The following is a 115,343-nucleotide window of genomic DNA, read 5'->3' as shown; positions in this document are numbered from 1 at the left end:
TGGATGTGGATCGACTGATCTAGCTGGAGGCTTCTAGCCAGCGAAGCCTTGTTGGCTCGATCTGCATACCAAGCCCTCTCTTTACGGTCTAGCTTGGCAACCTGATCATCTAGCTCAACCTTCTCGCGTATCTTAGGATTGCCTGTAGTCACTGCCATAACTTCAGCATATCCAAGGTCCATCTCCTCACTGACCTCACGGCTGGCAATCGAAGGATCAGCAAGCGCCTGGCTGATGAAAGCTGCTTTACGCTTGTTGGTCTCCCACATGAAAAGATCGAACGAATCCTTGGTCGTGTACCGATACTCTTCAACCTCAGCGAAAAACTTATTACCTTGCCGTTCAATACGGCCTTTACGCTGTTCTATATCTGATGGGCGCCATGGGCAATCGACATGGTGTAGGGCACAAAGCCTCTCCTGGACATTTGTACCAACCCCCATTTTCTCTGTAGATCCAAAGAGAATTCGTATTTCACCCGAACGGACCTTTTCAAAGATCTTCTCTTTGGCATCGTTGGTCTTCGCATCATGGATAAATGCGATATCCGCTCCTGGCATGTCCATATCAACGAGTAGATCTTTAAGAGCGGCATAGCATGAGAAGGGCTTGTCTTTACCTGGCGTTCCGAGATCGATGAACACCAGCTGCGTCCCCTTAACCTCAGAACTTTCCTTCCATATTCTGTAAAGGTTTTCAGCCACAGCCTTTAATTTGAGTGAGCTGTCTTCCGGCAAGATGTCTTCAACCAACCGCATGTCCAAGGAAGCTTTGCGGCCTGCGGTAGCTACTGAAAGCATGTTGTCCTCGTCAGGCCTAACCTTGCCTTTTCGAACAGCGACGGCACGAATAGCTAGGTGCTTCATGAATGCCTTTTGCCAATCGCTTTGCTCAACCGAAACGGTATGGGAGTGAACCTTCGGCACTGGCAGATTGAGTTGCTCCTTGCTTTTCACATCAGCGAAGGACCTGAACAACCGTATCATTTCGGGCAAGTTAACGAATCGAGCGAAGCGCTCGTTCACCCTAAAGCCCCCTCCCTCTGGAAGAGCCTCTAACCCACTGACAATATCTCCAAAACGGTTTGCCCATTCATCAAAGTGGGTAATGCCCATCTCATCCAACAGTTCTGGACGGAGCATCTTGTTATGCACATAGAGCTCACACATTGTGTTTGCGACCGGTGTGCCCGTGAAGAAATGCATACCGAAACTCTTGCCATGGTAATCACGTAAGTACTCACCAAGGGCGTTAAGGTTGAAGGCGCGCTGCGAGCTCGAGGTAGTAACGCCTAGCACGTTCATAGCTGAATTGAGGCCAAGGTTCTTATACAGGTGGGCCTCATCGACTAATAGTGCATCTACGCCCAGTCGGTTGATAGTGATCATCCCTGATCGTTTAGACGCTTCATCAAACTGCCTGATTGTATCTTCGCGCTTACCTGTCACTGTTTTCAGTGAAGCCTGTAGCTGGCGCTCGACACGGCGGTTCTCGGTCTCTGCGATCTTGCAATTAATAACGTCGATTTGCTTGTCGAACTGCTTGAGGACAATGTCTAGGGGCGCTGAGATCTGGTTGAGCAAAGAGTGAGTACATACAACAAGGTCCCATTTGTTGTTACGTGCGATAGCAAGGAAGCGTTTACGATTTGCCCCTCTTAAGTCTTCCCCGGTCACCATTAAAACTCTGGCTCCGGGATACATCTGCTTCGCTTCTCGAGATATCTGACCCAGCATATGGTTGGGTACTGCAATCATGGGCTTCTGATACATGCCCAACTGTCCGAGTTTGATAGCGATAGCGACCATCTCAAAGGTCTTGCCAGCACCGACAGGATGAGCAGCCATGCTATTGAAACCCATCATAGCCATGGCCACTTTGTCACATTGGTGGTCTCTCGGGCGCCAGCTTGGTGATAGACCAGGGAAGGTTAACCGTGAACCGTTAGGCGTGGGAACACGTATGACGTTGGTAGCTTGGTTATACAGGTGAGTGAAGCGCTCGATCCGATCAGGATCACTCGCTACCCATTTGTAGAAAGCATCGTTCAGCTCGTCCTGCTTGCCTCGAGAAGCCATTGTCGCGACTTCGTTGAGTACGCTTTTGCCGTCGATTTTATCGTAGTGAGAGGGACGCTGACTGTTGAGAAGCTTTTCAAGGAGTATTTCTAGGCTGGCATTCTGTGTCCCAAAGAGAGCCGTTCGAGCAGACTCATGCTCACGCTTAAAGGAGTCGGATACATCAATTGTCCATATACCCGCACCGGCGCTATAGCGAACCTTAAAGTCAGCCTCAGTCAGCTTTTGGTTAACAAGACTAGATACGAAGCCTCTAATATCATTGGCAGGTATCCAGTTGGAGCCTAGCCGTATCGTGATTTGCTCAAACGGGATTGGTGCAGGCTGTGCTGCTTTCAACGCTTCGACATTAACCTTGAAGCGCTCATCCAAACTAAATGCCTGGCGGGCCTCTTCAAGTTTTTTGACTACGTTGCCGCTCAGGTAGACCTCACTACTAATGTACTCGTGACTGTGAGGGTCAACGAAGATAAAATTGCCGAGCAAATCATTGATAAGAGCCTCACGTGCGATTCCGCTGATCTCAGTCATAAAATCGAGATCGACCTTACCTCTCCGGTCAATGCTTATATAAAAAGCATCTTCAGAGTTGGTTGCATTTAGTATCGCGTCACTTCGTACAACACGGGCAGTGAAGGTATCAGCTAAAGCCGTAACCTCCTCGAGCTCATCGTCCCAGAGCTCCAAGGACATGACCTCTGTGCTACCTGGATCGTCTTCAAAAATCCGTACGTTGTATAGCTTATTGACCGGACCGTGGGCTTTTACGAACTCATCATAAGCTCGCTGAGCGACACCTTGAGCCTGGGCCAGTTCGTCGTCGGTACCATTAATCTGTGCGTTGATTAGTAAACGAGCAGCATCTCGTAGTGGAAGATAAGCGCGGAGAACCGCCTCCTTTTTCGGAGGGAGCTTTATCTCCTCGACCAAGTGATGATGGCCATTACGAATACCGTTTTCGTCAAATTGGTCGACGATATCTAGTACTAGAAAAAGACTTTCATCGATCAGAGTGTAATCACCAACCAAACCTTTGAAGTCTTGAATCTCTACTGCGCTGGCATAGTCAAAGTCACGCTCCCGACCCAAGTCAGAAAGAGCCTGGACAAACTCTGACTGCGGCCATTTAGACCTATTGGCAATACCTGGCGCGATTGATTCTTCAACTTTTTTGTCCAGCAGCGCAGCAATGGCATCGACCTTTTGATAGATGGGCAGTCCCCTAAGGTCATCACTTGTGATTACTTGTAGCTTAGGACCGAAGGCTGACGAGGCGACGTCATAATTACCCAGCACATGCTCTGGGTGATCAACAAAATACTGATTAATAAAGAACTTATGTTCTTCTTTGTCAGCAAAAAATGACTGCGGTATAGATTTAGTGAAATCAAAATCTGGCGCTGTATGATCAGGCCTGCGTTGAAGAACCAACAGGTCAGTGGTTACTGAGGCATCCTGGTCAGAAAAAATCTCAACAGGTAAACGGAAGGCAGCTACTAAATTAGCGCGAGCCATTATTTGCTGACGGATCCGGTCGTCTTTCTTGTCTAATGTGCCGCTTGAGGTGATAACGCTCATGATCCCACCTGGCTTTAGGTGGTCAAGGCTGCGAACGATGAAGTAGTCGTGGATGTGCTTCGCATCTGGATAACGCGAGTCGGTGATCAACGTTTCCCCAAAAGGAACGTTGCCAATTACCCCGTCAAATCCTTTGTCTAAGACTGTCTGCTCTAGTCGCTTCTCCAGAATCACAGCATCTGGTGCATTAATGCGGGCCATACGAGATGCAAAAGGGTCACATTCAACACCAACAAGGCGTGCTTGTGACTGAACTTCTTCAGGGGCGCATGAAAAGAAAAGACCTGAGCCGCAGCCAGGCTCTAGAAAGCGGCCACTTGAAGCTACACCAGCCTGCTTGAACACTTTCCAATTCGAACGGATTAATGGGGCTGGGGTGTAATAGCTTTCAAGTCTGTTTTCAAGCAACTGTTGATTAAACACACCCTCTTCAACGCTGAGATGGTCTGCGACCATCACCCCAAATCCATTTATTCGGTTGATCCGATTGTCTGTTCTGAGCTCAGGCGCTACGCCCCCCCAACCTTTGAAGCCCGTTAAATCAACCTTCTCGCTTTCTTCTAGCGAAGCTAGCCCTGAACTCTCAGCCTTGGACATTGCAGCAAATGCTTTCAGCACTCGACTTACATCTGAGAAGGGAGTGCGCTGCCCCTTGAGGACCTGATCGTAGGTAGTACCTCTCCAGATGCGATCTGGTGTCTCCTCTACTTGCTCGGCATCTATTACACCGCTCCGTTGCGCATCATTATGAGTGGAGCTAGCTGATTCATTAGTGTCTAGCTCAGGCTTCTCTAGGGAAATAGATTCGTTTTGACTAGCGCCCCATATAGCGGAGGCATGGCTTTTGATTTGATAAGCAATATGACTTGGAGATAACTCGTAAGAGTCAACCACGTCAAAAAGGGGCTTGATAGATCCTTTCTCTGCGCCTACATATACCCAGCCGTCCTGGCTGGCCTCACGGTAGATTTCTTGTATCCCTGCTCTACTCCACTTCGCGCTCCGATCAGGATCTGCTTGGTCGTATAACTCATCTCTAGCCCAGCCTGCATGGAGCAATGCAGCCTCTATTTGGTTTTCATGGTCAACCAGAGCTTCAATTGTTGCAGCAGCCAGAACATTTCCCTGCGCCAGCAATGATTGAAGCTTGGCAAAACCTCTAAGCTCGCCCTCCTGAGCAAATAACTCAATGGCGCTAGAAGTTAGCGAAAGCTCACGGGAGAGGTAGGTTCTTTGTGCTCGTGATAGACGCAGTGAGGCTTCGCTACCACCTGCTGACGCGTGCATCTCCTCTATAAATTCCTGTAACGATAGAGGATTGGCCGTAGGATCTTGTTTGAATAGAAAGTAAGCATCAGCAGGCATATCCTGCTCAAAAAGCTGCCTTACTTTTGCTTGCAGGGCAGTCACTTCATCCGAGTCTAACTCTGCGTCAGAGGCATTAGGTAAAGACGAAGTTTGGGATGCTTGGACAGGCTCCAAAAATAGTGAGCTATCTGCTTCGTAGAAGGTCACCTCTCCGGTTAGATCATCGACTATTCGTGACTCTATATTTGTAGAGGCGTGATTGATGTTGTAGCGCTCAATGAACCGGCGCAGAACTGTCGGAATGGACTCCTGCAACTCAGAATGGCTAGAGCTGGTTTCGACTCGGAACCACTGCTGGGACTGGTCAATCAGAAACTCGAGTGCAACAAAGGCGCTTGGAGAGCTTGGAGCCGCTGTTAGCTCTTCAGACTCAAGCTTACTTCCTGCATTAGAATCTCTTGGGCCGCCTGCTTCGAGTGATTCATCCATGCGAGGCGGTCGAAGTACGTTGCCGTCTTCGGTAGTGGGTTCATCCTCATCCAGTCCTTCGCCAGATTGCGGGCTTTGTCCGCTAGTGACTCGCTCTGCTTCAAGAGGTAGGGCATCAGCTCGTTCTTGTCTGATAGCGACTTCATCATTGACGGATTCAGCTCGTACATCATCTCGTGCATTATCCTCCCCCACATTGGAAGGGACTCGAGCTCTGGCATCATCTGCGCCTCGAACGTCATGTTCAGGTAGCTCTCGTGCATCTCGGAATTCAGCGCCATCAGTTCTATTCTCTTGGGAAATGGGTTGTGGGGCGTTTCGTTGTGTCATGCCAGCTCGAAGGGCAGGCATGATTTTATCAATAGCCGTTAGCTCAAGCTGAGCTTGAGGAAACAGCCGTTGTATGTTGGCAGGACTCAAACCAGCAGCAGAACGAGTCCAGTACTCTCTATGGACGAACCGCTCATCGCGTTGAAAACCAAGGCTCTGCAACTCTTGACGGTGGTTGGCCAATCCGGGGCCAACCATGACGAGAGTGTGAGCACCCTTACCATTAAGATCTCGGGCAAGAAAGAAATTCAGCCCGTAAGGTTTCATGTTTAACCAGTGCTTATGCGCCATGACTACAAATCCTATAACGCTATAAACAAAGGCGGGTTTTCCCGCCTTTGTAGATCTCCTTTAAAAAAGGTCCGACTACATGCTTGGCCGGGAGCGGCGCATGCTCTGTCTAGCGGCAGCTTCATTAAGGAGGCTTTCAACGTCTTGATCATCGGAAACACCTTGGGGTGAGGTGCTATCCATCATCTCCATAGCCGCTAAATCCTGAGCAAACGACTCAAAGTCATCTTCAAAACCAGTTGGCTCATCGTCGAAACCTGCGCCAGGCTCATCAAAAGCATTTGGAGCCATCTCTTCATCAAACTGAGGTTCAGGCGCTGGCGCGGCTGACGTAGGCGCCGGGCTACGGCTGATCTTGGTAGCGCGTTCATTTGGGGCTTGTTGGCGAACAGCTTGTGCAGCTTCTTTGGTTTTAGTTGGTGGCTGTGTGGCTTGTTGAGCGCTTTGAGACTGGGCTGCACTTGCTGGGGCACTTTGTTGAGCTTGTGCTCGGGCCTCACGCTCAAGCTTCGTAAGCGGAATGGATTTAGTAAGGTTTCCACCCGCAGCAGGGACTGCATTTACAGCCATCATGCGGCCTTTCCGCGATTCCTTAACATGGATATCGGCCAAGCGAAAACCAGCCTGGATAGTAGGTTTCCCGTCCCCATCGAGTTTGTCTTGGTTGATCCAATCGAAGGCTTCAGGAATACGGATGTAATCGTTTAGGCTGTCACGGCCCACTGTTATGGATAGCCCTGGGATGACGTAGATGTCTAGCTTGGATAGAGCAGCCTCGGGGAGGCTAGCTGCAATTGACTTAAGGTTATTTATATTGGCGTTGGCCTGGATCCTGGAAAGGATTTCAGAGTCTTTAGGCAATCGATATTTGGGAGCATTTTCAGGGCCTTCTTTAATCATGCCAGTGCCGTAGACCTTGAAGGACTGGCCCTCGAAACGAATGACCGCAAACGGAGTTAGGCCTGGCTTAGCCGTTTTACCGTCACCCCAGACAGGTGAGTCTTTGACGTCATGTGTAATCTTGCTCTTATGCTTGGCTGCCCATGGTTTCAATGCTGTAAATACGACCCTGTCTAACTCAGTAATGATCTTGGCTGCATTCAATTGCTGGACATTACTTTCGATATCAAAAGCATGAACTTGGGCACTTTGCATTTGTGTTTGGCTGTTTGTGCGCGGCTTTTCAGCTTGAACAATAGCTCGGAGACACAACTCATCTTGTCCATATGCATGGAAGTATTCAGCTTTATAGAGCGTTAGCTGACTTAGCTTAGGATTGGGAGGTAGTCGAGAAACCTTGTCGGCCCTAAGTATTCCCCCGACTTCAGGAAGGTGCTGGCCTGAGCTAGACTTTTGAGACGTAACAGCCACAGCAGCCCCGTTATCTACTCTCGTGCCAATAGCACGAAACGAGTCGCTGTTATTTGAAGCAATCTGGACCTTTTCGACCTTCATAAGGAAGTATTTGGCTTGGTCTTCCTTGCGCATCTGGTTGAATTGGCTTTTAAACAGCTCGCCGATATCCATGGTAACTCCTAGCGCATTCCTGCGCTTCTCGTGGGGCGTTTAGTTGAAGTAATCTCATGACTGCCTTCGCGATGCGCGTCGGCAAAAGCCTCTTGAAGAGTCCCCGTGGCCTCTCTAAAAGGCTCCTCGATGGCATCCATGCCATCTACGTGTTGATTGCATGGGGAGTTTTCGTCCATCCATTGCTCAAGCACGGTTGCAGCTGAACGTTCGAAAACGCCAGCCATTTCCTTGTCCTGTTTTTTGGTTGAAAGTCGAAGACTTATCCCCGGCTTATTGAAGTCGCGCAAATCAACACCAGCCGCTCTTAAGTAGGCATCAGCCTTGGCGATATCCAGTGATGATGAATAGAGATGCTCTGCATCAGGGTTACCATTGAGCCGCTTAATTTCTTCAATCAGCGCCACTATGGAATATTTACGCTCTTCAGATGCAAGCTCAGTTTCAGTGGCGCCCCGCGCAAGCGCCTCCTGAATTACCCTTTCCTTGTCGCGTCCATTTGGGGCGATTTTTACGATACTAAGAGGAAATTCTTTGTCCTCTATATCAACGTCCTGGAGCCGCCCGGTTAAACCTTCACTGGCCTTCTGTAAAACCTTCTCTAGGTGGCTGATGCCAGCCTTGGCCAAGGCATACTGATACTGATATTGAGCCACGTCGAAAAGGGCTAGCTCGTCTAGCTCCAATTTTTCATTGTTACTTAAAGAGGGAACTTGGCCCTTTAGGACGAATTCATTCCAGCAGTGATAACCACAGTCAAGAATATCTAGATGCATGTCACGTTTGATATCCACGACATGCGAAACGACTCTGAACCCTGGCATATCGAGCTTGGCGATACTCTTGGCTAGGTCATGTAGATCTGGCTGGCTGAGAGAATGAATCTTTTGAACTAGCGAAGCAGCGATCTCTGGCGCCAGGTCCAGCTTCGTAAGCAGAAGGCCTTCTACCTTGATACCAGCGAAGCGGGCTTGAAGATGGTAGTGATGCAGCTGGACTTCATAGTCAAAATCGATGTCATCGGTATAGGTTGACGGAACCTTATAATCATTGAGGAACCGTTTACCGTTGATGATTACGAAGTCATCAGGGTTTCCGATACACCACTCGTAACCTTCTCTCTGTTTTGCTGAAGCTATCGAGGTCAAGGCATTCGTATCTTGCGTCGCCTGGTACCGATAGAGAAATGACAGCCTTGCTAGATGCTCTAACGCGTTTCCACGACGCATATGAGCAGTTTCAAATGAGGGAAGCCGCATCATCAGCTTGCTTTCCACAACCTGCTGAAGGTTCGAAAAGCCGCCTTTCCCTTTGAGGTTCTGAATGCCTCGAATCACTGCCCCCATTTCAGAGCCGCCAATACCACCTAAACGCTTGGCATGCCAAGGTGCGCGGTCAGCGTGCCACCGCATCACTCCTTCCAGCCAACGGGTAGCATCCTCTTGCCTGATTAAAGCTGCTTGAGGAAGCGACTCCAACGTCTGTTTAAGCAGCATTACTTACGTACCGTATCATTGTACCGAGGTAAAGAAGGTTAAAAAAACACTTGCCTTTGGCTCAGTCTACCACGGCATTTTCTATAAAAAACAGCCCAAGCAGTGTACCCGCTTGGGAAAAAGTTAGAGAATAAGGTCAATACCTTCGAGCTGATGTTCGGTTTTATAAGTCTGTATGGCATCAAGATCGAATACAGTGACAACTTGTACGTCACCCACCTCTGCGGAGGTTACGTTATAAGCAATTGCTGTTAGGTGGTTAAAGGCGGGGTCATCATGCAATTTATCAAAAAGATAAGGGAATCGAGTCCCACCGCTTTTAGGCCAATCCTCCGTGGAGGCTACTTCGGACCCAAGCTCTTTAACCCAGACATTTTCGATATGAGATGCAATGTCGCGTTTGGCCCGGACCACATTGAAAAACTTTATGTGCTGCAAGCCTCTTTCAGGATCGTCGGAGAAATCGACCTTTTGCCGTACCCAGGGACCAATTTCGATATGAACGTCAATGACACTCGCATCGAGATTTGACAAGGCAGCTTGCTCAAGGAAGAAAGGAATAGCGGGGTTTCGATGACCATAAAGAAACGTTATGCCCTTGCGCGGAAACGTTAGCGCTTTGAAGAGCTTGTCGGCCCCTACTAACACCAGCTCCTTCTCTAACGGGCGATGCATAGCGTCCCCGCGATAGAATAGAACCGTGTTTGCCGTGATTACTGACATGAGCGACGCACCTTGCTCGATGTATTTAGTGATTTATTAATTAATATACATAAATTGACGGATTTCGCGATGACAAAAGAGACATTTTCTGAGCTAGTCCCGGCTCACATGAAAGAATTGAGTGAGCCAATTACATTGAAAGGGACCCAAATTGACAGAATTATTCAACACAATGACCTACATCTAACAGAAATTAGTATGGCCCTAGGGGTCAATACCGCAGCACTGTACAGCAAAAAATCTGAACCCAAAGACCTACAAAGCAGCGTTTCTCTCTTACTCCGCCTTTTCTCTGCCTTCCCGGACAAACTTCCGAGAATACCTACAATCTCTCTGGCAGAGCTCGGAGGCATGATCGAGGCTATAGACCCAAGCTTCACCTCTTCCTACAGCATAGGCCCTCTCCTAGGACTAGAGACCAATAGCAGCTACCGATTTACCAAATCTGGTTTCAACAAGACTACTCAAACGACGAAGGTTCTTGCTTGGCTCATACATACGCTACTCAAAGAGAACCCAGAAAATTGGTGGGTAATTAAAGAGGTTGTTGAAACAGAGGCTGCTGCCAGAAAAATCAACCCTCCTGCCAGTGTTTGGAAGCAAGGTGGATGGAATAAATACAAGCGTAACGATGCTCAATCTGAAAAGACGCCTCAAACAAGCAGTGAGCCCAGCGAAGCGCCAGATACGGCACCACCTTCCAATTCTATTAAAAACAAATTGATACGTCGCCGCACTTGAACACCAAAAAGCGCATCATGAAATAATTTGAAACCGTAGTGTTGGATAAATCATATGCATGAAGCTCTGTTGGACCCAATTGAAGCGTTCGATTACCTCAATAACGCTCTTGAGGCGCTTCATGAGTCCCTATTCCAAGTACGCTCCGCAATTTTACAGCCGGGCGCGGTACTTCAAGGAAAGGCATTTGACCAGCATAACGGCGATATTATTGAGGGTCTCCCTGCCGAGCTGCTATTAAAGGCACTTAGCAGCTGGGAGATAGATGCGAATTCTACGAACGGAAGCGTGAACCGTTACCCAGGCGTATTTGAAGTACAGAGTCCGGCAATTGAGGCTCTTTCACTTTTGAATGAACGGAAGCAAGACTTTGAGACCTGTGTGAAGAGGCTTGATGCCAGCGGCGTAACGCCTTACAAAATGCGGACTTTTTATCGTCGCTTAGGGCACGGACGGCTCCATGCACTCCAAGCGTGGCGCCAAGTAAACATTCTGCCCCGACAGAGCTTGCAAACAGTAGGGTTCACCCTGGCTAAGTCGATGGAAAGCATTGAGGTCCTTGCGCCAGAAGAGGTCTTCTCGCGTCTGGGAAAAGCTGGCGCATTTGACGTTATAGAGCAGCTGAGGGCCGCCATGGCAAGCGGTCCTATTCGATGGCATACGCCGGTGAATAAGCACCTAAGGGCCAATATCACATGGAAAGAGAATGAGGCTCGTAAGTCAATAATGCTAAATGCAAGCCTGCCCTTCATTGTTTACGAGGGGCACTGGCCAACGCGACTTAAGTTTAACGCCCCTAGAAACCATGCCAAGCGCAGCGACACGAATAAGGCTCGGGTAGTGATAGATCTACCTTTTCGAGAGGGTGCCTACCTTTCGGTCATGTAAGCACCTTTCTCTCTTAAGATTAGCCTAGCTTTGGAGCTCTTATTTGAGTAACGGTAGCTTGTTGATTACTTCTACTTTGGACTGAGTCCATAAAGCTGCGCATCATGGCCGCTGCACTTGGGAAAAGATCAGCAAGGTTATTGGTACGCTGATCGATAACAGGGCGGTTCCCAACGATTGCAGACCAGTCAGTACTAGCCCGGCGAACATGCAACTGCGATCCGTTGACCTCTATCAGAGAGGCGGATCTTGGTCCGCGCCATTCAAACGATGCGCAACTGGATAATAAATCGATGGGAGCGTGTTTCAACTTATCCTCTCTTTCAGCACTACCTGGTCAACCTGAGAATGTCCAATGAGACACTCGATCACGGTTGAGTCAGACTGATCAAGAATCCTTAGACTCTGACCAGACAATAATAGTTCAACTACATCAGAGGGAAGATCAGGGAATGTGATCCAGTCAACAGGAACGCCATCCTGTACAAATTCTTGCACTAGGTCTTGACGCGACATCTTACTCACCAGATCGCTTCTACCTGGTGAGCAATCGAGAGGTATTACGTTATCTACCACCAAACAAAGGCAACGACCTTCATTGTCCCTACCGACCAAGTAGTCAGTGACTAACATCACAATTCCCCGCATTTCCTATGTTTAAAAGCGATGCTAGCTGGCAAACTGAAGCAGATCATTAGCTATGAGTCTGACTGCTTCGTTTGTACTGAGCTGTCCATCGTGGTTGGCTTGCTTGGCCTTAATAGCTTTTTTCACGTCACTAATGTTTTTGGCTAGTACGCGTCGAGCCCAAGCTGTCGACGGTCCCTCTGCATAAAGTATGCCTCTTAACCCGCGCTCCTCGGGTTCGTTGGCATAAGCCCACCTTTTTATGTTTCCCATCTGGAAATGCAGCTTTAGGTGTTGAACACCCATTTCTGTCTTATGAATTACAAACACCTCGGCGCCCTTTTCGGGATTTGGCTTTGTAATACCTTCCAAAATTTGACGCTCATCATCCGACAAGTCAAAAATTTGTTGTAAAACCTTAGCGTTTTCAGCAGATTGACTTGCACCGAATATAAAAACAGAGCTTGCTAACTTTATCATGCTAGGCGGTAAATGTTGAGGCATTTGAGTGCCCAGAATCATACCAACTCTGTATTTACGCCCCTCAAAGCCCATTGAATCAATGAGCTCAAGTGCTCCTTCTACTTTGCCGCACCTGTGTAGCTCATCAGCCAGAAACGCTTTAATTATCTGATCTTGCCGCTCGAAGTAGGCGATATGCCAAGCTAAAAGATCATCTGATAGCCCAAACTTGTCTTGGTTATCAGCTAATTCATTACCACTAACAATTTTATTAATGAATAGGTCTTCAGTAAGCAATCTATACACTGTCGCAAAGTAAACACTGCGTAGCCAATCGTCGTGAGGTGTACTCCCTCTGCCAAATGCTTCACTCATATCAAAGATGCAGACGCGTGATTCTGAAATATCAGTGTTCGTGATGCCCGTGAAGCATGGAAATAACGCGTTAGCATTCATAAGAGCGTTGGCCACTGCCGAGACCATCGAGGTGCCTGCGATTTGGGGCATCTTCTTAAACTGATCCTCGAGCATGTTGCAGCTTTTGATTAGGTCTTCAAACTTTGGCACAGCGTTACGCTGAGCAAGCTTGGCGGCATGCAAGGCGTCGTTATCATTGTGCTTAAGCCCAAAGCTGATCAAGCCATCAACTATTTCCCAGTAGTGTGTAGCATCATCTAGGGGCAACTCAGCCCTTTTGACCATTTTGACTACAAAGGGATTTGCTGTGGGCTCATGGTAAAAGACGGGTTCAAACAAATGACTTTCTGGGTTACGTCTTTCATAAGCACGTTGAATAGTAGCGGTTAATACAGCTACTACATTGGAGACGTCGCCATCCTTAATGAGACTTTCACAAAGAATTAGTAGCCAGCTTTGCAGGAACCGTAAGTGGTCGCTTAGAGGTAAACGCAGACCTAACCGAGTGTCTAGCATGTTTTTTACCATTTTCCCGTTGTTGCTAAAACCTTGGAAAACAGCTTCATGCTTACGGCCATCGGGCAGGGAATCACGGATCATGTCGACAACCCCTGCTGCTGATGCGCCGAAGTCAATTCCTCGGATATAAGGCATCTCCTCTATGTCAGGGTTATACGCAAAGTTGAAAATATGCTCTGATAGCAGATTCGATTTACCGTAGCCCATCCCCCCTAGGACCATCGACAACATCGCGTTCTGTTTCGAGGTAAACGGCTGATAAGGATTTAACACTCCCTCAGCTGTTCTGAACCAAATGGCTGCTTCGGGCTCCCAAATCCGCGAGGAACGCATAATTGGAAGCTGGGCGATAATGTCCAGCTCGATTTGAGGCGCTTTGGGGCACGCCGGTGGCATGGCATAGCCAGGCGTAGCACTCATCAATGCTTCAACGCTACAACCAAAGATTGTATCTACCTGTTGATTGCCCCAATGCTGAACCAGGGTTTCAATGTCCTGGGCCTTTTTTTGTAGCGCCTTGACATCATAGAAAGCTTGTCCTTTGTCGTCATAGACAACTTGTGTCGGCGCCCAAGTAGTAATTGATATACCGTAGCCAAGCACGGCTCCATTACTTTCTTGATATGCCTTCATTGCCCTGTCTGCTTTTGCAATCTGCCGATTGCTTGCAGAGGCGAAATTGAACACACCCGCAAAGAGCCTATTCCAGTAATTGGCTTGCTCACTGTTTGACATCAGCGAGTAAACCATTCGGATTGGAAGCCTACGCTGGTAACACATGCGTAACAGCTCTTCTAGAGGTTGAGGAGCAACCGCAAGTTCGCTCACATACATTGGCGCATAGGTGCGCTCACCCACTACGACATAGGGTCCAAGGTCCACTACCCCCTCAGGCACCATTTGCTCAGAGAGCTGCGGAGGCATAATGAAGGACCAATCGTTAGGCTTGTTTGAGGCTTGTGTTACCTTCTTAGAAACAGGTACTTCATCGGTTGACCTGAAGCGGCAATCGTTCATAGTTAGGCGGGCTTTCCAGCCAGGACCGGTAGTTCCTCCGGCGAATGAATGCCTCATAGCCCAAAGAGCCTCATAGCAATTCAAGCGCTCGAACATGTACCCCATCATGGTTTCTTTGAGAAAGACCTTAACCTTGTTGACATGCTGCTCATGAACAGCTTCAAGTCCCTTAATACCCGCCTGGGGGACAATGCAATCAACTCCTTTGGCTGCGGACTTCCTCTCATGGGCTGCACGTTTAAGCGCATGGATCTGGTCAGCTTTTGGAAGTGACTCAATATGAGTCACAATCATTAAGTACTGTGACTCCATCGCGCAGACTTCTCCATACAAGTCTGCTTCTTCTTCCAAAATATCTTTGATATCGAGCCCCCTACGCTCAGATGCCTTAACCATCCTCTGTCTGAAATGATGTGCAGCATCATTCATTCCTTCAGGATCGAATTCGTAGGACCAAAATAGATCAAACCCTTTAGCGCTTTTGTCTCTGCTGATGGTCTGCATAAACTGAGACCATTTTTTAGTCAGTTTCTGGTACTGACTAGGAAAATACTGGCCCATATAACCCCTGATATCCAGAACGCTCATAAGCGAACCGTTATGCAGGGCCAGCACATATTCGTTGTGCTTGCATGCAATGGGGAAATATTGTGTGTGGTCGCCCTTAGTCCATCCCCTTATTCCACGGCGCAATTCGTCCAAGGAATCCATAACTCGGTCGGCAAATTTGATACTCATTTTTGAACCTTATAAAGCAAGCTTGGAAAAGGCGCGCTTAAATGCTTCAGCGCTATCCTCTTCCCCAAAAACTTCTAATTCTTGATGGGATGGAGATATTTGAGATTTGACATCCAGCCCCATCTCAAAAAGGAACCGAGACGGTTCGTATTGGCGATCCATATTATTTCCGGGGAAGAAATATTTATCAGCATGGAAAAAAGTACAGGCTGTCTTGGCCCTAGTTAGGCCGACATAAGCCAGTCGACGCTCCTCTTCTATATGAGAGTAGCCAGCGTCTTCTTCTGATAGATCACTTTTACTATCAAGAGGTAGCAACCCTTCACTAGCGCCAGCAATTATTACAACAGGCCACTCTAGTCCTTTAGAACGATGTAAAGTGCTTAAGGTGACTTGTCCGCTTTCTGCTTCGCTTTGCCTCGCATCACGCAAAGCAACCTCGATCATTACGTCACGCCACGTGAGCTTAGGCTCCGCCTGCTGTCGCTCGCTGACTTCTTCATTGATATCCCTTACCAATGCTTCGAGATGATGTGCCCTTCGCTCTCGTAATTGATCATCTTTCTCACGTTCCAAAACAGCCATTGGCCCATCGACGATCCAATTCACAAACTCGTCAACAGTTTCCGAAGTCACTGCAATGAAAATCAATTCAGAGAAGAAATCATTGATTGCTTTGATTCGACGCTGTGAGATTCCTGGCAGCTCAGAAGGCAGGACCTCTAACGTTCTTTCGGAATCAGCTTCGAGCCAGTCTATAACGGTATATGCACTACCCTGACCAAAGCCATCAATGAAGGGTGTGATGCTTTTTAACGCAAAAATATCTCTTGGATTACGAGCTAGCCGCAGTGCACAAGTAACAGCCATTACCTCAGCCCGATCAAACAAGGACATCCCCCCAACGACATGGTATGGAACACTCCATCGACGGAGACTCTGCTCAAGGAGCATGGCCATCCGGTTAGTTCGATAGAGAACCGCTAAATCCTTTGGAAGCACGCCGTTTTTGATATTCACTGCTAGAGTGGACGCTATAGCATCAGCCATGGCGTGGCTGTCAGGGAATTGCTTTAGATCCGGAGACTCTCCTTGCTCCCCCGTTGAAAACGGGCTCTTGTCTAACCGACTCTCATTGTTTTGAATGAGAACGGAGGCCGTCTGAACAATCCTTTGAGTTGATCTATAGTTTTCTTCTAACCGAAGCTCTGCGGCGCTGAAATGGCTAAGGAAGCGACGCAGGTTACTTACCTCTGCTCCTCGCCAGCCATATATGGATTGATCGTCGTCACCGACACAGGTCACCCCGCAATGGGAATGAGCGATTCTCTTAATAATTTCATACTGAATACGATTTGTATCTTGAGCTTCGTCGACAACTAGATAGCCAATGCTCGTCTGAACCGTTTTCCGATATAGTTCATCCCGAGCTAAACGAATTAGAGGGAGATATAAAAGATCATCAAAGTCCACACTCCCGGAACTTACCTTTTCTGCCTCGTATCCTTTAAGCGTACTCCATGCAAGCAAAGTCTCCTCTGCTGAAAGGGCATGAGAGGTAGCTAGCCTCTCGCATAAGACAGTTTTGTTATTCGGGTTTCTGACATCGTATCCTGCCTGACGAGCGAGACTCCAAGTATTTAACCAAGACATGGGATCCAGTCTTTTACGATCCTCTGGTGCCACCTTACTGGATAGGCCAAATTTCTTGGCTAGTCCACGAATACTTCGTTTAGTATCCGTTTCGTTCAACAGGGAGAAGCCCTCTGGTAATGCGTATCCTTGAGGGTCATTCTTTAGCAACTTGATGCCAAAGGAATGAAAGGTATCGAAGCGAATACGACTGAGATCACTGGCCTGACCTATCCGCTTAACCCTTTCTTTCATTTCAGCTGCGGCTTTATTGCTAAAGGTAAGCATTTGTAGCGTTGTCCCCTCTGGGATCAACTGGCTAAGCCGTTTGGCCCGGTGGGCAATGACAGTAGTTTTACCTGAACCAGCTCCTGCCATTACCAGCGCAGGAGTATCCATCGGAAACTCAACAATCTGAACTTGCTGATCATTTAAGCGCATGGACAGAGGCTTCCAATTCTTTGAGAGCGGCCAGATCTACTCTAATTATCCGACCATGGTCTCGTTCATTAAGGAGGTGCTGAAAGACATGCGTTGGGTTGTTCGACTGCGTTCTATAAGGAGTTAAACCTTCCAGACATGCTGGATAGAGAAGTCCTTCCTCAAGCGCGATTTGCGGGATCAGAGCACGCACAGAGATAGGGCAAGCAACTCTGATCCTTCCGTTGCCATAATGGATAATTTCCATGCCAAGATTGTGTAAACGCTCAGCAACACGCAGGCAGCGCATACGATCAATAGCCTGGAGCCAGGCGGTAGATAATGTACGAGCCACTCTTCCACTGGGATTCGATTGCCGAGTCAGGCCAACCCAGAGGTTTTCGGCAACTAAACCGTAAGCATATGAAATAGAGCTCAAGCGACTGTGATAGAGATGAAGTCCCTTACCAGACCAGCCCTCCGCTATGGCAACCTGGAGAACACTGATATCTCCAACTTGACTCAACATATCTAGTTCAGGGAGGCTGGCCCACTCTCGCATATTGCGCGCCTGATAATTACCAGTACCCGAATCTGTGCTTCTATTGATTTCTTGTGCACCAGCACCGTAGTTCATCAGTTTGCCTACGGTTTCCTCAAGTCCTTGAATTTTGATTCGAGCAAAAAGAGGCAGTTGGTTTTGAGTTGCCCAATCCACCAGCTCTCCTACGTTCTGCCCCATACTGGGCAACATATGAGGAGGAACTGTCTTGAGATTGCCATCTATAGGTTTGGGTAGCTCCAAGAGATCATCAGCGTAGGCGAATCGGGGAAACCAAAAATCAAAGATCTCTGGATTCTTAAAGGTTTTGTCTCGCTCACAGGCGGTATATCTTTGACAAGCCTGCTCAGCCACTCTCGCAACGGCACTACCAGCAGGAGGCTCAATGGGTCCGTGTAGTTGGCCTACGGCTTGCGCTAAACCGTAACTAGGATATTGCGTCAACCCAAGCTGTAAGCGGGCCATCTCAGCAGCGTCGCCAAGAATCTCAGACAGAATGGCTGCTCTTTGTTCTACAGGAAGGTTGTCTAAACCGAGCTCAACACTCATTTGAGCTATACGCGTACGGTAATAACCATCATGAGCAATTTTAGGATTACGGTGAAGACCAGCATCAATCAAAGAGCTTAAATTAACGTTAGTAACCCAAAGAGTTTGCCCAGGTAACTCACTGGCGGAGCTGAAAGCAAAGGGTTGCTTACGGAACTCACATGCCACATTACCATCTCTAGAAAACGGGGAGCCATTTTCATAGAGCGCGACACCAATCCTGGGCATTGCCTGCATATGAGCCTCTTTTGATGGGCAGGAATAATAGATATTTAGAATTTATTAAAAGTTGAATAAGTCCAATACAGGCCCTGCTCCTGCCAATAGGACATAGTAGGCCACCATCGTACCGGCGAAAGAACTTCGTTCCGTTTTTCATACAAATCGACTGGAATTAAAGCCAACGCCCGAGCAAAGTCTGCATCATGTTCACTTCGATAAGGTTCAATATATAAAGTGAGTTCCTTTTGAAGTGAAGACATGACACTGTCAACCTTCACGGCCATATCACGAATTGGAGAGCTTTCCATTATGCTGGTACTAGAGAGGATACTTAGTGTGTGTAATGCAATCCTATTAATCTCATGCTGGCTCAAGTGTGGAAGCAAGATCAACATTCCTGGCGAAGGGGCTTCTTTACCAGACCTGACCGTTGGAACTACAGACCAGTTGATGGTGAGAGTTGATGTGCAAAACGGACAAAGACAAAGTCCAGCTTCGCTCGAAAGAGCGACTAGTGATGGAGAATTCAGATCAACCGGTATCATCCATCCGTGCGGTACTTCTTTAGACGGTCGGCTTTTAAAACCACATGCTCGGCAAGTATAGTTATGTTGCTTGAGGACGGACATTCCAACCTCAAGCAACTCTTTATGCGCCAACCAGCCACCAGAAATAAGTTTTCCTGCGGTTACTGCGTCAAGTGCAGTGCTTACACTAATAGGTAGAGGGCGCACATCGATCCTTAAATACCAAGATCAGACATTACTGATGATGCGTTACCCTTATTGCTACTGAGGGAGCCAGCAACAGCAAGGATCAGAACCGGAATAATTACCGCTACAGCGCCACCAGTGATACCCCAAACTTGCCACTCCAGAGGTCTTTGGTTTTTCTTAGCTATAATGGCACTAATCACTGATACAGCGGCAAAGCAAATTCCAAGGAATGCAACTCCAAGTAGGAAGACAGGGAGAATGGTTTTAAATTCTGCTTTCCAATCATTGGCGAAGTCTGAAATTTTAAGGTTGCCTGCCGAAGATGCCATGGATATAGAGGGTATCAGCAAGGGTGCTAGAATCGGCAGACAGCGGCCCGTCCAACGCAGCATTTTGTTTGTAGCGCTGTAGACTTCTGTTAGCCACGAATAGTTGATGCGTCCGTGTTTCATTGTGGTATCCAATTGAATCCAGTTGAGTTATCAAGAGCTTTAGAAATATGCATCGCTGCAACCAGTGCTGAACCAGAAACTAGCCTTGCGATAATACTGCCAATAAGCGAGCTACGACTTTCAGGAGACAAGTAGCCTAATTGTGACGTCATTATATAGGCGCGCCCTAAAGTTACATATCCCACCAACACTAAAAAACCGAGAACCGCCATTATTGCAGTTTTTGTATAATCCTCCCCAGCGCTAGCTGCATATTGAGAAATATCCATGGGATTAGAAAGGCCCCATAATGATGCAGCCCAGACACCAGTCCAAAAAGACAGGTCAATCAAACTAGCCCCAGCAATAAATTTCCAAGCTATGGTACTACCCGGCAGGTTATTAGCCCCTGAGCGATTACCTAACTTGATTATATCAAAGACAGCACTTACGGCTATAAAAACACCTATAGCCGCCAACACTACGAGTATCCCTTTTAATATCGCGGGATACTCGCCACTCAAGCCAATAAAAACATCACCGATGGATTTACCTAGCTTGCCGAAATCTAATCCCGATTCAGCGCTCATAGTTAGGCCTTATCGCTTAATAAGGCCTTGAGTTGTACAAACAACGCGATTAACAGGATCAAAGCTTATTACATCACCGAAGCCTGGTACGCTTACCCCTGGCTTGATTAATAGACCTTGTTGGTCTTGCACCCGAACAACATAAGCCGCACTGGCATTTACACCTTTGAGGCGCCAGTTAGCTGAAACCATTCGCCCATCACATTGTGCTGGCAATGTCTGCTTATTTTCAGGGACAGGCTTTTGCACGGGCACAGCAGCCAACTTTGGACGCTCAGGTACCGGTTTAACAGTCATACTGGGCTTGTCATTCTGGCTTTCAACCTTTTTAGCTTCCAGCTTGCTAGTCTTGGTCAGCTCCTGCTCAGCCGCTTTAACTATTCGATCCGCCTCTTTTGATTCACGAGAGTTTCTCTGTGACGTGTTCATAGAAGCTACTTGGGATGACTTCTTAAGTTGCTCAAGGGACGCCGATGTATCCGCAGTTGTCTTTTTAAGGTCAGCAATCTGCTTGCTTAACTCTTCCTGACTTGAATTATTGCGGTCTATGACTTCGCCAATTTGTTTCATTTGATCTGTAATGGTACTGATAGCACTTCGTACTTCGGTAATGTCGTTTCTAGTCTTGGTGATTTCATTTTTCATCTCACCAATTTGCTTGTTTGCCACTTGGTTTTGAATCGCATTTTCATCGATCTTGATGGCACCTATTGGCAGATCGGAGCTTGCCAACTGTCCAACCAATGAATCATAGGCCGCATCTTCATCACTTACTGCCACACCTGCTGATGCAGTGTTGGAGGATACTATTTGTTGAGGCTCTGTCTTTGCGGCAGCACTAGGCGCATCACTGATCCCACTGTTCACTATAAGAGGCTCGGTCTTGGGCACAGCATTCGGAGATGAGCTTTGTGAAGAGGCTTCTAGTTGAAAATCTGTCTGGGATTCACGTTGTACGGGTCGTGTCGGAAGGCTATCGCCTCCGATGTCGTCAGCAGAAACGCCTAATGTTTTACCGAAAGAGTTAACAGTGTCATTAGCAGAGCTAGCGCCTGCATTGTAATCGATCAAAGTAGAGTGTTGTGGTTGATTAGTGCTGGGTACTAGCACTTTATAAGCGACAAAGAGAAAGCCACCCATCACAATGAGAAAACCAATTACAGCCAAGGCAATGTAAAGGCCAAACTTGCTTTTATTAGATGATTTTACATCAGCGGCATCGTGATCAATTCCCTGCTGTAGATTACGGTCAATCTCATCAAGACTTATCTGCTCATCTGTAAAGCTACTACTGGCATATCCACCGATATGCTGATTATGATGACCATGGTCAGTTATTCCAGCCCGAGCTTGCTCCTGGTCATGATAGTTGTTCTGACTGTGGTGCTTTTCGTGAGCGGACTGCTGAGCAACTTCATGCACTTCTCTAGAAAATTGTTCAACATTTACTTCTTCCTCAAAATTATATTGAGGATGCGGGGAGCGCTGATCGTTATGCATCGGAATGGACTCTTAAATTTCTTACTTAGTAGGCAGGCAAACGTCATCTAGGAAGAAGACGCCCAATTCATCATTAACTTTCAGGCTAACCGTGATAGGACGATTGATCCTTTCTTTCATAACACTTCCTATCTCACTACCTAACTCTCCCAGAGCACTTTTTAACTCTCTCGAAGAATCTGCCTGCATACTTTTTATCACACTACCATCTGTAATTATGATATTACTATCCGCGTTTTTTTCGGCAGCGGATCCAATGGCTGATAATACAGTCCCAACTCCCCACCAGCCATATCTATATAATAAGTGCTCATCAACTTCACCTTGAACAGCATTTAGTGTCGTATCAAGGTCTAACCCGATCGCTTTGATAGGAAGCGTATGGGTTTTAGTAGCCATTTTGTTTAAATCGATACGAACCCACTGCTCCTTTCGCTCAAATGTACCGAGCAATTTGCTACCACGTAGCCTGCCATTCTGGATGGTTATTGAAACAGGCCCGCCAACATCACTATTTAGGGCTAAATCAGTGGTAGCCATATACATGCTTGCCGCACGCGCAGCTGGGTTAGAACACAACTTATTTTCAGGCTCGGCTAAATCAAGACTAGTGCTTTCGTGGGATGAGACTGACTGCCTGGTTTTAGTTTCAACTACCTGACCATTATATTTCCAGTCAACCGTGTAAAGCTGAGGCGTATTCTCACCCTCACTGCGGATTAGATCTTTTATTAACTCGTCATACTCAGTTGTGCTTGACGCGACCCGTACGTTGTTAGCATTCTGTTGGTTGTTATTCCCATAGTTATCATGCAACTCCTCATGATAATTAGGCCTTCCGATATCACTTATCTTTTCAGGCTTACTGAAAGTAGGAGACTCTTTGAATACTGGGTTGTTTTGCTCGGGCTCAGTTACCAAAACTGGATGCGCAGAAGGGTTGGTTATCTGCACCTCTTTAAGTGTCTCATTGTTATACTGATTAGCCTCGGAAGTCTGCACGGCACTTGGATTATTATTTTTCTGCGTCATCATACCTGGTGAACGTACAGATCCTGCCGAGCCTTGAACGTCTGATGGCTCAAAGCTTGTAAATGTATAGACTATTGCTACAAGAACTAAGAATCCAATGCACGAAATAAAAATTAGTCTCTTGCGGTTCGCCGATGCAAATATCGACTTTAGCCCTGCTCCAGCAGGGGCTACTGAGATAGTATCGGAATATGCTGATCTTGAAGTACGATCATCAGGGTCAATGCTAAGTTCAAGATCATCATTGGTGATATCGTTGCTGCCCATCAGTTCTTCACCTAATTATTACCAAACGAGTTTGACTCGTTAATATCAGTTGAGGGGTGACGCAGCACTTTAAGAACTATAGTAGCCCCTTCGTTATTTGTACCCATAACTGTTGTCGTCAGAGGCAGCTTATATGCTTTAAAACGACTTGATCCTGTTGACGCTCCAAGAATCTGTGGCGAGAAAACAGCAAGCGGTGTCTGTAAGTACAGAAATTTCCCTTTGATCCATGCCTTTCCTTCGGCGCCTTGAACTACCATAGGCTCACTTCCTGAAGGCGTTACACCATATAAAGCATTATTCAAATCAACGTCGCTTTCGGTACCAATCGAAACAGCACGATCTTTTAAAATCTCGATTGGATCCGTTTGAGGACCAACATCGCTTACTTTCATAGTTGCCACCCTATGGAAGACGTTACCCTTGCCGACGAGATTGATACTTATAGGTGTTGATAGGCCATACAAATAAACAGTTATATTACCTGCCACCCCATGCTTAAGCGCAGTAATAGTAAAGGATCCAGCTTGTGGATCTTTCAGTGTATTATCAGTATTTATTCCATCCTTCGAATCCGGATTGGCATCCGGATTTTGCCCTTGCGTAACATCTGGTATGGCTCTATCAATCAGAACACGCCCATTAAGGAAATTAGATATCTTTCGAATGGGCCACGGCTTTCCGTAAGCATCTATGAACGATATAGCAGTACTCTGGCCGCGTGATAAAAGTACTTTTGGTGCAGCCTGATCAGGCTGTAGAGATATTTCAAATATATCCTCAAGATCTAACACTTCCTGTGGAATTTCATCTGAATAATCATCCACGATAGGAGCTTGTTGAGCGACTGCACGTGTTTGTATCTTTTTACGGATCCTCAAAATAGTTTGCGGATCGGCCTGTAGCAGCTGATCTGCGCGCACCTCAACAGGGGATTGTTCATCCATCCCTTCAGAGGGTTCCATGGGACTTGCGTGCAGGCCCTGAGCAAGAATCAATCCAGCCCATAATGACCTTCTCAGCAATCTGGTCATTGAACAGACCCCGCTGGCCTTACGAGATAGTCATCAACCCACAGACCATCTTCTCGTATACCTAGACCCACCCTTCTAATTCGTTGCGTCATAACAACTTCAAGCGAGCCTTTCTGCCGTCCGTCCATGACGATCCTATAAGGAACGTCTACGACCCATTCCCTGTAACCGTCACCACTCAGCCTGGCCTGCCGTAAAATAGCGGCTCTAGGAACGGCATACATGGTCCCTTGGTTTTCTTCATTTAAGTACTTGAAGACCCCAATTTGCTCCAATGACTTAACAAAGTTCTGACGGCCCTTATCTGAAAGGCAGAGTGAGTCGTTTTGTAGCTTTGTCCGCCAGTCCACATAACTAAGGTTATAGAGCTTGCCTACACATCTCTCAGCCCAGCCCAGAATCTCTTTGTGACCATATAAGGGCTCATCAAGAGTGGGCAGCGGCCTGATACGACCGTCCACTGTCTCAGACACTAACTTCGGCTCGGGCCTCGTTATGTACTGGATGACATTGAGAACCAAGGAAACCGTCAACGCTGCTGTACCAAACAGAATTAGTCTGTTTTTCCCTCTGCGCTCGTTTTCACTGTTTAAGCCAAGCTTTATCAAGGCCCCTAGGCCACCATGCTCAAGGAACTCTTGGGAAAGTTCATCAGAAGCAAGCGCCTGACTACTTTGGTCCTTTTGACGTTTAAACATCATTTGCCTCTTCGGCCCAGCACTCAGGCCTTAAGTCATGCCGAGTCACCACATTCTTGGTGAGCTCTTCTGTTTTCTTTATTGCAGATAAGTCTGCCGGGTGACGCCTTACTAGTTGACGCCGCTTCGCTTGTGACCACCCGTCTTCTGGTGGCCATGCTTCCCATTTACGAACCAGAGATACAGAGCAGTTATGGGACTCCGCGAGTCTTTCCCTAAATGCTTGCCGCTGTCCCAGGGGCAGTGAGCGTACGTACTCTCCAAGTGTCATCACATCGCCTGTTTGGTACTCGACCTTATGCTGTATCAGGTCTATTGCCACACATCGTAGCACCTTATTTATCTTTGGTTTAGTATCATTGCACCAAACACATATGGATCATTTCTATGCGTCATTCGCTGATATCCTTCCTTTCACCTTTCAAGCTTGCCGTTATCCTGGGGGGGATCGGGATCGGAGCTGCAATAGGAATATCTCCTATCGCAACAGCGGAAGCTGCTGACTCCTTTTCAGGTGATGCTCCCCTTCAATTAAGAGTGGTGAAACCGGCGGTTTGTCCTCAAATAGCCACTGAAAAGCAAGCGAAGGGCCTTTTGACTAGGCTGATGCCAGCAGCAGAGTTTTTAAGTTTTGAGCCGTTTCCACTCGATGACGCTAAGAGTGTTTGTTTACTTGAAGTTGAGATGTTTGCCGATAGAAACAACAAGCAAACCCGAGGTTTCGTTTACGTTCTGCCTGACGGAAAGCAGTTCCTAAACGGTCCGCTGATGGATAAACGAAGTCGAATGATGGTTATCGATAACTCTAATTCGTCAGCCAGCATCCCAGAAGCTTCAGCTCTATCAAACAATGATACTGAATCAGGTGTTGCTGCGTCGTCTTCTCTGTCGCCTAACGAAGGTAGGGAGTCACTAGCTGTATCAGGTTATAGCCCAATTTCCACCCCACCCAAAAATTCGACACCTCAAATTGCTCAGGATGCTTCAGGCTCTTTGCGAGAGTCATTGCTTATCAAGTTAGAGAAGCTGCCTCATATTCAAAAGGGGCAGCCTAACGGCAGGGATGTTTATGTGCTGTTTGATCCGCAATGCAAATACTGCCATAAGCTTTATGATCAGTATGAGTCAGTGGCGCAGCGACTTAACCTTCGCTTCAATTGGATTCCTATGTTTCTCAATGAGCAGTCGTGGGCTATGTCTGCTTTTCTCCTCAAAACTGCTAAAAGATCTCCTGGGGAGGCATCTGCCCTTTTTGACAAGATGATGCAGACAAAATGGTCTGCGATAGAGGATGCCGAGCAGATTAGTGGGCTTTCGCCTGAAGACTATGAGTACGCTAAACCTTCAGCGATGGCTTTTTATGAGTTATCAAAGAATGATCCAACCATTGGCACGCCACTAGTCGTTTTCCGTACGCCTAAAGGCAGTGTTGATGTGATAAGTGGCGTACCGAATGATATGGACTGGTTACCATTCGTTAACGTTGTCAAAGTAGACGATAGCCCCAGTCAGCCTGGTAAATGACTAAGACATCAAGGCGGGTAGCATGCCCCTGCCTTGATATCTTCTGATCAAATACCTATCCTCATGCTCTTGGTGGTGTTCGCCTGCTCGGCTACCGAAATGACATCATCTACCATCCATACAAGCATGCCGCTTTCACTACCCTGTACCTCCATTCCCTGGTTATCCGGAACCGACGCTACATGGTTAGCTGCCACCTGTAATGTCTTACGTCTAGCTAGCTCTCCTGTCATAAATCGTCGAAATAGCATTTCTGCTTCATCCGCCCCCACCAGATCCGCTACTCTGATAACGCCATCCGCAAACGATTTTGTGCGATAAAAAGCTTTGATTTCACTACTATCAAAACTGAATTTTGCCTCTGTCCAAAGCTCGAAGGCATAGGCCTGTGCCTCGCCTGGGCTAGCACATGCATGCTCGATAACCTTCTCCGAATACCCCTCTGCTCGCATGGTATTCGCCAATGAAGCTACAACCGGACCTCCCGCTTGAAACAGTGCTGCCAGGCCTGCTCTCTCAGGACTCGACAGGAGTTTGGCGTTACAAACGTGCCAGGCTTCGTGATAGAAAGTTTTCCTATCTGCGTATCGGGAATTAAGCATTACCAGATCGGCGGCTAGATCATACGATCCTGCTTTTGCTAGAGGATCAGATGAAAGCGCTAGCTTAGGTATGTAGCTATCAAACAGGCGCCCAAGTTCGTTGTGTGCCAGTTGATACAGGTCATTCGAAGAGAGTGGAGCTCTGCTTCGGTGCTCTGTATGCAGGATCGGCATCTCTATCTCACCTAAATATGGGTGATTAACTGCACGAACCTCTGATCTCACAGCCTCGAGCCATGGGGACATGAATATATTGATCCTAGCAAGGTGGTCTTCGCTTGGATAAAGCGCAGATACTTCCTTTTGCTTGTCGTATCGAACCAAATAGTCGTTGCGCTCCCCTAATTCAGACATCCGCTCTCGGAACCATACCTCCATAGCTCTAGCAAACATCTCACAGGGATTTGACCAGTAATCATCTCTGGAGCCCTCGGCATCAAGTGCTTTAGCTGCCACGAGCATAGGACTTAACGCGGTATAGTTCTCGATGGTTCTTTCATCACTATCATCGGTCGGGGCGCGCATGATGGATACAGCAAGATCATAGAAGCCATCTCGTACTTCCTTTCTCAACCCATTGGTTGGTCTGGGAGGTAGGTTTGTACCTTGCTTGAGTGGATATGCAAAGGTATCAATCATGTCGATGGGGGTGCCTGTAGCGAGTCGCCCATAATGATTTGCTACAGCATGAAAATACTCGTGAGCAAGGGAGCCATCACCACGCATTCGAGTTAAATTTATTACCCGGTTTACAGGATCAAAATGAGCAACAGGTGCATTTTTACCGCCATGCCCTCTGGATCCAATGCATAAACCTAGTTTTCCTCCTAGGCTAAGCGTCATAGGCTCCCAGCCCATAATGCGGGCGAAATCCAGCATGGAGTCATATGCGAAGTTTAGATGCTTTTCCCTTTCCTTTTGGCTGGTCCAGTTCCCATACTCAATGCCTGAAAAGCCGAAGGTCCTGATGAAGTCCTCACCAGTCACAGACTTTCCGCCTCGGTAATCAGGCCCTACTCTTTCAACGTTACCCTTTGCTACTCGGCTCCCGCCACTTGATGGCTTAGAGATCTTTTTTTCCCTGAGAACGTCGCTCCACGATAATTTACTCAACTTAAAAGTCATTGAGTAAGATTTATCGGGAGAATAGTGGGACCAATAGCAGGTCGTGCCTCTGATTTTCCGCTCTTTGAAGGGGTATATTTTGCCCAGTGATGGAATTTCCCCAAAAACAGCCCTGGTTGCTTCATCCAGATCTCTACTAAAAGACCTGTATGAAGCCTCATCTGAAATTTTCAAATCTCCTTGATTACTATAATGATCGAGCAAAGGTGCTATCTTCTCTTTCATTAGTCCCAGAAGATTAATAAACAGTGATGTGTGATCCCTGCTTGTACTTTTTGGTTTTGAAGGCAGCCCTTTCCACAGGAGATCATACGTGTAAGCAATATAAAGGTTGATTCCTGCCTCTTTCATCTCCTCAAAACTTTTGCGAGGCCAAATCAAATCCTTTGTCAGGTATTTTGTTTTTTGGGCGTCGTTCATACTGTCCGCATGAACTGCAAGCGTAGCTCGGTCGTAGCTGCGTATATCTTTGATGGCCAGACCGGCAACTACACCAGTATCGGTATAGGTACCGACAACGCCGCTTCTCTTTTCTTCTTTGAAGGTAGCCTCGTCACCGTTCAATAAGCTACAGAGCTCAGGGTCAGCCAAAGCAATGCCGTCAATTACAGCGGAGGTACCTCGAGCTCTAGTTCTCGTTTTGTAAGCGACAGCCGCACCATCTAATTCTGCTTTACGACTTTGGCTTAGCGCTTCATCACGGAACTTAATGACATCGAGTTTCATACGATGCCAGCCGCCGGTTGATGAAGCGATTATCACAACCCCTTGCGCATTCGGCTCACGTAGGAGGTTGATGATTGCATTAACGCGTCCTTCGATGAAATCCTCTGTCCAATTTGCTAAACGTCCTTTGAACTGGCGGGCCATTTCAGCTTTAACAAATGCCGCTAGAGTCGCATGATCTATACCTCGAAGCTTTTGGCTTGCTTCAAGGAAGCGACTTTTCAGGTGCAAGCCATCCATTACACTGATGATGTTTTTGAGCGGATTGCTGGACATGGAGCTTGTTACTGGTTCAAGCTGATCCAGTAACGTTTCATAAGCGCTCATCGCCTCATCGAGGCTGCGGAAGATGACACTCTGATGCTTATCTCTACAAAGCCTGTTCAAACAAGTCTGATCTAGCTCAGGCAGAATTGTATTACCGGTAAACAGCCCTTCGATAGCGTAAACCGTCATTACGGTTGTTGGTGCAAAATCTAGCCATCTTATGTTCTCGCTGCTTAGAGTTAGTGCTTCACAAGCATCTTCTAGCGTTAGAACTTTGGCCTGATGCTCAAAAATTTGAATCGAGACCGCACCATTACCCCTATCTGGGGGCAGGACTATATCTAAAGCTAAGGAAGAACTAACTGGCTGCCTCGCACTCTTGCGCAAAAGATAGTCAGCCTGATCGCCTCCCCCATTCTGCACAGTAAGCATACTTAAGAGGCTATCAATAGGAATCTGTTGGTTAAAAAATCTTGAAATCTTAGGCCACGTGCTAGGCCTTCCAGTTGCAAACGCTGTGGCAGCAATTATGTGACCATCAAATCCAAATTTCTGAGCAAGTTCTAGACTCGACTCTCGCATCAATCTTCCACGAGAGGCCCGCAACTGCTCAAGCTGGCTTGTGCTTGCTTTCAAGTTGAGATAATCATCGTCAAAAGCATCAATGTGCCCCAGGTTACTAACCTGGATTGACCCATCAATATTGATAGCCAGCGTTAACTTTTCCCATCCTGGAATACCATGGCCTTGGATAACAAAGCAAATTGGATCATTCCCGTAAAAGTGTTTACTCAGACGGTGTAACGCTGCTTCTACTTGCCCAAGCCATTCCACACTATTATCGAAGTCTTCCAGATTAGCTTCATGACTAATAGTTTCTTCACGTAGCAGAGAGCAATGTTCACGCCAATCTTCGCCGGGAAAATAGCCCCTCACTGATAGAATTCGGTTTAGCAACCCCTTTTGGGAGGCATTCGCCACAAATTCTGTTTGTGCGGTCTCGTCACTTGACAGATGATTTTCTGTGGCTGAGTGATCAGGATATTCATAGTCATACTGTGACCCGTGGAATTGAAGCTGTGGTCGCTTAATCCATAGGGGGGATGTAACTAAATAGCCTCCAGACCAGCGTGGTGCGTCCTTATATACCCAGCACCCAATGTCATTCACATGGACCTTTTGTGCGAGACGCCCTTCATGCACTACCCCTTCTGAATCCGCCCACCGGACAGATTCGCCCTTGGCCAGCAATAACGTCCCTTTAGGTGAACCTGCATGGTTTGGGATCGTAGATTCCCAACCTAGCTCAATGGCGTATGCCAACGCATCAGGACTCATGCGGTTGTCTCGGGTCATCTTTGTAAAGGCTAGACCGAAGAGGGTCTCTGTTTCAGGCGTAATTTGTCCAGCTATTGCTGCCTCAACAAAAGACCATGCTTGGGCGCGCGTGGGGTTTATATCATGCTCCATAGACAAGGCAACAAGTACAGAGGCTGCTTGTCGCTGCCACAGCTGGATGATGGTGTCACGAATGTCGAATGGAACCTGAATGGAGTAGAGAGCCTCCTCCTCTGAAGCGGGAAGATCTATGACCTCTTCTGCTCTGAGACCGATAAGATCGATCTCAGGGGACAAATAAGTATATTCAGACGGAGTTAAGGTACCCAGTCTGAGCCAGGCCTGATTGGTGCGCTTAAACCCGAGGATGGACAATCGATCCCCCCATGCCTCGGGCGCATCCAAAATAGATGTAATAAGGCGACCTTTAACCATAATTGGATCAATAAAGGCCCTATCATGCCGCCCCCAGATGCTAGGAAGTTCATCCATAAATAAACTCTTCTTAACCCATTCTGGGACTTGCTGTTTTTTCGTTGCCTTGGCTGAGACCTACAACAGACAGGATTCGCTCTACAATCATCTTGATTGCATCCAGCACACTGTTGACAACGTTATTCATACGATCCATCAGTGATACGCCAGCTGCATCTACTGATTCAAGCAAGTCTTTGTTGCTTTCCATCAGTCGCTTAAGCGGGTCTACAGCATGTCTTACTGCCCAATCTTCATCCATGCCCGCTGAAAGTCCTTGCTTGGCAATTTTTCGTGAGAGCTTTTCAACTTGATTGATATCCATAAGCATCTGGTCAAGTTGTTCTTTGTGCCCAGGCTCATTAAAGAAATCTTGAGCTAGCTTCTTCTTTGCCTCGTGACTTAAAGCTGGATCTTCAATGGCGCTAAGTCCATCCCTTTTCCAAGCCGCTAGGCCACCTTTAAGACCGGCTATTGAAGAATGGAACTGCTGCTCTGTGCGATCAAAACGATAGGTATTTACAGCTTCGGATATGGCATTCCCGCCCTTACCTATCATACTGCCTAAACCAGATAACCCCTTGTATCCCATCATCACCAGAGCGGTGCCGATACCTGGTGCTACATAACGGCCAGCATTCTCAGGAAGCATTGACTGGTCAGTCTGTAAACTATCTGTATTAGAGTCATTCAGACTCATGGTTGCGTTAGATTGAAGGCTTTCAGCTTCGTCCACCGCATCTTCAAATTCGTCGTCGAGCCCGATGTCATTTTCAGCTAACAGGTTTTGATCATCGTTCTGAAGGTTAAAAGCGCCAGCTAACAAGCTTGAAGCATCTACCTCTTCGTCAGTATTACCCGTAGGGTCAAAGCCATCCGTGCGTCCGTCCTCCAAACCCTCTTCCGCCTGGAAGTCACTCTCTGCCGCAGAGATGAATTCATATTCAGACGCGCCAGTTACAACCACATCTTCAGCATGGGGAGTTGCAAAGTCTTCATGGTCGACAAACAGCTGGCTGAACGACTCAGCGTACTCAGTATATTCATCCTTATCTGAAGCCTCATTTAGCTCCGCTAGAACAGTAGCCTCTGAAACCTCAGACATATCCATTTCCTCACTACGCATGCCGTTTAGGCGGAACAAGTTCCCATCATCATTAGGGTTAAGCGAAATATGTCGATCCTCATTACTCAACTGAGCTAGATCTTGTTGCTTTTCCAAAGCCATCGTCTTATCTCGTTTGCATGCCGTTTTGGGAGACAGTACGAACCTCAGCAAAACTTGCCACTTTAAGAAGTTCGCCTATAGATTTTTTGAGCTCCCACGTCTGATTCAACATTTCCGCGCTGATGAGTACTTGTTCGCGCTGAAGCATTTCCGTAGAGGGTGAGGTAGTGACTTGCTTAACCCAAGCCTCAGACCGAACTCGATAGGTAGCTAGAAGCTCATCAAGCTGGTTGGGAGATAGCTTTCCCGAGAGCATTTTCTTTTGTTCATCGGTTAAGTAAGGCGTCAAATCGTCTAGCATGTACTTTAGAGAAGATGCATCGAGGCGCTGTACATTTTTCTCAAATGCAGCATCGTGAACATACTGGCCGACTTCCTGTCTGCGTTGCACCGCAATGCTTTCAGCTAAGGCCTTCTTCTCTCCCGGTGAGCCTGTTTTCTTAATCCTATCAATGTCGTCTTGGCTAGGAGTCTCAACAGGGAACGGGTTCAGTAGCATCTCTAACAGCGTCCTTTTCTTTTCGAGATCGCTACTGGAGGGATCTATTGGTTCGTCAGCCATGACGACCTTTCCATACTCATTTATTGATGGGTCATCCAGCACCTTGATGACTTGACCAACGTTGTAGTCAAGTCGTGGTTCTTTTGGCGCTAGTGATTTCGATACTTCATTGTGGCGCTTGGTGCGTAAGGCAAGAATTTTCCTAAGTGCAGGAGCGCTATTTTGAGCTACCGCCCTTACAGTGGCTGCCCCCAGCTGCCCGCAAGCACTCCTCGGCTTCGCCCCAAGTGATGGCTCCATGGCATACGAGTTTTTGATCTTCTCTTGTGTTGCAGCAACAGCCGTATCACGGGCAACATTCAGCTTCTGCTGAGTACGCATGACATAGTCCATCCCATTGAGCAGCGCTTCGGTCTGGGATCGTTGACCATCCAGTATCGCACTGGCTGCGTTATAACTGCCCTGTTCACAATTGAAGCAATAGACGGGAATACCGGCTACAGCAGCAGCATTTGCAGTAGACCCAATGCAAACGAATAAGGCGCCCGTTATAGCGAGTGATCTGAACTTCATTACAGGCCACCTAGAGCTTTTCTTACTTCATCATCTACCGTGTCGTTTATGGTAGGCAGACGATTTTGATTACCAATAGGGAGGTTGTTCATGGTCCTTCGCGCATCGTTCGAGTAACCGCTGACTTTGTCTTTCACAGCACGCTCAGTTGCATCCTCAACAACTTGGCCAAAATCATAAGTCTCCGTCTGAACCCCACTAGCTCCTCCGGTAGAAACACCGACCCCAATTGAGGCTACGCCAAGAGGGTCGGATATATTGACTTGCGCCTGCCTTGCTACTGAAGCTAGAAAATCATTAGCCGCATTACAGGCCATGTCTCTGATCTTGCTAAGAATTCCTCCCGTAATCGTTCCAACAGAAGGAATCTTCATCCGAATCAAGGAATCCATTGAGTCAAGGATTGGTAGACATGCCCCGCTTTTCACATTTGGGGCCGCGTCTATACTCGTTCCGATCTGCTTCGTTACCTGGGCATCAAGAACGCCTACCGCCAACTTATCCATGGCTACACGGTTTGATTTCATGATCGTATCGATTTCACAATCACCAGCAGCCGACTCAGTTGTGGCGGCAAGCGCTGACGTCAGGTGGAGGCAAAATGAGGCAGTTACTACGACTATCAGCCCAGCCTTCTTGCTTAGAACTGAACGGATCATCACTGGCTACCCTTGATTACCTGTATGCAGTTGGCAATGGCCTGGCTGCGTTTAAGGGAGAAAACTTGAGCCAATAGTTCACAGCGATGAATAAGCATTAGTCGCTCATAAAACAGCTCAGCAAAGACTTCGGACTCCCCTCCTAGCCGTCCCAGCGAGAGGGTTAAACGCGAGACGATCCCAGGAGATCGTTTATCCAACATTTCGAGGACCCGTAAAAAACGGCTGGAATGCAGCGTTGCGAAGATCAATGCAACCTGTGATGCGTTTTCTCCGTTTTGAAGCCTACTTGCGAAGTCTGGGTCTTCTACTCGCTCTATGACCTTTGCTAGAAGATCAAGGAATTCTGAATCAACCCCTACAACCCAGCCTTCTTTTGAGTCCATCCAATTCATAAGTCGAGATAGAGAGGCGCTAACCTCGCTCCATCGCTCTGCGATGCTTTCACTTTCAAGCAAATGACGATTGACAGTCGAATCGGTCATCGCCTCCTCCATACAAAACATATTTACTAGGTACAATAGTCTTATATCATAGTACAACCAATCAGAATAAACCGCCCTTGCAACAGCAAAAAGGTTTCCCAGTCAGAACGAAAGGTGACGCATATGCCTCAACGAGACCGCCCGGATACCGAAATAGTACCTGCGGCAGACCCGCCTAATACCCACCCCCCTAAACAGCGAACAGCTGAGCCAGAAACGAAGGCTACCGAAGAGAAAAGGCTTTTTGATAAGACCCGTAAAACGTTTCGCTTTTTGTTAGCTATAGATGCTTGGAAAAGGCAGGGCCAAATCCTTGCCCATAGAGCTTCGTTTCCTCTTTTGAGGCGTGTGTTGGCAGTTGAACGGAAGAATAGCCGAGCCATCTTTCAGCTCGACTCCATACCAATCAACTTGCTTGAAAAGTCTAAAGTTGGGCATCTGATAATAATGGCCTTCATGGGGCCTGCCTTTATCTGGGCGTTGATTACCTTGACGAAAGGTATCGCAGCGCTTGTTAGGTATCACGTCCCGTTTAACACATGGCTTTTCTATGGCGTTCCACTTGCCATCTATACAGGCTTTAGGCTGCGATCAAGTTTTCTTGCCTATAACCTTTTCAGCGAAGAGATCAGTAAGCGCAACACTGGGAAAACCTGCGTCTCTGAAGGCCTCAAGGAGTGAGTCAGGATGCTTAGCATTCGATTGAAAAAGGTACATCTAGGTCTGATCGCCTTGGCAATGATTGCCTTTAGTTCTCCGGCTTCTGCGGATGATTTTGCTGTAGATTTCGGACTCAAGGCGTTGCACTGGATTGCTTACGGTACAACCTCCCCAGTCTGGGGCGAGAAATCTCTTCTCTCAGTACTTTCAGTAGTTTTAAATGCTGTTGCGCTTTGTGTCATGGCTTGGCTGGCCGTTATCGGTGGTACCAACTTTGTTATTCAGACGGCCAACAAAGGTGTACCTGGTGGGCAAGTCATTTCATCCTTCTGGATGCCATTACGAATTGGCATTGCCACAATACTGCTCATTCCCCTCACCAGCGGCTTTAGTACCCTACAATACGGCGTAATAACTGTTGCTGAAAAGGGTAACGAGCATGGCAACTATCTTATGGGTGTTGGGCTTGACTACCTTTATGATTTCGGCGCCTACCGCTCACCTGCTCTTCAGGATGGCAGAAGCACAGTCTTGTCGTGGATCGAAAGCGAAGTATGTAGACAATACATAAATAGCTATACGCATAAGCAGACGATAACGCCTACCGTTAGCAAGCAGACAAAAACTTACAAGATCATTAATAAGCTCGCTTATGGATATAACGAGGAACGAACCTGGTCATGGTCATCGAATCCTCGAAATGATTACTGCGGTGCGATTGAGTTCTCAATAGAAAAGTCTTTAGGAGCGCCAGAAAAACCTGTCGCCATTTCCTTCACATCTGACCAAACAGCTGCTTATGGTGGGCCTGCCTTTATAGGCCAAAAGCAAGCAGAGATCATCACTCAGGTGCAACCACGTATTGCCGAAATAGCCAGTATGCTCCTTGCTGATGAGAATGCTTTAAGGGCTTTGCAAGAGAATGGGCAGTCTTCTCAATCCACTTATGAGCAAGCTGCTAACGAGGTAAACGGGAAGATTAATCAAGCTGTCTCAAAATTCAATGAAGCAGTAATTTTATATAACAGCCTTACCCAGGCTGCTGTGGCCTCGGTTGTAAACAAACTCAACGATGCTAAAAATGCTCATAAAAATGATAACGCTGGTGGATGGCGCGAGCAGACAAAATCGGTTGGTTGGCCTGCCCTAGGTACAATTTTTTGGCAGATCAATATCAATCAGAGCGAAATCAATAAACTTGCCAGCACGATGGCCGCCATTGTGACGCCTCCACAACTGGATAAAGAATGGCTAGATGATCCAAGGTTGTCTGAGATATCGGGAAGAATCAGAGGGCTTAACAAAGCGTCGGGGGGAATAGAAAGCACACAGGTCTCCGAGACAAACATACCTTCTCTATCTGCTATAGCAGACGCTGGCGCAGAAGGCGAGGGAGTAATCGATAGCATAAAAAGTGCAGTTTATAGTGCGTTTGCCTGGACCATGAGAGGCATGCTGTACAAAAACAGCCCTGACGATATGCTGATTAACCTTCAATACTTTGGGTCAGCCGCAGGCACTGCATCCGAGGTAGGTTGGTGGGCCAAAACGATAGCCGTTTCTACAGTAGTCGGGACTCTGGATGGAGTAAACAAAAGTGTAGAGGCTGCGGCAGGCTTTTCAGACTATAACCCAATAGGATGGGTCGCCAAGCTAGCCTCAGGCCCTGCGGCAGGCCTTGTGTCAGGAATCAAGCATTTCCTAGGCGAAGTCTCTCAGCTTGTAGATTACTTACTGATGGCACTGATTTTTGTAGGCTTTCTCTTAGGTGTCGTTTTGCCAACTATCCCACTAACCTCATGGTTTATGGGGGTAATGTCCTGGCTACTATTCTATATCGAATGCCTTTTAGTCAGTCCAATGTGGCTGTCTGCGCATGGTACTGCCGAACGTGAAGGATGGGGCAGTGAGCATACTCGGCAAGGCTATATGCTTATGATCGGCCTATACCTCAATCCAATCCTTCGTGTAGCAGGCTTCTTCGGCATCTTTATGCTTCTGCGCCCTGCTGCATACTTGGTGTCATGGTTCATTGACTATCTTCAAGGTGTTGTTGTCAGTGGCTTCACTTTTTTCTTTATAACCATCGGCGCACTAGTTGTTAGTGGAATTTTTGCCTACAACTTGCTGAGCCGGATTTTCAATCTTCACTCTGAGCTTTTCGAGAGAGGGTTGAGATGGGTGAATGGCGGACATGAAGTTACTGGCGATGGATCTAGCGAAGAGAAGGCCCGTCATAACATGATTGGTTTCGTAAATAATGCTAAGACGGTAACAATGAAGGGCAGAGGCATGCCAAGTGGAAAACCAAAGGAAGCTGGTGGCAAGGGAGAGATGAAGCCCATTCAACCTGGCAGCAATGACTGACATAGAAACCTAAGGAATAAAAAAGCCGCACCAAGGTGCGGCTTTTTTATGCCAGCCAAACGAGCACTGGACTTACTGAAAGCAAGATAACGAGGAAATACAATAATGCCCCTACCACTACCTGAGGCCTACCCTCCTGATTTACTGCAATAGCCTGAAACGTACTACTAAAGGCTTTAACTACATCGTCATTGAAGCTAATACGTGCCTTTATCAAAACATCGTAGGCCTGCTTGGCACCTAAATACCTGATAGAGGCATGCCAAAAGAAAAACGACAGGCAAGCGAGAAACACAGCTACGAAGGCTAAGTATCCGAGTGCATAGGGGATGGTTAGTAGAAAACTTGAGTTAAAAACGAACCTGTCCAGCAGGGTGTTTATCAGGAAACCTAACTCCGATACGCTCCACTCTCTAAAGAGCCCAAATATGGTAAACATGAGTCCTAGCAGCCCCATTGGTAACGCTATCAGGCCAGCAGACTCGACTTGCTGCTTGCCTGTCGTTGTTGAGGACGCAAACTGGTTACCTAGTGCCAGTAGTGCCCGAGGTACAAACAGTAGAACCATCATCAAGCCAATCAGGAACAGCGCGAGATTTTGACCAGGATACTCTGAACCGGTACGGATGGATCTCGTCAAAAAGGGGCCTAGGCTATTGGCTGCTACCGCATAAGGAGCAGCTATGAAAGCAGTTTTCCATGTGCCCCAGATTTCAGCAAACCAAACTCCTGCCAGCTCACGCCGGTAGTAACATTTGTATTGCGCTCTACCCCCACTTCCCCTTCTTGCTACCCCAAAGTTTCTGCTTGAAATAGCGGCAATTGCATTCAATCTACCCGTAAGATTGAGCCTGTTACCTCTTGCCCAAGGTAATGGAACACCTGAGTCGGCAGGCAGGGTAAGACAGTCACGTAAGACCTTATCTGCCAGCTCATTGCATGGGCGATAAGCATTTGAGAGCGAGCCTAACTCAAATGTTTTTTCTTGGAACCTCATTCCCAACTCCTCAATGCAGATTTGGCGTTTTGATAGGGCCTATACTAGCAATACAGATTTACTTTATCAATACAGTATTGATAAAGCAACCAGAGTTATATCTCCTCTACTAGGATCTACATGACCACTCTCATTGGCAGACCAGGCATACCAGGGCAGAACTTCACTTTCCGGCTCAATCAGGATTGTCTTGATATCGTTGAGCAAGGGGCCAGTTTACTGGCTCGCGTTAATAAGAACGCACCCAGTCGTGCCGCCTGGCTTAGGGACCTGATCGATCAGACCTTCCAGCAAACACCGCTTAGCGAGACGATGGACGAAGTTTTGTTAGCCGAGAAATGGAATGACTCTTGGATCAGTATTCCAACTCCACATAAGGTCACTGTCAGGCTTGAGGAGCGACACCGAATACTGCTTAGGCAATTCGAATGTTATGTACAGTCGCTAGACTGGATGAGGGAGTTGTACAGGAACGAAACTACTCAGATCTTCATTGCTTCGCATGGCCCTGTATTCAACAGGCTGCTCCTGCTGAAGATTAACCGCCAAGACGATGTTGAAAAATAGTTATGCCTTCAACAGTTATTGACTTGAATTCCCACGAAACCCAGCAAATAAAAGGGGCCAGATGGCCCCATTACTATCCCATAAGTGAGAATGCAGACTCAGGCAATCTCCGCGTCGGTGCCCCTATGCTTGAGTTACCCTTTTCGCTATGGCTGCTCTGCAAATGATTTGCTTCGCCTGGATATGATGGGATGTTCCCAGCGCTTCCAACAGTCAAGCTATCAAATTCGGTAATTCTGTCTTCACTCTCGCGGTTGGCCTCTTGAGTAACACTTTTGGTCACTTGAGTAGCGCGGCCAGATGAGACCCCTCGTAGGTCGTAGTTTCCAAAGTCGCTCATTTCAGAGGGATCGAGTTCACCTTGGGCAATCATCTCTCTCTGCACGTGCGCTAAGAGAACTTGCTTGATCCATTGATCAGTTGTCCCAAGTTCAGACGCTTCTGTCAGTCTCTTAACCAGTCTTTGTAAGGCTCTTGCCTTAGGCCCCTCCCCAGCAGGAGCCTTAAGCGATAAAGAGATCCTTTCACCAAATTTCGAATGAATCACTCTCTTACTCATTACACATCCCTTTACCGGTTACGCTTTTCCATGAGGAATTTGAGAGCACCTTTTGCGTTAGCAAATTCATCCAAGAATGTTGCGTTGTTGAACATTTGCTTTAGGGACTCTCTAAAAACAACAGCGCCACCACCAACGACAAGGATTGCGAAGTAGGCATTTGGATTACCAACCTTCGTATTAATGAATCTCGTAATACGGCTTGCTACCTCTTGGCAGGCTTGGGCTCGAGCATGCGAAAAGTCCCAGCGCTTCTGGGCATACATTACAGATCCAGTTTCAAAAGCACGTCCTATCACGTTCTCTTCTAACTGGCCTGTGTGTCCTTCAAGCATGTTCATGCCCTCGCTAATCATTTCTTGGCGCATTAGGGCTTCAAGCTTTCGTTTTGCATCGAGCACACCAATAGTTTCAGTTCCAGACTTAGCTTGGTTGATGAGCATCTGTCCTTGCGAAACTTCATTGGAAATCTGTATGGAGGCCAAGTCTGTGGTCGAGCCACCTATGTCGACGATCAGAATCTCACCCTCGACATCACACAACTCATCATAATTTTGCGTGAGCTGCCCTTTATCATCCATTGCCCAGTCAAAGAATGCGGAAAGCGCCTCGGCATAGACCGAAACATCCTTTACAAGAGGTTTGGCTGCACTATCAAACAGCGATACATCATTCTTGATGAAATTCGATGCTGACTTTTCCTTGAGCTCAGTATTGATAGTGCCTTTCTCGCTAAAGTAGTCACGGAAAGGTAACGTAACAGCTACTTCTACAGGAGTATCGAGCAGACCAGCACGCGCCAAGGCATGGGTAAATAGAACTCTATTCTGGACGGAAAATGGATAGTCAGCAGTACGAAGATTTAGTGGCTTCCTCACTTTGGAGGAACAGGTGAACTCCTGCCCTTCAACAGCATATGCGCCCTCTCGCCCACCTTGCGCTGAGCCGAAGGTTACGCCAGGCTCGATTAAGGAAGGAACCTTGAGGGTCATTATATTTCCGCCCTCATCTAGCCACGCCAGTTTATGATCAGCATAGCCATTATCATCGGCGACTAAGCGTGTTAGGGGCGAGGATGCTGAATTCTTTTTCATGAAGTGTCCTTAATGGTTCATTCTGCGTTGCAGGGATCGACGCGTTTTCTTAAACCGATAGCGCCCTGCAAAAGAGGTACGTAAACGCTTGAGCGCTATGCTCAGTGTCCAGCCACGACGTTCCAAGAGAATCAGTACGAGTATCGAAAAACACGCAGCTTTAACTGTTATCCAAAACGGTAGAACTGGAATGATGAGTAAAGGCACCAGAACACTCGTGTGAGCCTCAAACAATTTCAGGCTTACTTTCGATTTTTTACTGGCATGTGCCGTGATGATCGTATTCCCCTCGTTATCCATTAACGGCATTACAACCTCTCTGACTTGAGCTCTGCCTCAAGGGAAGCCATCTCATCTTCATGAATCAATCCAGCATCAAATTGCCTAACAGCATCCTCAAATAGATCTATACCAAACTTCTTGGTAGCTTCAAAAATAGCCAGAGGAAGCTGGTCGATGGGGACTCTTAGCAGTTCGCTACGAAGGTCTTGTGAGAACGCCAGCGCTTGCCTAATCGGTGTTCTTCCTATTCCTTCTGGTCGCCGAAGAAGGCGCTGATGAACGATTAAGCGGACATTGTCTATTAGTGCATTGGTGATACGTACACGATCTGCCCCACTAAAAACATCTGCCAAGCGAGGTATAGCCATATGCACATTTGGTGTATGCGTAGTTGAGTAGGTCACATGCCCTGTCTGAGAGGAAAGTACTGCCCCCTCAATAGTTTCTTTGTCCCTTGCTTCTCCGTAAGCGATGACTTGGCCATGTCGACGTAAGCTATTCCTTGTGCCTTTATCGAAAGACTTAAGATGGGCGCCATAACCTGGACGTCCAATCTCAGTTTGAGCAATCAAACCGGTGCGATTAGGGATAACGTTCAGGTCATTCTCTATGGGAGCATAATAGGTGATGATATGCTTTCCATCTGGATGTGTTGCCCATGAACGCATGATGGAATCAAGTATCGTTGTTTTACCTGAACCAGTAGGGCCGCATATCAAAACAATTCCTGTCTTAGGCGTGGCAGCTTTCTTTATATAGTCTGGTAAACCTAAGTCATCCATTGTCGGGGGGACCTTCCCACCTGGACGCATGACAATCTCCAACCCCGGTTGACCATTCACTCCTAAACAACCGGTAGCATTACAGCGTATTCGTAACGTTCTTCCTCGTCCTACGGGTAAGCTGTAGTTAAAATCAATGTCATCAGCCTGGCTAATATCGATAGCGGCATTGGGATTCCCTGTCATTTTGACTAGCAAGGCTTCCAGCTCAGCAGTTTCGAGTGGTCGCTGGCCTAGAAGACGCACTGACTCAGACCAGATGATGCCCCACGGGTTACCACTTAAAAGCACTAGGTCATCAGCCTTGTTCTCAAGGCAAAACACCAACATCTGGTTTAGAGCTTCTAAGTCCAGAATTACTGGATCATTAAATAGTGGTTTTGGAAGAGCACTCATTGCTCCGAGGCTGATAGAACCTTTTAACGCGTCCATACAGGAGCCCAATCTTTGGCTGGGGTATATCCTGCCTCGTTACCCACGGTGTAGATGGTTTCTCCTACGTTCATGGTCCGTCCATTAAACGTTACTTTATTCGCGACAACTCGTAATGAGGCTGGAGAGAACATCTTCTTGTTTTCAAGCGTTATATAGGTGTGACGACCTTCAACCGCTTTCGTTAACTGAGCCAGACGATCTGAATAGATCTCATCAGCTTGAGAGACTCCTGCTTTCCAACCCTGATCAACAGCTTGGCTCCATGCTAATGATTCAGCATCCGTACGCGGGAGAAGTGAAGGATGGGGCATTTCAGGCATTGAATATTCTTGCCAGAGATAGTCACGCCATGTTGGAACGACTGAAACTATACGGGCCTCTTCTTCTACTGTCACAGCGTTGCGTACAACCCTGGCCTCACCTTTCTCAGGGTCAAGCTGAAACTTATTTCTTACTTCGACCACAGCTGGTACCAACAACCGACCATCTTTTATGAACCCATTGAAGCTATAGGTAACGTTCAACTTGGGCTCAACCTTATGAAGGTATTGCATGATCAGGCCATAACGATAGGCAAGACCTGATTGAGCCCCGACTCGCAGCCCCTCCTGTCGTATGGCTTTATAACGAAGGCCTCCCTCCTCTTTTTCCTTGGCCGACTCTTCTTTAGTGCCTCGCAACGACTTCAGCTCTGTAAGTACTGGAGCCGATGCCATACCAGAGGGGATTGATACCTCGGCTACAGCGAAATCCATTTTTACACCATTTAATGATATTGCACGATAGAAATCATGATAGTGCTCTTCATAAATGGTGGCAATGCCAGCACTCAATATTTCTGGCAAAACTGCCAAATTTGGAGAAAACGGAGCTGCTTTAAGGGCTTCATATCCTTACTTCGGTGGAAGAAATGCCAGAGCTGACTGATTTTTCAATTCTGGCAACTCTGCCAGAGCTGGTAAATCTGGCACAAATGGCACGACTCGGAACGACTCTGCGAGCAGTTATGCCTACTTCTGAGTCAAATTATCCATATTTGGCTGAATCGGTAGAACTGGCGGAAATGGCAAGCCTGCCAGAGCTGGTAAAACTGGCAGAAATGGCATGATTCGGGACGACTTCTGAGCAGTCGAGCTTGGTTTTGAGCCAGATTCGCCATATCTGGCTGAATCGGTAGAGCTGGCAGAAATGGCAAGCCTGCCAGAGCTGGTAAAACTGGCAGAAATGGCATGATTCGGGACGACTTCTGAGCAGTCGAGCTTGGTTTTGAGCCAGATTCGCCATATCTGGCTGAATCGGTAGAGCTGGCAGAAATGGCAAGCCTGCCAGAGCTGGTAAAACTGGCAGAAATGGCATGATTCGGGACGACTTCTGAGCAGTCGAGCTTGGTTTTGAGCCAGATTCGCCACATCTGGCTGAATCGGTAGAACTGGCTGAAATGGCAAACCTGCCAGAGCTGGTAAAACTGGCAGAAATGGCGCTCTATGGGATCTCTTAGTAAGGTTTTGGATTGTTTTCTATGCCCAGCCTGCCAGTCTCGCCATACCTGCAAAATCTGGCATGACCTGCTTCAGACTCCCGGTAGTGACCCAGCATTGATCTTGGCAAGCCCAAGAGACGATCCGCCATCACTTACACATGCCACCGTTCAAGGCCGCTTATAAGAGCAGAGCTGGAATACATGCTCTATGGTCCACTAATGAAGTTACATCAAGCTGGGAGAAAACAAGGGTGTAAGTGATGTTTGGTTTCGAAGGGTTGTGTCGGGCCGATCTGACGACACGAATGCTTTGGTATAGAAAGGTTTCCTACCTTTCTCAAACATACGAGCTTAGCGTTTCGAAGAAAATATCCAGCTTTAACCTGTATCATAGCTTGGACGGCATCTGTATCAGGTTATGGACACCTACCTGTATCAGGGGTTGGACGGCATCTGTATCAGGTTATGGACACCTACCTGTATCAGGGGTTGGACACAAGCTGTATCATACCTTGGACACACGAAAAATGTGTCCAGTTATATTACGGTAGGTCTGTTTTGGGTGATACAGCCAAAACGGAGCTACCGCCCGAAACCGAGAGCTTGTTAAGCCCTCTAGCACCAGACTTAGAAAACACAGGAATTATGGATGCCCGGAGTAAGCGAAAGCCTTCGCGAACGAGCAAAAGGACTACTCCAACGTTACCGAGCTGACACTAACGATAACGATCTCAATATAGGCTCCCTGGTCAACTGGCTTGATGAGCGCGTTACCGTTCATGGGATAGGGATCACCACGGCCAAATGCTATAGGCGCTGGCTTGCTTCATATGTGGAAAGCATTGGTCATCCTGAGGCAGCAAAAATTAGAAATTGGGTACCGCCAGGATCGAAAGAAGAAGCCTTGGTAACTGATGCCGAAGACGCTAAGCAGTTCGAGAAAGTCATGGTCGCAGGTGTGGCTCAGAATAATGCCCTATACCTGTCTTATATCCATGCCAACGCGCTAGACGCTTTGCTCGATGACCTGATGGTTTGTGATGAAGCAGGCACCCCTAAATATAGCTCTGGACCTTCGGCAGCCCTCTTCTTCACGGCAACCTTAATGATGGGATTACGCCCCCATGAATGGCGAGACGCCCGGTATCTAGAAACATTTTACGATCCCGAAACCAAATTGACGTTAGGGCCAGTTTTGGAAGTCATCACCCTGAAACAATACCAACGCCGTGAAGACAATCCTTTACGCTCCAAACGTTATTTGTTGCTTGATGAAATACCTGAACAAAGGCGCATGATTATCAAAGCGCTGTTAGCCGAGGTGCAGGCCCAAGCTGAGGGATTTGAGGACTATTTAGGCAGGACCAGGAAAGCCCTTAGCCGTGCCTGGAAACGAGTGATCAATCGGAACCCATCTTTCGATGTGTTTAGCGATAAAAACACTGCCAACGTTAAGAGAAAGGCTAAAGGGAGCGAGGTAGAGAAAAAGCGACAACTAAGCGTAAGCCTATACACCGCTAGGCACATCTTTGCAGAAGAAGTGAGGCGCAGTCATAAATACACCCGCTTCGAGTTGGCAGCAATGCTCGGCCATACGATGCTGACTAACCAAATATACTATGGCCCAAGATCAATCAATGTCGAAAGAGGACATAGTTTTCCCTTACCACGGCCATGGCCTGGTGATGCGGAAGATATTATGGAATGGGACCATAAGGTAAACCCTCTTCGCTTCAGATTTGCGCAAGGTGATCTGTTTGGAGGCCATACTGAGCCATCAAGCACATCGGAAGACCGTGACGGTGCTTCAAGCTTCTATATGCGCTAGTTGCCCTTACCAAGGCTGGGCGCCTTATCCCAGCCCCCTTTCTAGAGCCAAGTGGCGAAGCGAGATACTTCAAGTAATCTGATATCTAATCATGCATCTCAGTGAGGCATATCATCCTCAGAAACTGATGAGTCTGGCCACATAAACCTACTCATAATTGCTTGGCTCTCGCGTACCTCTTAGGGGTCAACGTCAACAAAGTATTCCTATCGCTAACGCTTTAACCTTTTAAATTGCCCTCCTCTTTCGACAACCTAAGCACATCTTGATATCTCAGCGCTGGCCTACACTCTCTTCGCTAACCAGTCTCTATCAAGGTCCTCGTCCTTCATCTAGCTCGTAATGAACCGAGTAAACGCTGTTTCCTTTGGCCTAGCCGGTATCCAAAGCATAAAGCGCTAACCAAAAAACAATAGATACAATATGCTTATACCAAACATGTGGAGCAGCTACAGGTGATTGGTATCTCGATAAACCTACCTCTACCTATCCCCCATACTAGCCTCCCAGATCTCACGTTCCGAAATTGGATATCAGTAAACATCTACCAACATCAGGCCTTAATCATCAGCCTTTGTTTGTGAACGACGGAGTGAATATGACACGCGAAAGAAACGAGTCCATGCATCTTGTAGAGGCGATGGAAAGGCTTAACCGGATGCAATCAGCCATTGCTAGTAACGATCTCAGCGGATCTACGATCACCAGCCAAGACGCTAAAGATGTGCTCACAAATATCTTAGCAACCGCAGCAGATGCTGAGTTTGATCCTTCAGCAGCGAAAGAAGCGATAAGAAATTTTGCACGGATGAGTCGCTAAGGATCGCATCAATGAAAGGACACGATAATTTCAGGGCGATTCAGCTGAATAACAATTTCCAGTTATCCGATAAGGCCATCATCCGAGAAGCTGAGGCTCTTTTTACGACAATGGCAGCTGTCGAGGGGATGCCAGAGGGTGACTATGGGATTGATCACCTGAAGAGGATCCATAAGCACCTACTCGGCGAAATGTATCCCTGGGCAGGTGATCTAAGGACAACGGATATCATCGTTGGTGACGGGTATAGTTCGGCTAGCGCACCTGCACCGCTAGTTGAGATGGAGCTGGGCCGGGTATTAGGTAGGCTTCAGCAAGAGTCTTTCTCTACGCTTACACCGGCTGAATTCGCAGAGCGAATGGCCACCTACTACATCCAAATTTACAAGGTCAGCCCTTTCGCTGACGGCAACGCAAGAGCAGCCCGCTTCCTTTTAGAAAAATGCGCTGACGATCATGATTTTGAAATCAATTGGAAATCAATCCCCTCAGAAGCATTTCAAGCAGCGACTTCTCTAGCGCTTAATGGCGATGTGCGAGCCTTAAGGCAGATATTCAAAGGTATTACAGAATATAAAGATCTTGCAGCGCACTACACTATAGATGCCGTAGCGCAAAAGATGGGCGAGATCGTAGCTACCTCTGGCCTTCGCCAAGAGCTTTCGCCAGCAACTCTTCAAAGAGCTGACTTCAAAACACTACAAGAGCTTGCTGCCCACATTAGGAGTCAATTGAGGGATGACTTGCAGAGATACGCGACTGGTGATCCCAACACAGAACGCGATTGGGAAAAAACAAGCATCAAATTTGAGTCAGAAAATACTAATCATAAAGCAAGCGGATCACAGCAATTGAGAGACGCCTTAAATCATTTTGCTGCTTCAAGCACGTCAACTCTTAAACCCCGCTACCCCGGCTTATGATCAAGGCTCTTTTGCAGATCCTAAGTTGATCCAAGAACGTTAGGTAAACCGTTCACTCAGCGAACGGTTTACTCGGTCACTTCAACAGTCCCATTCAATAAAATAAGCATAGGCTTAACGTCATCAGCATGCCCACATCAATGATGGCCACTGTGAGTAGTCTGTCATTCATTAGGTTTCACTGATCAAACGAATCAAGCGGAAAGATGTATATGCAGCGGCTTAACCTGCAAAGCTCATAGCTCATCTCAGGCGGTACACATTATATTCCGCTCACTCTGTCTTTCTCCCTCTTATTCTTATCCGCTAACCTCTTTCGGATAACCTCACGGATTACGGCTTTAATGTTCTTCCTACTCACCGAGTGATTCTAGCCGCCCCTATAAAGGAGGGTTTGAAGAGTCGTTGTTTGCCTTAGGGATACATCCATCATATCCACCTGGCTAGCAGGCTTTTAGAGGAGAAGTCTATGGTAGGTACCACAAGAGACTGAACGCCACGAAGCTATTTGCATAAATACAACAGCAAGGAACAGCTGATGAGCGCCTGGTGTGGCATCTACAGATGATCTAGGAAACAACCCTCCTCCCATGGTCGCGCTAGGATTAAACGGCACCGGAGATCTTTGTCTGGTCATCGAACTCGCCCCTTTGGTAGCAGCTCAGCCTTGTCTGATAGATGCACAGATCTTTCACTATGAGCCAGGTTTGCTCGGTCAAAAGAGCCGACTCCAGCGAAGGGATGTAGTTTCGTTGCTGATACCCCAAGCGCATAACCACAGGCGTGAGCTGCTTCGCTTAGGGGATATGTGGCCTGGCCGGAGACCTCGATCAGTGAAAGCAACGCTGCTAACGGCAGATCGAGCATATCAAAAGGTTGAAAGTTCGAAGCAGAGCCGCGCTTGAGCTTACCTAGCTCCCGATTAGCTCTGGAGATGTGTAGCTGCTGGAGTTCATGAACCGCCCTCTCCGATCTTACACTGTCACCGACGACGAGATGTTGAATAGCTTTCCCCCAAAGCATTCCTTCAGTACAGCCCAGCTTATCGAATGCACCGCAATTACATGCTTCGGTTAAAGCCACCGCAATATTCGGGGGCGCCGGGATAGTCTTTGCTCACTAATGATGCCAATGACAACGCCTGAAATTTATCGAGCGTCAGGGTTCCCTTAATATCCCTGCTCAAAATGGCAGTGCTCAAGGTTTTTGCAATCAGCTGGCGCTTGGCTGTGAGCGCCAGGGATAGCTCAACAATCAATATCTCGTTGATAGGCTGAAATCTCTCTAGGAAGACTACAGCATGCCCGAGTAACGCATCACGGGCCGAACAGAAGCGCTGGGTATCTCCCATTATGTGACCCGCAGCCATGTAATCTAATAGTTGGCTGCGGATTGCTAATAAGCCAAGCAAATCCTCGTGGCGAACGGTCTGCCAACTTGCCTTGAAAAGCAGCAATGGCCTATCAACATCGATAAGCATCTCCTTAGCACTCTCCCGTGCCATATCGAGATGCTTTAGTTCTTTCTGCATAAGTAGTATTCCAGGCTGTTCTCAGATCTGCTGTCCTAAGGTCATTTTCTACACCTGACGACCTTGCTAGAGAAACCGTTATGTAGGCAGGCCCAACAGATCATTAATAGTGAGAGCCGTTTGGCTGTTTGATTTTAGGATGGCGCAACAAGCAGACGTGACAGCAAGAGTTCATCTTGGGCAGCGCTTTACCGGGCCGAACGGGAGTGTCAGTCTAGCTGACTAGAGGTATCGGACGGATAACCTTCATATGGGTTTTCGTTAAAAGACGATGTTGTTATCAATGACCTCTGCAAGCTTCGTCTTACATAAATCGCTTCACTATCGTTAACTCTCATGAGCTCATAAGCGCTACTGTTAATAGCTCTGTATGTATAGGTGTATGTAATAATCAAACTATGCCATATCCTAAGCCGTTCGCTGAGTGAACGGTGCGTGCGCAATGATCTGACGATAATGGTTGGTTACTAGGTCGAATTTCGTAAAAATTATTTCCCAAACCAGATAAGCTGAAAGAAATCCGTTAGGTTTTCATGATCCGCTCATTCGGGACATCTCTAGAAGCGTTGAGATCTTTAGGTGCTGTTTTAGATAATCGAAAGTAGGGGCACATTTTTAGAGATGTGCTGCTATCCGCATGAAATGAAAAGAAAATTCACTCATTTGATATTTCATGTCTGCTAGGTCTTCTTTCGCTTATAAAGCGCTTTTGAACAGGCAATACTAAAAGGCAAGAGCAATACGTCTTCTCCAATACCTAAATCTGTTCGCAAAGCGATAGACTGAGCAGGTCAATGGTAGATAAGCGTGTAGGTCCACTACAAAGCCATTGCATTACATGCGTCAACCCAAACAGGGTTTGCTAGCGTCTCTAAAGCTGTCTCGATTCGACGTCAACTGGTATCGACGCTAGGCCAGTACTTCTGCGTTTCCTTTCAATTAAGCTGCGCTTAAAAAGTTCACTGCATAGTTCTGACTCTTTTGGGCAGATTGGATGGTGATCGTTACTGCCCTAGTCTCTGAGAACGAACACATGGCTAAACTCAGTCATGAGCTACTGGCTACATCGCTTAGTTGATCAGTGAAGCTTTAGGGACTCTACCTCTAAGCAAAGTAAAACGTCCGTGACATTTGTGCTGCTGTGCCTTCTGTCACTCAGTAACAAAACTATTCTTATGTTATCAAGCAGTTCACTCAGCAGTCCCTGCGTGGAGACCTTGTTCTCTACCCAATGAGCGTCTCGAGCCAAATGATTGCTGACACCGCTGGGCTTAAATTCTTTGTGCGCAGGTGATGCTGTTACGTGTTTCGCTTGTAAAAAAACAGAATTGTCAGCGACCTATTCTTTATTTCTCTTACTACTACGGGCGACAGAAATTTAGATAAAGGGGTGACACATATTTTCTTTCTGCTTGTGGAAATCGAATGTTGAAGTGGTTGTGAGTCGCTAGATCACTGTGTATCTGGCTTGATGATATGAGCAAATACAGTCAGCAATCTAAAAAGTCAGCTGATTTTGTTCTTGATAGGGGCTTGAGAGAAATTGCGGGCGTGACAAAACCATTCGCTGAGCGAACGGTTTTAGATAGATGAACTAAAAGATTATCTACGGGGGAGGGCGGCTTTTTAGACGCTTACGTATCCTGGCAGGCATCAAGTCTAGGCAAGCCTCACGTATGGCGGTGTTTCTTACACTCTCAGCTCTAGTTCGCGCAACGTTAGGAGTCAGAACTGATTGGTTTGGCTCAGTATGTTGAGCATTAGAACAGCTAGTGTTTTTATGGCTCAGAACCTTCTGGGGTTTAATATCATTGAGCGATGCCTTCTTGCTCAACCCAACCAATTGTTTCTGTAAGCGTAGGTAAGAGATATCTAGTCTTAGATCCCGGAAAAATGTCAGCGACAGAAAGTATCGGTTGCCAGTTCGTATAAGATATCCAGAGCGTACCAAAGAAGCGAGACATCGCTGAACAGTACGATCAGCGAGACTGGTTTCCCGTGCCATTTCTGGTACATAAAGCGGGCGTCTGATTTTCCTTTTAGGGTTAACAAAGAGGCACTCGCGAGTAGCTATATCAAGCCTATGTATAAGAAGTTTGAATAAAGCTACACATGAGTTTCGATGCTGAGTATGCATCTGATGAGGCTTATGCGTTCGCTGAGCGAACGGTTTGTATCTGACGGGCTTGGCGCCAGGCACACTTAGATCTGTCTGAGGCAAATATCGAGCATGAGTAAGTCTTGGCAGAGCATGCGCATTAGCGCAAAACTCTGTCAGGCGCTCTATAGAGCGGGACTTAAACTCAAGGATGCTAACCATGCCGTATGTGCTTAAAAAAGCATTACCGGTAATGGCTGGGTAAAAAAAAGGGTGAAGAAGTACCGAATACGTAAAAAGATAGCGAAAAAGCGTTGACGCCTGATCGCGACTTTGGGAGGATTGGTATGCACATTTAACCACACCAGGTTTCTCAGGCTTGGTGCGGTAAAAATCCTCCCGGTATGCGGTGGCTTCGTCCCTCTCACAAGACAGCCATCCTTACCGGGTTCTTTTTGTCTGCTATATCCTTACTGTATATTTATCCATACACTCTTCGTTCACTAGCCTACTTCAGCTAGAAAACTCCTTTTTATCTGTCATCTCAGTGGTCTGTATGATGCCGAGTTTAGCCTCGATCTATTCATAACCTGACAGATTCTGCTTAATCATTTCACTATCGTTCAATAACATCATACGATAGAGGGTAATACGTAACACATGAAACCACTAAAGACCTTAGCAATGCAATACGCTTTGCTTCGCATGATTTTCTGAGCTTGGTGGTGATCTCACCAGAGTAATACGATGCCCAATTTTGAATCTGATCTGCGTGGAGGCAAAGACTTGAGTAGCGAAAGAGCACATGAGCTAACAAGACCCTCAAGCTATGAAAGAGGGTTTTGCCTACTCAAAACAAGCTTCTTTGTAATTGAGCTGAACAAGGTAACTGCGCAAAAGGGGGAGACTCTCCACGATCATCCTTGGTCAGCGATATGCTTGGTTGTTCGTGGTGGCTACGTTGAAAGAACCTTGTCCCCAGGGTTGGTGCTTAAAGAAAAGCAAGTCAGGTGGTTCAAATACATCAGTGCAACCCGGTTCCACGCCATTATCGGAGCTAAGCCGAACACGTGGGTTCTTACGATACGCCAGACACCGAAGAAGGGGAGGGGATACATATCTGATATCGAATCAGACCAAGCTAGTTACCAGGTAGCGGAGACCCATCCAAAGGAGCAATATGAGACAAATAAACATGTCCTATGAGGGGCTCGATTGAGTGACTTAACGACTAACCTTAGGACTCCGCCTTACGACAAGGTTAGCCAGGGGTAGGTAGAGAGCAGACCTGATTGCGATTAGAGCTATATTTAGGCGCTCACTTTATAACCCCAATACCCCTCAGCCTTTCGTACCAGAATTCTTCCTTAACCTTATCAGCTCCGGAGATCGAGTAAAGTTTCCCGTCTAGCAGCCGTAAACCTTGAGGCTGGACGTTAGCAGCGTAGCCTGCGCTCTAGTGATGCTCAGCCCTGTTAAAGAGGCTTTTTGTTTTCTGAGGAGTTGTTTGGGTGTTGGTGGGGCTAGCCGCGTTTTACAGTTTTTGCGGCCTTTACTGCGTATGTGTAGACCCTTCTGATTCGGTACTACAACTCGAAGGGTTAGGCCTTCTTGTGGTAGCAATCCTTATAGCGAAAGAATTCCGCATAGAGCGGCAATCTCGCAAAAAGGATAGAGAGCTCGATTAACATAACCGCCTTGGTCAATCCAGCTCAGTATTGACCACTATCTTGAGGAGGCACAGCTACATTCACCTCCGAACTCCCAAGCTTCCTCTACCGTGACCTGCTTTATCGAGCAGCCTTGGGCTGCGTGTTGAAGCACGGCCTGGGTATCGGCAGTAGTTGCAAAGCGGTCGATGATCATCTGTACCGGCTCATTACACTTGCCGCAGATAATTACGGTAGCGGGTTCGGTCTTGAGGACTACTGAATTCATGATCAAGTAATAATGTGAAGTTGATAGCAATTTGGCGCCAGCATAACGGAAAGTAAGGTTTATGGCTCGAGGCAAAAGCTTGTTGTTTCATGAGGGGAGGGGCCGATGAGAGATCTATCGTTGTACCTTGAGAGCCAACACAAATCCATCACGATGGTTTCTCAGGGCTTAAAGTGGCCTGAGGATCGCGATATACCAAGCTCACCAGGTTGGTACTACATAAGTACCGATACACCTATTCATGTACTGCAACGCCAGAAACCGGTTCAAAAGCAATACACCAGAAAAAGGACTCAGCAGCGGGCAGGGGTCCGTAACTATGACATTGGAGCTCGAGCAAAGCGCTATACTGAAGATCTTTCCGAGTACTACAGCAAGATAGCTGTGTATTCAGGGATGGCCTCTAATCTGAGTTCTCGAGCCAGAGAACATTTATGCGCCGATCCGGGCACTGCAAGCTTAGCGATAGCTAACTTCCCAGAGTTGCTTAAGTACGAATGGTGCTTCCATTATCTGACTCTTGAGGACTTCATGAAGAACTGCCAAAACAGCAGCCTGCTCCTCAGGCTGGGTGAGCAGCAGTGGAGAGCAAAATATGGTTGGCCATTACTCAGCTCAGCTTAATGTCAGGTCGGAAGCAAAAATGCTGAAGACGGAGCGCACGAGCTCACCGTCATATTTAGATATCGATAATGACTGACGAGGCGCGACAACACATGGCCAGCAATGAACCAAACGTTGATGAGCTTCAACCGCGCCTTGATCGCTATGATCAATACTTAGAGTCACCTGAGTCCTATTTTAAACGAATCCAACATCTAATCCCTGGACTAGACTGCGACGTAGTTGATCAGTGGCTTTACGAACACTGGCAACAGCATGAACAATTCAGATGGCTCAATTTCAAACAAATCTATTCAACTCGGGAAACATGGACGCTAACAGAGATTCTGGAATCAGGTCTTCAGGATCACCCAGTTATCCAGCAGTACAAAGACTTCTACGCCAATGGATGTTACTCACCTCGGCTCAGACGGATCGCCACTTTTTTTGAGCTAAATAGAACCTGGCCGAAAGCCCCGATTATCTTAGAAAACCTGAGCGGTAAGTTAACCCTGCCGAACTACATGGCGCTTGAAAGACCGTTTCATCTTCTTGAAGGCCATCACCGGTTTGCTGTCTTTTCGACATACGCTGAACGTGGGCAGTTAGCCCCAAACCATGATGTGTGGATTATCCGAGGCTAATAGCTTATGGCAGGTAAGAGGGAGAAAACATGCGTCTAACAGAGGCAACAAATGAGCTATCAAGGCAGGCCTTCGAGTTTTTCTACTGGTTCTCACGCTTTGAGTTTGCTCTTAAGGAAAATAGCTATCTCAAAGGCAAAGCAGATGGGCGCCGAGCTGAGCCTGATTGGAATGGATTCATTCAAGACTGGCAAGAGAGTTACGTCATAACACCCGAGGCAGAATCGCTGCTAGCAAGTCCTCCTGAAATTCAGATTGTTACTAGGGAAGGTCTAGCATGGAAACCTGTCTCACATCGAAGGATGTCACTCAGACCTTGATAAAGTAGTGCGACTGATTAAAACCGTACGCAACAATCTCTTCCATGGAGGCAAGCATGGGAATTCTGGCTGGGACGATCCTGAACGAACTGCAAAACTACTGAGCGCCAGCAAAGCAGTGCTGGATACATTAGCGCGAATGGCCGAAATGGAAGCGGATTACACCCAGTTCTATTAAGGCTTGCGTTTGATATTGCGACCCGAACTTTTGAGCAAGTGCTACTTACCAGACAGCCGCTGATATACCTGCCAGGCGAGCCCTATACGCTGGCGCCATGATAGATTCAGTTTGGCCGGGTGGTGATGGGGTAGGGTATAGCCATTAAGCGGCTCGAGCCGCTCGTATTGCGATTTTAGATAGCGTTCCGCTCGCTGCTGCTCGCTTTCATCTGTGGCATACCATGTGCGCTCTTTGGCAAGGTATATCGATTCCAATCGGTTTTCAGCGCCAGCTGTTATAGACACCGCATCAACGGGTATAGAGATCAGGCCTGTCAACGAGCGATCTACGATAACCCATTCGCCATCCTCAACAGCTGCGCCACGAGGATTATTACTTCTACTGGCAATGACGCCGCTACACCAAACGATGTTTTCAACCGGATGTTCGATAGTTATTGTGACGGGATAGCCACCATAGTAACCACCCCCTGACCATGACGTTAATATATTAGACGGCATGTCAAATGAACGCCTACCAAGAAACTTGGCGGCCTTAGCGCAACCTGCAATACGACTTGCATATCCCTCAGTATCTGAGCCTTGAGCACCATCCGCTAAGCTCCGCTTCAGCGTTATCGTTGACCTGCCTTGGCGTCTAAAAACGTCCTGTGTGAAATCGTAGATTCGTCGAATTTCAGCAACGGCAGCCTGCACTTTTTCATGGCTATCAAACTGCTCACTGAAAAGACGGAACGTTTCTTCCTCTTCGGCTCCGTATGGTCTAGTCGCCTGGCAAACGTCAGGGTGCCAGGGAAGGCGATGAACATTCAGTGCCTGTGACACTAACCAAGTCAAAATGCCTCTTGGCGCCAGTCCCCAGGAATTCCAGTTACCAATTCTGTATGGCGCATGCTTGCCCAGTGATTCAGCATCATCTCCATAAGTCATCAAGCTGTAGAGCAGGTCATGGTTGATAGAGATGCGATCTTCAGGGGTGAATTTCATGGCAACTTCTTCTCTTACAAAACACACCAGGACAAAATCATTTGCACGTTATAGGCGCACCGCTAGACCAAGAGTCGTCATGAAGCAACAACCGTACTGGATATCACTACAGCCATAATGCTCAGAGCACTCTTTTTAATGAGAGAGCAATACAAGCTACCAACTCGGGTCCCACTGCAATTCGGGATCATCAATCATTTCGCTTACTAGATTCCTAGCCGTTTCTCTGCTTCGAGGACAGCTGCATGCATGATGGCTCGGCACTGGGCACCTTCTGGATCATCCTGGTAGTACTGCATAGGGCCTAGGGGCGTAAGTCCAGATAATCCCTTGGGCTTGTTCGGCATGACCGCTATACAGAGTCCATCTTCAGGCACTTCATCGTTGTCATGAAGCTCAAGTTCAATACCTAAGAGGCTAGCCAATCTCAATGCCTGATCCAGATTTTCACGCGGGTTCCAAACCATAGAAGCGCCGGATTCTACGTAGCCCCCAAGTCTGAGATCCCACTTGATCATAATCCCTGCGGCCTGAGCAGCTAGTTTGAGGCGCTCGTTAGGATCTTGTGTTTTGACCAATATCTTCACTATTTCCCCCTGTGATGCATTAGAACCAAGACCGTTTCGCCTAGCACAGCCGTGCTTGCATTAGGAATGGAGATATCAGAATGATTATCCCATCGAAGCTCCTCATATAAGGTAGCTACACGGCAGCCTCCCTTCATGGCTTCCACAGAACCGATTAGCGTCGCCTAAGGCAAAAATGGATACTTACTATCAGTAAATTTAGCCTTCATGCGTAACAGATTGGCTCAACGGATTTACTGTAATTGTGTAAGCACCCGTATCGAACGATACGTACCGTCCATCAGTGAGAAGATCTACTGCGCGTCCACGCTCATATTCGCTTGTGTCATCACTGGGATTGAGGATGTCGCTAGGGGTGTCAGTGAAAACCCAACCAACGATTTTCATTTGATGTCCTATCATCCCGATACAGATTTTCTGAGTTACCTTGACCTCTTGGCCCTGCATTGGGACTAACTTGGACTTACCCATTCCACACCCACCTTCTTGAACTTCAACGCTCAAAACTGGCTGATCAACTTTCAGATAGCCCGAAGCAGTTAAATATTTCATAGAGACCTTTACTGACCATGCGCTTACAGCTTGGCCGCCCTGGTTAACTGCATACGCCAATTGTGAACTCGCATTTGAGCCCTGCGGCAACGCATCAACAGCGGCTGTTGACACATTGTTATCCGCCGCCCCATAGGAGCTTAGGGAGAAGAGGGCAAGGGCAAGCATCGATCTATTCATGAGCATCTATTTTCAACCTTTAACTGCTTAGTTGATTGGCCAGCGGTCAGAGCTGACTTTCTGGGGGGGTCACTAGGCGCCTAGGCATCCATGTCTAACGACTTGAATTATTCAGGGGTTAGGACTTGTCCACGGGGCGAGCATGGTTGGTACACACCCTTAACAAGCCTCTTGATCCGTCTTGGGTCTATCTCATATTCAAATTCCCCTTCCTGGATCACGATGCGATTCCATGGATGATCAGAGACCAGCTCCCTAGCAGTCAGCGCTTCTTCTAGTGATAAAAAGGCTTCTCTGTAGCGACAATTTTCCACACCGCCTTTACTGTTTCCAGCCAACACGATGTACTTACCCTGAATGCCTGTATCGATTGTGGGCCTAACAAATGGAGTTAGGGTCATCAAAACCTCTGAAGGGATTGCATCAACCCACTCTAAAGCCATAGAGAGGGCTTCTTCATAAGTGAGTTCTGGGTAATCTCCAAGGTCATCCTCGATAAGGGAATCAATCCAATCGCGATCAAATCCTGGCATCGCAGGAAGGGAGGCATCTGAAGGGACCTTATCGATCCACGCCAAGGTATGAACTAGAGCCTGCTTTGGAGTCATTACTTTTACTCGTATTCCGCTGAATGAATGAAGGCTGGCCCTTATTTCAGCGCCAGCCCTGGCAAGTGGGAACGCTTAAGCTGCCGCTTTTAGTTGAAGCATAGATCTTGGCATCGGTGGCGCCTCGATAACGTACAGATGCTCGAGTCGGTGAAGATTAAAGATCTCTGTAAGACGCTCGACAAGCGCCTTGGCATCGTGCAGGTATGGTTTTAGACCATGCCGGTGAATTTGGTTACCTACCCGTAAAATGCGATCCCATTCTGAATGGCCACCTTTATTGATTTGCGCGGCGCCATAACGAATCAGGTAATGAACAACTTCAGAAGGAGCCGTATCCGTGTGAGGTCCATAATATTCAAGCGCACGGTCAAGTTCGAAATCGAAGAAGAGTTCGACGCCTTCGTCATCAAGACTGAATTCGTCTGCGGTATTGGCATCGGTGTAATAGATTCCATTCTTCTCAACAAGACGCTCACTATCACCAACTGCTGCCGAGCTATCCCGTAGACCTTCAACAAAGTCATTGAAATGGCGATCAACGAAAGGGACCTCCATAGATAAGGAAACATCTAGGTCCTTCCGCTCATAAATCTCATAGTCGTCAGGAATTGGATAGCGTTTGCCTTGCTCAAAGATCTCCTTGTATTCACGCAGAGCTGTGAATGGCTCCTGATAAGCGTAGCGGCCCCAGAGCAGTGAAATGGCCATGACTTCTTTAAGGCCCAGTAACTGGAAGCGCGGGGCTTTCCTATTAGCCTGAGCCCAAACGGCCTCTTCGGCATCAATCGAAAGTGCATAACGAAGCAACTCAAGAGTGAAGTCTGGTGAATAGGCATTCGGAGAAACCTTGATCATGCCTGTTTGTGGATTCACTGTACGCGCCAGCCAGTTACGGGCCTTGGGATCATAGTGGCGAGCCTTCAGGTAGTTTCTAAAGGCATTAAGAGGCTTCATCCAAAGATATTTGCCTGACTCTTCCTGCAACATATTTTCCATGCTGCGATCAGTGCTTACACGTGTGCATGTCCAGCAGCCATGTCTGGCGCCACAGCTCGTTTTGCTTTCAGCGCGGCCTGAAAAGTATATGTTGACCATGCATTCGCCAGCGGCTGAGTCACGATATACCTCAGTTAAGGCCTGGAAGTCAGAGAAGGTCTTAATGCGATTGGATGTTACGTTACCTAGAAATTCAAATACATCCAGGGTAGTAAAGTCTGCTATTGGGCTTAGAACCCACCTATCGCCGCCCTTGTCCTCATCAAGATTGACGGGCTTTGAGGCACTCTCGCCTCTCAGAGACATATTCCGGGCTCTAGCCTGGCTCTCATCACGGCTAACCTAATCTAGGTCAAGGGAAAAAAGTGTTACGTCCTTGTGAGCAGAGGACAAACCGGAGGTAACACTCTTGGAGTCTATTGGATAGAGACGGAGGATAATATCTCTTTCCAACAGCAGTAGTGTTACATCCTGCAGGTAGGCAATCAGACAATGCCTGTTGAAAAGGCAAGGAGCGGTTAAGAAGGGCTGGGGGTAAAACCTTATTTCTGTGGGTACTGCGCGACAATCTGCTCAGCGCCTTGCTTGGTCAGACCAAGCACTTGATACGGCTGTTGCTGATCCCCGTACTCCATACCAGGCGAACCGACTACCATGCCCGGAACCGCCATTCCAGCCAGATCACTACGTTTAGCCAGTTCTTTTACCTGCTCTGCCGGCACATGACCTTCAGCAAACTTTCCATTCACGACAGCTGTATGGCAGGACGCCAGGTGCGGCGTTACGCCTAAACGCTCCTTAACCGCACTCATATTGGTTTCGACATGGTCATGCACCTCAAAGCCATTGGCTTGCATGTGCTTGACCCAGTTTTTGCAACAGCCACAGTTAGCATCGCGATAAACATCAATACTTAGCTGTTCTTCTGCATGGCTAAAGGACTGAAATAAAGGAAGCGCGATGCTAGCGACCAACATCAGGTTCGCTAAACGGACACGTGTGTTTTTCATGATACTGCTCCGGTTGATTTTCATGAGCCCATAGCGAGAAGCTACTCCATGGCCATTTCTATCTCAGGACTCAAGGTACCCAACCAGGCAACCAGTCCAAGGATCAAAATGGCAGCGCCTATTTCCATAAAAAGACTACGACGCAGGGCTGTTACAGCCTGTTGATGCTGATAATGCTGAATGGAACGCTCAAGCAAAGGGCTCAGGCGAAAGCGATTGGCAGCTGCAAGTACCAGCATCAAGGCGAACAAGGCCAGCTTTGCAAGAAGAAGTTGTCCATAGAGGCTGGATAACAGGCCATCAAGCGTAGGGCCAACGATGAGTCCATAGTTGATTACCCCCGTTATCGAGAGCGTTACGACAATAACGGTTCCGGTGGTAGCAAAGCCGTTCAACACGCGACTAAGCAGATGCATATGCTCAGACGCTACAAGGCTTCCTGGGCGTAGTAGCAGGCCAAAGGCCGCCAATGCTCCTAGCCAGGCACCTGCTCCAACAAGATGGAAGATGTCGCTCGTAAAGTGAACATAGCGACGGGTGCCTTCATCCATTGCGCCATGTCCCGCCCAGGCAAGTGTAGCCAGGGCTACTGCCCCAAACAGGCTAACAAGCCCAAGGCACGCCAACGGCCAGCGCCTAAGTAGTAGGGCTGCCAGCAAGGCTAGGACCAGCGCGGCGATTCTGATAATCCAGGTAAAACCGACATCAGTACCTGTGATGATCATTTCAAATACATGCCGCTCCAGCTCCATGAACTGCGAGACGCCGCTCATGGACTTCGCCAGGACCAGCATGGCAAGCAAGGACAGCATGATTCCAAGTACTGCTGTCCCTGTAATGAGCGACCCGAACCGTAACGCTGTACCAGCTAGGCGCTCCCCTCCACGCAAGGCATAAAGACTAAAAAGGGGTAAGCCAAACAGCAGCATGAGGTCAGCGTAGAGCGCAAACCGAACAGCAATATTGATCCAGTCGCCCATGGCATCACTTCACTTTGAAAACAACACTACCCGTGATGGGATGGGTGTCAGAAGACACTGCGCGCCAGTCAACCTTGTAGGTGCCTGCCACCAAAGGCTTTGCCGGGGTAATAACCATAACCTGGGGATCATTACTGCCAGAGACTTTGGCCTCTATATTCATGGGCGGATGCTTCATGCCTGGCATTTCAGTCATGGTGAGTTTTGCACCTGAAAACTGGGTAGAAAGCTTTTCCGAAAATTTGAGCTCTATGTTCGCAGGGGAGGACACCTCGGCATTGGCTGCCGGGGTTGATGCAACAAGCTCAGGGTGAGCCTGGGCCAGGCTGCTCAGCAGCAAGCCAGACGTCATCGCTACACTGCCAAAAAGGGTACGTACAGACATGCAAGGCTCCTTACAGATAGGACTGTATAGTGAGTTAAAGACACTGTTTTCTGGAACAACTTAAGTGATCGCTCAATCGCTAAACAGGCGATACCGAACCGCTAGAACCACATACGGACACCTGCGACAAAGCGAGCTTCGCTCCTGTCCTCGCCTTCCTCTCGGGCATAGTCGGCCGTGTTTCCATAGGTACGGTTCCACGTCACGCCAATGTAGGGCGCAAACTCCCGGCGGATTTCATAACGAAGCCTGATTCCGATCTCAGTATCAGAGAGACCTGAGCCGATACCGCGGGCAGGATCGTTTTTTCCGTAGAAATTGGCTTCGGCAGTTGGTTGAAGTATCAGGCGGTTGGTCAGCAATATGTCGTAATCGCCTTCGAGGCGGGCGGCGGTCTGTCCATTTTCACCAATGAAAGCCGTGGCCTCTGCTTCAAAGTTATAGAGAGCCATTCCCTGTATGCCAAAAGCAGCCCACGTCTGTGGAGAGCCAGGTTTGAAATCCTGCCGGATACCACCTACTACATCCCACCAGGGACCAATAGCATGGCCCCATAAGGCCTGTACTTCTGCTTCTTCCGTTTTGCCATTGGTTCGCTCACCTTCAGAGCGAATCCATAAGCGATCAATATCACCGCCTATCCAGCCTTGAGCATCCCAGCTTAGGGCGTTGCCTTCATCAGCATCCTGCCACTCAAGCTGATCGAGCAGCAAAAAGGTATTAAGAGCCTTATCGTGTACAGCGTGGCCATCAGAGTCGATGAAGACTGCTGCGCGATCAGCGTCTGTTAACTCAGGAATAGGCGTGCGGCTCTGAGTCACTTTCTCCTGTCCCATAGTCTGCATCTGACTATGATCCATACCTTGCATCTGGCTATGATCCATACCCTGCATCTGGCTATGATCCATACCCTGCATCTGGCTATGGTCCATACCTTGCATCTGGCTATGGTCCATACCCTGCATCTGGCTATGGTCCATACCTTCCATCTGGCTATGGTCCATACCCTGCATTTGGCTGTGATCCATGCCCTGCATCTGAGCTTCTGCCGCCAAGGCTACAGGTATCTGCGCAGCGCCCAGCATTACAGAGAGGGCGCCGGCCAGCGTGTTCTTTGATCCAATCAGGTGCGACATATCGATATCCTCATTCTTCCACACGGACTTCACGGAACATGCCCATTTCCATGTGGTACAGGAGGTGGCAGTGATAGGCCCATCGCCCGAGGGCATCTGCTGTCACACGATAGCTGCGCCTTGATCCAGGAGGCATATCGATGGTGTGTTTACGCACCATGAAGTTACCGCTCTCATCTTCCAAGTCGCTCCACATTCCATGAAGGTGGATGGGATGCGTCATCATGGTGTCGTTCACCAATACGATCCTTACACGCTCACCATATTTGAGGCGAACAGGCTCTGCGTCCGAGAACTTCACACCGTTAAAGGACCAGGCAAATTTTTCCATGTGTCCGGTAAGATGCAGTTCGATTGTCCGGCTGGGATCACGGCCATCTGGATCCGGAAAGGTGCTTCTGAGATCGGCATAGGTCAGAACACGACGGCCATTGTTTCGAAGTCCCAGACCTGGGTCGTCGAGTTTTGGGCTGGTGCTCATTGCCTGCATGTCCACGAGGGGATTGTTTTGCTCGGAAGCGGGATGGGACTGCATAGCTCCCATTCCAGCCATACCGCCCATTGAGGACATGCCCTGCATTTGGCTATGGTCCATGCCTTGCATTTGGCTGTGATCCATTGCCTGCATCTGCCCACCGTCCATACCGGTCATGCCCTGCATGGAGTCATGGTTCATACCCTGCATCTGACTATGATCCATACCCTGCATGGACTGGCTGCCACTCATGGTAGACATGCCCTGCATTGAATCCTGAGTCATGCCCTGCATTTGGCTATGATCCATTCCCCCCATACTTCCATGGTCCATCCCACCCATCCCCATATCATCCATGGTGACAAGAGGGCGAAGATCAAGAGGGGGGACGGGCGCTGATAAACCCTCACTAACCGCCAGGGTGCCTCGGGCAAAACCAGTGCGGTCCATGGACTGAGCAAAAAGGGTATAGGCCTCCTGGGTAGGCTCAACAATCACGTCGTAGGTCTCGGCGACAGCAATTCTTAGCTCATCAACGGAAACCGGATTCACATAAAGCCCATCAGCAGCCACAACCGTCATCTTTAGGCCCGGAATCCGAAGATCAAAGTACGTCATGGACGAGCCATTTATGAACCGTAGTCGTAAACGCTCACCCGGTCGGAAGACACCTGTCCAGTTATCATCCGGCGCTTTGCCGTTTAGCAAGTAGGTGTAGGTATAACCACTGACGTCGGCCAGATCCGTGGGGTTCATCTTCATCTCGGCCCACATCTTGCGATCAGCCATGGTTGCAGACCAACCTTTCTCACTGACGTCGTTGATGAAGTCGCCTACGGTGCGCTTGTTAAAGTTGTAGTAGTCCGCCTGCTTCTTGAGCTTTTTCATCAAGCGGACAGGATCCTCGTCGGTCCAGTCGGTCAGCATCACCACATAGTCACGATCGTAGGTAAAAGGCTCAGGGTCCTTGGCATCAATGACCAACGGCCCATATACCCCTGACTGCTCCTGGAAACCGGAATGACTGTGATACCAGTAGGTACCGTTCTGCTTGACCTTGAACCTGTAGACATACATGCCATCGGGCTCGATGCCATGAAAACTAAGCCCTGGTACGCCATCCATGTTGGCCGGCAGGATAATGCCGTGCCAGTGGATGGAGGTTGTATCCTTCAAGCGATTTCGGACTCGAAGCGTCACCGTATCACCCTCACGCCAGCGCAGCAGAGGGCCTGGCAGCCCACCATTGATGGTCATGGCGGGTTTCGATTTACCGGCGATAATGACTGGCGTCTCTCCGATCAGGAGGTCAAACTCAGTACCGGTCAATACATTCGGCACGCCAGGATTTGTGATCGCCCAAACTGGGTTACGCCACAAGCCCAGTCCACCCAGTAGGCCTCCGGCGGCCATACCCTTTACGAACGTTCGCCTTGAAGTTTTGGATTGCATGCCGTGTGTCCAATCAGTCATTGAGTCAGAGCCGTTATGAAAGGAAGGTGTACAGGGCAAGGCAGACATCACCAGCCCTTATGTCAACGCTTCCCAGCCTACAAGCGCGACGAAAATGCCATATTTGAGTAAGCCGCATGATTACATTTCTGTAAGGTTGGCCTGCTCAAGCGCTTAGCAGTGCGAGTGCTTCCTGGTCTCCTTATCCTCCGCGACTATGGTGGCTGCTTTGGACTCCTGAGTTTGCATGGCAGCGACCGATGCTTCACGGGCCTGAGCCATACGGTCAAAGACACGATCACCACCGCTTTCGGCCATAGCCAAAGAGGAGAGCATTAGTGCAGAAGCAATAAAGAATGATTTAACAGCGTTCATTTTCAGTACCTTCATGTGATTAAGTATTCCCTGTTCGCCTCTAGGTAATCGCAGGGAAAGCGTTAAGCTCGGGATAACCTTAATCACTCAAGCCTGTCGGCAGGATGAAGTGAAAATTACAGTTTAGTCAGCTGTGGGAAAACGCTGGGCGTCCCTGTCAAGAACTCAATAGGATTGCTTTGAGCGGCCTGCAGACCTTGCTGTAACAAACATTGACACTAGACGAGCAACCTGACTGCAACCTTAGCGGCACATTACATTTCTGTAAGGTTCTCGTCAGCTCCACTACGCTAGAGGCACAATCCTCTTTTCTACCTGGGGTACTGTCGTATGAAAATCCTTATTGCTGAGGACGAACCCAAGATAGGAATGTACTTACAGCGAGGACTAGGCGAGGCAGGCTTTACCGTTGACCGCGTGACCTCTGGTACCGAGGCACTCCAACAGGCGCTGGGCGAGGCTTATGATCTATTGATTCTGGACATCATGATGCCTGGTCTTGATGGCTGGGAGGTACTCAAGGTACTGCGCGCGGCTGGCAAAAGTGTACCAGTGCTTTACCTGACGGCTCGGGATCAGGTTGAAGACCGAGTCAAGGGACTTGAACTGGGCGCAGATGACTATTTGATCAAACCGTTTGCCTTTTCCGAATTACTTGCGCGTGTCAGAACGCTGTTACGTCGGAGTACTAGCGCACCAACCCAGACCCTGATGAGCATTGCCGACCTTGAGGTCGACCTTATGAAACGCAGGGCATTTCGGGGTGGAAAACGCATCGATCTGACGTCCAAGGAATTTGCGCTGCTTGAGCTTCTCTTGCGTAGACGGGGTGAGGTCCTGCCTAAATCGCTGATTGCATCCCAGGTCTGGGACATGAATTTTGATAGCGATACAAATGTCATCGAGGTAGCCGTGCGGCGTCTACGGGCAAAGATTGACGACGGCTTTGACGTCAAGCTTATTCATACTTCACGAGGTATGGGCTATATGCTTGAAGGACCGGAAGAAGACAATGGGTAGGCAGCCCTCATTAACAGCCCGCATCAGCTTGATGTTTATGCTGGTCGTTGCAATAGTCCTTACTGCAGCTGGGCTCATTTTCACCCACCTCAGCCATAAGCACTTCCAGATGATGGATCAGATGGCTCTGGAGGAGAAACTGCACGCCGCTGAAAATACGCTTAAGACCTTATCGAGCGTGGCAGATATTGGGCTTTTACACCCTCAACTAAAAGCCCTTTTAAGCGCTCATGAGGAACTCGTGGCCGTTATCCAGGATCATGCTGGAAATGAGCTGTTTGCAAGCTCAAGCCAGCGAACTATTCCCGCACAATTCAGCTCAGAAAAAGCAGGGCAAATCTGGGAATGGCATGATCAGGAGCATATGTTTCGTGGCCTTACCGATCATGTCACCCTACCAGAAGAGCCGCCCCTCACCATTATGGTTGCGCTTGATGTGACCATGCACATGACCTTTTTTGAGTCCTTGCAAAAGTGGTTCTGGATCGGATTGGTGTGCAGTGCATTGATTAGCGCAGCATTGGGCTGGGTAGTTGTACGCAAAGGACTTCGACCTATTGGACAGGTAGCCAGGGTTGCAGCGTCTGTATCAGCCAAATCGTTAAAGGCACGCATCCCCTTGGCACCTGTTCCGTATGAGTTGCAGGAGTTGGTGTCATCATTCAATGCCATGCTTGATAGATTGGATGACTCATTTGTTCGACTGTCCAACTTCTCCGCTGATATCGCACACGAGCTACGTACGCCTGTAGCGAATCTAATAACGCATACCGAAGTGATCCTTTCCCGCAAGCGGAATATCGAAGACTATGAGGAAAATCTCTACTCAAATCTTGATGACCTCAAGCGCATGGCTCGCATGATTGATGACATGCTGTTCCTGGCCAAAGCGGATAATGGATTGATCATTCCTGCCCGGCAGAACGTAGATCTACGCGAAACGGCGGAAAAGCTTGCGGAGTACTATCAGCTGCTTGCCGATGAAAAGGACATCAAGTTGATCGTTGAGGGCTATGGTTCAATCAAAGGGGATATCCTGATGATCCATAGGGCTATCTCAAACCTGCTCTCAAACGCGCTGCGCTATACCCCTGAGAGAGAAACTATCAAGGTAGAGGTCAGGGAAGATAATGCCTACGTGGTTCTGACGGTAAAAAACCCGGGCCCAGCCATTGCCCCCGAACACCTCGACAAGCTGTTTGATCGGTTCTACCGGGCAGACCCTGCACGGCGAGAGGGTAGTCCACATAATGCAGGTCTAGGACTCGCGATTACCCGTTCCATTATTGAGGCTCATCATGGACGTGCAGGATGTACCTCGGCAGGGGGAGTGACCCAGTTTTTCTTCGAGTTTCCAAAAGCTGTAGAGTGCACATACTCAAAGACACATTTGGCGCAATAATTTTGCAAAACGCATAGAGCGATTAAGTCTGGTCTTGGAAGCATTGTGGGTTGTCTGAGATTTGGCTAACATCTGAGAGTGAATGTATTTATAAGGTTTTGCCTACTCTTGGTGCTTAGTCTAACGCTTCCCATGGCCGGGACGGCGGGCGCGGCATTTGTAGCTGAACCTTGCCCCATGCAGCTGCAGCACAAGGACATGTCGAAAGGCATAATAGAAGATAGCTGCTTTGATAAAGAAAAAAGTTTTCATAGCGGCAGCAAAATCTGCAAAACAGGTGAGCAGTGCCAAGCCAATAGTGCAATTCAAGTCACTTCTCTGAAAATCTTTCCTCCTCTAGAGTCACTGGTTATTCACCAGCCTCTTGCTGAGTTTATTCCATACCCTAGCCTTGATACGGTCTGGCGACCTCCCCGCGTCTAATTCCTGATTTGTCCTAAGCTTATCTTGCGCCTCGATGGTCGCAGGGATGTCTATGCACGCATGCATGGCGTGCCAGAACATGACGGAATTGTGCAATGATTTTTCAATGTAATCATAACGGGCGCCTGTCTTGGGGCGTTCTAGCTGTGACGTTTATGGCTGTGCCGAGGTTGGCTCCGGCATTAACCCTTGATGAAGCCTTACTATTGGCTGAGCATGAGGCGCCTTCGATGAGAGCCAGGCGGGCGGACATCGAAGCGGCTCGCAGCGCCGCCATCCCGGCTGGTGAGTTACCGGACCCCAGGCTTTCTCTCGGCCTGCAGAACGTACCTGTCGAGGGCCAGGACCGGTACAGTCTTAATCGAGACTCCATGACCATGCAAATGGTTGGCATCATGCAAGAGGTGTCTAATAGTGATAAGCGCCGCGCACGCGTCGAAGCCGCCCAGGCTGAAATACTTCAGGCAGAGGCAGAGCAACAGGTAGAACGGCTTAGTGTCAGGGTAGAAACCGCCCTGGCCTGGATAGAGGCCCGAGCGATCGAGCAGAAACTGGCGCTCTTTGGGAGTCTCTACAATGAAAACCGCCTCTTTGGCAAAGCGGTGCAGGCTACCATTGCAGGCAATGCAGGAATGGCGGCTGATAGCGTCATCCCTAGACAGGAAGCTGCCACTCTAGCGGAAGAGGAGGATGAGCTACATCGCGCTCTAACGCAGGCACGCGCTGCACTGCGCCGCTGGGTTGGACCCGCCGCAGACGAACCGCTATCAGGAAATCTGCCCCTATGGCCTGTTGATACGCATCATTTCAAACATAATCTCAGGCAGCACCCTAATGTAGCCGTTTTCGGGCCCAGAGCCAGCGTAGCAGAGGCTGAAATACAGGAAGCTGTTGCTGAAAAAAAGCCTGACTGGGGCTGGCAGGTAGATTATCAGCATCGCGGTCGCGAGTACGGTGACATGGTCAGCCTTCAGGTCAGTTTTGACTTGCCGCTATTTACTACTTCCCGACAGGATCCCAAGATTGCAGCCAAACGGTCGCAGCTCATTCAACTTGAAGCCGAGCGCGAGGCCATATTGCGCGAGCATGCGCAGATGTTGGAGAGCGACCTGGCTGAATATGAGCGCCTCCATAATTCCCTTGAGCGTAGCCAGAAAACCTTTGTTCCTCTAGCCAAGGAGAAGGTGGATCTTGCCATGGCAAGCTATCGCGCCGGAAAAGGCGATTTGGCCGCCGTGGTCGAGGCGCGCCGTGATCTGATTCAGGCTCGTCTCAAGCTTATCGATATTACCCAGCTGCAAGCGCTGACCAGTGCTCGTCTGCATTTTGCGTACGGAGCACATTCAAATGACTAAACGAATCCTTATAGGGTCATTGTTCGTGTTGATGATTGCTGTGCTTGCCGGCCTTCTGGGCTATTGGCTAGGCAAGCCATCGCCTGCCCCCAATCTGCCTGTGGATCAAAATCAGCCTTCCTCTGTAACCGCTGATCAATCTGAAAAAAAGGTGCTGTATTGGTACGACCCTATGTACCCCCAGCAAAAGTTTGATAAGCCTGGTAAATCGCCATTCATGGATATGGAGCTCCAGCCGCGCTATGCCGATGAGAGTGGAAATAGCGCTGCCGTTACAATAGACCCAGGCATTACGCAAAACCTTGGAATGCGCGTCTCTCCTGTGACTCGGGAGTCTCTCGCTCAAACCTTAAGTGCGTCGGGAGCGCTGACCTATGATGAGCGGGACGTAGCAGTTTTGCAGACACGCAGCGGCGGGTTTGTGGAGCGGGTATATGACCTTGCCCCTGAAGATATTATTAAGAAAGGCGCACCGTTAGCTGACCTGTTGGTACCGGAGTGGGCTGCTGTGCAGGAGGAGTATCTTGCACTTCGGGCATTGAACGAGCCAGCATTGTTGGCAGCGGCTCGCCAGCGGATGCGTCTTGCCGGTATGCCGCAAGTACTGATTGAACAGGTTACGCGTAGCGGCAAGGCCAGTCCTGTATGGACGATTACCAGTCCAATTGAGGGGGTACTTGAAACCCTAGATATACGTCAGGGAATGACGCTTGCTGGCGGTGCGCTCGTTGCCCGGATCAATGGTATCAGCAGTATCTGGCTTGAAGTAGCCGTACCTGAGGCGCAAATTTCTGCTCTGTCTGCTGGACAACCCGTTCAAGCACACTTACCTGCCTATCCAAGTGATGTACTTAACGGCACGATCAAGGCGATTCTGCCGCAAGCTAACCCTGAAAGCCGAACGGTGCGGGTTCGAGTAGAGTTGCCTAACCCACAACAACGTCTACGACCCGGCATGACGGCTGAAGTCATCCTCAGCAGCGATCAGTACGATGCCTTGGTCATACCCGCCGAAGCGGTGATCCGTACTGGCAAACGAGCAATAGTCATGCTTGCTGAGAACGCTGGCCAGTACCGCCCCGTAGAAGTCAGGGTAGGCCGTGAAATAGCAGACAAAGTCGAGATCCTACAAGGTCTGGAAGAGGGCCAGCAGGTTGTTGCCTCGGGACAGTTTCTGCTGGATTCTGAAGCTAGTTTACGCGGACTCACCGCTCAGCCGCTTGAGCCGTCAGCCAGCGCCTCCAAGCCCGCCCTGCATGAAGCTGAAGGCACCATTATTGAGCTTGGTGACGACATGATTACCCTCTCTCATGGGCCTTTCATAACACTTGGCATGCCTGGAATGACCATGGGCTTTCCACTGGCAGACAAATCCCTTGCCGCCAACCTCAAGACAGGTGATCAGGTCCGGTTTGCAGTACGCCAGACGGATGATGGCCTACTGATCGAGCGTATTGAGCGCCTGGGAGGTCAGCCATGATTGCTACAGTCATCCAGTGGTCTGTCGGCAATCGATTCCTGATCCTCCTGGCGACACTGTTTGCGGTGGTATGGGGCATTTGGTCAGTGAAGAACACGGCCGTTGATGCACTGCCTGATCTTTCCGACGTACAGGTCATCATCCGTACGCCCTATCCCGGGCAGGCGCCCCAGATCGTTGAAAATCAGGTTACCTATCCGCTGACCACTACCATGCTGTCGGTTCCTGGAGCCAGGACGGTACGGGGCTACTCTTTCTTTGGCGACAGTTACGTCTACATACTGTTTGAGGACGGCACCGATCTTTATTGGGCCCGCTCGCGAGTTCTGGAGTATCTCAGCCAGGTGCAGGGGCGTTTACCCGCCGCGGCAAAGCCTGCGCTGGGGCCGGATGCTACAGGCGTAGGCTGGATTTTTCAGTATGCCCTGGTTGACCGCAGCGGAGGACATGACCTGGCCCAGCTACGATCACTACAGGACTGGTTTCTCCGCTATGAGTTGAAGACATTACCCAATGTGGCGGAAGTCGCACCGATTGGTGGGATGGTCAAGCAGTACCAGATTGTGCTGGACCCTATTCGTATGGCTAATCGAGGCGTGACTCAGCAACAGATCGCTGAAGCTATCAACAAGGCCAACCAGGAGACGGGGGGAAGTGTGCTTGAGCTGGCTGAGACCGAGTTCATGGTTCGAGCCCCGGGCTACCTGCAGACCCTAAACGACTTTCGTGCTGTTCCTTTGCGGTTGGATACCAGTGGTGTTCCTGTAACCTTAGGTGATGTCGCCCATATTCAGCTAGGCCCGGAGATGCGGCGTGGTATTGCCGAACTTGATGGCGAGGGTGAAGTAGTGGGAGGCGTGGTGATTCTCCGTAGTGGCAAAAATGCTCGGGATACGATTGCCGCCGTCCAGGCAAAACTGGACAACCTCAAGCAAAGCCTTCCGGAGGGCGTTGATATCGTTACGACGTATGATCGCAGCAAGCTCATTGATCGTGCTGTAGAAAACTTAAGCTTCAAACTGATCGAAGAGTTTGTCGTTGTGGCGCTGATTTGCGCCTTGTTTCTCTGGCACTTGCGTTCCTCATTTGTAGCCATCGTGTCACTGCCTGTAGGGGTGCTAATTGCCTTTATCATCATGCAGCGACAGGGGGTTAACGCTAATATCATGTCTCTTGGCGGAATTGCCATTGCGATTGGCGCAATGGTCGACGCCGCGATTGTCATGATAGAAAATGCTCACAAGCACATCGAAGCCTGGCATAGACACTATCCTGACAGGCCGCTTAAGGGTAATGAGCACTGGAAAGTAATCACTCAGGCCGCGATTGAGGTAGGGCCAGCGCTTTTCTTCAGTCTGCTGATCATTACTCTTTCGTTTATACCGGTTTTTACCCTGGAAGCTCAGGAGGGCCGTTTATTCGGTCCGCTGGCCTTTACTAAAACCTATGCCATGGCGGCAGCGGCAGGCCTTTCGGTTACGCTGGTTCCTGTACTGATGGGCTACTGGATCCGCGGCAAGATACCTGAAGAGCATCGTAACCCACTCAACAGGTTACTCATCCGCCTCTATCAGCCCGTATTGGATACCGTGCTACGTTGGCCCAAAATAACGCTTCTGGTAGCACTCCTGGTTTTTCTTACCGGCATTTGGCCTGCTACCCGCTTGGGAGGAGAATTCCTGCCACCGTTGGATGAAGGCGATCTGCTCTACATGCCCACAGCGCTGCCAGGGCTTTCAGCGCAAAAGGCAAGCGAGCTCCTGCAGCAGACCGACCGCTTAATCAAAACCGTGCCGGAAGTGGCACATGTATTTGGCAAGGCTGGACGTGCTGATACGGCAACAGACTCAGCGCCACTTGAGATGTTTGAGACAACTATTCAATTCAAGCCCAGGAATGAATGGCGAGCAGGCATGACCACCGAGAAGCTTATCGAGGAGCTGGACCATACGGTGCAGGTGCCTGGGGTAGCTAATCTCTGGATTCCACCTATCCGTAACCGAATAGATATGCTGGCCACTGGGATCAAGAGTCCAATCGGCGTAAAGGTCTATGGAACGGATATTGCGCAGATCGATAAGGTGACTCAATCAGTTGAGCGTATCGCCAAAACAGTACCAGGCGTTACGTCAGCGCTGGCTGAGCGCCTGTCGGGTGGACGCTATATCGATGTGGATATCGATCGTAGCGCTGCCGCCCGCTATGGTCTGAATATCGCTGACGTACAAGCTATCGTAGCCGGTGCCATTGGCGGTGAGACCATTGGAGAGACGGTCGAGGGCCTGGCACGCTATCCGATCAATCTACGCTATGGGCGTGAATGGCGAGACTCTCTGACAGCGCTGCAGCAGTTGCCTATTTACACTCCTCAAGGTAGCCAGATCACTTTGGGGACCGTGGCATCGGTCAAAGTCAGCGACGGGCCACCCATGCTGAAAAGCGAAAACGCTCGTTTGACTGGTTGGGTATATATAGATGTTCGCGGTCGCGATATGGCGTCAGTTGTAGCTGACTTGAGTCAGAAGATCGAAGCTGAGGTCAAGCTGAGCCCAGGGATGAGCGTTAGCTATTCTGGACAGTTTGAGTTCATGGAGAGGGCTAATGCACGGCTCAAGCTTGTGGTGCCTGCCACGCTTTTGATCATCTTTGTTCTCCTATATTTTATCTTCAATCGTTTTAATGAAGCACTTCTTATCATGGTCACGCTTCCCTTTGCTCTTACTGGAGGTGTCTGGTTTCTTTATGTACTGGATTATCACCTTTCAATTGCAACAGGGATTGGTTTTATTGCTCTGGCCGGAGTTTCGGCGGAGTTTGGTGTAATCATGCTGCTTTATCTGAGAAATGCATGGCATGAACGGTTAGAAGCAGGCCATAACCATGAGCGTGCGCTGGTTGAGGCTATTCGTGAGGGTGCTGTACAGCGTGTACGTCCTAAAGCAATGACCGTTGCGGTGATCATTGCCGGCCTTCTGCCCATTCTCTGGGGAACCGGTACCGGAGGAGAGATCATGAGCCGCATCGCCGCACCAATGGTAGGCGGTATGATCAGTGCGCCCTTGCTTTCCTTGTTCGTCCTGCCAGCAGCCTACCTTCTGATGCGCCGTCGACAGTTTCGCGATTCCTTCAAAACAGATAACCCCCCTGGAGAACACTCATGAAAATCGCAAGTATCGTTTTCGCCTCATTGCTTGTTTCACCTGCGCTATTTGCTGCGGAAAAACAGTCCATGGAGGGTATGCCGATGGATCATAAGGGCATGGACATGCCGATGGATCAAAAGGCGACCACAAAGACGGGCAAGGCTACTGGTGTTGTCAAAAAGGTTGATACTGAGAAGGGGTCCGTGACGATTGCTCATGGGCCGGTCGAAGCATTGGGCTGGCCATCCATGACAATGGGCTTTAAAGCCGAGGCCACCCAGTTACAAGGTCTCAAGCAGGGCGACAAGGTAAAATTTGAGTTTGCCTCCACGGGAATGGACTCAACCATTACCCGTATTGAAAAGCAGTAACTGAAAGGGCCACCGTTCACGGTGGCCCTCTGACATGGCTGTTATTTAACTAAACGCTTGCAGCAAAAACTCTTAGTTGCACCTAATAATAGGGGTGTGTATGAATGCTGCTTCTGGTTGGGTAAGGGTAAATGTCAGAGAGCATCAGCGGTTGACTTGGCACCCTCTAGATCAGCCAGCCCTTCATACATATAGCTCATTGGCTTAACCATGCTCTGGTAGCTGTTCTCAAGCCTGGCTATTCGAAAACCGCTGTCCCTGAGCAGTTCATCAATGGAACGATCCAGATGGCATCCGCCTACAAAACGGCTCCACATGGGCGTCAGCTTCTGCTGCCAGCGAGCAACGCCTGGATCCGACGCCAAACCATGTTCGCAAAAGGCGAAATACCCATCAGGTTTGAGTACTCGACGAATCTCATGGAGAGCCATGCGGATATCTGGAACGCTACATAGTGTCCAGGAGCAAAGTGCAGTATCTATGCTCCGATCAGGCAAAGGAATATGCTCAGCCGTGCAATGCAGGATCTCGATGGGAAAAGGCGCATGCGATACGTCCTTCTGACCCAGCTTTAACATATTGGCGTCAGGCTCAAGCGCATAGAGCCGCTCAACCTGATCCGGGATGTAGAAGGGCAGATTGCGTCCTGAACCAAAGCCAATTTCCAGTGCTACCCCCTTGGCCTGAATCGCTAAACGCCTTCGGTAGGCGTCAAGGCGCCGGGAGTTCATTACTGAATGAATCAGACAGGGTAATACGCACTGGTCGTACACTTTCATAGCTCAGCTTCCACACCCAGGAGCGATGGCTCTACCGATCAAGATTAGCTATTTCCTTTTATCAGGAAAGGGATAGCAAAGGGTATTCCCAGCCAATTTACTCAGGCCATCCCTGGCGCCGAGTGTTAAGTATGTAGGCCAAGGCCCATAATTATTGTTTAAAAGCAGTGCTGAGCGTTAAACCAGCTGGGTCTCATGAGGGGCCAGTCCTTGCTCTACCTGAAGCGTACAGTGATGAATTGAATACCTGTCCTTGAGCGTATGCATTGTCTCATTCATGAAGGTATCTCCCGGATAGCCATTGGGCATCACCAAATGCACCGTTAGGGCGTTTTCTGTAGTACTCATCCCCCAAATATGAAGGTCGTGTATGTCTTTCACGCCGTTTAGCTGCAGGAGGTAGGTCTCGATCTCATTACGATCAACGCTGTTGGGTACAGCATTAAGTGCAAGATCTACAGAGTCACGCAATAGTGACCAAGTGCTGATTATGATGATGGCTACAATGATCAGGCTCAGGATGGGGTCGATCCAGTGTGCGCCGGTAAAGTAGATAGCGACACCTGCAAGGACCACGCCGAGTGAGACGCCTGCATCAGCTGCCATATGAAGAAATGCGCCTTTGACATTAAGATCACTTTTGCTGCCCTTGATGAAAAGAAGCGCTGAGGCACCGTTTATGAGGATGCCGATGCCAGCTACTATGGAAACGGTCAGCCCGGATACCGCTCCGGGGTTTGAAAAGCGGGTGACTGCTTCCCAGGCAATGGCACCGCAGGCAACAAGAAGCAGCACGGCATTACCTAGTGCAGCAAGAATAGATGTACCCCTCAAACCATAGGTGAATTTATGGCTAGGGGCTCTTCTCCCTAAAAGAGCAGCTCCCCACGCCAGTATCAAACCTAATACGTCAGACAGGTTATGCCCAGCATCAGCAATAAGGGCCGTTGAGTTTGCAGCGATGCCGTAAACAAACTCGACAATAACAAAGCCGGTATTCAAGGCTGTCGCTATCAGGAAGGCCTTGTTATTCGTGTCAATGTTTCCATGTGCATGTGCATGTGCATGTGCATGTGCATGGCTGTGCTCGTGATGATCCATAAAGGCCCTCTAAAAGACGTCGTGAGTAGGGGTAAGGCTTGAAGCACGGACCTGTCCTATGGGGAATATCAGGCGGAAGCGAGTAACGTGGCCAGGAATGCTTTCGACCTCACAGCGTCCTTGATGCAGACTCATGATGGAGCGTACGATGGCCAGCCCCAGTCCTGTACCGCCCTGTTCATGCGTCCGCCGGCCATCAACCCGATAGAACCGTTCAAAAAGATGCGGTAGGTGATGTGCACCAATACCGGCACCCGTGTTCTCAACAGTGACACTGGCCTCGTCTGCTTCTTCCGTTAGAACAATGGCCACCGTGCCGCCGTAAGGCGTATGCCCAATAGCATTTGAGAGCAAGTTGGACAGAGCACGTTGGATCATTAACCGATCTCCCATCGTGGAGGCTTCTCCTCTGATGCTTATCGATATGTCCTTGTCTTCGGCACTGATTGCAAAGAGGTCCATGATTCGCATGGTCTCGTCGCGCAGAAAGATGGGGGTGAAGGGAATCAGTGTATGGGGATGACTTACCTGGGCGAGAAACAGCATGTCCGAGATAATACGATTTAACCGTTCATACTCTTCTATAGCAGACTCCAGGACGTGGCAATATTCCGCCTCGGAGCGTTTACGCGAGAGGGTAACCTGTGTCTTGATCATGAGATTGTTAATTGGGGAGCGCAATTCATGAGCAAGATCGTCCGAAAATTCAGAAAGCTGTTGTACACCTGTATCTAGCCGGTGGAGCATAAAATTCATGCTATGAGCAAGATCCTTCAACTCCCTGGGCAATCTGTCAGTTTTGATTCGATGGGAAAGACTTTGGGTCGATATCTGTGCGGCAACACTGCGAAACCGTCGTAACGGCCGGAGTTCCTTTTGTACAAGCAACCAGGCACTAATGCCGATGAGTATCAAAAGTACCGGTACGGAGACTAGTGATGACTTTAAAAAGGCCAATAGCAAGTGGCGGTCAGCTGAACGATCCAGAGTCAGCAGTGCTTTAACCAATTGACCGTCTTGAGTCGGGATAACCTTGGAGACAGTCAGCATCTCCTGGTTGGTTGCTGAAAGCCAAGAATGAAAGGCGATAGAGGTGCCTACTGCCAGGGTACGAATCTCGGGAGCAAGAGCATATTGCCCGATGCCCAGCATGACAGCAGGCGCCTGATCGGCGTCAAGGATACTAAGGCTCAGGTTGTCATGGCCCAGGATGAGATCCAGCAATGCGTGCGGCTTGTTTGATAACTGCTCAGGTGCTACGTCTACCTTAAGGTTATGTTCGATACGCTCGAACTTGCCAGTCAGGTTTTCATGAGCAGAGAGATCAAGCTCACGATCAAGCGTTATGTAGGAGAGCCCTACAACAAGCATGACGAGCATTGCTCCCAGCAGGATAACCTTGAGGCTCAGGCGAAACGACAAGCTGGTCGAAATCATCCACGCTCCTCAAGAATATACCCCGCACCACGAATGGTATGGATTAGCTTTATCTCAAAGGGATCGTCGATCTTGGCCCGCAGCCGTCTGATTGAAACCTCAACGACATTGGTGTCACAGTCAAAATTCATGTCCCAAACCATCGAGATGATCTGGGTACGGGTGAGCACCTCACCCGTCTTGCGCATGAGCAGATGCAGGAGCGCAAATTCCTTGGTCGTCAGGTCAATACGCTGGTTGCCACGAAAGGCACGGTGCCGATTCGGATCAAGCTCCAGATCGGCCACCTTAACAACATCCGATACCTGGACTGCATCACTTCGGCGAAACAACGAACGGATACGGGCCAGTAACTCTGGGAACTGGAAGGGTTTGACCAGGTAATCATCAGCGCCCAGATCAAGACCTTTCACCTTTTCTTCAAGACGCCCTCGTGCTGTCAGCATGATCACACGCGTCTGCTTGCGCTTTCGTATGAGTTCGAGTACTTCCCAACCATCCATCTCTGGAAGATTTACGTCCAGCAGAATAAGGTCATACGTCTGCTGGTGAGCTAAATAAAGTCCATCGATGCCAGTATTGGCACAGTCAACAATATAACCACTTTCAGTCAAACCTTGCTTTAAATATTCGGCAGCTTTTGGCTCGTCCTCAACAATAAGGATTCGCATGGTGTACTCACTATTAAAATAATAAACACTTAATTAAGGATGAATTTTTATTATTTGTTTTGATAGCGCTGGAGTTTATAGTTCAAAGCATAAACCCTGTAGCGACTACAGAGTCAAGAAAGCTTTTTAAAAAGCAGGCGCCATGGGTCAAGAACGCGGCTTGAAAGGCTCTATCTCAGCAGCTCTCATATCTCATGCATTGCAAAAGCAGTGTCATGAAATAGGTAAATTGTAGCGAGGTATTGCCCTCTTTTTGAACATTACAGATTTGTAATGTTCAGGTCACTTCCCCGATAAGTTCTGTCTATACAGTGATAATCGAGATAGCTTTATTTCATTGCTGGAAATAAGGGCGCTCTTTTTATTTCTCATAAAGCCTAACTGTAAACCAAGATGTCGGGAGCAATTTTTGTCTGTACTAGATACTTTTTGGAAGTTTCCAAACACCAAGCTTATTAGTTATGGATTAGGGCTTCTTGGTTATTTAATGGCATCTCCATTGACTGCAGGCCCTTCGATGGGGGCTTTGACACTGGAAAGCGCTTTATCCAAAGCTTATGAGAATAATCCAGAGTTTTCTGCTGCTCGTCAGGAGGCAGACGTATCGCTTGGGCTTAGGCAGCAAGCGGGATTGATACCCAACCCAGAACTCTCCTGGGATGTAGAGGATACTCGCTCCAACAAACAGATCAGCAGCATTACTCTTACTCAACCTATTGAACTTGGAGGGAAGCGCCAGGCAAGGGTAGACGTGGCTAATGCCTCTCAGGTGCTCGCTTCAGCGGATATTGACTACCGGACCAACAGCTTGCGCGCCGATGTCATGCAAGCCTTTTATGCTGCACTAAAGGCTCAGGAAGGCCTGCAGCTTGCCAAGCAAGCGGTAGAGTTGGCAGACAATGGCCTTACCATCGCCAAGGGCCGAGTGGAGGCAGGAAAAACCTCACCCGTAGAATTATCTCGAGCGGAGGTTCAACTTTCTACTGTACGCGTTGAAGTGCGCCGGGCTCAGCTTGAGCGCGATAGTACCTACAAGCAGTTGGCAGCACTGTTAGGCGAGTCGGTGCCTGTTTTTTCTCAGGTTCAGGGCAGCTTTGAACATCTGCCCGGCCTTCCAACTAGAGATGAACTGCTGGGTCGTATACGCGGCACGCCAGAGCTGCGTCGTGCTTTGCTACAGATCGATCGAAGCGAGGCCGAGCTCCATCTGGAGCGCACTCAGCGCATACCCGACATACGCGTCAGTATCGGTAGCCAGTACGATGAGCAGGAACGAGAGCGGGTCAACCTGGTCGGCATTTCCTTGCCGCTACCTTTGTTTGACCGTAATCAGGGCAATATCTATGCAGCCTCACGCCGGGCGGATCAGGCACGGGACTTACGCAATGCAGCAGAGCTTCGTCTAAGGAGTGAAACCCTGCAAGCTTATGAGCAATGGGAAATAGCTGTTGCCGACATCTCGGAGTTTCGCCAATCGATTCTTCCTGCGGGCAGGCAAGCCGTCGAAAGCGCGACCCGTGGCTTTGCCATGGGCAAATTCAGCTTCTTGGATGTCTTGGATGCCCAGCGAACCCTGATTTCTTCGCGTGGCCAGTATCTTCAGTCTTTAGAAAGTGCAACTGACGCCCTAGTACGCCTTGAGCGGATTTACGGCGACGCCGTTTCTTTTTATCCATCCCAAATCACCCATCCGATTTCTCGATAACGCCGTCGCGCTGACCATGTATTTCCGGGAGCATTCATGAGTAAGAAACAAAGGGTCTCTATTACAACCATCCTTGCGGTGGTTATAGGACTGGGGCTCAGCTTAGGTATTGATGGAGCTGTGACAAAACACGAACTCCGAGCGCAAGAACATGATCATCCGCATGGAGAAGATGATCATTCCAGTGAGGTGAAAAAGGAAGCTGCTTCTGCTGCCCATCATAATGAGGAGGAAGGCGCGCATGAAAAGCATGAGGGTGAAAGCCATGCTGAGGAAGAACAAGGTGATGAACATGGAGAAAACCACGAAGGGGAGCACGGAGACGAGCACAAGGAAGGAGCGATCGAGCTCAGCGCTGAACAAATCAAGGCTGCAGGTATCACGTTAGGCACAGCTAGGTCCGGGCAGATCAATAACGTGCTGTCGCTACCTGGTGAGATTCGCTTCAATGAGGATCGAACGGCCCATGTAGTACCTCGGGCTGTGGGTGTCGTCGAAGCCGTGAAGGTCAATTTGGGTGAGCAGGTAAAAAAGGGTCAGGTGCTGGCCATTATTTCCAGCCAGCAGGTCTCCGAACAGCGTAGCGAGCTGGCAGCAGCCCAGCAGCGTGCCGCACTCGCACGTACGCTTTTCAGTCGGGAAAAAAAGCTCTGGGAAGAAAAGATCTCTGCTGAACAAGACTATCTGCAAGCACGGCAAGCCTTGCAGGAGGCAGAGATAAACTTGAAAAATGCCCTGCAAAAAACGCAGGCCCTAAGCGGAAGTAGCAGTCTTTCCGGAGGAAACCGCTATGAAGTCCGTGCCCCCTTTGATGGTACGGTTATTGAAAAACATGTTGTCCTGGGTGAAGTTGTCAACGATACATCCAATGTATTTGTGCTGACAGATCTCTCCCATGTATGGGCAACGTTTAACGTATCAGCACGTGACTTGGGCAGAGTGGTGGTAGGAAAAAAGGTTGAGGTGGTTGCGGCCGAGCTTGGAAGCACCGCTCAAGGGGTTGTTGCCTACGTGGGTAGCCTTCTGGGTGAGCAGACGCGTGCAGCAACAGCACGCGTTACATTGGACAACCCTGAGGGCGCTTGGCGTCCGGGGCTGTTTGTCACAATCAATGTAGCAACGTCAACACAGAAAGCCGCTGTGACCGTTCCGGTACAGGCTATTCAGACCCTTGAGGATAAGCCCTCCGTTTTTGTTCGTACACCAGAAGGTTTCCAGGCTCAGCCTGTGCAGCTGGGCGTACGAGACAGCGGCTTTGTGGAAGTCACTAATGGTCTGGATGCAGGTACTCAGATAGCCGTCGAGGGCAGCTTTATTCTCAAGTCCGAATTAGGAAAAGGTTCAGCCGAACATTCCCATTAAGTGCCCCAGGTCCTGCCACGAGTATTTTCCAATGTTCGAACGTATTCTCAGATTTTCCATTGAACAGCGATGGCTGGTCATGCTGGCAGTGCTGGGCATGTCTGCGCTAGGAGTTTTCAGCTATCAAAAGCTACCTATTGATGCTGTACCCGATATCACAAATGTCCAGGTTCAGATCAACACGGCCATGCCTGGCTTTTCGCCTCTGGAGGCCGAACAACGGCTGACCTATCCCATCGAAACGGCTATGGCCGGATTGCCTCATCTTCAACAGACCCGCTCATTGTCCCGTTCAGGTTTTTCGCAGGTAACGGTTATCTTTGAAGATGGTACTGATCTTTACTTTGCCCGTCAGATGGTTAACGAACGCCTGCAAGGCGCTCGTAATCAGCTTCCAGAGAGCGCTGAGGCAATGATGGGGCCAATCTCAACCGGATTAGGTGAGATATTCCTGTGGACAGTCGAAGCGGATGAGCAGGCGCGAAAAGAGGATGGTACGCCCTATACACCTACTGACCTGCGCGTCATTCAGGACTGGATTATAAAACCACAACTGCGCAATGTTCCTGGCGTAGCGGAAATCAATACCATTGGTGGTTTCAACAAGGAGTATCAGGTCGCTCCCAATCTTAAGAAGCTTGCCTCTTATGGCCTGACTTTAAATGATCTTTTCTCTGCGCTTGAGCGCAACAATGCCAACGTCGGAGCAGGGTTTATCGAGCGTGGCGGCGAGCAGCTGGTTATTCGCGCGCCTGGACAGGTAGGGTCGGAGCAGGACATTGCCAATATAGTGCTTACGACAGTAGACGGCTCTCCCATTCGCATTCGTGATGTAGCTTCAGTAGGAATCGGAAAAGAGCTTCGATCCGGCGCCGCCACGGAAAATGGTCGTGAGGTAGTACTGGGCACAGTGTTTATGCTGATTGGTGAGAATAGCCGATCTGTTGCTCAGGCGGTGTCGAAAAAGATTGAGGATATCAATCGTTCATTACCCGCTGGTGTTTCAGCGGTTCCGGTGTATGACCGCACCACCCTGGTGGACAAGGCCATTGCCACCGTCAAGAAAAACCTGGTCGAGGGCGCTATTCTCGTTATCGCCATTTTATTTCTGTTCCTTGGCAACATACGTGCTGCACTGATTACAGCAATGGTCATTCCGTTGTCCATGCTGTTTACCTTTACCGGGATGTTTGCCAACAAGGTCAGTGCCAATCTTATGAGCCTGGGGGCGCTTGACTTTGGTGTCATTGTGGACGGTGCTGTAGTGATCGTTGAGAACTCAATTCGACGCCTTGCTCATGCGCAGCACCACCACGGACGCATACTGACTCGCTCCGAGCGTTTCCATGAGGTATTTGCAGCAGCCAGAGAGGCCCGACGTCCGCTTATATTTGGTCAGCTGATCATCATGGTGGTTTATCTTCCGATTTTTGCCCTGAGCGGCGTAGAAGGAAAGATGTTCCATCCCATGGCATTTACCGTAGTGATTGCACTACTGGGTGCGATGATTCTTTCCATCACATTTGTTCCGGCAGCCATTGCCCTGTTTGTGACGGGTAAGGTCAAGGAAGAAGAAAACCTGGTTATGCGAGCGGCGCGGCAGGGCTACTCTCCCATCCTGAACGGGGTAATGAAGCATCGCCCGGCAGTTTTCGCAGCTGCCGTACTAGTGGTGGGTCTGTCTGGTTTTCTAGCAAGCCGCATGGGCAGTGAATTCGTACCCAGTCTGAGTGAGGGAGACTTCGCCCTTCAGGCACTCAGGGTACCTGGGACCAGTCTTACGCAATCAGTAGATATGCAGCAGCGCCTGGAAAAAGCACTGATTGAGCGCGTCCCTGAAGTCCAGCGTGTCTTTGCCCGGACAGGAACAGCCGAAATTGCGGCTGACCCCATGCCACCGAATATTTCGGACAGCTATGTCATGCTCAAGCCACGCGAACAATGGCCTGACCCGGACAAGTCACGGGATGTGCTTATCGAGGAGATTCAAAAAGCCAGCGCGACCGTGCCTGGTAGCAACTATGAGATGTCCCAGCCTATACAACTTCGCTTCAACGAGTTGATTTCAGGCGTGCGCAGTGACGTTGCGGTCAAGGTATACGGGGACGATATGGAAGTTCTCAACCAGACGGCCGCCAGAATCGCCTCAAGCATGCAGAAAGTAGAGGGCGCATCTGAGGTAAAGGTTGAGCAAACCTCCGGGCTCCCATTACTTACGGTCAATGTGGATCGTGACAGGGCTGCCCGCTTTGGCCTGAACATTGGCGATGTTCAGGATGCTGTCTCCGCAGCCTTTGGTGGACGTCAGGCCGGTACATTGTTCGAAGGGGACCGCCGCTTCGATATAGTGGTCCGGCTCTCCGATGAATTGCGAACTGATCTGGATGCAATGTCGCAAATGCTTATCCCTGTTCCTGCTTCAAGTAGCGATACGACAGGCCGGATAGGATTTATTCCTCTCTCTGATTTAGCAACACTGGATCTGGTACTGGGACCAAATCAGATCAGTCGTGAAAACGGTAAACGACTTGTCATTGTCAGTGCTAACGTACGAGGCCGTGACATTGGTTCATTTGTTCAGGATGCCGCGACACGTATTGAGCAGGACGTAAAGGTACCCGCAGGGTATTGGACAAGCTGGGGAGGGCAGTTTGAGCAGCTTCAGTCAGCGGCGCAGCGGCTTCAAATCGTTGTTCCAGTGGCCCTGCTTCTTGTTTTTGTACTTCTGTTCATGATGTTCAACAACATTAAAGACGGACTTCTAGTCTTTACAGGGATTCCCTTTGCCTTGACAGGCGGGGTGATGGCTCTGTGGCTTAGAGACATACCCTTATCCATCTCGGCAGGGGTTGGCTTTATTGCCCTGTCTGGTGTAGCCGTGCTTAACGGTCTGGTTATGATTGCGTTTATACGCAGCTTGAGAGACAACGGCAGCTCCCTTCATGAGGCTGTGACGCATGGCGCTCTGTCACGTCTTCGGCCTGTGCTCATGACTGCGCTTGTGGCCTCACTGGGGTTTATACCAATGGCACTGGCAACAGGTACAGGCGCTGAGGTACAGCGGCCGCTTGCCACTGTTGTAATAGGGGGAATTCTCTCCTCAACAGCACTGACGCTGCTTGTGCTTCCAGCGTTGTACTTTGCGGCTCACCGCCGCTCAGAGCAAAGGGACACGGCTGGCCAGTAACCCAGTCGATCTAGCGGGCAGGCTCTTTAACTGGCCTTGCCAGGATAGACACCTCTGGTCGGAGGTGTCCATGTCTAAACTCAAGCTCCAAGCCTTTTCATCCCTACCTCTCTGGCCGAAACCATAGGTTGCTATCTGCCTTAGCTAGGATTTGGCAAGGGCATTCCCCGCGGCCTTATTCGTGTGGACTCTCACACTGCATCCAACCGCAGCAGGACGAGTTGAGGCGGCATACGGTGGCGTCTATGCCTTTGCAGCGATTCTCTGGCTGCTACAGGTAGGCGGTATCAAACCATCGCTGTGGGATGTTATCGACCCCTTTGTCACCCTGTGTGGTATAGCCTCTATTGAGACTGGGCACACTGCAATTATGTCGATAATCAACGGGACGGGACTGTAAAAAGGGAATGGCGGAACCAGGCGCAAAGGGCGTCTATCGACGTCGGGCTCTGCGCTTGGTTATAAGATGCTTATTGAAAGGGATATCTTTTCTGATAACCAGAGGTGAGATTAATTTTGATTAGAGCAGTAAAGCCCTAGTGTCCTATAGCTGATGGCCTTCACGTCGCCTGCAGCATCCTTATAAACCATTTCCGCAGGCTGCACGCCACATCCTGATGCATTTGAGCCAATAAATAGAACTTCCTGGATATCCAGCTTCATTCCATACTGATATTCCACACGCTCTACTTCACTCAGTTTGGAGAAATTGTTTTGTAGAACATGAACTCGTGCCTGTTGCATGCGGTTAAAGACGCGCTCGCCGCCATTATCTGCGAGGGCTGCTAATGGCAGAGCCATGAGTAATGATGCCGTGAAAATTTTGGCTAAATATTTTGGCATGGTCTTCTCCTTTAATAATTAATTGAACTTTAATGGAGTCAACCTTTCGAGGTGCTTAGAGCAAAATTACAATTCTGTAATCTGATATTGTGCTGTGAAAAAAATAATAGGCACAATAAAAAAGGCGCCTGATAGGCGCCTAAAGCACATCTTCCGGCCAAAGGAGCAAAAGAAGATGTGTTACTGCTCAGTTAATCTTTCCGTCTGGTCTCACCCAGTTGCCTGCTCTGTTTTCGCTGACTATCAAGGTGTTCACGCTGTAATTTCTGCTCATGCCTTTTTTTCAGTTCCAGGCGAAACGCCTGATTTCGTTCAATTGAGCGCTCGCTACCATCAGCAGCAATCGCCATGCTTGATTCTAGAAAAATGCTACACATGAGAAGGGCAATTAAAACTTTCATATTGATCACTTGACTGTTGAGATTACTCGCTGAGTACCTTGCTATCACTCGTTGCGAATAGTGATAGGGTAACTAAGACAAGTTATCGCCAAGGTGAGGAGAACATTACAATATTGAAAGCTTTTGACCCCCAGCCGGTTGTATGGATGAGTTACAGCGTTGATATTCAATAAATAAATGATTTAAAGAATTTCCAAAGGGTATTCAACTATCAATCTGACTTCATCAAGGTCGGACTCAAAGCTGGTAGCACGAGTCGTAGCCTGTCGCATCCGGAACGACATATCTTTAAGGGTGCCGGTCTGAACGACATATTTGATCTCAACATTCCTCTCCCAACGCTTCTGATTGGTAAGCGGATTACCTTCATCATCCGTCCGCATATACACATCGTTTGCCTGAGAGTAATCAGCGTCCCAACCTCGGGCATAGCGAGTCATGAAGGAAAGACCCGGTACTCCATAGCTGGTCATGTCCAGATCATAGCGAAGTTGCCAGGACTGCTCCTTGGGCGAGTTGAAGTCGCTATACTGGATAGAGTTGTTGAGGTAGATCGAGTCAGCCTGACGAAGGTAGTCAAAGTCGTTATTGCCGTTGTTGCGCTGATAGGCGACTGCGACGGTGTGCGCCCCAAACTGGATACCGGTACTGGCGCTCCATATATTGGTATTGAAGCGGCCAAGAAGCTCTTTGCCTTCATCAACTGCCTTGTAGTAGTTGAAGGTCCCAATCAGCGCAACAGTATCGGACAGGGGATAGCTGGCCGAGGTACCAAAATAGTATTGATCCCAGGCATCCTTTAACCGACTGGTATAGAGGCTGAATTTTACATAGTCATTAACGGTGTAATCACCTCCGAGATACCCAATCCATGGAGAGTTTACCTGTCCTCCATAAAAGGTAACAAATTCATCGCGCATGCTACTCGTATTGGGCTGACTCATGGCGTGCAGGCGTCCACCCTGCAGCGTCAACCCTTCAAAGGAGCTATTTTCAAGGGTAATACCCTTAAAGCTTTCGGGTAGTAGACGTGAATCACCGTATTGCACAACGGGCGTTATCGGAAAGACATCACCCACTTTAAGCACGGTATCGAACAACCGGACCTTGGCTGCTCCACCCAGTTTGGAATAGTTATCTGCAGCCTCACCACTACTGTTATGTGGAAGTAAATCAATGCTTCCTCCGGCGCCGGACCGGCCACTACCAGTGTCAAGCTTCAGACCTAGCATGGCAAACGCGTCGACACCAAACCCTACAGTACCTTGTGTAAATCCAGACTCAAATACAGCCATTACGCCGTGAGCCCACTCTTCAGAATAACCGTTGCCCGTTGCGCTTGACTGTCCATGCCGGAAGTCTCGGTTAAAGAAGAAATTTCGGTTCGTCAGGGTCAGACTGCTTCCTTCAATAAATCCATCGCCTTTTCCTGTCTCCTGGGCGACCGCAGTCTGGGCTGCTCCCCATACAACTGCCAGGGCTACAAGCGAAAGCTTAGCCTTATTGCTCATCACTGATGCTCCTATTAATCGGCAGGTCGATTACGAAATTGCCTTGCGTCTTATTATTGGGCTCTTCAAAAGGCTGTCTTCTGAAGACCAGGCGCTATCGTTACAAGCCTTGGATAACAGGGAGGTGAGCTGAAAATTACAATTTTGTAAGAAGGGTCAGGGCTCAATAGGGCAATGTACTCTGAGCCTAAAAGAGAAGCCCCTGATGGTCAGGGGCTTGTAGTTCTCAAAAATCAGAAGGGTACTACTGTCTCAAAAGCCGCAGACCATTGAATACAACCAGTAGACTTACACCCATGTCGGCAAACACTGCCATCCACATGGTGGCATGCCCTGTTAATGTAAAAATCAGGAATATAGCCTTGATTCCAATCGCAAAACTGATGTTTTGCTTCAGCACAGTAGCTGCCTGACGCGATAAGCGAATGAAATCCGCTGCTTTTCGTAGGTCATCGTCCATGAGTGCAACATCAGCTGTCTCAATAGCAGTATCTGTACCTGCAGCGCCCATCGCCAGGCCGATGTCAGCCTGAGCCAAGGCGGGGGCATCATTGATACCATCACCGACCATTCCGACTACATAGCCCTTTTGCTGGAGCTCCTTTACAGCGCTAAGTTTATCGTCAGGCAACTGGTTACCACGAACCTGATCGATACCGACCTGTGATGCTATAGTCTGAGCAGTATGAGGATTATCCCCTGTTAAGGTCAGGGTTTTGATTCCCAGGGTTTGTAAAGCACTAATGGCTTCACGGCTTGAGGGTTTAACCGTGTCTGCAACGGCAAACAACGCAAACACACGGCTTTCATCCATCAACATCACAACGGTCTTGCCTTGTCGTTCCAGTTCCTGGGTCTTGGATTTCAGCCAATCGGAAACAAGCTTTCGCTCTTCAACCAAACGGTAATTACCAAGCAGATAGATATGACTGCCGATCTGTCCTCTAATACCACGTCCAGCCAGCGCTTCGAAATGATCTACCTCCTGTATGGAAATTCCTTTTCGCAGCGATGCGTTAGCGATGGCTTTAGAAACAGGGTGGTCCGAGCGGTTAGCCAGACTTGCAGCCACCGACGCATACACATCGGGAGAGCCCTGCATTTCGACAGGAAAATAGTCAGTCTGCTCGGGTCTGCCATGAGTAAGCGTACCGGTCTTGTCAAAGGCTAGATGGGTCAGCTTGCTGCCTGTTTCAAGATACAGACCTCCCTTGATCAATATACCTTTGCGGGCCGCCGCAGCCAGTCCGCTCACTATGGTAACCGGCGTAGAAATCACGAGCGCGCAGGGGCACGCCACAACCAGCAGCACCAAGGCACGGTAAATCCATGTAAACCACTCACCGCCCATAACAAGCGGGGGAAGCACCGCTACGGCCAGAGCAAACAGGAAAACGCCTGGCGTGTAGATCCTTGAAAACTGATCAACAAAGCGCTGAGTAGGCGCCTTATTGCCTTGAGCTTCTTCTACTGCATGAATGATGCGAGCAAGCGTCGACTGGCTGGCCGGCGCAGTCACCCTGAATTCCAAAGCTCCCTCCTGATTGATTGTCCCTGCAAAAAGCATATCGCCGGGAGCCTTCTCAACAGGAAGGCTTTCACCTGTAATAGGGGCCTGGTTGACGCTTGAGCTACCTTGCTCAATTATACCATCCAGCCCTACGCGCTCACCGGGCTTGACACGAATTCGATCACCTACCCGTACATTATTGACGGCTTTTTCAACCCAGTGGCCGTCGGCTTGCAAGACAGTAGCCTGGTCGGGTGTTAACTGCATCAAGCCCTCAATAGCATTACGAGCTCTATCAATGGACTTTGCTTCAATCAGCTCGGCAATGGCAAAGAGCACCATGACCATTGCGGCCTCTGGCCACTGACCGATGAGGATAGCACCTGTGACCGCAATACTCATCAAGGCATTGATGTTCAAATTTCGGTTTCTAAGTGCAATCCAGCCTTTTTTATAAGTGCTTAAACCACTTCCCAGCACAGCAACCAGGGCCAGCGCAGCAACTAACCATTCAGGGGCGGCCTGGGTAAAATGAAGGAGTTCAGCACCTAACGCACTCATCCCCCCTAATGCCAACGGCCACCATTTCTTTGCCGCGGGCAATGAAGCGGTTTGTTGAGCCGTATCGGCTTCAAGCTCTGGTGTAAAACCCAGGCCGCGTATGTTGTCCAGCATCGGCGTAAGCACTTCAGGATCATGGTGTACCGTCAACACGCGCTGGATCAGGTTGAAGTCCAGTCCAAGTATGCCCTCCATCCGTGAAAGCTTGTCACGGATAAGCTTTTCCTCAGTAGGGCAGTCCATCTGCATGATCCGTATGCGTGTACGGGTCGTATCGTTGACGGGTTCAGCCTTCATGCCCAGTGATAAAATGGCTTTTTTTATAGGCTCTTCTGAGGGCAACAGATGCCTAACACCAAGGGTACGCTTGAGTAAGTTGAATTCCAAAGACTGGACTCCAGCCATACCTTCAAGCTTGTTCCGGATCAGACCTTCCTCAGTAGGACAGTCCATTTGTTCAATTTTGAAAATGGATAATTGTCCGCCTTGAGAAGCAGAGGGCGTAGTATGAGTATGAGCAGTTTTAATGGTAGAACCGCCACAGCAGCTTACAGCAGCTACTGGGTTCGGCTTCGGTGCGCAGCAGCTGGTGGGATGCTTTGATCTTTCTAATGGTTCTGCCTGCATGTGCAGCGATTTTATCGCTTCAATGATTGGCGTTTCAGAAGACAAGGTATGTCCAACCAATAGCGTGCGATTGCTCAGGTCGAAATCTAATGATGAAATGCCATTCAAGGCTTTCAGCTTTTGCCTGATCAAACGCTCTTCAGTAAGGCAATCCATAGCCTCAATCTTTAACGCAATCTGGCGCACCTGTGGTTTAGTAAGCTTTACAGGATTAAACACCGCAGATTTTAAACCACACTCAGGTGAGGTAGCCGTGGAATTACAGCAGCTGTCCTGAGCCTTCTTGGGGGCAGGCTCATGGCCACAACAATTTGACATCAGGATGTCCTCTATATAAATCACGTATAGAGTGAACACCCTGTAGCAGCTACAGGGTCAAGTAAAAGAGGAAAATCCATGCAAATAGGGGCACTGGCCAAACGAACAGGCTGTCAGGTTGAAACAATCCGCTATTACGAAAGAGAAGGTCTCTTGGCGGAGCCTGAACGCAGCGAGGGAAACTATCGCCTGTACAACGCTGAACACGTTGAACGTTTAATCTTCATTCGCAACTGCCGTGCACTTGACATGACCCTGGATGAGATTCGTAGCCTGTTGCGTTTCAAGGAAAATCCTCGCGACAACTGCTCAAGCGTTAACGATCTGATCAATGAGCATATCCAGCATGTCAGGACTCGAATCAACGCGCTTCAGGCGTTGGAGGAGCAATTAAATGACTTGGGTCGGCGGTGCGCAGTAGAGCAGTCTATCGGAGACTGTGGAATTCTTCAGCGGCTTACCGATATAGACGTCGCTGATACGCTTCCCGAGGCTGCCGATACACATGTCGGTAAGAGCCATCGTTGACGCCCATCATGGATGTGCAGTTTGCAACTTGCCAGGGGATGGCTCAGTTTTTCTTCGAATTTTCTAGGGGGCATAATAGGTTGCGCAAACTCGATAAAGACCTAGGGCAATGATCCGTTAGATACAAGATCATTTGGCTTGCCCTTTAGTCTGATGGAGATGTATGCGCCCTAACCAAAATCTTAGAGCAAGCACGACAAGGCTCTGCTACAACCATCTAAGCAGCACGCTGCCTAGGCTTAATGGGCGTCAGTAGCTTAGTCAGGCGATCACTCTAGAGTGTTTTACCTGGTTTAGGTTGTATCAGGGCTTGCTCAACCTTTCTACAAGTCTGTTTCTGTCTTCAAGTAACTGATCATACATAGAGTACACTTGCTGGAGATGGGCTAGTAGTTGGTTAAGGTTTTTTTCTTCCTGTCTTTTTTCTTGCACCTCTAACTTTTTTAACAAGACCTTATTTTTAGCTAACAAATTGTCAATTAGCTGTTGATCAGTCGTCGTTTTTTGCCGGTCTTTCTGAACACGCTTGAACTCTTTGATCCTTTCTTTGAGGTCCGGGTAACGGTTATAAATGAGTGAGTGCGAGACACCACATATAGCCGCAACCGCACTAATACTGATGCTACCACCTGAATTTACAAGCTGATCTATAGCCTGAAGAAGCTGATCTCTAGTATTTGAGCTTTCATCCATCACGTCGCCCTTTTTGTAGTCATGTCATCAGGAAGGAGGCGGCAAATGATCTTGTTAGCCGCAAACAGGTTGTCCTCCAGTGACTGCTTGAACACTTGAAACTGCTGCTGTGTGTGATCAGGCATTGCCGAAATACGGGCAAGCTTACTCTCACAATTGCTTTTTATAGCCTTCCAGTAGGGAAGATGCTTTGGGGTTGTAAAATATGTGTCGCAGTAAAGGCAGTGGGAGGGATCAGCTATATTCTTGATCTTGCATGACGGTCCCTTGATACAGTACCCGTGAGGTAGGCCTCGAATGGAGTCGCTGTGTCGAGTCATGAATTTGATTATGTCTTTTATTTCATGAAAGTGCGGCTGTATATCTGTGCCAAATATCATTTCCTCCTCTGTACTATTAAGAGCCTGCAGCATACGGGTCAATCGCTCACCGCCACCACCGGCGACAATACCTGTTTCAGCTGCTTGCACAATATCGTCTAGTGAGCGCTTATTCAGGAGATTTCCAAAATGCTCAATCACAGCTCTGAGCTCATTAAATGACTGGAAGCCTCTTTCAGCGTAGACAAGGCTCATGGCGCGGTGCAGATGTTTGAATTGGTATTTGATATCGTCCAGATCACCTAGACGATTAGCTATGATGAACCAGGCAAAGGTATGTCGGAACTGATGAGCCGTAAACTTGAACACATCCCCGACCCTGTAAGGTACTCCTCGGTTGCCACTATTGGCAGCTACAGAGCGGTAGTTACACGCCATCGTTTCAAGCTGCTGTAAATCCTGCTCTGTCACTAAGATACGGTAAAGGCCAAGGCGTAAGGACTTCACGCAATCACCGCCTTTTGTGCACACTACGAAATTAGATGTACACACCGTTAGGCGCAGGCCAAATAACCACTGGTTTTTCAAACCAGATGTCAGTTTATTGCGTGTCGTCTCAGTTAACCTGTGCGATTGATGCTCCAGAATTAGTCTGGCACGTTCATAGTAAAGGGCGTTGACTTTTGATAGTAACGTTACAGCACGATAGATGAGCTCATTAGCTATCCAATCCAGCTGGATAGCATTATCCGCCGTTTTGGTCATTACGCTGTTCAGGTAATAAAATTGCTCTCCGTCTTCGATACGGCTATGGGCCGAACCTGTCTTCAACGCACCTACCTCAGCATCACGCATACCAGTAAAAGCTAGGATTAGAGTATATGTGTGTCGTTTCAGGTCTCTAAAGTAACTATAAAGCGTTTCTTTTAGTTGCTTTACCAAGTCATACTCGGCTGAAGAAATAATGTGCTTAAGCGTCTTGCAATTTCCCTTGATAATTGCGTGATGCGTCTGACGAAAAGCTTTCGAAAAGTCCTCAAACCGGTTTTCTGCATTTTCTAAATAGGATGAGGCTTCAGCAATCAGCTGCTTCATGATTCCAGTCGGAATGATTGCATGACGAAGTCGGTTCCTTACTTCGTGTCGGTCTATCTCCGCCAGGGTCAGTTCATTCAACAGCTCCATTACTGGGCAAGGTATTAAGCCGTAATCGACCAGATGTTTAAAGGCATCCCTGAAGCTTTTATAACAGGAGGTCGCTAGCTGAGCATTCATACCGCTACGACGATCGTTACCAGTTAGAAACGCTAGCAAAAGGTTTCGAACTCTTAATGTCTGAAGGGCAGGAAAATCTCGAAATGATGCTAATCCTGCCTTGGCGCAGTATTCAGAGAACTTGACCAGCGTGCGTACTCTTTGCGCTACAGTATGCCACTTATAAGAAACGCCCCCTTCTCGAAGGCCATGATGGAACAACAGGAGCATGATGGCCTTTAATTCATAATCAAACTGTTTGCTGCCTGTGGAAATAATGACGCCTTTTCTTGCGCCTTGAGGAGAGAAGAGTTTGTCTCCAAATACATATCTGACCTGACCGCTACGCGGATCGCTATAAGCCCAGATAACCCTATCTCTTAACGAATCAATTTCATCAGCGGAAAGGTCATTCAGGCTTATGTGGCTATCTATTCGGGTGATCACATCCAATACATAAGCCAGATCGGTCATCACGGAATGAGTCCTATAGGGCACTTGTTGATGAGGGAGCATCCGTTAACGCAAAAGACCAGTCTGGATGCATCCCGTTGTCGGCTAGTAATGCTTCCCCCTGGACAACTACTCCCGGAGAGATAGCATCGAGTCGACGGAGAATCTCAGCTACTCGCGTTTTGAGGATAGCAAGGTGGATTCGTTGATCTTCAGTCTCATCATTAGGCAGCACAGACGACTCCATAGACTGCAGAAGGTATGCTCGATAGCTCAATAACTTCCAGACATGTTCTGGGTCTGCCACCGACCGGAAGAATTTGCACCAGATACAGCTTAGAAAATCCGCACAATAGCGCGCTGAAGTGCCTCTTTCAGAGAGAAGCCGCCTGTGTTCGGCTCTATATCGCAATGCTTCGGTATCATCACCGGTTGATGAGCACTGCCCGGCTGGGGTGTGCTGTAAGACATCACTTTGATCAGTGATAATTACAAAATCGGCGGATATTTCCTTACCCGCAAAGTACTTGCCCATAACATCCAAAGCCTGAGCCAGGGTGTATCTGGACTGATTCTCATCAAGACGAAGGTAGCTGGCCTCAAATGTCTTCAACTCATGCCTAGCAGCTGTCTCATAGTCGCCAGAGTTTTTTTGTATAGCACGATACACATGGTTGACCCCGCCTTTGCGGATCTTCTTGGAGTCGAATGTAAGTGAGCAACCACGTCTGGATATCAGTTCGGTGACGACCTTCGTTGCCGCCATGGAAAGCCGCTCTATCTTTCCCTTTCGCTTAATGAGAAACACATAGGACTTGTACAGGGAGTTCTCAGGCAGGGACGCCCTCAAGTCCTTGGTTAGGACATCACGCACATAAAGCAGATCAGCAGCTGCACTACGAACTGCGATCGAAGGAGATATGGGTTCCTTGAAGGAATAGGCATCCGATCGATAACCAGCTCGTGCTTTTTGAAGCACTACCGTTATTGCGCCTGGACTTCCCAACGTTGCAGTCGGAGTAACATCCTCACATTTAAGGCCCAGTGTTGGGGAAAGATTCCAACCAGTCTTTAGAAGGATTCGAGCCAGCATTAGAACGATACGACGCTCGCCGATTATTTCCGGCTCCGCGAGTAACGCCTCGATATGATAAGCCAGTTCACGGCACTGCTCGGCACTATAGTAATCGTCAGTATTTAAGCGCTTTAGGTGCTTATCTGTCCTGTTTATGGAAATAGGATAAGCATCAATCGCAGAGACACCTCTTTCGGTTACTAACCATTTAATACTTTTCTGATAGGTATAGGCTGTGTAGGTAGCAATAATGCTCGCTCGGCCTGCATTCTGTAATAACAGGAAGATAACTTTTTGCAAATTACATATACGGCTATCGAATGCTTTTAGGCCATGCTCGCCCAACAGGAATTTATATTCTTGACCTAGCTCTTTCCAAAGCAACACCATTACGGCTTTGAACTGTGTGAAATGGTGATACACCGTTCTCATGGAGTAGGGGCGCTGAGGTAAGTTGGCTTTTAATTCAGCCAGGAAACTGCTCATATCCTGGTATAGAGCAACGGATATCTCTCGTATTGGCGCGTAGTCGCAAAAGATAGGACGACTTGAATACTCCATTTCAAAGCAAAGCTGATAAGCAAGCAGCTCTTTCATATCCTTTTTAGAGGCTGGAAAGAGCGTATCTATGATTTCTTTGATAGGTCCTAGAAGAGCCGCTTTGAGGGCAGGATTTTTGTAAGCTTGAGACAAGGCCTTGCACTGATCCTCTGCAAACACAATCAAGCCACGCTCTTTGATATCAGTGCGCAGTTGTTCCGGTAGAGCTGACAGGATGGCAGGCAGTCCTCGCTGAACCGTAGTGAGCAAATCACGTATGGTCTGAGCTTTACGTTCGGTTGTTAGGCCTTCGTTTATAACATCTGCAAATCTTACTAAATCAAGGTAAATAGGCTCGGACAGAGAATACAACCTGGTCAGGTCAGCGGTGAGTCCATGCACCTCAATTGTACGGCGTGTCCAGCGGGCTGGGTTATAAAGCGCTAGAAGAGTAAAGAGGGAACTGGAATATTGCCAACTTCGATACTCCTCAAACTGGTCAAGGAGCTTTGGATATCTGGCAAAGGCATCAAAGCCATGTTTTGAGAGAAGTGCTCTAGCTTTCGGATCCTCGCATGCAATAGCAAATAGTGAATACGTTTGGTGCTTAAGCCATAAGCCTGATTTGTCAACGCGGCCGCTGGCATCAAACTGCAGTATGAGAGCTTTATATGCCAGCATGAAATCGGCCGAAATACGATACAGCTCTGAAAGGTCAGTGTGACCTCCACGAAGCTTAAGGTAGCTGGGCGCTTGGAGGCTAAAATCGTTCCTGTGTAATGCAATAAGTTTATGAAAAGCCCCTATGTATGCACCTCGGCGCTTATCTCCCTCGTAGTGGTGAAAGATGGAGTCAATCAATTGCGCCCATGAGGCCTCGCTCTTGAAAGCATCCATTCCTAGGCGCATCATCTTCTTACGCAGATCAGGTTGAAGTGCTGCTGCGATCCTCGACAGCGCAGGCAATATGTATGACAGCGCAGTGCGTATGGTGGCCGGTGACCACGGCCAACTTGATGGATTAGCGCTGTATCGATCGACCCCAGCAGCAATATCTAGTGCAAGCTTTCTAGAGAGACGAGTAGCGTGATCAAGCCGTATCCTTTCGCACCTTGGATCAGGCCTAACGGTAATCACAAGGTCACCTGTTCGTAATGCGCGGCGTCTTCAAAAGAAGATCGTAATCCTCCGAAAACTTGCTCTACCCAACCCTCCATCTGGTGTTCAAAAGTTATTGTCCGTGCGAAGTTGATGTACTTCTGAGTAGTGGAAAAGTTCGCGTGTCCCATAAGCGCCATCAGCCTGTACTGGATGAAACCTAGGGGCATCTGTTTTTCCAGCATAAATTTGGCAAGAGCAGTTGCGAACGTTGCACGTAAATCATGAAAGGAGCGGTTGAAGGTGATGTCTGAATGCTTGAGCTCCTTCGCTACATACGAAGTGACGTTGGTGATGGAGGCACTGTTGATGGCCTTCCCGGAGCGATTCAGAAAGAGCGGGCGAGCCTGATGGGTGCCACTGGCTAAGTCCCATAAACCTGCGCGGTGCAAGCGTTCAGGAGAGTTCTTGAACTGCCAGAGAGACTCCATTAGGCGTAACGGTACGACGATCCTTCTTTCCTTGTTGAATTTACCCAGCACCTTTACTTCAAAAAACGCCTTCCCAGACAAGGTGGGATTCACAACAATATTCTCAGCTAACGTGGCGATTTCCTTAGCCCTTAATCCACATGCATAGGCCAGTTCCGCCCACAGCCTGCGGCTGCTTAGTCTCATATAGTGAGTATTCAACATCCAGCGCAGCTCAGTTGCATTAAACGGAGTCAATGCTGCGCTATGAGCTTCCTGCTTTGATCGGTAACGTTTAGGGATAACCAGATCTGAAGTCTGAATAAGCAAAGCCTTCTCATTCAAAGCACTACTGAAAAGAAGGTCGAAATCACCATCCTGACGATGCTTTTTAATGGCGATAAACTTGTACTTAAAGGGAACACGCTCGATTCTGCGAGTTGTTAAAGCCCACTCATAAAACTGGCGGATATGGCTGAGATAAAGATTAGCGGTATCCCTGGATATTTCGTTGTTACTGATGCGCTCGATAAGAGCCATTCGGTAGCGATACGGAGGAAGCCAGGCCTTGGCTTTTTCACTATCAGGAGCAGCATATATTTCACGCCAGTCTGCATTGGCTTTGACTAACCAGGCTAGGAAGCCACGTAAGGAATTAGCAATGCTATACAGCGTTTCTAAGGTTACTCCACCCAATAAATTTCTTCTGCCACCTCTCTTAGGGGGCAGAAATTTGCCCCTATACCGATGCTCCAGGAAAAGATTCATCTCCAGGCTATCGGGAACTCTTGTTAAGCAGAACAACAAAGGAAAGCGATCTACGATATGGTCACGATGGTAGTTCACGTTTCGGAGCTTGGTAGAGTCAAACTGAGCGACAGCTTCAGCTCTCACCTCGAAGTAAGGCAGGTCGCCTAAGTTGATAGAAACCTTGTAGAGCCTAACTCCGCAGTTACCTGGATCCTCAGCGCTATCTGCAATTCTCTCCTTAATCGACTGCGTGTTCTTCATGAAGCCCACCCAATGGTCTTTAACGGTTCGAGAAGCCCATACATTAGTTGCAACCTGACACAGCATCCTTACAAAGACGTAACAGGACGCGCTGTACAGGCAGATGCAGTTAGTTCATAAATCGTGTAGATGAGATTACGCGTCTTGTACCAATCAACGTGATGAGATCACTCTCAACGAAACCCTCCCCAAGTTCGACCTTAACCAGTGCACGTATTTTCCGCTTGGTACGTTCAAGTGGCACAGCTTTGAGTTGTTGCTGACATTTGGCGCTTGAACCTGGCATCGAGGCAATTGTGCGACCCCCAATGATGTTGACCAGGTAATTGTTTGATAAAGATGGACTGCACACCCACATCCGTACTGGAAGATTCTCTTCTTTAGCAAAAGCTTTCAAGGACCGGATCATGCCTTTGCTATAGGTATGAACGACAGGATTCTCCAACAGGGTATCGGAGTTCATCACATGAAGCTCAGGAACCACTACGCCAGCAGCCTTTAATTCCTGCATAGCCATCAGAGTTAACGCGAGAGTCACTGAACTGTCCTTACCAAAGCTGCAAGCCACAACAAGCCGCTTGCCCTGCATGATTTGCTGCTTAATAACACCGACAGCGCCAGCAACCTTTTCCTCAAAGGATGCCTCAGCGAATGCAGCTGTCATAGGCGTGCTATCAATCTCAGTCAGTTCAATGTACTGCATGCCGAAAACCCACTTTCAAGAAAGGCCATATAGGAATGGAGAATGGCCTAGATGGGAGCGATTATGAACTATAGTTCATCTATCGGCAATCATTTTATTGAACTATAGTTCATCATTAATGCTTGATAGAGTGTGAACCATAGTTCATACTTAATCCTGCAAAGCCAGTGAATACCTGAGAGCAGAATTATGCTGACGGTGAGTTCACCCAGGGTCAGCGTTCCAGCCTAGTAATAGGCCAAGCTGGACCTGCTGGCACTTTAGACCCGACGAATGCGGGCCATAATTCAACAAGCTAAAACGGGGTTAGGAAGTGGCTATTAGGATGGTAGTCAAAAAGTACGCTGGAACATCGAGTGACCACATAGTTGTGCTCAATATTAGCGCCTCTGACTTTTGCTCGAGACACTTGGAGCCAGCCGGTTTTAAAGGAGCTTGCAGCGAGTTGATTCAGTCCCTTGAGACGGGGGGGACTGTCTCAATTGACCAGTTTGCTATTGAGCTTTCTCAGATTTCTTGACCCTTTCAGCCCGGCTAGCCGGGCTCTCTTGATGAGCGAATAAACCCATGAAAAATGCAGTACTCATTAATGCAAAGTTCGAAACTGGCGCTCCTGTTCTGTCCAATGGGGTCATCAAACTGTTTGGTTCGAAAGAATCTGCTTTTGAGTTGTTAGTCACCCTACGCGAGCGTCACGAATCAGGTGATTGGGGTAATGTTTCAGACGAAATCAAACTTGGGAATGACGAAGCCCTCCTTCATATGGGTGAAGTCGTCTCGGTCTTTGCTGTTGATCTGCCTGATGGTAGAAGCGCAACTGTTTGCATGACTACAGGTGCGCGGCATGATACTACGCGCTTACATTTACCTGGCGAGTAGAGGACTGTGAAAGAATCACCAGACCGCCACTATAGAGGGCTTACGCTCTCTATAGATGGCCCGCATTACAAGGGCTTCAAAGCATTTGCTCGTGAGTTTTGGTACGGCACTGTAAATAATCGTATCGTTACTGGGCCTGAAGCCTCAGCAGATGCTGCTTTACGTTATGCACAACGAGCGATTGATGACGGGAGCTATATAAGCTCTCTTAGAGCTGAATTTGATTCCCTGAAAATAGGGTTACAAACCCTAGGACCAAAAGCTAATCAAGCTCAAGAGAGACTAACCACCTTGCAGGCTGAGCTGGAGCATGCGGAGCATCTCGCAACCCTGGCATTAGTATGAGATGAGTAGGGGAGGGAGCTGGGCTTATGCAGTACCTTAAGGTGCTCGGCCTGGGTTCTAAGCATCGGACCTATTTGCTCCTCCCTCCGGCGCAGCCCCTTGTCCTCTATACGAATCACTCAGCTCGGGGCTTAAGCCGTAACACAAACCAATGCAAGAGCAACAGGAATGCAAACTGCGCAAATGACCCCTTTAGAGGTTAAATCCTTTATCAAACAAAAAGGTTGGACTGGTCGCGCCCTTGCTGCTCGTTGGGGCAAGAGTGAAACGTGGGTAAGCAAGATCATCAATAACCCCGAGCGCGACTTAGCTTGGGATGACGCAATTCGTGGCTTACCTAAGATGCGGGTACCTAGGAGTCCTGGTCGCAACCAATCGGCTTGGAAAGGCATGAAATAAGTGCGCTGTTATCCCAACTGGCGCTTACTCATATTTCGGGTCGATGGGGTTTAAATTCGCGCCATCTCATCGCAAAGTGCTTTCGTCGGGTAGTAGAAAGTTCCTTTTTCTATCCCGTTGGCGGTCTTATATTTGACTGCTACCACTCCGTCTCGATAGTTATCTGACGGGGTTGCAATGATTCCCTGGGCAGCAAGCTGGCGCAGCTTGTCAGCAGGAGAGCCGAGGTTTACGCATTTATTGTAATCATCAAGGGTGTACCAAGTTTTGACTTCAGCATTCGAAGCCAATCCGACTGCCATAAGCAGGGCAGCGGCGATATGTCTACTCTGAGCTATGCGGTTCAACTCTACTTCAAGCAATGACAGTGGAGGCAAAGTCTGCTGGTGCTTTTGGGTGATGTATTTAGTGCCTGATGATCTGATAGTGTATAACAGTTTGGTGTTTCTTCATCCCCAAACAATCACTCATAGCTCTATTGCAATCAGATTTTCGAATTATCTGGTCTAAATATCAGTTTTGTAACAAAGCGATACCCTGCTCAGAAAATATTAACTGGTTAAAATAAAGCTTGCTTGATAGTCTCTTCAAGACTATGCCAAAACTAATTACATGGCCCAAATTACCTACTGACTAGAAATCATAAAGCATAAAAATAGATCAAACTGATTAAATCTGAATAGGGAGTGTCTAATGAAAAGCTACTTTGATGAAATATGTAGTGATATAAGACTGCATAGAGTCCTAGGAAATAACGAGCAGCGATGCCGTATTCAAATATGGATTCTTCAGACAAAAAAGGAAGACACCAAGTCTCGTCCGCGATTGATTTATGCGAGAGCGCTACCCAGTACAGAACTGGAAGATAAATGGACTGCCCCGATGAAGGTTAAATTTGAGCCTATTGTTGGAGATCTATTAGCACGCGTCATTCCTTTAAATTTATATTGTAGCGCAACCAAGCTAAAAAAATTAGTTGGAAATCTAATCCAAGGAGAAAATCTAAAGAATTGTGCCGCTTCAATAAGCATAGAGCTTACAGAAAAGTTAGCAAAAGAAGTAGGCGATTTTAAATTAGACAATAATTTAACTATAAGACCTGTCGTACATTTACCCAACCGTGATAACTTCCTATTTGAATCTAAGCGCTTAAGTCCAAACTTTTATGCGAGCTATGACAGCGCCGCGATTACAAGTCTAGATAAAATAGATATATTCTCAGTAGATAACATCACTTCATCCGAGCTATTGAAGTATTGCTGCAAGCATATAAAAGCTGAGACTGGGATGAACTTTTCGAATATTGACTCTTGGAGGATAGGTGATATTGAATTTTTAGTGGCACCTGGACTATCTGATGACGAAAAGCATCTCTACAGTGTCGAAGCTACAAATTCAGAGGTAACGGTTACATTACATCAGCGTATAGCAAGCTACGCATCAAGTCTATTGATAAGAATACAAGCTTTCAATGATGGCACAGTATATCAATGCTACACAGATAACTTACCCAACGATGCGGTATATCCAGTTAATTTGGTTTATAAATTTGATAAACCAAATGCAAATATTATAGATGCTTTTACCTTTGACCTTGAAGCCTTACAAGAAGATGAGAGGAAATCAAATCTTTGTGTACGTTATGCCGTACGTTTGGTCCGCCAGGTCAGTCTTAATACAAAAATTAGTAGTGGACAAAGATTTAAAAGTGATTGGCTAGCTCTGAATGTTCCAAACGAACATGAGGCAAGACTATCTGAAGTACAGCTAATAACAAGAGGAAATAACATATCTTCATCTACTATTGGAGGGCGAACTGATGACCCTTGGGTCATAGCAAATCGAGCGATGACTAATTTTATGGGAAAGGTAAACCCGCCTGTTTCTGAAGCACGCTTTTACCCTCGACTTGCAGATAGCAATAACGTAAGCCGCATTGATCTAGCCGACTGGCTTATAAAACTGTTACAACGGAACGAAGGTAACCAAGTCTACTGGTTTGATCCCTTTATGGAAGACGTAGGTATAAATCTACTCAACATGCATGGATCTATGACTGGTGATTATATAATTTTCACTACATGTCGAGAAAGCAAACCCAAAACAGCACTATCAACAATCCCTGTAAGCGTTCCGCAAAAAATAATTGGACGTTACAGACATCCTAGATGGTTAAATAAAGCAAATAATGAAAACCAAAAAAACGCTGTAGATAACCGTATAAGCAATCTAATAGAAACTTGTAGAGCTTGGTGTGAAAAGCATGGGAGCATTCGTCTTAGAGTAATAGCTCTTCGGTCGAAAGCTCTGCATGACCGGATGATTATTACTAGATCCAAAAATTTGGAGCCTGTCGAAGGCTTCCATATATCAAACTCAATTCAAAGAGCAAATCTAACTTACCCTCTGTTGGTAACGCCTATTCCAGATGATGTTCTTTGGCTAACACTCGACTACGCCAATACCATCATGGAAAAGGAGTTCAATAAAAAATCAACGTCTAATGGCGATGAAGCTAAAATTTTATTTGATTCCAATCATCATGATTCTCGGCCTAAGAAACAAAATTTTTCGCGGACTTCAGCCTTTTTCTACCGAGAAGCCGGCAATGTGCTTGCCTGGTGGCTCTCGCTAGGCAACTTAAAAGGACTTAGAGGCAATAGTTTAATAAATAAACTAAATGAAATGGGTTTAATGGCTGATGATTCATTAAGAGATAAAATCTTTGACGACCTACCTAGCTCATTTTGGACCGATGGGTTTCCCTTTGAAGACTTCAATGCAGCGTGGGATGTGCTCGGAAATCTATTAGCAGTGACCCATGCTGGGGATTTTTATGATAAAAAAATTAACCAAGCTATAATCCCTTTGTTTAGTAAAAAACTAACTAATTATCTAGATTGGAGAAGAGAGGATGCTCTGCCGACCCCAGAGCGAAGATACGATATTGATGTTTATAGTCTTATAGTTGAAGATTTAGAATCATTATTACATGAAGTACATGACCCTTACCGTGCGTTACATCATACAACTGAAGTGTCCTGGCCGGATTATTACGCTATCAAATTATTATGGTGTAGTGATCCTATATACTTTATCAACTGGATTGAAAATAAAGCTCAAAACCCTTTTCCTAATAACGAGCGGGACAGAGCCACAGTCACTTGCGCTTTAAGGCACATCGCTACACAAATTAGTCAAAGTGGTATCGATGTCCATCATGCTGAGGCCCTTTTAGCTAGTTGTAATGGATATTTGCAATGGAACGGCTTCGTAGCGATAGCAGAGCTGATTGAAAGCGGGAGATTACAGCTATGTGAATTAGATAAATTAAACTATGCAAACGATCACCAATACTTGAGACTGATCGCTTGGATGCTCCAGAGGATAAAATGTAAGCCAAGTTTTAATGAAGAATTACTAGTAAAAAAACTTATTTCATTACTTCCCGAGTCGTTATCTGAGAACGATTTTGCAGACCTCCTGGAGATGCTTAGGGGTCATATGAATGAATTTTACGACTCTGAGGTATGGATTTTAAAGAAAGTCCTAGCACCTTTAATTATCAAAGGTCGCTTAGCTATTGATTATGTTACGAAAAAATGGCTTGAATGCCTCATTCCTAAATTGAATTTATCTAATGATAGGCACCATGCTACGCTTCTGCCGACAGACATGCTTTTTTCGACTGAGCTCGCATATCTTATTGTCTTCTCGAGTCCACTCGTACAAGAGTCAGTCTTAAAGACACTACGCCAACATTTTGATGCATGTATTCGCTATATTCGAGTACCTATGGCCAGACAAATCAATTACGATCTGTATCATAAAGCCTGCCATATCTCTATATGGATCTCTGCTATAGCTAAGCGCACCTCGTTACTTATATTAGATCCTGGCAGCGATACCGCCAGAACATTACAAGATATAATCGTTTCAGCTGGTGAGATTATTTCTAGTTTGCCTGTGCAGCGCATGGGTCTCGAAATAGTAGTCGGGTATGCTGACATCGATACGCAAGTTATAACGGCTGATCCGTTAATTTCTCAACTTAGAGCAGCTGTAAACCTTACAGAGCAAGCACAGAAATCTTCCTAGCATAAAAGTGAACTATAGTTCATCTAACCGTATCATAATGATGAACTATAGTTCATAATATGCCTCATTCATCACCCAGAGGCTTTGAGATGGCTACAACACCTAACGACACATGCATCAGCATCTGTGAACGCGCTTCCGTTTCTTATGCAACAGAGGCTAAAGGAGATAAAGGGTTCTGGGAAATCCTTGATGCGTATCGTTTAATTCTCGAGGCGAACCCAGGCAAAGCCTTACACTTGGGAGATGATTGTTACGCTTTTATAGATTTAGAAGGTCATCTTTTGAATTGTGCTGAGGACATCAACGGAAGGCCAGACTTGGTTAATGCCAGCGATTTCAGCTCTACCGCATGGAATGATGAGCTTAATTGTTGGGACTGCGATGCAGGGCCGAGCGAAACGATGAGGCACATCCAGAACCCCACTCTGGTTGCTTTGTTAAAGTCTTGTGGAAGCTGCAATGCTGACTTAAAGCCCGAACAAAACGCCAGATGTGATTCTTGCCTTTAGGGATCATGTCGTGATCAATCTTTGCTGTAGCTCCGATACTGATACATATGGAGGGATCGAAGGTATGTGTCCTTCACAATCCGCCGACACCAGCGCCCCATACATTGGGTTCGATATCACAAGAGTTACCCCTGAACTTCTGAAAAGCGCAGCTGTTATGGATGATATGGATGAAGCACTAGCCTCTATCCAAACAGAATGCGGCATTGAGTCAGGAGATGTAGCAGGTCTATTTTTCAGCGGACTAGAATGGTCCGATGACTTCGGCACGCCTTGGTCCGAACGTGGTGAAGCAGAACGCCTAGGTTGGCTCGTTAGTTACCTTGACCATGAGTGCATGTATCGCAAGGCCTGTGACCGTTCCTGAACGATTAGATAAGCTCTAGCCCTTTGGATAGGCTAGAGCTAAGTCCGCTCTATAGAAAGTTAAGTTGAAGGTGGTGCGGCTTTGATCAGCACCCCTGCAACACCCTCCGCTTAAGCATAAGTTGATCACCTTAGCGAAACGGTTAGCCCAACCTAGGAATTGGCAGCAAGGCTATCTTGTATCCCGTTATACCCTGACTGTGCCCTTGCTCATGCTTCTCCTCCTCCGGCGCCAGCCGCCTCTGACATCTAATAGGTAGGAAAGCAGGGCTATAAAGTGAACCATAGTTCACTTTAGTCCTTTACCTAACATGAAGTATAGTTCATACTATTTTTCGTAAAAGCTTTTCAACCTAACGGGAAATGGTTATGCGAAATGTCACGCGCTTGGTGATCTTGGATCAAGTGCAATCTGATAGTAATGGCCGTGGTCGTTACCCCAAATCTTCAACAGTTTTCCTGCCACCATCGGCGCCGGTTTTCTACCTTCGGATCAAAGCTGCTCGGGCCTTGATTGCCGATAAAACGGATAAGGCACTGATCATCGGTCCTCGCCGAGCCGCTGTAATAGATGCTTTAGGAGGGCTTCAATGGTATAGCCTAAACGCTGATGGAACCAAGTTAGATGGATGTAGATTTGGTTCAGACTTTATGGCTGGAGATATGTTTCCAGCTAAATACGTTGAAAACCCTACTTTGATAGACCGTAAATTTATGGAGATAGTCTGGGATGAAGAGATACCCTTTTGAGTAACTTAACAAGACTCTGTGCCTAGAAGCAAACAAGCCTGAGGATGAGTCAAAACATGCTTAACGATTTCAATCAAGCGAATCTTCAAAGTCTCGTTACACAAGCCAAAAAAGCGCATCGTGATTATCTTTACTTTTTAGATGGCGGAGACTACATGGCTGCCGATGGGGCTTTATGTTTAAGAAATGAAGCCCTAGATGAAGCTCGGCGCTTGAAGGCAACAGCTTTAGGCAAATAAGAAAAATGCATACGTAATACCTAGTTCCGAAGCCGTAACTCCAAATAATATGAACTATAGTTCACATATCAATTGCACTAAAATGAACTATAGTTCATACCAATTCATGTACTAACAACCTTCTTGGATAAGTTACATGAGTGACTCTAAAGCCTTCGAGATTGTCCACGCAGCGCTAAACCGGATGCGGTTAGCCGATCTCGAATCAATCATTAAAGCTGCTCAAGGACAAACGCAAGAGCAGCTAAACGGTAACAGACCCTCACAAGCTGAGGCTGACAATGGCCTTAAAACAGCTGTGGCAAATGCCTTCCACTCCATGCTCCCTAGCGATCAACGCTACCTGGACACACTAGCCAAGTGATCTCAGGGCTGGCTTGAGCCAGCCCTCTATTAGCAATCACCCTAGGAAACTCATCTATGAATTTGAACCGAGCACTATCAATACTTGGTAAGGGCAATTCGGCACAATGCCCATTCCACCAGCTTCAACGCAAAGCCCTCGAGATCGCTGATGATCTTCTTCGCCAGCCAAAGGGTAACCTTGCTGTTATCAGTAGCAATCAAACGATTTGGATTGCCCCATATGCAGGACAACTAGAGGTCTTTTACTCTGATAACTACTCAGACGACAGAGAGCCTTACGAAGTAGATGCATTTCAGGTGCGCCAGCTTTCTGGGCTAATGGACAGTGATATGGAAGAGCTTTGCGAGCTGATGCAGCAATGGCTTATGGCTCCGGTGTATCACCAACCTACAAACGCAAACTTACCTGCTCTTATAGCCGCAAACATTGAGGCTATAGAAGGAGAGGCCGCGCTAGGCTATGAAATGTTCACCAGCTTTGGCACTGGCGCCTAGTACCTCGATAATCTACCCACCGCCTGGCGAAGCCGGGCGCCTTAATCAACTGCTCTTCAAGCCGTGAATCTGTCCAGAGCCCTTGATCTGGTTGATTGGTATGTAGTCGTCTCTAAAGACGTCGCGGCCTATGGTGAGTAGGCGCAGCTGCTTACTGAACACCTTTACTTAAAGCTGTGACTATGCATTGTGATAGAGCACATAAATCTTGATCGGCTTTGGTTCAGTACTATCAAATGATAGATTAAGCCCTTCTTCGATTATCTCAACGTGGCTCAAGTTTTGTTATGACTTTAATGAACCCCCGGCTAAAAGAAAATTTCAGGCGGAAAGCGTCTGCTCTGATATTCGCACTCGTACCGGTTATGGCCCCTCTGGTCCAAGCTTCTACACCCATACCTACCGCCTCCTATGAAGTAGGTTTCTCACCAAAAGCTGGCGCTTTACCGGTTATCTTGAAAGGTATCGACAGCGCTAGGAGTGAGATCCTGGTAGCAGCATATTCATTTACCAGTAAGCCTATATCTCTAGCGCTAGCAAGTGCTGCTAAGCGAGGCGTAGCTGTACGAGTCATTGCAGATAAGCATTCTAATACTGGGAAATATACCTCCGTAACCTACTTAGCCAACCAGGGTGTACCCGTTAGACTGACTGATAAATTCGCCATCATGCATAACAAGTACATGGTTATCGATAAGAGAACTGTTGAACTGGGTAGCTTCAACTATTCGTCGTCGGCTGATACCCGCAACGCAGAAAATGCGCTTTTGCTAACCAATGTTCCTGAGCTGGCGAATGACTATGCAATGGACTGGCTGCGTCTTTGGAAAACCGGAGAAGAGCTTGCGCCTAACTTCTGATCGTTCAAACACGCAAGCCAAATCATCATCGCCCAGCTGTTAGCTGGACCGCTTCTTTTGTCACTTCTACTCCGTACTGATTAAGGTTTGCTCTTTGCTTCTTTCATGCCGTGATGCTAGAAGCATCAACATCTTAAGAATTTGTATGGTTTAGTTATATTCCAGAATTGTAATAATGAGCCACTCACTTTTTATCAATGGGAAAGCCTTGTGTTCTGGAGAGCCAGGCTCACTCCACTCTCTATTCCGACTTCTAGTCGAACCTGGTGTTGCAGAGGGATCTCCCACGTTAGCGTTGGCTAGGTTGGAGCAACGATATGACGTTGGCAATCGAGACTACATAAAGCTTACAGCGGGCTCAGATGTCACGATTGGGGAGAGCGATGCCTCTTCTAGTAAAGCCAATGTCATTAGCCAGTCAGTGATAGTGCCGCATTCGGATCTAATGCGTTTCGAAACCGCTGTCTGTCTAGATCACGGATTGGACGTACCTGAATCCTGGATTGTCTTTACGTCAACGCGCCCTATCCTGGGCCACAAGACTCTTGAAAATGGACTCTTTGTACGAGGTCGCTTTAGAGCAGCTGTAGATCCTAAGGACAGCTTGGCAGATCGTTATATTGAGGAAAATCGTAAGCTGAAGGCTTGCGCCGTTGTAGCGTGTAGCAAAGAAGAGATGTTGGCTATGGCGTTGCTGGCATCCAACTATGCTGAGGAGTACCTTGATAAATTCAAAGGTGAAGAGCTCTGGAAAGTCCTTTTGCCTCAAGTCAACGATCTAAGTAGCTTGGAATTAGGAGATGTTTTAAGGCTTCGCAATCAAGTCCAGAAGCTTGGTTTAACCACGATTGTCAGCGAGGCCTTAACTCCTGATGAGCATCCTAATCAGATGCCTCAAGCGGATGCGTCAGGCAATTTACCGCCAGGTAATGACTTTGCGAATTTGAAGCCACCAAAGCACGATGATGATGGCTCGCTTCCGATAGATCCAGACCAAGTCCAAAACCTTAAACAAATTCACGTGTACCCTGTACTGGATCAGTGCACTACGTTTGATGACTTCAGTCGCCTTGGAAGCTTAATTTCTAATGAACGCCAGGATCTCGTTGAGGCGGTAAAAGAGGCATCACGTCACATAGCCCTAAGTAAAGGATGGGTTGCTCAATATTTTCAGTCAACAGCGCCAGCTTGGGCTGATTATGTCTTCACAGTAGAGCACGATAAAGAGAATGGTCCTTCTAGAGCTAACCCTGATGCAGTAGCAACAGCTGCTAGCGCCATAGCTAGCACAGTCACTCTAGAAACGAGCGTAAGACCTTCTGGCCGTACTTGGCATACCATCTATGTCTCGATGGGGCAGGGTAAGTATCAAAGTCATGCGCTAGGCACCTCATTACCAGAGCTGATTGAAGATGAAGTAAAAAAGGCTTCTGAGGACTTCCACTCCAAGCAGCAATTTTGGGAAGCGGCTGCTCTGCAATCAGAGAAATATGCTCGGCAGGAGCGAGCTGTTGCCGTCGAAAAAGGCTTCAAGGTTGGCCTTAGGCTTGGGAATATCATTCCTAACACTGGCAAGCTTTTGAGGGCTGCTTTCATTCATAAAGATCACGGCAACGGAACCTATGACATACAAGGTGTTGCAGGTCCTAAAGATGCGCTTATTAGCGGCATGTCAGCTAGTAGTCTTGTCAGCGCTATAGAAAGAGCTCAGATGAAGGCCGAAGCTAAGCGGAGCCAGGAAATAAAAGTCGCTCCCAAAGAAGACAGGCTTGCAGGTCATTTAGATTTTGACCAAGCCAATAGTGATCCGATGAATGTTCCCAGTGATGCAGGCCTGCCGCCAAGCCATACGGAACATCGTTTCGCGCCAGCACTGGTTCCCACTTTTAGTACATACGCTCAGGCATATGAATGGATCTCCAAAAGATCTCTAGAGCTGGGCATTGATAAAGAAGCATTTAGTGGGACAGTTGAGTACGAGCAGGCGTACCCACAGATCCAAGCGCTTTATACCGCCGAAGTCTCACAGGCCGAAAAGTTACGGCAGCTTACTTTTACTGAGGCCAACCTTGTTGAGGGAGATAGGTTGACCATAACCGTTCACTCAGCAGGTAAAAGCGAGATTCTTGCAGGCAGCCTTTTCCTGCGAGATATGACTCCATTTGTAAGACTTGACACCCCAGTCATGTCACCCAAAGGAGCGGTGAGCGAGGTTCCATGGGATGGTCGTTGGACCAAAGAAAACAGCTGCTTTATGGATGAAAGCGAAGCGTCGGTCACTACTGCCGAAAAGTCTAGTGCATCGTTAAAGATGACCTAAGCGAGATTGAATAATGGACAGTCTAGTAGCTTTGTGAAGCTAATGAGGACTGGTGGTTATGAGCAGCGCCAACGAAATTTACGTTACGTTTGTAAGCTGTCTGATAAAGGACTCGCTCGGTGATGAACCTGACCCCACGCGAATTAGCAGATTACCAGCATGCAGCTAGGGAGCAGCCTGCCTCTATACCGCTCCCTGGTATCAATGAGTTGAGGATCAAGCCCATAGATAAGGATGATGTCATTTCTTTCTTGGAGTGGGAGCCAAGCGCCTATGCGGACTTTGAATGGCGAACCATAGCAACTTATAAATTTCGAGACGATTATGCTCTGGATTTCGCCATTTGGGCTAACGGAGAACTGTGTGGTTTGTGTTTTGCCTGTACCACACCCTCCTTTGATGCGGTTCATATAGATTATCTGCAAGGCGCCTCCGCAGACGATCATCCTCTGAAAGGACATTTAGCCAGGGTTGCCATCGAGGTTGTTGACGCCTATGCCTCTCTGCTCGGAGCTGAGTGGGTTGTCATTCAAAACCCACTTGATGGTGCTTTGCCCGTGTATAGGGGACTCGGCTTCGATGACATAGATGGCGAAGGCCTTGCACGGCCAGTAGCCAAGGCCTAGTATGATCTCATCAATGGAGGACAGTCCTATGGCTGAATCTACCCCTAAAATCCGTAGCAAACCGGCTCACAGCGACGCCTACGAGACTGCTAAGGCTAGGCTTGCAGCAAGAGGTCTTAACTTCAGGCCCGACCTTTCAGCTGCATACGAAGCGGAGATGGCCATGGATAGCTCAGCATTTGCCTGTAAATCCTCTGCTCGCAAAAAATCACCTAGTGTCCAAGCAAAGAAATAGGCCTCTACGTTCGAACTCTGGCCACGCGAACCGGACAGTAAACTCCGGCTGTTACACTTAGAGGAACGCCCCTTAACGGGGCGTTTTTGTTTCGAGAGATAGACAGCTTTTGCAGGCCGCCTTATGAAGGCTCTGCCGCTAGGGCCTCCATAAAAAACGCGTTCGCCAAGATAGTTTGAACGGGGCAGCCATACAAATCGGCAAGCTCCTTTACCTGCTGGAGCGTCTCAGGAAATAACCGTATGGTTAGCCGACCTTTACCGACACGCGACTCTCGAGAGTTACTCTGCAATAAACTCTGTAGCTCCTCATGGCTTTCGCGCTTCAGCCTGGCTACAGCGTTAGTGACCCAGTTCGCCCAGCTGAGCTTGGTGAGCTCGAGGGAGACTTCCACCATTTCTTTGGTTTCCTGATCCAGCCAAACGAGATGGGGCACAGTCTTTTTTGATGAGGTTTTAGTGGTTTTTACTCGGCCAGTGGCTACGTTGGCCGAGAGGGTGGTTGGATCGTCCACCTTCAAAGCTCTACGAGTCATGAAGAGGCCTCAGCGGTCTCGTGCTGTTGCTCCTCATCAAACGTATCTAACGCAGTAAACATCGACTCAAGTAGATCAGCCAACAGTGTCTTACGTACGCTCTCTGGCGATGCTGTCCACGCTTTTTTTACGCTGTCGAGCTTGCTAGTTATCTCAGGCTGAAGATTCTCAACAGAAGAAAGTGCATTCAAAAAGCGAAGCCCGCCTTCGGTACCGGGTATCCTCGTTTTTATGACAGGGAAGGGCTGTACGGCCTTTGTTGACTTATTTTTCTGTCGGAGAGGATTCTTCTGTTCTTGTCGCTCATGCCCTGCATCCTGCCCATCCTGGATTCCACCTGTTAATTCCTTAACTCGAGCAGCGGCGCTTTCATAAGCAGCCTTCAAACTGGTGATTTCACCATTAAGGATTTGTTCTAGAACAGGGTCATTATCGGGCAGATTCGCGTAAGCCTTGTAGTAAAAGCTGTGAGTACGCCCACAGCTGAACACCTCACGAATCTTTTTCGCACGGATCGGATTGAGAGGGCCACATGGGTTGCCAGTAACATCCACGACAACCATTCGGATGGAATAGACCGTTTCGGCAACCGACATATCACTACGTGACATGTTCTCAATCAAGCGATACAGGTTCCTCATACCCTCAGGAACCTCTCGAATAATCACGCGATTATTCTTTTTCCCAGCCAGGAGACTTGCAGTCCACCGTCTCTCGCCAACCAGAATCTCGCCATCGCGGCTGGCAACGATTGGCTGAAGAAGATCCCCTGTATAAAGGGAGTTCGCGAGCGAAAATAGCTCTTCCCACACGCTATAAGATTTAGCTTGGGTAGGTGTTTCATTTGGCAGCGATTCTAAGAATTTATCCAGCCGCTCAGTCCAATCCTCGTATTCCTCCCTCGGCTTGATAGAAAGCTCAGCTATTCGCTCAGGAGTAACACCAGCAGCCGTTAGGGTTATACGGCGAGGATTACGAGGGGAGGGCTTCAATTGCTCGAGAGGATATGAGATCTCGAGCTTCTCTTCACCCTGTAGCAAAGCCGCCAAATGATTCTTGGCTATTTCACCTTCTTCGCCCAAGCCAACGTTTGAGGATAGGAGTCTGCGGCCTCTTGGCTTGTCAGTCATACTTTCGCTTCCTGGTTAGCCGACTTCTGAATACGAGACACTACGTATTTTGCAAATCTGCGGGCCTCGTGTTGGATGTTTGTTCCCTCAAGGTCTGTAACCTGATCCGGAACGCTACTCCAATCGTCAGTTTCCGCATAACTAATGCGGTCACTCAATTTCACTGGCATCAAATAGCGACCAAAGACAGGATGCTCACCAAGCTGCTCGATCTTCTTCATTTGGAGCTTATGAAGCTTGGTGTTTTTAACCTTATTGGGTAGTAGTCCTAAGATTTCTAAAGGAACATCAGAGCCACGTTGCTTGGACAGATTGTAGATGTAACTGATGATTGAGTAGACCCCTTCAACCGCCTGGGGCTCAGGTACAAATGGGACGTAAACGTGGGTAGCTGCAATTAACGCAGCGTCAATAAGCGGTGTCTTTGTCGGTTGAGTGTCGACGATGACTGCACAATAGGTTTCCGCAATTTCTTTGGATCGCAGCCAGGATCGCATCGCTACCCCTAGCTTGGGTCTGTCTTCCTTGCTGACAGATATTGCCTCAAACATCAGCTCCTCATGAGCAGGGACCACATGGATCATTGGATTGCTAGTGGTGTATGGCTCAGGGATCAATGCCTCACCCTGGCCAAGTAGGTTGAGCCACAGATCGCAGATAGAGGAGTAGCTGTCAGCCGACTCGCCAATGTTAGGGTTGGGCTTTGGAATGTAGCTACCGTTAGGCTGAGGTGTAATCAGGCGCCAGCGGCGACTCGTATTGCCTTGGGGGTCAAGATCGACGAGAAGAATAGGCTTCCCCTTCGTGAAGCTCTTAATCTCGGCTAGCGATTGCGCCAAGGTCCGACTTGAAGTCGTTTTTCCTACGCCACCCTTGTGGTTGGTCGAAACGATGACAGGTGCGATGCTCACTCACTGCTCTCCTTGCCTGAAATAGGTGTATAACGTAATACACCATATTCTAGCCGTATGTACTACTATTTTCTCGCCTCAGCTGGCATGAGTTGCCTCAGTAGCGTTGATGGGGCCTTTGTTAGGTGAGCTGTGAACCAAAAAAATAGCCAAAAAAAACCCCGCCGTAGCGGGGTTTCTTCGTTCGTAACGCTTACAGCAGAGAAAGCGTGTAGTTCAGAATGATACGGTTCTCATCCTGGTCACGAGTGCTCGGCACACCGGCAGTGGTTGTTGCCGGTAGCTCGCTACGGAATGCTGCGTTCTTCCAAGAAACACTTAGACCTTTAAGAGCAGACTGCTGGAAGGCATAAGTAACAGTGAAGTCGCGCTCCCACTCGCTGTAATCACCACGGGCAGACTTGATGTTATTGCCCTGCTGATAAACCACACCAGCTGTCAAACCTGCTAGGCCAACAGTTGCGAAGTCATAGGAGTAACGAACCTGCCAGGTATCTTCACCCGCGTGGATGAATTTCTGGATCTGAGCATCGGTATTGATATAAGCAGCAGCGCCTTCTCCAGTGTTGATGAAGGGGAAGTCACTGTCACCGCTGGTACCCTGATAGCCAGCAGCGATAGTGTGGCCTCCAATGACATATGTAAACAGGGCGCTGTACAGCTGGTTGTCTACTTTGCCGCGAAGAGGTGCTGTACCGCCATAGTAGCCAGTAGTGTCGTAGAACGCATCGCTACCGTTGGCGCCATCATCCTTACTATTGAAATAACGCAGATCCGTCTTGAAGGTACCTTCACCAAGCTTAACGCTGTGGCCCAGGCCCAAGAAGTGCTGCTTGTAGAAATCTTGCAGATTACCGTAGTAATACTGAAGCGTCAGATCTTTGGTCAGTTTGTAATCTGCGCCGCCGTACCAGAACTTGTTAGTATCAGCACCACGACTGCTGGCGCCAGAAATGGTCAGGTTATCGCTGCTGCTGGAACCACGAACTTTAGTCTTAGAAAGCTGACCGGCTGTGAAAGTAAGATTCTGAATCTCTTTGGACTGGATCTGGCCACCCTGGAAGGTTTGGGGCAACAGACGACCGTCGTTAATTGTCACAACTGGCAATTTTGGAGACAAAGTGCCGTAACGCAGCTCAGTCTGGGAGATCTTAGCTTTAGCTGTTAGACCCAGGCTGCTGAACTCATCAACATAGCTACCGTCAGTTTCGCGCGGGAAACTGCCGCTGGCGCTAGGCTGGCGCTCAGCTGTGGACTTACCCTGACGGCCACCGCCATCCAGACGTACGCCAAGCATGCCAACCGCATCGATACCAAAGCCTACTGTGCCTTGAGTGAAACCAGAGGCATAATTAAGCATGAAGCCCTGGCCCCATTCCTCATTCTTAGAGGGATTGGCAGTACCTTCGCGGTTGTCGGTATTGATGTAGAAGTTACGCAGACCCAACGTAAGGGTTTGATCTTCAATGAAACCATGCTGGCCAGAGTCAGCTGCATGAGCCACAGTCGCTAGAGAAAAAGAGATTGCAGATACTGCCATGGCCAGACGGCCAGCTTGAAACTTCATTGAGTGCTCCTAAACATTACTTTTTTTAATGCTACTCAACCGAGTAGTCATCCTTCTTGCTTGGCTCGATCTTTTCCCCAAGATCGAGCCAAAATCTTCCGTTAAATTTTTATTGCAATTTAGCTGCCAAATATGAATTTCTTGTTACATGTTTTTTAGGGAAGGTCTGAAAAAGACTTCCCGAATCTGGTGAAATACGCCGATCCCGCCAGCCGAGTTTTTCCATGAAGCAGATGACCTTCGCCGACGCCGAGTACGCCAGCAAGCGCAAGCAGACCCGTAAGGAATTGTTCCTGATCGAGATGGATCAGGTGGTGCCGTGGAAGGGATTGATTGCCCTGATCGAGCCACACTACCCAAAGGCTGAAGGTGGTCGTCCAGCCTATCCGCTGATGGCCATGTTACGTATCCATCTGATGCAGAACTGGTTCGGCTACAGCGACCCGGCCATGGAAGAAGCGCTCTACGAGACGACCATCCTGCGTCAGTTCGCCGGGCTGAGCCTGGAGCGCATTCCCGACGAAACCACCATCCTCAACTTCCGTCGTTTGCTGGAGAAACATGAGCTGGCGGCCAGCATCCTCGGCGTAATCAATGGCTACCTGGGGGATCGCGGCCTGTCGCTGCGCCAGGGCACTATCGTCGATGCCACACTGATCCACGCGCCCAGCTCGACCAAGAACCAGGACGGCAAGCGCGACCCGGAAATGCGCCAGAGCAAGAAAGGGAACCAGTATTACTTTGGCATGAAGGCGCACATCGGCGTGGATGATGAGTCGGGGCTGGTACACAGCGTGGTAGGCACGGCAGCCAACGTGGCGGATATCACCCAGGTCGACAAACTGCTGCACAGTGACGAGAACGTCGTCTGCGCCGATGCCGGCTACACCGGCGTCGAAAAGCGCCCCGAACATGCTGGCCGCGAAGTGATCTGGCAGGTCGCAGCACGCCGCAGCACCTACAAGAAGCTCGATAAACGCAGCGCCCTGTACAAAGCCAAGCGCAAGATCGAGAAGGCCAAGGCACAAGTGCGAGCGAAGGTCGAGCACCCGTTTCGAGTGATCAAGCGCCAGTTCGGTTACGTGAAGGTGCGCTTCCGTGGCCTGGCCAAGAACACCGCTCAGCTGGTGACGCTGTTC

At 48.3% G+C, this 115,343-nt stretch carries 90 protein-coding genes and 1 pseudogene (1 of these 91 cut by a window edge); 37 read left to right on the top strand and 54 right to left on the bottom strand.

Annotated features, from left to right (window positions below):
* The 4 genes from HMPREF1487_RS25215 to HMPREF1487_RS25195 all read right to left on the bottom strand — a co-directional run.
* Positions 1 to 6,074 carry the 5' portion of an N-6 DNA methylase gene (locus HMPREF1487_RS25215; RefSeq protein WP_010799624.1) on the bottom strand. 784 nt of this gene lie to the left of the window's left edge, so only the first 6,074 of its 6,858 coding nucleotides appear in the window; it begins with the start codon at positions 6,072 to 6,074; its stop codon lies off the left edge, out of view.
* A 75-nt stretch (positions 6,075 to 6,149) separates the two neighbouring features.
* Positions 6,150 to 7,601: a hypothetical protein gene (locus tag HMPREF1487_RS25205; RefSeq protein WP_010799623.1), complete on the bottom strand. Its 1,452-nt coding sequence runs from the start codon at positions 7,599 to 7,601 to the stop codon at positions 6,150 to 6,152.
* Between the two features lie 8 nt (positions 7,602 to 7,609).
* Positions 7,610 to 9,097 carry a YqaJ viral recombinase family protein gene (locus HMPREF1487_RS25200; RefSeq protein WP_010799622.1) on the bottom strand — a complete coding sequence of 496 codons (1,488 nt, stop codon included), beginning with the start codon at positions 9,095 to 9,097 and terminating at the stop codon, positions 7,610 to 7,612.
* A 123-nt stretch (positions 9,098 to 9,220) separates the two neighbouring features.
* Positions 9,221 to 9,820, bottom strand: coding sequence for a hypothetical protein (locus tag HMPREF1487_RS25195; RefSeq protein WP_010799621.1), 600 nt, complete (start codon positions 9,818 to 9,820; stop codon positions 9,221 to 9,223).
* Between the two features lie 12 nt (positions 9,821 to 9,832).
* Between HMPREF1487_RS25195 and HMPREF1487_RS25190 the strand changes: the two genes are divergently transcribed.
* Both HMPREF1487_RS25190 and HMPREF1487_RS25185 read left to right on the top strand, forming a co-directional pair.
* Complete coding sequence (locus tag HMPREF1487_RS25190; protein WP_154982431.1) at positions 9,833 to 10,561, top strand: hypothetical protein; 729 nt, start codon at positions 9,833 to 9,835, stop codon at positions 10,559 to 10,561.
* 54 nt (positions 10,562 to 10,615) lie between these two features.
* A complete protein-coding gene (locus HMPREF1487_RS25185) occupies positions 10,616 to 11,449 on the top strand; it encodes a hypothetical protein (protein ID WP_010799619.1) in 834 nt (277 codons plus the stop codon).
* Between the two features lie 669 nt (positions 11,450 to 12,118).
* On the opposite strand, the gene HMPREF1487_RS25175 is transcribed toward HMPREF1487_RS25185, so the two are convergent.
* The 10 genes from HMPREF1487_RS25175 to HMPREF1487_RS26520 form a co-directional block, all read right to left on the bottom strand.
* Positions 12,119 to 15,229 (bottom strand): hypothetical protein, encoded by a 3,111-nt coding sequence (locus HMPREF1487_RS25175; protein WP_010799617.1) that lies wholly within the window; start codon positions 15,227 to 15,229, stop codon positions 12,119 to 12,121.
* Between the two features lie 9 nt (positions 15,230 to 15,238).
* A complete protein-coding gene (locus tag HMPREF1487_RS25170; protein WP_010799616.1) occupies positions 15,239 to 17,302 on the bottom strand; it encodes an ATP-dependent helicase in 2,064 nt (687 codons plus the stop codon).
* Complete coding sequence (locus tag HMPREF1487_RS25165; RefSeq protein ID WP_010799615.1) at positions 17,289 to 18,629, bottom strand: hypothetical protein; 1,341 nt, start codon at positions 18,627 to 18,629, stop codon at positions 17,289 to 17,291. The genes HMPREF1487_RS25170 and HMPREF1487_RS25165 overlap by 14 nt, the downstream gene beginning before the upstream one ends.
* 35 nt (positions 18,630 to 18,664) lie before the next feature.
* Entirely contained in the window at positions 18,665 to 19,348 is a 684-nt protein-coding gene (locus HMPREF1487_RS27565) for a hypothetical protein (RefSeq protein WP_146766010.1), read from the bottom strand.
* Between the two features lie 8 nt (positions 19,349 to 19,356).
* Positions 19,357 to 19,782, bottom strand: coding sequence for a hypothetical protein (locus tag HMPREF1487_RS26525; protein ID WP_010799613.1), 426 nt, complete (start codon positions 19,780 to 19,782; stop codon positions 19,357 to 19,359).
* Positions 19,779 to 20,351 carry a hypothetical protein gene (locus HMPREF1487_RS25155; protein ID WP_010799612.1) on the bottom strand — a complete coding sequence of 191 codons (573 nt, stop codon included), beginning with the start codon at positions 20,349 to 20,351 and terminating at the stop codon, positions 19,779 to 19,781. Before HMPREF1487_RS25155 ends, HMPREF1487_RS26525 begins: the two co-directional genes overlap by 4 nt.
* Positions 20,352 to 20,360: 9 nt before the next feature.
* A complete protein-coding gene (locus tag HMPREF1487_RS25150) occupies positions 20,361 to 21,851 on the bottom strand; it encodes a coiled-coil domain-containing protein (protein ID WP_010799611.1) in 1,491 nt (496 codons plus the stop codon).
* Between the two features lie 21 nt (positions 21,852 to 21,872).
* Positions 21,873 to 23,150, bottom strand: a complete 1,278-nt coding sequence (locus tag HMPREF1487_RS25145) for a DotG/IcmE/VirB10 family type IV secretion system protein (RefSeq protein WP_010799610.1) — start codon at positions 23,148 to 23,150, stop codon at positions 21,873 to 21,875.
* An 11-nt stretch (positions 23,151 to 23,161) separates the two neighbouring features.
* The gene (locus HMPREF1487_RS25140) at positions 23,162 to 24,097 is read right to left on the bottom strand and encodes a DotH/IcmK family type IV secretion protein (protein ID WP_177325235.1); all 936 of its coding nucleotides are present in this window, start codon (positions 24,095 to 24,097) and stop codon (positions 23,162 to 23,164) included.
* Between the two features lie 83 nt (positions 24,098 to 24,180).
* Positions 24,181 to 24,885 carry a DotI/IcmL family type IV secretion protein gene (locus tag HMPREF1487_RS26520; RefSeq protein WP_084213940.1) on the bottom strand — a complete coding sequence of 235 codons (705 nt, stop codon included), beginning with the start codon at positions 24,883 to 24,885 and terminating at the stop codon, positions 24,181 to 24,183.
* 384 nt (positions 24,886 to 25,269) lie between these two features.
* Between HMPREF1487_RS26520 and HMPREF1487_RS25130 the strand changes: the two genes are divergently transcribed.
* On the top strand, positions 25,270 to 26,406 hold the full coding sequence (locus tag HMPREF1487_RS25130; RefSeq protein ID WP_010799607.1) for a hypothetical protein: 1,137 nt from the start codon (positions 25,270 to 25,272) through the stop codon (positions 26,404 to 26,406).
* A gap of 47 nt (positions 26,407 to 26,453) precedes the next feature.
* On the opposite strand, the gene HMPREF1487_RS25125 is transcribed toward HMPREF1487_RS25130, so the two are convergent.
* Genes HMPREF1487_RS25125 through icmW form a run of 5 tightly spaced genes read right to left on the bottom strand, consistent with a single transcriptional unit; the run spans position 26,454 to position 34,385 of the window.
* Positions 26,454 to 30,956: an LPD1 domain-containing protein gene (locus HMPREF1487_RS25125; protein WP_010799606.1), complete on the bottom strand. Its 4,503-nt coding sequence runs from the start codon at positions 30,954 to 30,956 to the stop codon at positions 26,454 to 26,456.
* 13 nt (positions 30,957 to 30,969) lie between these two features.
* Positions 30,970 to 32,166, bottom strand: coding sequence for a hypothetical protein (locus HMPREF1487_RS25120; RefSeq protein WP_010799605.1), 1,197 nt, complete (start codon positions 32,164 to 32,166; stop codon positions 30,970 to 30,972).
* A 4-nt stretch (positions 32,167 to 32,170) separates the two neighbouring features.
* Positions 32,171 to 33,241, bottom strand: coding sequence for a hypothetical protein (locus HMPREF1487_RS25115; RefSeq protein WP_010799604.1), 1,071 nt, complete (start codon positions 33,239 to 33,241; stop codon positions 32,171 to 32,173).
* On the bottom strand, positions 33,241 to 33,900 hold the full coding sequence (locus HMPREF1487_RS25110; RefSeq protein ID WP_010799603.1) for a hypothetical protein: 660 nt from the start codon (positions 33,898 to 33,900) through the stop codon (positions 33,241 to 33,243). The genes HMPREF1487_RS25115 and HMPREF1487_RS25110 overlap by 1 nt, the downstream gene beginning before the upstream one ends.
* A complete protein-coding gene (gene icmW / locus HMPREF1487_RS25105; RefSeq protein WP_010799602.1) occupies positions 33,900 to 34,385 on the bottom strand; it encodes a type IVB secretion system protein IcmW in 486 nt (161 codons plus the stop codon). The genes HMPREF1487_RS25110 and icmW overlap by 1 nt, the downstream gene beginning before the upstream one ends.
* A gap of 123 nt (positions 34,386 to 34,508) precedes the next feature.
* Here icmW and HMPREF1487_RS25100 point away from each other — a divergent pair, with 123 nt between their 5' ends.
* Positions 34,509 to 35,066 (top strand): hypothetical protein, encoded by a 558-nt coding sequence (locus HMPREF1487_RS25100; protein ID WP_010799601.1) that lies wholly within the window; start codon positions 34,509 to 34,511, stop codon positions 35,064 to 35,066.
* 6 nt (positions 35,067 to 35,072) lie between these two features.
* The gene (locus HMPREF1487_RS25095) at positions 35,073 to 37,412 is read left to right on the top strand and encodes a DotA/TraY family protein (RefSeq protein WP_010799600.1); all 2,340 of its coding nucleotides are present in this window, start codon (positions 35,073 to 35,075) and stop codon (positions 37,410 to 37,412) included.
* Between the two features lie 46 nt (positions 37,413 to 37,458).
* Here the strand turns inward: HMPREF1487_RS25095 and HMPREF1487_RS25090 are convergent, their stop codons facing one another.
* Positions 37,459 to 38,409 carry a hypothetical protein gene (locus HMPREF1487_RS25090; RefSeq protein WP_010799599.1) on the bottom strand — a complete coding sequence of 317 codons (951 nt, stop codon included), beginning with the start codon at positions 38,407 to 38,409 and terminating at the stop codon, positions 37,459 to 37,461.
* Between the two features lie 120 nt (positions 38,410 to 38,529).
* Between HMPREF1487_RS25090 and HMPREF1487_RS25085 the strand changes: the two genes are divergently transcribed.
* Entirely contained in the window at positions 38,530 to 38,976 is a 447-nt protein-coding gene (locus HMPREF1487_RS25085) for a hypothetical protein (protein ID WP_010799598.1), read from the top strand.
* Positions 38,977 to 39,546: 570 nt separating this feature from the next.
* On the opposite strand, the gene parM is transcribed toward HMPREF1487_RS25085, so the two are convergent.
* From parM to HMPREF1487_RS25060, 3 genes are all read right to left on the bottom strand, one after another.
* On the bottom strand, positions 39,547 to 40,629 hold the full coding sequence (gene parM / locus HMPREF1487_RS25075) for a ParM/StbA family protein (RefSeq protein WP_010799596.1): 1,083 nt from the start codon (positions 40,627 to 40,629) through the stop codon (positions 39,547 to 39,549).
* A gap of 308 nt (positions 40,630 to 40,937) precedes the next feature.
* Positions 40,938 to 42,125, bottom strand: coding sequence for a type IV pilus twitching motility protein PilT (locus HMPREF1487_RS25065; RefSeq protein ID WP_010799594.1), 1,188 nt, complete (start codon positions 42,123 to 42,125; stop codon positions 40,938 to 40,940).
* On the bottom strand, positions 42,113 to 42,961 hold the full coding sequence (locus HMPREF1487_RS25060; protein ID WP_146766009.1) for a type IV secretory system conjugative DNA transfer family protein: 849 nt from the start codon (positions 42,959 to 42,961) through the stop codon (positions 42,113 to 42,115). Before HMPREF1487_RS25060 ends, HMPREF1487_RS25065 begins: the two co-directional genes overlap by 13 nt.
* 77 nt (positions 42,962 to 43,038) lie before the next feature.
* Between HMPREF1487_RS25060 and HMPREF1487_RS25055 the strand changes: the two genes are divergently transcribed.
* The 4 genes from HMPREF1487_RS25055 (at position 43,039) to HMPREF1487_RS26515 (ending at position 47,179) form a co-directional block, all read left to right on the top strand.
* The gene (locus tag HMPREF1487_RS25055; RefSeq protein ID WP_146766008.1) at positions 43,039 to 43,236 is read left to right on the top strand and encodes a hypothetical protein; all 198 of its coding nucleotides are present in this window, start codon (positions 43,039 to 43,041) and stop codon (positions 43,234 to 43,236) included.
* A gap of 1,021 nt (positions 43,237 to 44,257) precedes the next feature.
* On the top strand, positions 44,258 to 45,436 hold the full coding sequence (locus HMPREF1487_RS25050; protein WP_010799592.1) for a hypothetical protein: 1,179 nt from the start codon (positions 44,258 to 44,260) through the stop codon (positions 45,434 to 45,436).
* A gap of 598 nt (positions 45,437 to 46,034) precedes the next feature.
* Complete coding sequence (locus HMPREF1487_RS25045) at positions 46,035 to 46,256, top strand: hypothetical protein (protein ID WP_010799591.1); 222 nt, start codon at positions 46,035 to 46,037, stop codon at positions 46,254 to 46,256.
* An 11-nt stretch (positions 46,257 to 46,267) separates the two neighbouring features.
* A complete protein-coding gene (locus HMPREF1487_RS26515; protein ID WP_010799590.1) occupies positions 46,268 to 47,179 on the top strand; it encodes a Fic/DOC family protein in 912 nt (303 codons plus the stop codon).
* A 1,060-nt stretch (positions 47,180 to 48,239) separates the two neighbouring features.
* Here HMPREF1487_RS26515 and HMPREF1487_RS25035 read toward each other — a convergent pair.
* Both HMPREF1487_RS25035 and HMPREF1487_RS27560 read right to left on the bottom strand, forming a co-directional pair.
* Positions 48,240 to 48,710, bottom strand: coding sequence for a hypothetical protein (locus HMPREF1487_RS25035; protein ID WP_010799589.1), 471 nt, complete (start codon positions 48,708 to 48,710; stop codon positions 48,240 to 48,242).
* 3,823 nt (positions 48,711 to 52,533) lie between these two features.
* Positions 52,534 to 52,746 (bottom strand): hypothetical protein, encoded by a 213-nt coding sequence (locus HMPREF1487_RS27560; protein WP_146766007.1) that lies wholly within the window; start codon positions 52,744 to 52,746, stop codon positions 52,534 to 52,536.
* Positions 52,747 to 52,851: 105 nt separating this feature from the next.
* Here HMPREF1487_RS27560 and HMPREF1487_RS25025 point away from each other — a divergent pair, with 105 nt between their 5' ends.
* From HMPREF1487_RS25025 to HMPREF1487_RS28175, 3 genes are all read left to right on the top strand, one after another.
* Positions 52,852 to 53,370: a hypothetical protein gene (locus HMPREF1487_RS25025; RefSeq protein WP_010799586.1), complete on the top strand. Its 519-nt coding sequence runs from the start codon at positions 52,852 to 52,854 to the stop codon at positions 53,368 to 53,370.
* A gap of 92 nt (positions 53,371 to 53,462) precedes the next feature.
* Positions 53,463 to 53,993, top strand: a complete 531-nt coding sequence (locus tag HMPREF1487_RS26510; protein ID WP_010799585.1) for a hypothetical protein — start codon at positions 53,463 to 53,465, stop codon at positions 53,991 to 53,993.
* Between the two features lie 327 nt (positions 53,994 to 54,320).
* A complete protein-coding gene (locus HMPREF1487_RS28175; RefSeq protein ID WP_256205794.1) occupies positions 54,321 to 54,491 on the top strand; it encodes a hypothetical protein in 171 nt (56 codons plus the stop codon).
* A 41-nt stretch (positions 54,492 to 54,532) separates the two neighbouring features.
* Here HMPREF1487_RS28175 and HMPREF1487_RS25010 read toward each other — a convergent pair whose 3' ends face one another.
* The 11 genes from HMPREF1487_RS25010 to HMPREF1487_RS24960 all read right to left on the bottom strand — a co-directional run bounded on the left by HMPREF1487_RS25010 (position 54,533) and on the right by HMPREF1487_RS24960 (position 64,234).
* Positions 54,533 to 55,480, bottom strand: coding sequence for a hypothetical protein (locus HMPREF1487_RS25010; RefSeq protein ID WP_010799583.1), 948 nt, complete (start codon positions 55,478 to 55,480; stop codon positions 54,533 to 54,535).
* A 206-nt stretch (positions 55,481 to 55,686) separates the two neighbouring features.
* A complete protein-coding gene (locus HMPREF1487_RS25005; protein WP_154982430.1) occupies positions 55,687 to 55,947 on the bottom strand; it encodes a hypothetical protein in 261 nt (86 codons plus the stop codon).
* Between the two features lie 318 nt (positions 55,948 to 56,265).
* Complete coding sequence (locus HMPREF1487_RS25000) at positions 56,266 to 56,787, bottom strand: hypothetical protein (protein WP_037031341.1); 522 nt, start codon at positions 56,785 to 56,787, stop codon at positions 56,266 to 56,268.
* A 119-nt stretch (positions 56,788 to 56,906) separates the two neighbouring features.
* A complete protein-coding gene (locus tag HMPREF1487_RS24995) occupies positions 56,907 to 57,407 on the bottom strand; it encodes a hypothetical protein (RefSeq protein ID WP_010799580.1) in 501 nt (166 codons plus the stop codon).
* Positions 57,408 to 57,482: 75 nt separating this feature from the next.
* Positions 57,483 to 58,406: a hypothetical protein gene (locus HMPREF1487_RS24990; RefSeq protein WP_154982429.1), complete on the bottom strand. Its 924-nt coding sequence runs from the start codon at positions 58,404 to 58,406 to the stop codon at positions 57,483 to 57,485.
* Positions 58,407 to 58,948: 542 nt separating this feature from the next.
* Positions 58,949 to 59,440 carry a DUF411 domain-containing protein gene (locus HMPREF1487_RS24985; protein WP_083397974.1) on the bottom strand — a complete coding sequence of 164 codons (492 nt, stop codon included), beginning with the start codon at positions 59,438 to 59,440 and terminating at the stop codon, positions 58,949 to 58,951.
* Positions 59,441 to 59,457: 17 nt separating this feature from the next.
* Complete coding sequence (copD, locus tag HMPREF1487_RS24980) at positions 59,458 to 60,396, bottom strand: copper homeostasis membrane protein CopD (protein ID WP_010799577.1); 939 nt, start codon at positions 60,394 to 60,396, stop codon at positions 59,458 to 59,460.
* A gap of 4 nt (positions 60,397 to 60,400) precedes the next feature.
* Positions 60,401 to 60,781, bottom strand: coding sequence for a copper homeostasis periplasmic binding protein CopC (gene copC / locus HMPREF1487_RS24975; RefSeq protein WP_010799576.1), 381 nt, complete (start codon positions 60,779 to 60,781; stop codon positions 60,401 to 60,403).
* A gap of 101 nt (positions 60,782 to 60,882) precedes the next feature.
* Positions 60,883 to 61,917 (bottom strand): copper resistance protein B, encoded by a 1,035-nt coding sequence (locus tag HMPREF1487_RS24970; RefSeq protein WP_010799575.1) that lies wholly within the window; start codon positions 61,915 to 61,917, stop codon positions 60,883 to 60,885.
* A 10-nt stretch (positions 61,918 to 61,927) separates the two neighbouring features.
* Positions 61,928 to 63,844 (bottom strand): copper resistance system multicopper oxidase, encoded by a 1,917-nt coding sequence (locus HMPREF1487_RS24965; RefSeq protein ID WP_010799574.1) that lies wholly within the window; start codon positions 63,842 to 63,844, stop codon positions 61,928 to 61,930.
* 174 nt (positions 63,845 to 64,018) lie between these two features.
* Positions 64,019 to 64,234, bottom strand: coding sequence for a co-regulatory protein PtrA N-terminal domain-containing protein (locus HMPREF1487_RS24960; protein WP_019365346.1), 216 nt, complete (start codon positions 64,232 to 64,234; stop codon positions 64,019 to 64,021).
* Positions 64,235 to 64,549: 315 nt separating this feature from the next.
* Between HMPREF1487_RS24960 and HMPREF1487_RS24955 the strand changes: the two genes are divergently transcribed.
* From HMPREF1487_RS24955 to HMPREF1487_RS24925, 6 genes are all read left to right on the top strand, one after another.
* On the top strand, positions 64,550 to 65,239 hold the full coding sequence (locus HMPREF1487_RS24955; RefSeq protein ID WP_010799572.1) for a heavy metal response regulator transcription factor: 690 nt from the start codon (positions 64,550 to 64,552) through the stop codon (positions 65,237 to 65,239).
* The gene (locus tag HMPREF1487_RS24950; RefSeq protein ID WP_010799571.1) at positions 65,232 to 66,641 is read left to right on the top strand and encodes a heavy metal sensor histidine kinase; all 1,410 of its coding nucleotides are present in this window, start codon (positions 65,232 to 65,234) and stop codon (positions 66,639 to 66,641) included. The genes HMPREF1487_RS24955 and HMPREF1487_RS24950 overlap by 8 nt, the downstream gene beginning before the upstream one ends.
* Before the next feature lie 518 nt (positions 66,642 to 67,159).
* Entirely contained in the window at positions 67,160 to 68,419 is a 1,260-nt protein-coding gene (locus HMPREF1487_RS24940; protein WP_010799570.1) for a TolC family protein, read from the top strand.
* Positions 68,412 to 69,899, top strand: a complete 1,488-nt coding sequence (locus HMPREF1487_RS24935; protein ID WP_010799569.1) for an efflux RND transporter periplasmic adaptor subunit — start codon at positions 68,412 to 68,414, stop codon at positions 69,897 to 69,899. Before HMPREF1487_RS24940 ends, HMPREF1487_RS24935 begins: the two co-directional genes overlap by 8 nt.
* Entirely contained in the window at positions 69,896 to 73,060 is a 3,165-nt protein-coding gene (locus tag HMPREF1487_RS24930) for an efflux RND transporter permease subunit (protein ID WP_010799568.1), read from the top strand. Before HMPREF1487_RS24935 ends, HMPREF1487_RS24930 begins: the two co-directional genes overlap by 4 nt.
* Positions 73,057 to 73,413: a copper-binding protein gene (locus HMPREF1487_RS24925; RefSeq protein WP_010799567.1), complete on the top strand. Its 357-nt coding sequence runs from the start codon at positions 73,057 to 73,059 to the stop codon at positions 73,411 to 73,413. The genes HMPREF1487_RS24930 and HMPREF1487_RS24925 overlap by 4 nt, the downstream gene beginning before the upstream one ends.
* A gap of 134 nt (positions 73,414 to 73,547) precedes the next feature.
* Here the strand turns inward: HMPREF1487_RS24925 and HMPREF1487_RS24920 are convergent, their stop codons facing one another.
* From HMPREF1487_RS24920 to HMPREF1487_RS24905, 4 genes are all read right to left on the bottom strand, one after another.
* Positions 73,548 to 74,192, bottom strand: coding sequence for a class I SAM-dependent methyltransferase (locus HMPREF1487_RS24920; protein ID WP_010799566.1), 645 nt, complete (start codon positions 74,190 to 74,192; stop codon positions 73,548 to 73,550).
* Between the two features lie 177 nt (positions 74,193 to 74,369).
* Entirely contained in the window at positions 74,370 to 75,293 is a 924-nt protein-coding gene (locus HMPREF1487_RS24915; RefSeq protein ID WP_010799565.1) for a cation diffusion facilitator family transporter, read from the bottom strand.
* 9 nt (positions 75,294 to 75,302) lie between these two features.
* On the bottom strand, positions 75,303 to 76,730 hold the full coding sequence (locus HMPREF1487_RS24910) for a heavy metal sensor histidine kinase (RefSeq protein WP_010799564.1): 1,428 nt from the start codon (positions 76,728 to 76,730) through the stop codon (positions 75,303 to 75,305).
* Positions 76,727 to 77,401 (bottom strand): heavy metal response regulator transcription factor, encoded by a 675-nt coding sequence (locus HMPREF1487_RS24905; protein ID WP_010799563.1) that lies wholly within the window; start codon positions 77,399 to 77,401, stop codon positions 76,727 to 76,729. Before HMPREF1487_RS24905 ends, HMPREF1487_RS24910 begins: the two co-directional genes overlap by 4 nt.
* Before the next feature lie 487 nt (positions 77,402 to 77,888).
* On the opposite strand from HMPREF1487_RS24905, the gene HMPREF1487_RS24900 reads away from it, so the two are divergent.
* The 4 genes and pseudogenes from HMPREF1487_RS24900 (at position 77,889) to HMPREF1487_RS27100 (ending at position 84,055) form a co-directional block, all read left to right on the top strand.
* On the top strand, positions 77,889 to 79,106 hold the full coding sequence (locus HMPREF1487_RS24900) for a TolC family protein (RefSeq protein ID WP_051370294.1): 1,218 nt from the start codon (positions 77,889 to 77,891) through the stop codon (positions 79,104 to 79,106).
* Positions 79,107 to 79,142: 36 nt separating this feature from the next.
* Positions 79,143 to 80,468, top strand: coding sequence for an efflux RND transporter periplasmic adaptor subunit (locus HMPREF1487_RS24895; protein WP_010799561.1), 1,326 nt, complete (start codon positions 79,143 to 79,145; stop codon positions 80,466 to 80,468).
* Positions 80,469 to 80,499: 31 nt separating this feature from the next.
* Positions 80,500 to 83,655, top strand: a complete 3,156-nt coding sequence (locus HMPREF1487_RS24890) for a CusA/CzcA family heavy metal efflux RND transporter (RefSeq protein WP_010799560.1) — start codon at positions 80,500 to 80,502, stop codon at positions 83,653 to 83,655.
* A 99-nt stretch (positions 83,656 to 83,754) separates the two neighbouring features.
* Positions 83,755 to 84,055, top strand: a pseudogene (locus HMPREF1487_RS27100) (hypothetical protein).
* A gap of 110 nt (positions 84,056 to 84,165) precedes the next feature.
* Here HMPREF1487_RS27100 and HMPREF1487_RS24885 read toward each other — a convergent pair.
* The 4 genes from HMPREF1487_RS24885 to HMPREF1487_RS24870 all read right to left on the bottom strand — a co-directional run bounded on the left by HMPREF1487_RS24885 (position 84,166) and on the right by HMPREF1487_RS24870 (position 89,264).
* Positions 84,166 to 84,498 carry a DUF2790 domain-containing protein gene (locus HMPREF1487_RS24885; protein WP_010799559.1) on the bottom strand — a complete coding sequence of 111 codons (333 nt, stop codon included), beginning with the start codon at positions 84,496 to 84,498 and terminating at the stop codon, positions 84,166 to 84,168.
* A gap of 191 nt (positions 84,499 to 84,689) precedes the next feature.
* Positions 84,690 to 84,899: a hypothetical protein gene (locus tag HMPREF1487_RS24880; RefSeq protein WP_037031338.1), complete on the bottom strand. Its 210-nt coding sequence runs from the start codon at positions 84,897 to 84,899 to the stop codon at positions 84,690 to 84,692.
* Between the two features lie 182 nt (positions 84,900 to 85,081).
* Positions 85,082 to 86,410, bottom strand: coding sequence for an OprD family porin (locus HMPREF1487_RS24875; protein WP_010799558.1), 1,329 nt, complete (start codon positions 86,408 to 86,410; stop codon positions 85,082 to 85,084).
* Between the two features lie 244 nt (positions 86,411 to 86,654).
* Positions 86,655 to 89,264 (bottom strand): heavy metal translocating P-type ATPase, encoded by a 2,610-nt coding sequence (locus HMPREF1487_RS24870; protein ID WP_074828900.1) that lies wholly within the window; start codon positions 89,262 to 89,264, stop codon positions 86,655 to 86,657.
* 240 nt (positions 89,265 to 89,504) lie between these two features.
* Here HMPREF1487_RS24870 and cadR point away from each other — a divergent pair, with 240 nt between their 5' ends.
* The gene (gene cadR, locus HMPREF1487_RS24865; protein ID WP_010799556.1) at positions 89,505 to 89,954 is read left to right on the top strand and encodes a Cd(II)/Pb(II)-responsive transcriptional regulator; all 450 of its coding nucleotides are present in this window, start codon (positions 89,505 to 89,507) and stop codon (positions 89,952 to 89,954) included.
* Positions 89,955 to 90,257: 303 nt separating this feature from the next.
* Here the strand turns inward: cadR and HMPREF1487_RS24860 are convergent, their stop codons facing one another.
* The 5 genes from HMPREF1487_RS24860 to HMPREF1487_RS24840 all read right to left on the bottom strand — a co-directional run bounded on the left by HMPREF1487_RS24860 (position 90,258) and on the right by HMPREF1487_RS24840 (position 97,571).
* Positions 90,258 to 90,647 carry a TetR/AcrR family transcriptional regulator gene (locus tag HMPREF1487_RS24860; RefSeq protein WP_010799555.1) on the bottom strand — a complete coding sequence of 130 codons (390 nt, stop codon included), beginning with the start codon at positions 90,645 to 90,647 and terminating at the stop codon, positions 90,258 to 90,260.
* Entirely contained in the window at positions 90,647 to 92,698 is a 2,052-nt protein-coding gene (locus HMPREF1487_RS24855) for an integrase (RefSeq protein ID WP_154982428.1), read from the bottom strand. Before HMPREF1487_RS24855 ends, HMPREF1487_RS24860 begins: the two co-directional genes overlap by 1 nt.
* A 10-nt stretch (positions 92,699 to 92,708) precedes the next feature.
* Positions 92,709 to 95,186, bottom strand: coding sequence for a hypothetical protein (locus tag HMPREF1487_RS24850; protein WP_010799553.1), 2,478 nt, complete (start codon positions 95,184 to 95,186; stop codon positions 92,709 to 92,711).
* 236 nt (positions 95,187 to 95,422) lie between these two features.
* A complete protein-coding gene (locus HMPREF1487_RS24845; protein WP_230382364.1) occupies positions 95,423 to 96,868 on the bottom strand; it encodes a tyrosine-type recombinase/integrase in 1,446 nt (481 codons plus the stop codon).
* Positions 96,869 to 96,977: 109 nt separating this feature from the next.
* The gene (locus HMPREF1487_RS24840) at positions 96,978 to 97,571 is read right to left on the bottom strand and encodes an adenine nucleotide alpha hydrolase family protein (RefSeq protein WP_010799551.1); all 594 of its coding nucleotides are present in this window, start codon (positions 97,569 to 97,571) and stop codon (positions 96,978 to 96,980) included.
* Positions 97,572 to 98,138: 567 nt separating this feature from the next.
* On the opposite strand from HMPREF1487_RS24840, the gene HMPREF1487_RS24830 reads away from it, so the two are divergent.
* The 3 genes from HMPREF1487_RS24830 to HMPREF1487_RS24825 all read left to right on the top strand — a co-directional run bounded on the left by HMPREF1487_RS24830 (position 98,139) and on the right by HMPREF1487_RS24825 (position 99,194).
* Positions 98,139 to 98,450 (top strand): hypothetical protein, encoded by a 312-nt coding sequence (locus HMPREF1487_RS24830; protein WP_010799550.1) that lies wholly within the window; start codon positions 98,139 to 98,141, stop codon positions 98,448 to 98,450.
* Between the two features lie 6 nt (positions 98,451 to 98,456).
* Positions 98,457 to 98,795, top strand: a complete 339-nt coding sequence (locus tag HMPREF1487_RS27555; RefSeq protein WP_010799549.1) for a hypothetical protein — start codon at positions 98,457 to 98,459, stop codon at positions 98,793 to 98,795.
* Positions 98,796 to 98,963: 168 nt separating this feature from the next.
* On the top strand, positions 98,964 to 99,194 hold the full coding sequence (locus HMPREF1487_RS24825; RefSeq protein ID WP_010799548.1) for a hypothetical protein: 231 nt from the start codon (positions 98,964 to 98,966) through the stop codon (positions 99,192 to 99,194).
* Between the two features lie 50 nt (positions 99,195 to 99,244).
* Here the strand turns inward: HMPREF1487_RS24825 and HMPREF1487_RS24820 are convergent, their stop codons facing one another.
* Complete coding sequence (locus tag HMPREF1487_RS24820) at positions 99,245 to 99,496, bottom strand: hypothetical protein (protein WP_154982427.1); 252 nt, start codon at positions 99,494 to 99,496, stop codon at positions 99,245 to 99,247.
* Between the two features lie 391 nt (positions 99,497 to 99,887).
* Between HMPREF1487_RS24820 and HMPREF1487_RS24815 the strand changes: the two genes are divergently transcribed.
* The 9 genes from HMPREF1487_RS24815 to HMPREF1487_RS24775 all read left to right on the top strand — a co-directional run bounded on the left by HMPREF1487_RS24815 (position 99,888) and on the right by HMPREF1487_RS24775 (position 109,826).
* Entirely contained in the window at positions 99,888 to 103,292 is a 3,405-nt protein-coding gene (locus HMPREF1487_RS24815; RefSeq protein WP_010799547.1) for a VPA1262 family protein, read from the top strand.
* A gap of 89 nt (positions 103,293 to 103,381) precedes the next feature.
* Complete coding sequence (locus tag HMPREF1487_RS27550) at positions 103,382 to 103,804, top strand: hypothetical protein (RefSeq protein WP_010799546.1); 423 nt, start codon at positions 103,382 to 103,384, stop codon at positions 103,802 to 103,804.
* A 735-nt stretch (positions 103,805 to 104,539) separates the two neighbouring features.
* Positions 104,540 to 104,920, top strand: a complete 381-nt coding sequence (locus tag HMPREF1487_RS24805) for a hypothetical protein (RefSeq protein WP_010799544.1) — start codon at positions 104,540 to 104,542, stop codon at positions 104,918 to 104,920.
* A 56-nt stretch (positions 104,921 to 104,976) separates the two neighbouring features.
* A complete protein-coding gene (locus HMPREF1487_RS24800) occupies positions 104,977 to 105,159 on the top strand; it encodes a hypothetical protein (protein WP_010799543.1) in 183 nt (60 codons plus the stop codon).
* Positions 105,160 to 105,295: 136 nt separating this feature from the next.
* Complete coding sequence (locus tag HMPREF1487_RS24795) at positions 105,296 to 105,523, top strand: hypothetical protein (protein WP_010799542.1); 228 nt, start codon at positions 105,296 to 105,298, stop codon at positions 105,521 to 105,523.
* Between the two features lie 56 nt (positions 105,524 to 105,579).
* Positions 105,580 to 106,020 (top strand): hypothetical protein, encoded by a 441-nt coding sequence (locus tag HMPREF1487_RS24790; protein WP_010799541.1) that lies wholly within the window; start codon positions 105,580 to 105,582, stop codon positions 106,018 to 106,020.
* A 287-nt stretch (positions 106,021 to 106,307) separates the two neighbouring features.
* A complete protein-coding gene (locus HMPREF1487_RS24785) occupies positions 106,308 to 106,880 on the top strand; it encodes a phospholipase D family nuclease (protein WP_010799540.1) in 573 nt (190 codons plus the stop codon).
* A gap of 481 nt (positions 106,881 to 107,361) precedes the next feature.
* Positions 107,362 to 109,200, top strand: coding sequence for a hypothetical protein (locus HMPREF1487_RS24780; RefSeq protein ID WP_154982426.1), 1,839 nt, complete (start codon positions 107,362 to 107,364; stop codon positions 109,198 to 109,200).
* 122 nt (positions 109,201 to 109,322) lie between these two features.
* Positions 109,323 to 109,826, top strand: a complete 504-nt coding sequence (locus HMPREF1487_RS24775) for a hypothetical protein (RefSeq protein ID WP_010799538.1) — start codon at positions 109,323 to 109,325, stop codon at positions 109,824 to 109,826.
* Positions 109,827 to 110,182: 356 nt separating this feature from the next.
* Here the strand turns inward: HMPREF1487_RS24775 and HMPREF1487_RS24765 are convergent, their stop codons facing one another.
* The 4 genes from HMPREF1487_RS24765 to HMPREF1487_RS24750 form a co-directional block, all read right to left on the bottom strand.
* Positions 110,183 to 110,575: a hypothetical protein gene (locus HMPREF1487_RS24765; RefSeq protein ID WP_146765999.1), complete on the bottom strand. Its 393-nt coding sequence runs from the start codon at positions 110,573 to 110,575 to the stop codon at positions 110,183 to 110,185.
* 17 nt (positions 110,576 to 110,592) lie between these two features.
* On the bottom strand, positions 110,593 to 111,726 hold the full coding sequence (locus tag HMPREF1487_RS24760; protein ID WP_010799535.1) for a ParB/RepB/Spo0J family partition protein: 1,134 nt from the start codon (positions 111,724 to 111,726) through the stop codon (positions 110,593 to 110,595).
* Entirely contained in the window at positions 111,723 to 112,637 is a 915-nt protein-coding gene (locus tag HMPREF1487_RS24755; protein ID WP_010799534.1) for a ParA family protein, read from the bottom strand. The genes HMPREF1487_RS24760 and HMPREF1487_RS24755 overlap by 4 nt, the downstream gene beginning before the upstream one ends.
* Positions 112,638 to 112,830: 193 nt before the next feature.
* The gene (locus tag HMPREF1487_RS24750) at positions 112,831 to 114,177 is read right to left on the bottom strand and encodes an OprD family porin (protein ID WP_037031370.1); all 1,347 of its coding nucleotides are present in this window, start codon (positions 114,175 to 114,177) and stop codon (positions 112,831 to 112,833) included.
* Positions 114,178 to 114,428: 251 nt separating this feature from the next.
* On the opposite strand from HMPREF1487_RS24750, the gene HMPREF1487_RS24745 reads away from it, so the two are divergent.
* On the top strand, positions 114,429 to 115,343 hold a 915-nt coding region (locus tag HMPREF1487_RS24745), incomplete at its 3' end, for an IS5-like element ISPa16 family transposase (RefSeq protein ID WP_010799532.1).

Source organism: Pseudomonas sp. HPB0071 (genome assembly GCF_000478505.2).
Taxonomy (GTDB): domain Bacteria; phylum Pseudomonadota; class Gammaproteobacteria; order Pseudomonadales; family Pseudomonadaceae; genus Chryseomonas; species Chryseomonas luteola.
The sequence above is the reverse complement of the archived record's forward strand: the minus strand, read 5'-3'. Positions and strand labels throughout refer to the sequence as shown.

What these genes read in the sequence shown, in the direction of transcription:
- cadR (WP_010799556.1), top strand. Translation starts at nt 89,505, where the DNA reads ATGCAAATAGGGGCACTGGCCAAACGAACAGGCTGTCAGGTTGAAACA.
- HMPREF1487_RS25115 (WP_010799604.1), bottom strand. Translation starts at nt 33,241, where the DNA reads ATGAAGTTCAGATCACTCGCTATAACGGGCGCCTTATTCGTTTGCATT.
- HMPREF1487_RS24900 (WP_051370294.1), top strand. Translation starts at nt 77,889, where the DNA reads ATGGCATCTCCATTGACTGCAGGCCCTTCGATGGGGGCTTTGACACTG.
- HMPREF1487_RS25170 (WP_010799616.1), bottom strand. Translation starts at nt 17,302, where the DNA reads ATGCGCTTAAATGATCAGCAAGTTCAGATTGTTGAGTTTCCGATGGAT.
- HMPREF1487_RS25130 (WP_010799607.1), top strand. Translation starts at nt 25,270, where the DNA reads ATGCGTCATTCGCTGATATCCTTCCTTTCACCTTTCAAGCTTGCCGTT.
- HMPREF1487_RS25050 (WP_010799592.1), top strand. Translation starts at nt 44,258, where the DNA reads ATGCCCGGAGTAAGCGAAAGCCTTCGCGAACGAGCAAAAGGACTACTC.
- HMPREF1487_RS25095 (WP_010799600.1), top strand. Translation starts at nt 35,073, where the DNA reads ATGCTTAGCATTCGATTGAAAAAGGTACATCTAGGTCTGATCGCCTTG.
- HMPREF1487_RS25175 (WP_010799617.1), bottom strand. Translation starts at nt 15,229, where the DNA reads ATGAGTATCAAATTTGCCGACCGAGTTATGGATTCCTTGGACGAATTG.
- HMPREF1487_RS27550 (WP_010799546.1), top strand. Translation starts at nt 103,382, where the DNA reads ATGGCTACAACACCTAACGACACATGCATCAGCATCTGTGAACGCGCT.
- copC (WP_010799576.1), bottom strand. Translation starts at nt 60,781, where the DNA reads ATGTCTGTACGTACCCTTTTTGGCAGTGTAGCGATGACGTCTGGCTTG.
- HMPREF1487_RS24930 (WP_010799568.1), top strand. Translation starts at nt 69,896, where the DNA reads ATGATTGCTACAGTCATCCAGTGGTCTGTCGGCAATCGATTCCTGATC.
- HMPREF1487_RS24920 (WP_010799566.1), bottom strand. Translation starts at nt 74,192, where the DNA reads ATGAAAGTGTACGACCAGTGCGTATTACCCTGTCTGATTCATTCAGTA.
- HMPREF1487_RS24990 (WP_154982429.1), bottom strand. Translation starts at nt 58,406, where the DNA reads ATGGAAAATATGTTGCAGGAAGAGTCAGGCAAATATCTTTGGATGAAG.
- HMPREF1487_RS24995 (WP_010799580.1), bottom strand. Translation starts at nt 57,407, where the DNA reads ATGACTCCAAAGCAGGCTCTAGTTCATACCTTGGCGTGGATCGATAAG.
- HMPREF1487_RS25185 (WP_010799619.1), top strand. Translation starts at nt 10,616, where the DNA reads ATGCATGAAGCTCTGTTGGACCCAATTGAAGCGTTCGATTACCTCAAT.
- HMPREF1487_RS24830 (WP_010799550.1), top strand. Translation starts at nt 98,139, where the DNA reads ATGAAAAATGCAGTACTCATTAATGCAAAGTTCGAAACTGGCGCTCCT.
- HMPREF1487_RS24825 (WP_010799548.1), top strand. Translation starts at nt 98,964, where the DNA reads ATGCAAACTGCGCAAATGACCCCTTTAGAGGTTAAATCCTTTATCAAA.
- HMPREF1487_RS25195 (WP_010799621.1), bottom strand. Translation starts at nt 9,820, where the DNA reads ATGTCAGTAATCACGGCAAACACGGTTCTATTCTATCGCGGGGACGCT.
- HMPREF1487_RS24875 (WP_010799558.1), bottom strand. Translation starts at nt 86,410, where the DNA reads ATGAGCAATAAGGCTAAGCTTTCGCTTGTAGCCCTGGCAGTTGTATGG.
- HMPREF1487_RS27560 (WP_146766007.1), bottom strand. Translation starts at nt 52,746, where the DNA reads ATGAATTCAGTAGTCCTCAAGACCGAACCCGCTACCGTAATTATCTGC.
- HMPREF1487_RS24935 (WP_010799569.1), top strand. Translation starts at nt 68,412, where the DNA reads ATGACTAAACGAATCCTTATAGGGTCATTGTTCGTGTTGATGATTGCT.
- HMPREF1487_RS25045 (WP_010799591.1), top strand. Translation starts at nt 46,035, where the DNA reads ATGACACGCGAAAGAAACGAGTCCATGCATCTTGTAGAGGCGATGGAA.
- parM (WP_010799596.1), bottom strand. Translation starts at nt 40,629, where the DNA reads ATGAAAAAGAATTCAGCATCCTCGCCCCTAACACGCTTAGTCGCCGAT.
- HMPREF1487_RS24925 (WP_010799567.1), top strand. Translation starts at nt 73,057, where the DNA reads ATGAAAATCGCAAGTATCGTTTTCGCCTCATTGCTTGTTTCACCTGCG.
- HMPREF1487_RS24790 (WP_010799541.1), top strand. Translation starts at nt 105,580, where the DNA reads ATGAATTTGAACCGAGCACTATCAATACTTGGTAAGGGCAATTCGGCA.
- HMPREF1487_RS25005 (WP_154982430.1), bottom strand. Translation starts at nt 55,947, where the DNA reads ATGGTTTGGAACCCGCGTGAAAATCTGGATCAGGCATTGAGATTGGCT.
- HMPREF1487_RS25165 (WP_010799615.1), bottom strand. Translation starts at nt 18,629, where the DNA reads ATGCAGGCAATGCCCAGGATTGGTGTCGCGCTCTATGAAAATGGCTCC.
- HMPREF1487_RS25025 (WP_010799586.1), top strand. Translation starts at nt 52,852, where the DNA reads ATGAGAGATCTATCGTTGTACCTTGAGAGCCAACACAAATCCATCACG.
- HMPREF1487_RS26515 (WP_010799590.1), top strand. Translation starts at nt 46,268, where the DNA reads ATGAAAGGACACGATAATTTCAGGGCGATTCAGCTGAATAACAATTTC.
- HMPREF1487_RS24940 (WP_010799570.1), top strand. Translation starts at nt 67,160, where the DNA reads ATGATTTTTCAATGTAATCATAACGGGCGCCTGTCTTGGGGCGTTCTA.
- HMPREF1487_RS24880 (WP_037031338.1), bottom strand. Translation starts at nt 84,899, where the DNA reads ATGAAAGTTTTAATTGCCCTTCTCATGTGTAGCATTTTTCTAGAATCA.
- HMPREF1487_RS24915 (WP_010799565.1), bottom strand. Translation starts at nt 75,293, where the DNA reads ATGGATCATCACGAGCACAGCCATGCACATGCACATGCACATGCACAT.
- HMPREF1487_RS25150 (WP_010799611.1), bottom strand. Translation starts at nt 21,851, where the DNA reads ATGCATAACGATCAGCGCTCCCCGCATCCTCAATATAATTTTGAGGAA.
- HMPREF1487_RS24890 (WP_010799560.1), top strand. Translation starts at nt 80,500, where the DNA reads ATGTTCGAACGTATTCTCAGATTTTCCATTGAACAGCGATGGCTGGTC.
- HMPREF1487_RS24785 (WP_010799540.1), top strand. Translation starts at nt 106,308, where the DNA reads ATGACTTTAATGAACCCCCGGCTAAAAGAAAATTTCAGGCGGAAAGCG.
- HMPREF1487_RS24760 (WP_010799535.1), bottom strand. Translation starts at nt 111,726, where the DNA reads ATGACTGACAAGCCAAGAGGCCGCAGACTCCTATCCTCAAACGTTGGC.
- HMPREF1487_RS26525 (WP_010799613.1), bottom strand. Translation starts at nt 19,782, where the DNA reads ATGAAACACGGACGCATCAACTATTCGTGGCTAACAGAAGTCTACAGC.
- HMPREF1487_RS25125 (WP_010799606.1), bottom strand. Translation starts at nt 30,956, where the DNA reads ATGGATGAACTTCCTAGCATCTGGGGGCGGCATGATAGGGCCTTTATT.
- HMPREF1487_RS25055 (WP_146766008.1), top strand. Translation starts at nt 43,039, where the DNA reads ATGCCAGAGCTGACTGATTTTTCAATTCTGGCAACTCTGCCAGAGCTG.
- HMPREF1487_RS25155 (WP_010799612.1), bottom strand. Translation starts at nt 20,351, where the DNA reads ATGAGCGCTGAATCGGGATTAGATTTCGGCAAGCTAGGTAAATCCATC.
- HMPREF1487_RS24970 (WP_010799575.1), bottom strand. Translation starts at nt 61,917, where the DNA reads ATGTCGCACCTGATTGGATCAAAGAACACGCTGGCCGGCGCCCTCTCT.
- HMPREF1487_RS24815 (WP_010799547.1), top strand. Translation starts at nt 99,888, where the DNA reads ATGAAAAGCTACTTTGATGAAATATGTAGTGATATAAGACTGCATAGA.
- HMPREF1487_RS24800 (WP_010799543.1), top strand. Translation starts at nt 104,977, where the DNA reads ATGCTTAACGATTTCAATCAAGCGAATCTTCAAAGTCTCGTTACACAA.
- HMPREF1487_RS24950 (WP_010799571.1), top strand. Translation starts at nt 65,232, where the DNA reads ATGGGTAGGCAGCCCTCATTAACAGCCCGCATCAGCTTGATGTTTATG.
- HMPREF1487_RS25110 (WP_010799603.1), bottom strand. Translation starts at nt 33,900, where the DNA reads ATGATCCGTTCAGTTCTAAGCAAGAAGGCTGGGCTGATAGTCGTAGTA.
- HMPREF1487_RS24960 (WP_019365346.1), bottom strand. Translation starts at nt 64,234, where the DNA reads ATGAAGGTACTGAAAATGAACGCTGTTAAATCATTCTTTATTGCTTCT.
- HMPREF1487_RS24985 (WP_083397974.1), bottom strand. Translation starts at nt 59,440, where the DNA reads ATGAAAATCAACCGGAGCAGTATCATGAAAAACACACGTGTCCGTTTA.
- HMPREF1487_RS25120 (WP_010799605.1), bottom strand. Translation starts at nt 32,166, where the DNA reads ATGGCTTTGGAAAAGCAACAAGATCTAGCTCAGTTGAGTAATGAGGAT.
- HMPREF1487_RS26510 (WP_010799585.1), top strand. Translation starts at nt 53,463, where the DNA reads ATGGCCAGCAATGAACCAAACGTTGATGAGCTTCAACCGCGCCTTGAT.
- HMPREF1487_RS24965 (WP_010799574.1), bottom strand. Translation starts at nt 63,844, where the DNA reads ATGCAATCCAAAACTTCAAGGCGAACGTTCGTAAAGGGTATGGCCGCC.
- HMPREF1487_RS25090 (WP_010799599.1), bottom strand. Translation starts at nt 38,409, where the DNA reads ATGAGGTTCCAAGAAAAAACATTTGAGTTAGGCTCGCTCTCAAATGCT.
- icmW (WP_010799602.1), bottom strand. Translation starts at nt 34,385, where the DNA reads ATGACCGATTCGACTGTCAATCGTCATTTGCTTGAAAGTGAAAGCATC.
- HMPREF1487_RS25140 (WP_177325235.1), bottom strand. Translation starts at nt 24,097, where the DNA reads ATGGATGAACAATCCCCTGTTGAGGTGCGCGCAGATCAGCTGCTACAG.
- HMPREF1487_RS24750 (WP_037031370.1), bottom strand. Translation starts at nt 114,177, where the DNA reads ATGGCAGTATCTGCAATCTCTTTTTCTCTAGCGACTGTGGCTCATGCA.
- HMPREF1487_RS25065 (WP_010799594.1), bottom strand. Translation starts at nt 42,125, where the DNA reads ATGGACGCGTTAAAAGGTTCTATCAGCCTCGGAGCAATGAGTGCTCTT.
- HMPREF1487_RS24955 (WP_010799572.1), top strand. Translation starts at nt 64,550, where the DNA reads ATGAAAATCCTTATTGCTGAGGACGAACCCAAGATAGGAATGTACTTA.
- copD (WP_010799577.1), bottom strand. Translation starts at nt 60,396, where the DNA reads ATGGGCGACTGGATCAATATTGCTGTTCGGTTTGCGCTCTACGCTGAC.
- HMPREF1487_RS24820 (WP_154982427.1), bottom strand. Translation starts at nt 99,496, where the DNA reads ATGGCAGTCGGATTGGCTTCGAATGCTGAAGTCAAAACTTGGTACACC.
- HMPREF1487_RS24885 (WP_010799559.1), bottom strand. Translation starts at nt 84,498, where the DNA reads ATGCCAAAATATTTAGCCAAAATTTTCACGGCATCATTACTCATGGCT.
- HMPREF1487_RS25035 (WP_010799589.1), bottom strand. Translation starts at nt 48,710, where the DNA reads ATGCAGAAAGAACTAAAGCATCTCGATATGGCACGGGAGAGTGCTAAG.
- HMPREF1487_RS25000 (WP_037031341.1), bottom strand. Translation starts at nt 56,787, where the DNA reads ATGCTTGCCCTTGCCCTCTTCTCCCTAAGCTCCTATGGGGCGGCGGAT.
- HMPREF1487_RS24860 (WP_010799555.1), bottom strand. Translation starts at nt 90,647, where the DNA reads ATGGATGAAAGCTCAAATACTAGAGATCAGCTTCTTCAGGCTATAGAT.
- HMPREF1487_RS24805 (WP_010799544.1), top strand. Translation starts at nt 104,540, where the DNA reads ATGCGAAATGTCACGCGCTTGGTGATCTTGGATCAAGTGCAATCTGAT.
- HMPREF1487_RS25085 (WP_010799598.1), top strand. Translation starts at nt 38,530, where the DNA reads ATGACCACTCTCATTGGCAGACCAGGCATACCAGGGCAGAACTTCACT.
- HMPREF1487_RS24775 (WP_010799538.1), top strand. Translation starts at nt 109,323, where the DNA reads ATGAACCTGACCCCACGCGAATTAGCAGATTACCAGCATGCAGCTAGG.
- HMPREF1487_RS25200 (WP_010799622.1), bottom strand. Translation starts at nt 9,097, where the DNA reads ATGCTGCTTAAACAGACGTTGGAGTCGCTTCCTCAAGCAGCTTTAATC.
- HMPREF1487_RS24895 (WP_010799561.1), top strand. Translation starts at nt 79,143, where the DNA reads ATGAGTAAGAAACAAAGGGTCTCTATTACAACCATCCTTGCGGTGGTT.
- HMPREF1487_RS24840 (WP_010799551.1), bottom strand. Translation starts at nt 97,571, where the DNA reads ATGCAGTACATTGAACTGACTGAGATTGATAGCACGCCTATGACAGCT.
- HMPREF1487_RS24905 (WP_010799563.1), bottom strand. Translation starts at nt 77,401, where the DNA reads ATGCGAATCCTTATTGTTGAGGACGAGCCAAAAGCTGCCGAATATTTA.
- HMPREF1487_RS24870 (WP_074828900.1), bottom strand. Translation starts at nt 89,264, where the DNA reads ATGGATTGCCTTACTGAAGAGCGTTTGATCAGGCAAAAGCTGAAAGCC.
- HMPREF1487_RS24795 (WP_010799542.1), top strand. Translation starts at nt 105,296, where the DNA reads ATGAGTGACTCTAAAGCCTTCGAGATTGTCCACGCAGCGCTAAACCGG.
- HMPREF1487_RS25100 (WP_010799601.1), top strand. Translation starts at nt 34,509, where the DNA reads ATGCCTCAACGAGACCGCCCGGATACCGAAATAGTACCTGCGGCAGAC.
- HMPREF1487_RS25145 (WP_010799610.1), bottom strand. Translation starts at nt 23,150, where the DNA reads ATGGGCAGCAACGATATCACCAATGATGATCTTGAACTTAGCATTGAC.
- HMPREF1487_RS24910 (WP_010799564.1), bottom strand. Translation starts at nt 76,730, where the DNA reads ATGATTTCGACCAGCTTGTCGTTTCGCCTGAGCCTCAAGGTTATCCTG.
- HMPREF1487_RS24845 (WP_230382364.1), bottom strand. Translation starts at nt 96,868, where the DNA reads ATGAAGAACACGCAGTCGATTAAGGAGAGAATTGCAGATAGCGCTGAG.
- HMPREF1487_RS26520 (WP_084213940.1), bottom strand. Translation starts at nt 24,885, where the DNA reads ATGATGTTTAAACGTCAAAAGGACCAAAGTAGTCAGGCGCTTGCTTCT.
- HMPREF1487_RS25205 (WP_010799623.1), bottom strand. Translation starts at nt 7,601, where the DNA reads ATGGATATCGGCGAGCTGTTTAAAAGCCAATTCAACCAGATGCGCAAG.
- HMPREF1487_RS25010 (WP_010799583.1), bottom strand. Translation starts at nt 55,480, where the DNA reads ATGAAATTCACCCCTGAAGATCGCATCTCTATCAACCATGACCTGCTC.
- HMPREF1487_RS24850 (WP_010799553.1), bottom strand. Translation starts at nt 95,186, where the DNA reads ATGGATGCTTTCAAGAGCGAGGCCTCATGGGCGCAATTGATTGACTCC.